We start from the raw sequence: 114,469 nt of genomic DNA on the forward strand, positions 1-114,469 counted from the left end.
TCGTTCAATACCGATCCGGGCTACAAGTCGGCCTATCGCAATGCCCAGCACCAGCGTCGCTTTGGACTTGACGTGACCAATACCTCGCGGCTGGAATCCGCCGCTGGCGTGTTCACCATGGACTATGGTGTGGCCTATACCGATGAGGACGTGGGGCCCGGTGAACATTCCCCGGTCATGCATGACGACCTCGTCAACAACCGCTTCCTGCGTAACGCCTATCGCAAGGAGTACAGCGCGGTGGCCTCGGTGAAATGGGAGCCGGATGATCACTGGGAAGTGCTGGTGGGTGGTCGCTGGAGCCAGATGGACGTGCATGACCGCAACAGCCTCGCCACGCCGGATCAGTACGGCGTCATTGGCAAGTACCGCTACACCGAGCTGCTCAGTGGTGATCCGTCCAGGCCCCTGCGTGGCAAGCGCATTGCATTATTGAACTGGTATCCGGATGCCAATGGCAACTTCACGGAGGAATCACTGCGTGCCTCTCCCTACAAGCAGGGCACCGTGGGCGATATTGCGGGTTGGAACTTCTACAGCGCTGGCAAGCCCCAGGACCTGAGCGTGCCGGTCAGCTGGACCTGGTCGCAGAAGATCCATCGTCGCGACACCGCGCTTACACCGACGGCAAGCGTGACCTATCACTTCGATGGCGACTCGATGGTGTACGCCCGGTACGCCGAAGGCTTGAAGCTGCCGAGCCTGTTCGAGACCACGTTAGGGCTTTTCACGGCGGCCAAGCCCACGGGTGAGCTGAAGCCCGAACGGGCGCATACCTGGGAGGCAGGCGCCGGAACGGTCAAACGTGACGTGTTCACCGGCAACGATCGCCTTGCGCTCAAGATGGCCTATTTCAACACCCGTATCGATGACCTGATCACCCGTGACTACCGCACGCTGTCGGCCGGCCTGATCCGCAACGTGGATCGCTTCAAGGTGTCGGGTCTTGAATTCCAGTCAAACTACGACAGTGGCAAGGTCTTCGCCGATCTTTCCGCACACTATTACTTCAAGGCAAAGACCTGCGCGCCGGATATCGCCGCCGAGCGTCGATCCTACGGTGCGAAATGGGGCATCGACGAGCTGCTGGGCACCCCCAACTGCGTGGACGGTGGTTTCGAAGGCTCGTACAGCAACACGCAGAACCCTCCGCGCTACAACGTGAACCTTACACTGGGATCACGGCTGCTCGACCAGCGGCTTACCTTTGGCACACGTGTCGTGCATAACGCAGGGCCCATCAGCAAGCTGGACAAGGAATGGAACGTCGGTCTTTCGGCCATCCAGCAGCTGTATCGCTCGGCGACCATCGTCGATCTCTTCGCCAGCTATGCGTTCAACGACCAGGTTGCCGTGGACCTGAACCTCGACAACGCTACGGACCGCTACTACCTGGACCCGCTGGCCCTGGGTGTCATGCCCGCCCCCGGTCGTACGGCCCGGCTTGCCGTCACCTGGCGATACTGAGAAGGAGGGGGGCCGGCATCTGGCGGGCAGGCTACGTCCGCCTGCGCTGCCGGGCCATTCGACCCGCTGCGTGACGCACCGGCCCGGCCTCGGCTAGCATCGCCGGCTATACCGAGGCCGTATCCGTATGGAACTTCATTCCGGCGCCCGCGTCATCGCGGTGCAGCGCTACCGCATCCGCACGCTGGCCATTCACCAGCATTTTTTCGTGGCCGTCATACTCGGGCGCAAGGGCCTGTATACGGACGCGGAAAGCATCGAGGCCCTGCCTTCGGAAGGGCTCCTGGTGGCGCGAGGCACGCAGTGGGACGTGGTCAACGACCCCGCCGGGCAGCATTGTTATGAAACCATCGCGCTCACGCCAGGTGACGATATCCTGCGGGAGTTCGACAAACTGCCGGTCGCGGCGGGCACCGTCCCGGTCACGTCGGCCCATCGCCTGCGTGTGGACGATGAACTGATGGATGCCATGCGCCGCACGCTGCCAATCTCGGAGGCCCGCCCCCTTTCCGACGCGCTGCTCAAGCACCGGATCATGGAAGTGCTGATCCTGCTGGCCGAGCGCGGCTGGCGCTTCGTGCCCGGCGAGGCGCTCGACTGGCCTGATCGCGTGCGGCGGTTGGTAGCCCAGCGCCCGCATGGCGAGTGGAACGTAGCGGCACTGGCGGCGTCCTTTCATGTCAGCGAATCGACATTGCGGCGGCGCCTGGAATCCAGCGACGTCACCCTGGCCGCCCTCGTGCGCGAGGTGCGTCTCGAAAGCGCCCTGGGCATGTTGCAGACCACGGCCTTGCCGGTCAGCGAAGTGGCGCGGCGTTGCGGATGGGATTCGCATAGCCGGTTCTCGGCGGCCTTCCATCAGCGCTGGGGCGTGGCGCCTTCGGTGGTGCGCTCACGTCTGAAAGAAACCGCACAGCCGTTGACGGAAAACGGCTAATCCAAGCGCGCGTCGCTCGCGATCATGTGCCCACGATTCCACTGATCGAGGGCACTCCCATGTCATTTATCCGTACGTTCGGCGCGCTGGCCTGCTTCGTCATTGCACCCGTCACTTCCGCCGCCGAGTTCGCGCTATCCAGCACATCGCTCACGGATGGCGGCACGCTCAAGGTCGCACAGGTCTTCAACGGTTTCGGTTGCGAAGGCGGCAATCGCTCGCCTGCGCTGTCATGGAAGGGCGAGCCGGCCGGCACGCGCAGCTTTGCCGTCACCGTCTACGATCCAGATGCACCGACCGGTTCCGGCTGGTGGCACTGGGTCGCGATCGATCTTCCCGCAGGCACGCATGCGCTCGCCGAAGGTGTGGGCGATGCCAGCGGCAACGCGTTGCCCAAAGGCACGGTACAGGGACGCACGGACTACGGCACCCCCGGCTTCGGCGGCGCCTGCCCGCCGGTGGGCGACAAGCCGCACCGCTACATCGTCACCGTCTACGCACTGAAAGTGCCGCGCCTGGATGTGCCTAAAGACGCCTCGGCCGCCATGATCGGCTACATGATCCACGGCAACGCACTAGGCAGCGCCTCGATCCAGGCCACCTACGGTCGCTGACCCACCCTGTAGGAGCGGACCTCGTCCGCGACCGCAAAACCGTGTCGGCACCCACCAGGGCTGCCGACACGCTCAACCTGGATCAGTAACCGCCCGGGGGCGGATCATTCGTCATCTGCGGATCGCACTGGGCCAGGCCCTTCTCGCTGTCATTCACGGTGACCAGGACACTGAGCAGGCACTGATGCGTATTCGAGTGGGTCACCTCGATGTAGCTTCCGCACTCGCCGACCGTGGGTTCGCTGAGCTGGGTGTTCGGCGTGGCATACAGGTTTGCGACGGTATAGCCTTTCTGGCTGCACTCTTTCGCCAGCTGGTAGCGTACCGTCGTGTTGCACTCGGTCACGTTCACGATCTCGGGATCGAACTTGTAGTGGTACTTCTCGTCGCGCGTCTTGCGAAAGCCCTGCGTCGCATGGACCGAACCGGTCTCCACGACGGTGAGCGTCACTTCGATGTGGCTCATTGAATCTTCCCCTGGTTTGAGTGATTGACGAACATCTCGAACGCCGGCGAGCGGTATCCAGACTGCCGCAGACGTTCCAGATATGGAGCGGCCTCATCCTGGTGGCCAAGAAGTGTCGCGACCCTCACATAAGGGTCGAGAACGCGTGGGTCCGTGCTCTTCTCGGCACGTGGACGCAATTCGGTAAGTGCACGGTCCAGATGGGTCGATGCGGTGCCGGCATCGCCCTGTTGGCGGGCAATCTCGCCCGCGGTCATGTCGGCCAGCGCGCGCAGTACACGGTTGGAAGCGGCCGTGGCCGGCACGTCGCCGAACAGGCCCAGGGCTTCGTTCACGGCAGCGGCAGCGGGCACCAGTTCGCCCATGCGCAGGTGGGCCATGCTTTCCCACGTGCGGTTCACGGCCAGCAGCGTGCGCCAGTCGCTCACTTTCGCATCCACGGCCAGTAGCTTCTGCAGCATGTCGCCTGCATCGGCGTACCGGCGCAGCGCAAGCGCCGTGTCGCCGACACCGTACGCAAGCCAGCCCTGCTGCGAACGGGTGAGCGCGAGATCGCGCTGCCATTTGCGGTTGTCGGGAACATCGCGCACCAGCTGCGCAAACGTGGTGGCTGCGGCGGTGTAATCGGATTCGGCCTGCACCACCATGCCGAGGTCAGCATGCGCGCGGGCCACATGCAGGTCGGCGAGTGCGCGGCGATAAAGCCACAGGTTGGTGGGGTCACCGGATTCACGCGCGGCGAGCACGGCTTCGCGCTCCTGCATGTAATGGCTTAGCGTATCGCGCAGCTTGCCGCGCTGCTGTTCCACGCTGGCTTCCCAGCCCATGGTGTCGGCCAGCTCCAGCCAGGTCTTGCGATCGGTGGGCTGCATGCCGAGCACGCGCCGCTTCAGCGACGATGACAGCTCGAACTCACGGGTGGCATCTTCGGCGTGGTTGGTGCGTTGTGCGAGCGAGCCCAGGCAGTTGTGTGCGTAGGAAAGTTCGAGCCAGGCATCGGGCACGTCTGGCTCAAGCTTCGCGCGCAGCGTGGCCTGTTCCAGGTAGTTGTTCCATTCCTTCGCGGTCTCGTCGGTCTTGCCCCGTCCGAAAGCGATCTGGCCGCGCCAGTAGGCAAGCTTGCCGCGCTCCGCATAGGCCTCCGCCTGGTCGGGGTGACCGGCGACCAGATGCACGAGACTCGTGTCGGCGTTCTGGAACGCTTCGATGGCACCGTCGCTGTCACCACGCGCAAAGCGGATCTCGCCGATCTCGCGCAATGCCTTGGCCTGGCGCAGCACCGCGTCGGGCGCATCGCTCTTCCAGTCGTGGCCGCCCATCACCTGCATGGCGCGATGGGTCACCTCGTCGAGCAGGTCGAGACGACCCAGGGCATCCAGGCGTTCATTCATGTCACCGAGCATGAAGTCCAGCAGCGACTCGGCATCGGCACGACGTGCTTCCGCGTGGCGCTCGGCCTTGCGTGCGTTCACCGCCGCGAAGGTGGAGATCAGGGCCAGCACCGCGATGGCGGCGGCCATGCCCGCCAGGGTCATCATGGTGAAGCGGGCCTGACGCAGCGACAGGCCGATGAAGCGCGCCTGCGTGGCATCCAGTGGCGGATGCGCCTCGCGTGACAGCCGCTTTGCGTCGGCCAGCAGCTGGCCGCGCGGAATCAGATGCTCGCGGCGCTGGCCTTCGGTGGACCAGCGCGCGGCCATCTCGGCGATGCGTGCCCGTGCGCGCAGGTCGGCACGATGCGTCTGCACCCACTCGGCCACGCGGGGCCAGTGGCGCAGCAAGGCTTCGTGGGCGAGCGTGAAGCAGGGTTCGTCGTCTTCCAGCAGGCTGACCAGCAGGCGGGCGTCGATCAGCTGGCGTACGGCGTGCTGCTCGTCATCGTCGATGTCGATCCAGCGCACCGTGCGCGCGGTGACACCGTCACCATCGCCGGCCACGGCCACCAGCCGGTGCAACAGACGAGGGAAGGCGCGGATGGCGCGGGCATCCAGACTGTCGTGGATACGCTCGGCGCGCTGGGCCAGCGCGCCCTCCAGTCCACCCATGGCCTCGTAGGCGGCGAAGGTCAGCGTACCGTCTTCATCCTTGGCCTCGTACAGCGCCTGCAAGGTGTACTGGAGCAGGGGCAGGGCGGTGACATGGCGGCAGGCTGCTTCCAGCAGCACGTCGTCGAGCATGCGCTCGCCGTGCGGGTCGCGCCCGAAGTGCAGGCCGGCCGCGCGGGCGGGAAGGCGGATGATCTGGGCCATCTCGCCCTGCGTCGGCGGCGCGAGGTCGTAGCTGCCGCCGTCGTGCTTCAGGGCCAGCAGGCCGGGGATGGCCATGAGCTGTGGATAGAAATCGTTGCGGCAGGTGCCGAGCACGATGACCCGGCCACTGCGCGCCAGGCGGTCGAGGGCGGCAATGGTCGCCGTGACCTGCTCGGAAGCCTGGGTGAGCAGGCCCTCCATGGCATCGACCACGAGCAACAGGCGGCCGTTGCCCGCTGGCACCTCGCGCTCGATGCGTTCGATGACAAAGTCGAGGTCGTTCACCAGCGCCTTGCCCAGGGCCGGGCGCTCGCTGTCCACGAAGACAGGGCGGCCCCCCGGTGCCCAGCGGCACAGCGCACCGGCCAGGGTATCCACCAGCGGCGAAGTAGGAGTGCGGGCCACGAACGAGGTCCAGGCCGTGGCGCGCAGGCCATCGTGACCGGCCTCGCCCAGCAGCGCCGGCACGATACCCGCCTGCACCAGCGACGACTTGCCGCAGCCGCTCGGGCCGGCCACCAGCACGAAGGCGCAGCCATCGGCGTCGCTGCGACGGATCGCCCGCAGCAGTTCCGCCGTGGCGCGGGCGCGGCCGAAGAAGACGTCGCGGTCGTCGCTGCCGAAGGCCAGCAGGCCGCGGAAGGGCGAGCCGTCGTTCCAGCTGCGCCGGCTGACCGTGGCGCGCTCGCGGGCGTCGGCGAAGGCCACCTTCGCCACCACCTGGTAGCCGCGCTTGCGCACGGTGGCGATGTAGCGGGGCGAGCGGGCGTCGTCCTGGAGCGCCTTGCGCAGCAGGGCCATGGTCTTGTGGACCGGGTTGTCGCCATAGAACGTGCCCCGCCAGCAGGCGGCCAGCAACTGCTCGGTGCTCACCACTTCCCCGCCGGTACCGGCCAGGTAGGTGAGCACGTCGATCAACTTCGGCTCCAGGACAACACGCTCGTCCTGCCGCTCGATGCTGCGCTGGGACGGCCGCACGGTCCAGTCACCGAAGCTGAAGAACGCCGGATCTTCGCTGCTTTGCATGTCTTCCCTTCCGCCGCCACCTCGAAAAAGGCGCAGCGGTAAGTCCCCGTGTCTAAAGGGTTTTGCAAACCGTAAGGTTTCCGGAAGGACGCGAAAGGGCCCTCACCCCGAGGGTGTGCCCACTGTCGCCTCCCATGGATTCCCCCCAATGCCTGGTTTCCCGCTGCCCGGTCACCACGCCTCTCGCATTCTGTCACACGCCTCCTGCTCATGCCGGGTGCCGGAAGGGGTATCGCCGTGACCACGGTGACCGTCCTTCTCGCCGACGAGCATGAGGTGGCCCGCGACACACTCGCGACCCTGCTCTCGTCGACCCCGGGCTTCCAGGTGGTCGGCGCCACCGACGACGGCCTCGAGGCCGTACGCCTGGCGATGGCCACCCGGCCGTCCCTCATGGTTTTCGACAGCTCGATGCGGGGCTTGAGCGGTTTGCACGCCGCCCGCCGGATCGCGGGGCTGTGCCCGGAGACGAGGCTGCTGTGCCTCACGGCCCAGGAAGAGGCCGGCGCCATCCGCTCAGTGTTCGACGCCGGCTCGCATGGCTTCGTCCGCAAGCGCGACGGGTACGAGGTGCTGATGGAGGCCATCGAGTCCGTGATGCGCACCCGCTACTACGTGAGCCCCGAGGTCGCGGCCTTCCTGCTGCACGGCAAGCGCTGGCAGCGGCTTGCCCCGGTCCAGGGTCGCCACGCGCCTGAACTCACCCCCGAGCTCGAAGCCCTGATGGCGCCGCCGGCCCCCGTGGCCCTGCGCTATCCGCGGCCGATGCCGCGACCCGGTCTGCGCGAACCCTGCTGACCCGACGCCTGAACCCTTTCCCATCCACGCCACTGTCTTACCGGAGAGACCCATGGCCGACTTCCAGCGCTTCCTGCCGACCCTGCTTCGTTTCGAGGGCGGCTACTTCAACGACATTACCGGCCCGGGGATCATGTACAAGGGCATCACCCTTGCCACCTTCCAGCACTGCGCCGAGCGCCTGCTGGGCATCGAGCCGACCCTGCACGCCCTGCTGGCCCTGACCGACGAGCAGGCTGGCACCATCTACAAGGCCCTGCACTGGGACGTGGTGGGCGGCGACCAGATCGCCTTCCAGCCCGTGGCGAATATCGTCTCCGACTTTCATGTGAGCTCCGGCGAAGCGGCCACCCGCCTGCTGCAGCGGGTGCTCAACGGCCTGGGCGCGGCGCTGGCGGTGGACGGCCGCGTCGGCAAGGTCACGCTGACCGCCCTGGACCGCGCTGATCCGTACACTGTCTATACCCGCTACAAGCACGCCCGGGGGGAGTATTACCGTGAGCTGGTGCGGGCGCGGCCGGTGCTTGCCCGTTACCTGCATGGCTGGCTGGAACGCGTGGCCGCCTTCCCGGATTTTCCTGCAGTGGAGCGGGAGCACTGAGCCATGATCGAGTGTGCCCTCGACACCTTGCTATATACGTTGCGCGACGCCGTGGAAAAAACCTCCGACGCCAACAGCGTCCGGGTGGACCTTCCCGGTGCCGGCGACCCGGCCAGCCCGCTGGTGCTGCCGATCGCCACCTTCCGCGATCATCGACAACCGGACATGACCCTGCTGTCGCTGGAGTTCGACTGCTATCTGCGCCTGCGCCGCATCCGCGGCCAGCCCCTGCCGGAGCTGATCCTCAACCTGGGCAAGCCACGCTGGCGCTGGCTCAGCCGCAGCCGTCCCCACCGCATGCGCATCTCATATCGCGCCGTGGACGGCTGGCGCCCCCGGGTAGAGCTCGACGGCCGCCCCCTTCCGCTCAACTATCACGGTGAGGAATAAACCCATGGAACGTAGTGCAAAAATCCGCCGCATCCGCGTCCCGGTGGAATGGCAAGCGCTGGTGCTTGAGCAGCTTGATGGGCAGTACGCACCTGCTCGGCGCCGACCATATGTCGGAGGCCTCGTCGTATGCCTCATGGCGGTGCTGGCGACCGGCGCCATTTTGTTGCCAGGCTTCTGAGCCCGTCGGTGGCGGTCGAACGCCATGGCTTGCCTGAACCGAGAACCATGCATGTGGTCATGGTGAAAGCAATCACCGTCTGCGCAGGAACAAGCGACGGATCGTAGAAGTCGCTGGCGGTGAACATGAGGGCAACGACGGATAGCGTGCCGCCTATGGCGGCTCCATGCCAATGATGCCTGGCGGCGAGCATCAGGAGAGGGAGCAAGGTAGCCATCCGGCCGTAAACCAGTGCGCGGCCTCCGCTCACATGAACGTAGATGAGGATGAAGGCAAGCAGCGGTATCTGCAGGAACAGCACATCACGGAAAAGCCTGCTTTCACGAACGTGATGCCAGCGCAACGGAATGTCGAGAGCACGGTGTCGCTCTCTCAGCGCAAGGCATGCAGAAACAAGTGTCAACGCACCCAGGTAGTAACCCAGGAAGAAGGCAAGGGCTTCATCACCGGGTATGTGGTACAGAGAACCTCCATCCGGAGCGCGCGGCAGAAGGATGGATGCGCAGGATGCGACCGTCGTGGCAAGTGCGCTCAAGGCTACGGCGAGCCACATCCCGTTTATATCGATGTTACCGTCAGGCCGCTTCAATCGGGTGTATTGCGTGAACCACGCTACGATCGGCATGCAAAGAACGATGGGCGGCAGCGATGAGATCATGCCGTACGCCGGGCCGAATCGATCAACGGTGGTGATCGCCATGGCCGCAACGGGTAGTGCCTCGCCAATCACGAGTGCTGTCCAGTACCTGCGTGGCACCAGCAGCAGGCAGATCAGTCGAAGTCCCGCCGTCGGAACAAGGTGAGCGAGGGTAATATTGCGAAGAATGTCGTACGTGCCCGTGTAAGCGGCGGTGATCGCAAAGTGGTGCCCCCAATAGACGGGCGCCCTGGATTTCCACTGCATGCGAAGTCCCCCCTTCGACTGCCAAGAACTACCTGCAACGTCCGTACTATCTCGCCGACCCGCAGCCTTGCGTCGTCTTCGGGATATTAGGAGCGATCGGGCTGTCTGTCGACGCCCTCAGTCGTGCGTATCCGAAAAGCCGCCCGTGCCGCTCTTCTCGCCGAGATGAAGCTCCCGGTCAAAGGCGACATTGACGTCGCAGTAGCGCTTCTTCGATTGGGTTTGCCGATCCTGCTTGAAATATAGCGCCGGCTGGCCAACATCCTGATCCTCGTTCTTCGTCAGGTTGAACCAGATGAAGTGAACCGGCGCGTCATCCGCATAGCTCTCGCCGAAATCGCGATGGGCCAGTACCAGGGTCTCGATCTTGCCATCGGCGGAGCGAAGCAGGCGGAAATCATCCAGCGTGCAATCCGCGCCACCACCGGCCGTGATGTTCAGCTTCTCGTCGTCCAGCTTGCCGTCGGGTTTCTTGAATACGGGAACGAGATTCCAGGTGGCCTTCGGATCGCCAGAGGAGCGAACGTAGAAGGTGATCACATCGAAGCTATGTGCATTGAAGTTATCGCGCCACGCACGCATGGCCATGGCGGGAAGTCCACCGAGCGTGATGGTGTTAGGTCCGTTGTTAACCGGGATAATCTTCGGAGTGCTGCCGGCGGCGAAAGCTGGCGCGGCGAGCAGCATGGCAGCGATGAGCGTAAGCGGGCGGCACATGATTCGAATCCTTCGATTGGGGCGAGGAAAGTCTATCAAGTGTTTGAGGCGCGGATATGGCGCCAATATGGAACGTTGTCGGGGTGCTTAGAACACCCGAGGACACTTACCTGCAACCCTGCTTAGAGCAAGGTATAAGGTCATGGCGAAGTTTACGTCATGACCCCGTTCACCGCCTGGACGCGGCATTCTTCCCTCAGCCGCCTCTACCCATCGTGATCGCAGCTTGTTGTAGGAGCGCGCCTGCGCGCGACCATTCATCGCGCAGAACATCATCGTTGCCGTTCGACCGGTCGCGCGCAAGGCGCGCTCCTACAGGGCGCGCGTGTCGCACGATGGATATCGAATCGATCAGCGCCAAAGTCGATGCGACCACGTGGCAGGCATATGCCGAGGCGATGCAGTCGGTGCTGACCGAATACATGGCGGAAACCGAATTGCCGAATCAGCGGTGCGTCGCCCGGGCGATGTCGGGCGTCAACGTGCTGTATCGCATGAGCCTGCAATGCACCAGGCAGGCGAACGTGCGGCGCATGTGGGATGAGGTGCGCGCGCTGGGAGGGGCGAAATGATCGTGGGGCTGTGGGAAGTGGGTGTGGCGCTGGTGTTGCTGGTGGTGATCCTGCTTGTCTACCTGAGCAGTTATGGCCAGAGGTGTTCGCTGGCGACGGGGGCGCGGATGTTTTCGGTGTTGTCGTTTGTGGCGTTTATTGCCGGATCGTTTGCCGTGGGCGATATGGCGGCGCACGGGTGTTTGCTGCCGCGGGAGGTGTGGCCGGGGATGGTGTTTGACGCGGCGAGTGCGGGATTGGTAGGCGCGTCGCTGGGGGCGGCCTGGCTTTGGAGGATGTCGCGATAGGAAGCGATGCACCTGACGACACCGTATCCCTGTAGGAGCGCGCCTTGCGCGCGACCGGATGCATCGAAACGATGATGGTTTTCGCACAACCGGTCGCGCGCACGCGCGCTCCTACAAGATCACCGTGAGATCGGTAGAGGCGGCGGGGGCGGCCCTTGGCGCGACTTGATGGAGGTGAGGGGAGCGGGCGGAAAAGGCCGCGTAGCGGGGCCGGCTAGGAAGGCCGGCCTTTTTCGCCGAGGCAGGAGCCGAGTCGAAAAACCCCGCCCGCTCCCCGGGCCCGAAGGGGCGTAAGCCATAAGACACTGAGCCGCGTAGCGGCTCCTCCTTTCCCGAGGGACACCGCAAGCCGGAGCGCCAAGGGCCGCCCCCGTCGCCTCCAGGCGACCACGCCACACGCGCCGAGCGCGAGGCCGACAGGCGAGCCCACCCTACGGAGCGACGCACCACAAGGGCCGCTTTACTACGGAGCGACACCGTTCCAACCGGTCGCGCGCGAGGCGCGCTCCTACAGGGGAGGGTTACCAGCGGAGGGCGCGGGGGCCGATCAGGGCGCCGATGGCGGCAGGGACCAGCATGCCGGCGAGATACCACAGGGCCCAGAAGGGCGGCGCCATTTCCGGGCAGTGCAGGCAATAGGCCACGGTTGCCGTTGCGCCTGCGAACAAGCCCACGGCCGCCGCCGTTGCCCGGGGGCGCACCGGTGCCATGCCGCGTACCGCAAACAACATCGCGACGAATGCCGGCACCGAAAGCGTGGCGATCAGTACGGCGCACACCTTCCACGTATGCCCCATCACCATCGGCACGCGGTCTTCCATGTTTGCATGCGCAAGGATGCACGCCGCAGCCACCCATGCGATGGCAACGGGAAACGCCACCACCGACCAGCGCGGCCCCATCGGCATGCCCGGGCGTGCAAGACGGCTCACGGCCCACAACGAAACCCCGGCAATGCTCGCGGCATACGCCATGCGACACCAGAACATCGGCAGGCGGATCGCGTCGGAAATATCGGGGCGCAGGCCAAGCATCGCCACCATGAGCAGCAACGCACCGGCCAGCCCTGCCAATGCCGCCAGCGCATACCGGCGTGCCGGCTGGTGGGGATCCACCGCCGGTGCCTCGCTGGCAAGCATGGCAATCAGGTCATCGGTTTTCATAAGGAACCTCGCAGGCTGGCGGCCAGGGCCTTCAGGCCCCGGTGCACGCCCACCTTCACAGCCGATTCGGACATGCCGCTCTTTTTGGCAGCCTCCGCCACGGACAAACCCTGCAGCTTCACCATCTCGATCGGCAACCGGTGGCGCTCAGGCAGGGATTCCAGCAAACGGCCCACGTCGCGCCGCGCATTGGCCGGCTCCACGTCCGAATCCACGAAGATGCGGGCATCGTCATCGAGCGGATCGTGCAGGGCCTCGCGGCGCGCGTGCGCGCGGAAAAAATCCATGAGCTTGTAGCGGGCAATCGCGTGGACCCAGCTGGTGAGCGGTTGATCCTCGCGATACGTATGACGCGCATTGTGCACGGCCAGCAGGGTCTCCTGGAGGATGTCCTCCACGTCGTCCTGCGCACGCGGCAGGCGCCGGCGCAGGTACGCGCGCATGAAACCCGTCAGGCCATCCAGGAAACGCCGGTACTCGGCCGCGTCGCCACGCAGGCCGGCGATGAAGCTGCCGCGCAACGCGATCTCGGCCGGCGACGGAGCCGGTGCGGTCGGGTTCGGAGTCATCGGCGGCGCATCCATGGGCGATGGTATAGCGGGAGCGTGCTCACCATCGCAACAGCCTCGGTCCCAGCCAGGCACCCGCCAGCGTCGGCAGCAGCATGCCCAGCACATACCAGGTGCCCCAGAAAGGCGCCGCCATCTCGGTGCAATACAGCGTATAGACCAGCACGGCCTGCGCGCCGGCAAGCACGCCCGCCCCCATGCCCGCCAGCCGGAGCCGCGTGGGTGCCAGTCCGCGCACGGCCCAGAAGGTTGCCGCGAACGTGGGTAGCGACAGCGCAAGGATGTTGAAGGTGGCCACCCGCCAGGTATGCCCCAGCACCATGGGCATGCGCAGCGCGGCCGGGGCGGTTTCCAGCACCCAGGCCGAAGCGACCCAGACCGCCAGCAGCGGCAGTGCCACCAGCAGCCATGCCCAGCGCGTGGGCTGACCCGGTCGCGCCAGTCGCGCCGCCAGCAGCAGTGCCGCCGCCGCCACCGTCGCCGGAAACAGCGCCTTCAGCCAGAACACCGGGTTGTCGAGCACGGCAGGCAGGTCGTCGCGCATGCCACCAAAAGTAAGCAGCAGGGCCAGGGCCACACCGACCCCCAGCGTCGACGACCACGCCAGCCGTCGCGCCACGGCGTGCCGGCGCACGGGGCGCAGGTTGCTGGCGAGGGTATCGATGAGGTCTCGGGTGTGCATGTCTGGCTATTCGCGCGCGCGAGGTCGCCGGTTACAGCATCGAAGAAAAAAAATTTGTAACCGATCCGCTCGCCGTGGCGAATGAATGGATGAACCCGGGCGCCCTGCCCGGCAAGTCCAGGAGATCGCCATGAACCATCGTCACGCCGCCTCGTTCGCCTTCGCCTTCGCCGTTGCCGCTCTCGTGGCCGGTGCCACCCATGCCGACGACGCGGCCCAGTCCAAGGTCGAAAAGTGCTGGGGCGTCGCCAAGGCCGGCCAGAACGACTGTGCCGCCGGTCCGGGCACCACCTGCGCCGGTACCGCCAAGGCCGACTACCAGAAGAACGCATGGAAGAACGTGCCGACCGGCACCTGCACGTCGATCCAGACCCCGAAGGGTCATGGCTCGCTCACCAAAGAAGCCTGATGCCATGAGCACGCTCACCGCCGGTCTCGGCTTCAAGCCGCAGCACATCGACGAGGCCCTGGCCTGCGCCGAGCCCGGCGTGTGGCTGGAAGTGCATCCGGAAAACTACATGGTGGATGGCGGCCCACGCCTGGCCATGCTCGATGCGCTCGCACAGCATCACCCGCTGTCGCTGCATGGCGTATCGCTATCGCTGGGCTCGCCAGTGGCACCGGATACAAGGCACCTGGCGCGACTGCGCCGCCTGGTGGATCGCGTGCAGCCCGCCATGGTATCCGAACATCTTGCATGGTCGTCATGGGAAGGTCGTTACCTCCCCGATCTGCTGCCGTTCCCGCGCAGCACCGAAGCCTTGCTTCGTGTCGTGGAAAACGTGCAACGCACACAGGATGCGCTGGGTCGGCGCATCGCCGTGGAAAACCCGTCGCATTACGTCGTGGTCGAAGGCCATGAGTGGAGCGAGACGGATTTTCTCGCGGAGCTGGCCCGGCGCAGTGGCTGCGGCCTTCTTCTTGATATCAATAACGTGCACGTCAGTGCGCATAACCTCGGCTATGACGCGCGGGAGTATCTCGATGCATTTGCCTTGCATGAGGTGATGGAAATCCACCTCGCGGGTTACGCCGTGGATGAGTCGACAAGCGGGAGCTTGTTGATCGACTCGCATGATGCCCCGGTGGATGACGCGGTGTGGTCGCTCTACGCCGCCGTGATCGAGCACGGTGGACAGCGTCCCACGTTGATCGAGCGCGATGGCGACGTGCCGTCGTTCGCTACCTTGCTGGATGAACGCTCGCGTGCGCACCACCTGCTGCGTCACGGGGAGGTCGCATGAGTGGGCTTGCCGATTACCAGCGACGTTTCCTGCATGCGCTCGGCGATGCGGAAAGCCATTTCCTTCCGGCACGCCAGGCAGGCTTCGATGTGTATCGCAACACCACGCTGCGTGCGGGTATCGATGCACTCGAAGCAAACTTTCCGTCGGTGGCCTGCCTTGTCGGTCGCGACTGGTTTCGTGCTGCGGCGGCGGCATACGTCGAGATGTCGCCTCCGGAAGACCCTCGCCTGATGTTTTACGGCGACCTCTTTCCCGCGTTCCTCGATGCTGCCGAACAGGCAGCCGATGTTCCCTATCTCGGCGACGTTGCCCGGCTGGATCGCCTTTGGACCGAAAGCCAGAACGCCGCCGACGATATTCCGATGCCGTCGGCGATGTGGGTCGAACTCACGGAAGACGGGTTGTCGTCGGTGACGGTGCGACCGCATGCGTCGCTGCGGTTGTTCCGATCACCGCACCCGGCCGTCACCATCTGGCGCGCAAGTCGCGAAGGCCGTGCCGTTGAAGGTGAGCTGGCATGGCAGCCCGAACACGCCGTGGTGGTTCGCGCGCATATGCAGGTCACGGTGCATGACGTCGGTGCGCCCTGCCTGATGTTCATCGAAGCCTGTGCATCAGGCAGCACGCTCGCCGAGGCTGCCGTGCATACCCATCGTTTTCACCCCGACGCCGCCATCGACCGCATCCTCGCCGGATGCCAGCTGGCCGGTCTCTTTGTCCTTGCGCATGGAGAAACCAACCCATGAACCGTCACGATGTTGCCGCGATGCAGCAAACCTTTTCCCTGCGGGATCGCTGGAATGCCCTGGCCGATCGGGTAAGCGGGTGGATCGGGCACGACCTGCTGGCCGTGCTCTCCCGTGTCTCGATTGCCGCCATCTTCTTCCAGTCCGGGCGGACCAAGGTCGAGGGCTTCCTGACCCTTACGGAAAGCACTTATGAGCTGTTCCGCACCGAATACAAGCTGCCCCTGGTGCCGCCAGAGGTGGCGGCCCATATGTCGGCCTATGTGGAGACCTTCGTGCCGATGCTGCTTGTGATGGGCCTCTTCACGCGGGCGTCAGCCCTGCTATTGCTGGGCATGACTACGATCATTGAAGTGTTTGTATACCCGGATGCATGGCCCACGCACTTGTCCTGGGCGGCCATCCTGCTGTATCTCATCGCGCGTGGTGGCGGTCGTCTGTCGCTTGATCGCGTGTTCCGCATCCACTGACGGTATTTGTCCGTATACGTGTGTAACCGAAACCGCAGCGGGCACGAATATCCTCGTGCCACTACGGCACAACCCCAAACCACGGAGTACTTCCATGCAGACCTCGACCAGCAGCATCGCCGCCGCCGCCGCCCTCTTCGCCGTCTCGGCCGTCGCCATCTCGGTTCCTGCCCAGGCCGCTGAAAAGGCTGGCGATACCGTGCATTGCTACGGCATCAACAGCTGTAAGGGCCAGTCGGATTGCAAGACCGCCAACAACGCCTGCAAGGGCCAGAACACCTGCAAGGGCCAGGGCTTCAAGGAAGTGTCGGCCGACAAGTGCACGTCCGCCGGCGGCAGCACCACGGCTCCGGCGAAGTAATCTGCCGGTCCGGCCGCCATGGGGCGGCCGGACCACCGGGGTCTGTATGAACACCTCTTCGCTTCCCAGCTTCCACGGTTTCGGTCTCGGCCTGCGCATTCCGCATTACGCCGATTTCCTCGAACAGGTGCAGCCTGTCGATTTCGTGGAGGTCATCTCCGAGAACTTCATGGTGGAGGGTGGCCGTCCGCTCGACGTACTGTCGCGTATCCGCGAACGGCATCCGGTGGCGCTGCATGGCGTCTCCATGAATATCGGCGGCGAAGGCCTCGACCGCGACTACCTGCGCCGCCTGCGTCATCTGGCCGACCGCGTCGACCCGTTGTGGGTGTCGGATCACCTGTGCTGGACCGGTATCGCCGGCTTCAACTCCCACGACCTGCTGCCGCTGCCGTATACCGAGGAAGCGCTTGCGCTGGTCGCTGACAACGTGAAGCTCGCCCAGGATGTACTGGGGCGCCAGCTGGTGCTGGAAAACCCGTCCACCTATCTTTCGTTTCCCGATGCAGCCCTCAGCGAGGCAGGCTTTCTTGCCGAGCTTTGCGCGCGCACCGACTGCTATCTCCTGCTGGACGTGAACAACATCTACGTCAGCACCACCAACCACGGCCTGGACCCGGACGACTGGATCGAACGCCTTCCGCTCGATCGCGTGCGCCAGGTGCATCTTGCGGGCCACAGCCAGGGTCGCGACATGCTGGTGGATACGCACGACGCGCCGGTTCCTGATTCGGTATGGGCCTTGTACGAACGCTTCGTCGCCCGCCTGGGCGAGGTGGCCATCATGATCGAACGCGACGACCACATTCCGCCGCTGGGCGAACTGCTTGCCGAAGTGGCACACGCCCGTGACCTTGCCGCCGCGTCGCGGCGACAGGCGGCATGAACCTGCGCGACTGGCAAAAGGCCTTCGTGGCGGCGCTGGCTCGTGGGCTCGTGCCTTCGGATACCGATCCGCGCGGCATGGCCGTCTACGCCAACAATTACCGCGCGCAGCTTCTCGCCAGTCTGGGCGAGACATATGAAAAGACACGGCTCTGGCTCGGCGACGATGCCTTTGATGCGGCGGCATCGCGTTACGTCGATGCCAACCCGCCCGCATCGTGGACCCTGGATGCCTATGGCGAATCGTTCATCCAGCAACTGGAGAACGAATACTCCATCGATCCCGAGATCGCCGAGCTGGCCTGGCTCGACTGGCAGCTGCGTCGCGCTTTTGCCGGCCCCGATGCCGTTGCCGTACAGGTCGGCGAGCTGGTGGCCGATGACTGGGACCGCGTCGAGTTCGATTTCGTGCCGACATTGCGTATCCGCCGGATGCGCAGCAATGCCGTGGCCATCTGGCGGGCCATTGCCAACGGCGTCGATCCCCCCGTCTCCATGTTCGTGGAAGACGGGGTAGGGGCCCGGGTATGGCGGCAGGGCCTGTCACCCCGCTTTGCCAGCATGACGGCCGACGAAACGGCCTGCCTCGACCTGGCACTGGCCGGTGCGAGCTTCGGCGAGATCTGCACCTGGCTGGGGCGCACCCACGAAGGGGAGCAGGCAGCCCGTATCGCGGGTGGTTGCCTGGGCGCCTGGACCGCAGAAGGCATGATCCGCAGCCTGCGCGCCTGACGGTTTTCCCCAGGTTCTTGCGAACCGGCATATAGAGTGCGTAAACAGTCGGAAAAGAGCGCCGAAATGCGTTGACTCCGCCGCATCGCAGCAAGACAATGCCCACACCCGGCAGCCCCTTGCTGACGGGCCCTCCGTCCACCCAGACAAAGGCATATGGACACCTACCCTAGTCGCCACGTCGACAGCCGCTCGCTTCGGTTGCCGACAAAGCATCACAACCCGATTGCCTGCGGCGACCGCCAGCGGTCGGCCGGCGCTTTCCTCGACTAGGGAAGACCGGCCCACTCCTTGCGGCAGCCACAGGCGCCGTACCCGAGGAGATGGGCCATGAAGCTCGTTAACGCTGTCCTCCACCTGCTCGCCGCAGGTCGTTTCGCACCGGACCGTCGCGTCCGTCCGCATACCTGGCATATCACCGTTCCCGCGTCGCACGCCGATGCGCAGGTGCCTGCATCCGTCATCGACATGCATTGGGAAACCGATCCCGGCTGCGGCCGTCCGGTAGCCCGCTGGCATGGTCACGCCACGTCCCACATCGCGGCCTGACCGCTCGTTATTCGAGGAGAACGACGACCTTGGATCCAGACCCTAGTCCCCGCTCCAGCCAGCCGTCGTACTGACCGCCGTTTCTCCGGACGCGGCGGACAGTAACGATTCCACCGCGGACGGGCCTTCCCTTCCGCATGCCCACGACGCTCACCTTACCGGTGGGCGCCGTGGGTGCGTTCGTTTGCCCAAGGGAATCTCCATGCTTTTCCGCACGCCCGCATTTGCCGCCCGCGCTTTTCTCGCGTCCGCTATCATCTTCCTGCTTGCCGGCTGCTCGCATGGTGCAGCGGAGCAGGATGCCGCGCCCATCGTGGTCAATGACCACGGTATCCGCCGCGTACCCGAACACTCGCCGTTGCGTGACCGTCTGAAGGTGCAGGCGGTCGCGGTGCGCGACCTTGCCCATGCACTCACGGCCCCGGCCATCGTCGAAGCCGATCCGAGTCACACACTCAACATCCTGCCGCCGGTCACCGGGCGCATCGTCGAACTGAAAGTGGCGCTGGGTGACCGTGTCACGCGCGGCCAGGTGCTGGCCGTGATCGCTTCGGGCGATTACGCGCAGGCATCCTCCGACGAGGCGCGCGCCCGCGATGCCATGGAGCTTGCCAGCAAGGCCATGGAACGCGCCAAGGGCGTGAACGAAGCAGGTGGTGCCGCGCAGAAAGATCTCGAAGCCGCGCAGAGCAGCTATGCGCAGGCGCAGGCCGAATTCCAGCGGGCATCCAGTCGCCTTGCCTCGCTGGGCAGGGTGAGCGGCACGGGCAGTGCGCGTGGCGTGGCCGTGGTGTCGCCGGTGGATGGCAGCGTGACGGCACTGTCGGCTGCCGTCGGCGGTTTCGCGAACGATCCCAACGCCTCGCTGATGACGATCACCGACCTGGGGCATGTGTGGATCACGGCGAATGTCGCAGAGAACGACGTCCATGAAGTGGCCCGCGGCCAGCAGGCCGAGGTGACGCTTCCCGCATGGCCGGGGCGTTCCTTCCATGGTGTGGTGCAATCGGTGAGCGATGTGCTCGATCCCGACTCGCGCCGCGTGAAGGCGCGCATTGCCGTGCCGAACGAACAGGGCGAACTCAAGGCCAACATGTACGCCACGGCCACCTTCGACGTGCCGCGCGTGCAGGCCGTGCTGGTGCCGCAATCGGCCCTGCTGATGAACAACGACGATGTCACTGTGTTCGTGGAGACCGCGCCGTGGACGTTCAGCCGCCGCGCCGTGGTGCTCGGTGGCGACGAAGGCGACGAAGCCCGCATCGTGAAGGGCCTCGCGCCGGGCGATCGCGTGGTGACGCTCGGCGGAGTGCTGATCAATGATTGATCGTTTCATTGCCTGGTGCCTGCACCGCCGGGCCATCGTCTTCGGCGTCTCGCTGCTGGTGCTCGTCTACGGCTATTACGCCTGGACGCAGCTGGCAGTGGAGGCGTATCCCGAACTGGCCGACGTCACCGCGCAGGTCACCACCCAGGTGCCCGGCCTCGCCGCGGAAGAAATCGAACAGCAGATCACCACGCCGCTGGAACGCGGCCTCGCCGGCACGCCCGGTGTGGTCAGCATGCGTTCCAGCAGCACCTTCGGCCTGTCACTCATCACGCTCACCTTCCGCGAAGGCGCGGAGGATTACTGGTCGCGCCAGCGCGTGACCGAACGCCTGGCCAACGTCACGCTGCCGCCGGGCGTCACCCCGACGCTCGATCCGGTATCCGGTCCGGCGGGCGAGATCTATCGCTATACGCTGGATTCGGACTCGAAGAACCTGATGGAGCTGTCCGAGATCCAGCGCTGGAAGGTCATCCCCGCGCTGCAACAGGTGCCGGGCGTGGCCAATGTGGACAACTTCGGCGGCTTCACCAAGGAGTTCCAGCTCGAAGTCGATCCGCAGAAGCTGTTGCAGTTCGGCGTCGGCATGAATGACGTCATCAACGCACTCAGCGCCAACAACACCAATGCCGGTGGCGGTCGCGTCACCCGTGGCGAGCAGTCGTATGTGATCCGCGGCGAAGGCCTCATGCGTTCGCTGAAGGACATGGGTGACATCGTGGTCACCCAGCACAACGGCGATCCCGTGCGGGTGAGCGACCTGGGCAAGCTTCAGTATGGGCACCAGATCCGTGAAGGTATTCTCGGCAAGGACAATAACCCCGATGCCGTCGAAGGCATCGTGGACCTGCTGCTCCACGAGAATCCGTCGCAGGTGCTCAAGGGTATCCACGCCCGTGTGGATCAGCTGAACAAGGAGCTGGCACCGCAGGGCGTGCGCATCGTGCCCTATCTGGATCGCGACGAACTGGTGCAGTCCACCGTGGAGAAGGTATCGCACACGGTGATCGAAGGCGTGGGCCTGGTCTGCATCGTGCTGATCCTGTTCCTGGGCAGCCCGCGCAGTGCGATGGTGGCCGCCGTGACCATTCCGTTCGCGCTGGTCACCGCCTTCATCGTGATGCACTTCACCAACATGCCCGCGAACCTGTTCTCGCTGGGCGCCATCGACTTTGGCGTGATCGTGGATGGCGCCATCGTGGTTACCGAGGCGATCCTGCGCAAGCGCGAATCGCGTCCGGAAGGCTGGCTGCACGAATCCGATGTGCTGACGGCCACGAAGCAGGTGGCCCGTCCGATCTTCTTCGCCACGCTGATCATCATCACGGCTTACGCGCCGTTGCTCGCGTTCGAGCGTGCCGAGGGCAAGCTGTTCTCGCCGATGGCCCACACCGTGGGCTACGCCTTGCTGGGTGCGCTGCTGTGCTCCATCGCCATCGTTCCGGCGCTGGCCTGGCTCGCCCTGCGCAAGCCGCGCAAGATGTTCCACAACAAGCCTCTTGAACGTTTGCAGCATGGCTACCGGCGTACGCTGGAGCGACTGCTAGGCCGCCCGCGCATTGCCTATGCCATTGCGCTGGGAGCACTGATTGCGGTGGTATCGCTGGGCGCCACCATCGGCCGCGAATTCCTTCCCGACCTGGACGAAGGTTCGCTCTGGGTGCAGGTACAGCTGCCCAGTGGCCTGTCGCTGGAAAAGGCCAGCGAGATGGCGAGCGAGTATCGCCGTGCGGTGAGCGAGTTCCCGGAGGTGAGCCATGTCGTGACTCAGCTGGGTCGCAACGACACCGGCAGCGATCCGTGGACCCCGTCGCATATCGAATCGGGTGTGGTCCTGAAGCCTTACGATCAGTGGCCGTCCGGCGAAACCAAGGCCGAGTTCATTCGTCGTCTGAACAAGCGGCTGCAAGCCATTCCCGGCATCAGCGCCGGTATCAGCCAGCCGATCATCGATGGCGAGAACGACATGGTGGGCGGCGCGCACAGCCCGCTGGTGCTGCGTATCTATGGCGACGACTTCAAGGAGCTTCGCCGCATCGGCGGTGAGATCGTGGACGTGTTGCACGACACGCCGGGAACCGCCGACGCCTCGATCTTCCAGGAACCGCCGATTCCCCAGCTGACGGTCACCGTCGATCGCGACGCGGCGGCGCGCTATGGCATCAACGTGTCGGACATCAATACGCTGATCCAGACCGGCGTGGGTGGTGCGGCCATCACGCAGGCCTATGTGGGCGATCGCGTGTACAACGTCACCGCACGCGTGCCGCACGGTATCGCGGCGGATCCGGAGTCGCTGGGACGTCTTGTGCTCACGGCGCCTTCCGGTGCCCGCGTGCCGCTGGCCATGGTCACCCACATCACGATGCAGACGGGCGAGAGCACCATCGCCCACGAGCAGACGCGCCGGCAGATCACGATACGCATCGACAACCGTGATCGCGCGCTGTCGGAGTACCTGGCGGATGCCCAGCAGCGCATCGCGTCGAAAGTGCATTTCGATGCATCGACCTACACCTTGCAGTGGGCTGGCCAGTTCGAGAACCAGCAGCGCGCGCAATCGCGCCTGGTGCTGGTGATGGGACTGGTTCTGGCAGTGATGGCCGTGTTCCTGTTTGCCGAGTTCGGCAACCTGCGTCAGGCCCTGCTCGTGCTGGCCGTGGTGCCACTGGCGACGCTTGGTGGCCTGATTTCGCTGCATGTGAAAGGAGAAACGCTGAACATCGCGACAGCCGTGGGCTTTATCGCCTTGTTTGGCGTGGCGGTGCAGAACGGCATCATCATGGTGGCCAACTTCAATCGCATGCGCCGTGACGGCCATGACGTGCGCGAAGCGGTGCTTTCCGGCGCAAGCGAGCGTTTCCGTCCCGTGCTGATGACGGCCACAGTCGCCAGCGTAGGCATGTTGCCCGCCGCGCTTGCCACCGGTATTGGTACGGACGTGCAGCGTGGCCTCGCCACGGTGGTGGTGGGTGGCCTCGTGGTCGCGACCCTGCTGACCTTGTTCATCCTTCCCACTTTCTACGATGTGCTGGAGCGTTCCGTGGAGCGCCGTCGCCGCCGTCATGCGCGGCCCGGGCAGGAGATCTGATCATGCGCCAGTTCATTCAAGCCAGGGCATGCACGCGCCTGTTGCTGCCCCTGCTTCTCGTCGGGCTCGCCGGCTGTGCGGTGGGTCCGGACTTCCAGCGTCCCGACGCGCCGAAGGCCACGGCATACGAGCCGCATCCCAGACCAATGACAGGGCACGCCGCGCAGCACATCGTGGAAGGCATGGATATTCCCGGCCAGTGGTGGACGCTGTTCCACGACAAGCAGCTGGATGCGCTGATCGCCGACGCGCTGGCGCATAACAGTGACGTGACCGCCGCACACGCGGCGCTGCGCCAGGCGTGGGAAAACGTGAGGGCCCAGCGCGGGGCCTATTTCCCCACGGTGAACGGCAGCGTGAACAGCACACGCCAGGATACGGCGGCGGATGTCGCCAGCGGTGCCGCGTCCAATGCCAGCCTGTACAACCTCACCACGGCACAGCTCAGTGTGTCGTATTCGCCCGATATCTGGGGTGGTACGCGACGCCAGGTGGAATCGAGCGTGGCGCAGGCCGAGGCGCAGCGCTTCCAGCTGGAGGCCACGTATCTGACGCTGACCAGCAACGTGGTGAATGCCGCCATCGGCGAGGCGTCGCTGCGCGAGCAGATCGACGTCACCCAGCGCATCATCGACGCGCAGGGTCGCATCCTCGAAACGCTTCGTCGCCAGCGTGCGCTGGGTGACGTTTCCGATGGTGATATCGCCGTGCAGGTGGCTGCGCTGGAACAGAGCAGGGCGACGCTGCCACCGCTGGAAAAGCAGCTGGCGCAACAGCGCGACCTGCTGGCCGTGCTCACGGGCCGGCGTCCGGACGAATCGGTGCCGGCGGTGTTCACCCTCGAATCATTGCACCTGCCGAAGGAACTGCCGCTCAGCCTTCCGGCGAAGCTGGTGGAGCAACGTCCCGACGTGCGCGCGGCCGAAGAAGCCCTGCATGGCGCCAGCGCCGATGTGGGCGTGGCGGTCGCGGCACGCCTGCCGGACCTCCAGATCACGGCCACCGCCGGCACCACGGCAGAGAAGACCAGCCAGCTGTTTGCGGGCAGCACCGGTTTCTGGAGCCTGGGAGCGGGCCTGACCCAGCCCCTGTTCGACGGCGGCACGCTCAAGCACAAGCAGCGTGCGGCGGAGGCGGCCTATGACCAGGCAGCGGCGCAGTACCGCGGCGTGGTGCTGGCAGCCCTGCAATCGGTGGCAGACACTCTTCATGCCATCCGTGCCGACACGCAGGCCCTGTTGGCGGCCCAGCGGGCGGAGCGCGCGGCGGCAAGCAGCCTGTCCATCCTCCAGCAGCAGCTGAGCCTTGGCGACGCCAGCCAGTCGCAGGTGCTTGCCAGCGAACTGCTCTGGCGGCAGGCCCTGTTGTCGCTGGCACAGGCCAAGGCCACTCGCTTGTCCGACACCACGGCCCTGTTCCAGGCACTGGGTGGCGGCTGGTGGAACCGTCACGACGACGCGGATACCGCGTCGGCCACGACGGAGCAGCCGCACGGGTAAACTCCCGGGATGATCGACGACGTCCACCTTACCCACGGCCTTGCCGGCGACGAACTGGAACCCGACTGGCCGCCGCTGGTCGCTCCCGAGGTGGGCGTCGTCCTTGAACACTATCCGCAGCTGGGCGGCCTGCGCGCACTGGCCTGGCGCAGCCCCCGGCCGCTGTCTGCCGCCGCGCTGGTCGATACGGCGCAGGGGCGCGTCTTCATGAAGCGCCACCATCGCAGCGTGCGCACACCGGCACAGCTGGAAGAAGAGCACCATTTCTCGGCGCACCTGCGTGCGCGAGGTATGCCCGTGCCGCGTGTGCTTGCCATGGAAGACGGCGCCACGGTCCTGAAGCAGGGCCAATGGGTCTACGAGATCCACGACCCGGCACGCGGTCGCGATATCTACCGCGATGCGTTCTCGTGGTCGCCTATTGGTGGGGTGAAACATGCCTGGGCGGCGGGCGCGATGCTTGGCCGGCTGCATCTGGCCGCCGAAGGCTATGACGCGCCCCAGCGATCCACCGATATCCTCGTGGCCCGCGCGGAAATTCTTTCCGATCCGGACCCGGTGGCGTCCATGGCTGACCAGCTGGCGCACCGGCCGCACCTGGATGCCTACCTGCGCCGGCACGACTGGAAAACCCAGGTCAGCACCGCCATCGCACCCTGGCATAGGAGTGCCTGGGATGGCATCGCGTATCAGGCGCCGCTATGGACGCACGGCGACTGGCATGTGTCGAACCTCTGCTGGAGCGACGATGGCGACGCCGCCACGATTACCGACGTGCTGGACTTCGGCCTGTCGGCGCGCACCTTTGCCCTGTTCGACCTCGCGACCGCCATCGAGCGCAATGCCATTGCATGGCTGGACGTGGCGCGTGGTGACATCGCCCGTACGGATCTTGCCCTGGCGCTGCTTCGCGGCTACCGCTCGGTAAGGCCACTCACGGCCGAAGACGTAGCCCTGCTTGCCGACGTGTTGCCGCTGGTGCATATCGACTTCGCACTGTCCGAGGTGGAGTATTTCGAGGGCATCACGCGCCGCCCCGACCACGCCGACGTGGCCTATCACACCTTCCTGCGCGGCCATGCGGCCTGGTTTGCCGGCCCCTACGGCCGGGCCTTCCTGGACTTCCTGCGCTACGCCGTCTGACGATTCGTGGTTCAATAGGCGCCTGAAGCGGGGGTGCCGGGCGAATGCCGGCTGAGAGAGTCCCTTGGAACCTGATCCGGTTAACACCGGCGTAGGGAGCTTGCAGGACCACGGCCGTCTGCGCGGCATGCGGTCCGCCGTCGCTTCGTCCGTAGCCACGAAGACGACGATGAACCCCTCCCGCACCCCGCTTTTCCTTGCCCTGCTTGCCGCCGCGCCGTTCGCGCGGGCAGCCGACGATGCCGCGCCGCAGGCGCGCACCCTGCCCACGATCGACGTGCATGCCACCACTGCCAACGGTTACCAGGCCGCCAGTTCGCAGCTGGATACCTTCGGCAGCTTCGGCAGCGCGAGCCTGCACGACACGCCGGCCGCGATCACCGTGATTACGCGCGCGCAGATCGACGACCGCCAGCCCCGTTCGCTGAGCGAACTGGTGCGCGGCGATGCCGCGATCAACGACAACTACGCGCCGGTGGGTTACTACCAGGATGTCTCCATCCGTGGTTTTCCGCTCGATCTGGCCACCGGCTTCCGCTTCAACGGCATGCTCATGTCAGGTGAACAGCGACTGGCGCTGGAAGGCAAGGAGCGCGTGGAAGTGCTCAAGGGCCTGGGTGGACTGGAAGCCGGCGTGGTCGAGCCCGGTGGCCTGGTCAACTATGTGAGCAAGCGTGCAGCGGACGTCCATACGGTCACCGTCGGCACAGATTCGCATGGTTCGTCATACGAAGCGCTCGATCTCGGTGCCTGGTTCTCGCCGTCGTTCGGGATGCGCGTGAACGCGGCCAACGAGCAGACCCACTCGTATATCGAGCATGCCAATGGTCGGCGCAGCTTTGTTTCCATCGCGGCAGACTGGAAGATCAGCGAGCGTGCCACACTGCTGCTCGATACGGATTACCAGACCAGCGGCCAGCGTTCGGCTTCAGGCTACCAGCTGCTCGGTGGCACCACGATTCCCGGGCATCCCAGTCGCACGCGCCTGCTGGGGTACCAGCCCTGGCAGCAGCCGGTGGGTATTCATTCGAGCAATACCTCGCTGCGCTTCAATTACCGCTTCAGCGACAACTGGAACGGCCAGCTGTCGGCAGGACATAGCCGCACTGCCATCGACGACAACGTGGCGTTTGCCTATGGTTGTGCGTATGCCGCTGCCTGCGCAAACGGTTCGCCGGGTTATTTCTTCGCGCCGAACGGCGACTACGACGTCTACGATTTCCGCAGTCCCGACGATACCCGCGTGAACGACGAAGTGCGCGCCGTTCTTACCGGCAGTTTCGCCACGGGCAGCGTGGATCACGAGCTGAACGTGGGTGCCAGCAGTTTCCGGCGCACGCTGGATCAGCGTCCTTACGTGTACGACTACGTGGGTACGGCGAACATCGACGATCCCGAGCCGCCGGTGTTCGCACCATCGCCCAACCAGCCCGGTCCGTCGGCACGCCGGCTCACCAGCTGGCAGCGTACTTTGTTTGCCATCGACCGCGTGCATCTGGGCGAACAGTGGCAGGTGCTGGCGGGTGCACGCCTGGTGCGTCTGGACGAAACCGCTTATGACAGTAGTGGCGTTGAGCAGCGACATACGCGTATGACCAAGACGCTGCCGCAGGCCGCCGTGCTCTGGCAGCCCACGGCGCCTCTGACCACCTATGTCAGCTACGGCGAGGGCCTGTCGCTGGGTCGCTCGGCGCCGTACTGGACGAGCAATGGCGGCACGACGCTGGCGCCGTTGCATTCGCGGCAGATCGAGGCGGGCGCGAAGTACGCCGTCAGTGATTCGCTGGACCTCCAGGCGGCGGTATATCGCATCCGTCAGCCCTATCAGTTCGCGAGCCCGGATAGTTCGGCCTCGGGCTTCACCTTCGTGCAGATGGGCCAGGAGGTGCATACGGGCGTCGAGCTGAACCTCGCCGGTCGCGTCACCGACAACCTGCGCATCACGGCCAGTGCCAATGCGATACGCGCACGTGCGGAAAACACGGGCATTGCCGCTTACGAAGGCCATCAGGTAATCAACGTGCCGCGTTGGCGCACGGCGGTATATGCCGACTACAGCCTGCCGTTTGCGCCGGGCCTGGCCATGCTTGGCGGCTGGCGCTATGTGGGTACGAACGTTGCCACACCCGATGGCCGCACCAGTGTGCCGGCCTATCATGTGTTCGATGCGGGGCTGCGCTATGTCACTGCCATCGATGCGCATGCGCTCACGATCCGCCTCAACGTCGACAACGTGTTCAATCACTTCTACTGGCGCGATACGGGCAGTTCGGGCGGCGACCGTTACCTGTTCCCGGGCATGCCGCGCCTGGCGCGCCTGTCGGTGACGTATGACCTTTGAGCTGTCGGCCTTCGAGGTGTCTGCTGCGCTGGTGAGCGCGGCGGGCGTATGGCTTACGGCACGGCGCAGTCCCTGGTCGTGGCCTGTGGGACTGGTGTCCGTGATTGCCTATGCGTGGATCTTCATCGAGGCGAAGCTGTACTCGGATACTTTGTTGCAGGTGGTGTTTGCCGTGTTGATCCTCTACGGCTGGCAGCGATGGTTGCGTCATCTTGACGATACGGGCCATGTGCGCGTCACGGCGCTCGACAGGCGCAGTGCGATCCTGCATCTGGCCGTGGGCACGCTTGCTGCCCTGGCGCTTGGCTTCGGCATGCATCGCTGGACGGATGCTGCGCTGCCGTGGCTGGATGCGGCGCTTACCGCGTTCAGCCTCGTTGCCCAGTGGTGGCAGGCGCGTCGGCATGCTGCTGCGTGGTGGTTGTGGATCGTGGTGGATGTGATCTACGTAGGCGAGTACGTCTATAAGGATCTGCCGGTCACGGCCGTGCTGTACGCTGGTTTCGTCGTGCTGGCGTCGATGGGTCTGCGTGCCTGGCGCCAGGACCTTCGGACGCATGCCGTCACTTGATGTCTCTTATTCCTCCCCTCACGTCGTCCCTGCGAACGCAGGGACCCAGTGCGGTGCAATAGGTTTCCGCGAGCGGGTTACCTACACACAAGCCGATGAAACGTGGCGGTGTTTACTGGTGAACCGTGGCGCTGGGTTCCTGCGTTCGCAGGAACGACGGGTTGGGAGATTGCGATTCCCTGTCTACCCCTCACGTCGTCCCTGCGATCGCAGGGACCCAGTGCGGTGCAATAGGTTTCCGCGAGAGGGTTACCTACACACAAGCCGATGAAACGTGGCGGTGTTTACTGGTGAACCGAGGCGCTGGGTTCCTGCGTTCGCAGGAACGACGGGTTGGGAGATTGCGATTCCCTGTCTACCCCTCACGTCGTCCCTGCGATCGCAGGGACCCAGTGCGGTGCAATAGGTTTCCGCGAGAGGGTTACCTACACACAAGCCGATGAAACGTGGCGGTGTTTACTGGTGAACCGTGGCGCTGGGTTCCTGCGTTCGCAGGAACGACGGGTTGGGAGATTGCGATTCCCTGTCTACCCCTCACGTCGTCCCTGCGAACGCGGGGACCCAGTGCGGTGCAATAGGTTTCCGCGAGAGGGTTACCTACACACAAGCCGATGAAACGTGGCGGTGTTTACTGGTGAACCGAGGCGCTGGGTTCCTGCGTTCGCAGGAACGACGGGTTGGGAGATTGCGATTCCCTGTCTACCCCTCACGTCGTCCCTGCGATCGCAGGGACCCAGTGCGGTGCGGTGGGTTCTCGCGAGAGGGTCACCTACACACAAGCCGATGCAACGTAGCGGTGTTTACTGGTGAATCGGTGCGCTGGGTTCCTGCCTGCGCAGGAACGACAGGCGGGCCTACTTTTTGTCCAGGTGTGGACGCAGCAGTGGCATGTCGGCTTCGCTGAGGCGGTCCGATGCAGTGTACAACTGATGCCAGTACGGGTAGAGCACCGGCGGGGCGCTGACATCATCCAGATGCTGACGCTCCTCGGCGGTGAGCTTCAGCTCGGTCGCTGCGAGATTGTCGCGGAACTGTGCCTCGGTACGGCCGCCGATTACCAGAGACGTCACGGCCGGACGCTCCAGCAGCCACGCCAGGGCGACCTGCGCCGCCGATACGCCACGCGCCTCGCCGATCGACACCAGCACGTCCACGATGCGCCACAGACGCTCTTCATCGCGGATCGGCGGCTCCGTCCAGCCGGCGAGCTGGCGTGAACCTTCCGGAGCCTTCGCATCGCGACGGTGCTTGCCCGAGAGCAGGCCCGCAGCAAGCGGACTCCATACGAGTACGCCCAGTCCCTGGTCGATGGAGATCGGCAGCAATTCATACTCGGCTTCGCGCGCTTCCAGCGTGTAATGGATCTGCTGGGCAACAAAGCGCTGGCGATGTTCGCGCTCGCTGATACCCAGCGCCTTCATCAGATGCCACGCCGAATAGTTCGAGCAGCCGAGGTAGCGAACCTTACCCTGCTTCACCAGCGTATCGAGTGCTTCGAGGGTTTCTTCCAGCGGCGTGAGTCCGTCCCACTGGTGGACCTGGTACAGGTCGATCACGTCGGTACGCAGGCGACGCAGGCTGGCCTCGCACTCACGGATCAGGTGGTGACGCGACAGGCCGACGTCGTTCGGGCCGTCGCCCATGCGGAAGCGTGCCTTGGTGGCGAGCAGCAGGCCTTTCGGGCGCTTGCCGTTGAGCACTTCACCGATGATCTCTTCCGAGCGGCCGGCGGAATACATGTTGGCCGTGTCGAGCAGGTTCACGCCCGCATCCACGCACATGTCGATCAAGCGGCGGGCTTCGTCGACGCCACTGCTGCCGACGGTGGCGAACTTGCCTTCGCCACCGAACGTCATCGTGCCCATTGTCAGCGTGGAGACCTTGAGGCCGGAACGGCCAAGCAGTCGGTATTCCATGGGAAACCCTTGGGTGATTGGGATTCCTACGAAAGTACGTCCACCATGGCGGGGCGTAAATTGAAACGTTTTCAGTGCAGCGGTGATTGGTGTGCAGTGGCGTCGGCGTTGCGGTGTGCCGGGGATTATGTAGGTAACATGATCGCGACAACCCATTGCACCGCACTGGGTCCCTGCGTTCGCAGGGACGACGTGAGGGGTAGGCAGGACATCCCAGTCTTTTAGCCCGTCGTTAATCCATTGCACCGCACTGGGTCCCTGCGTTCGCAGGGAGGACGCGAGGGGTAGGCAGGAGATTCCAGTCTTGTAGCCCGTCGTTCCAGCGAACGCTGGAACCCAGCGCCCCGGTTTACCAGTAAACACGACCACGCCACATCGGCTCGAACCCTCATCCATCCACGATGAGATAAATCGCATCTCCCGGATGCCGTTTTTCAGAATCCTTCCATAGGTACCGCTTCCGAATCCGCACACCATAGCCACGCCGTCACAGCGGATTGGCCGGGTCCATCAGTGGGTGGCCGGGACAGGCCAGCGTGGCGGTGGCGGTCGGGGCGTGGGACGCGCCCCGGCCGCTTCTGTTTTGGCAAGCCAACCCGCGATCACTGCCGCGGCGTCGCGCCCCAATCCTCGGCGCTGAACGACAGGTGCAGCACCGTGCGGGTGCCGTCTTCCAGCGGCGGGTGGTAGTCGAGCACCGTGCAGCCGGTAGCCAGCTGGCGCTTGGCCGCCAGCGCCATCACCTTGCTCATGGCCTCACCCACGATGGGCTGGCCGCTCTTGTTGGTGCGCAGGGCCACGCGGTAGCCATCGGCGCTCACGCCATCAGCCATCTCAGGAGGCGGCGACTGCCCCGGCCCCAGGCCCACCACGTCCATCTGCCGGCCGCAGCCGCCCACGCTCACCACTTCCACGCCATCGAGCAGGTTGCGGATGAACTTGTCCGACGTATCGACCAGCGAATCCACCGCATCCACCGTGGTGGTCAGGCGGATCTTGGTGAAGTAGAGCTTGCGGTAGAACAAATAGGTGCGCGAGGTGAGCATGTCCTGCTGCGCGTCGAACACGATCGGCAGGAAACGCCCTTCCAGTTTGCGGCCGCCCGAAAGGCTGGCCGTGTACGGAATTTCGTCGCCCCACCACACGTTGCGGTAAATCTCCTGCTTCTCGGCAAAGTTGACCGATTCGCGGAAGTCATCCACCGCGCGCTTGAGCATGCGGCTGCCATCGCCGTCGCCGGCGGGATAGATAAAGACGTCGGCGGCGATCCAGTCGGCGTGGTCGATCTGGTAGCGCAGCGAAACACCGGCGGCGATGTCGCCTTCGTCGGCGTAGTTCTTAACGGCTGCCAGGGTGGCATTGCCCATGCGGCGCGGCGCGATGATCCAGGTGTCGTCGATCACACCCCGATGCGCGGGTATGCCCGGAATCGGAGCGGGTGCGTCGGGCGCTTCCTGCGCATGTACCGTGATGGCCAGGCCCATGGCCGCCAACAGGGGGATCACCTTCCACCGCGACATCGTCAACACAGCCCCTGATAAATCCAACGCGAATCCCCGTGTGCGCACTATAGCCATCCGTGAGCGTCAGCGGGAGCGGGTAACGGCACGAAGGCGCCGACGAAGGAAGGCCAGCGTCGAGGCTTCCAGCTTGCGGATGAAACGCGGATCGGTGGGTGGCACCCTACGTTGCAGTTCGCCGTCGAGCCATCCGGCGAACACCTCGGGGTGGATGTAGGAGCTGCGGCATACCGCAGGGGTATTGCCGAGCACCCCGGCCACTTCTTTCACGGCGCCGGCCAGCGTTGCCTTCAGCGCTCGTTCGCCTCCTTCCTCCGGTAGCGGCGTGCCCGCCAGGATTGCCACCGCGTGCACGGTGCCACCCCAGGTGCGGAAGTCCTTGGCAGTGAATTCGCCGCCGGTGGCTTCGCGCAGGTAGTCGTTGACCATGCCCGAGTCCACGGGCTGGCGCTGGCCGTCGTCGTCGATGTACTGGAACAGCCGCTGCCCGGGCAGCTCCTGCACGCGGCGTATGGCCTTCACCAGCCGTCGGTCGTCGAGCACCACGTCGGCCCACTGGCCGCTCTTGCCGCGGAAGTGGAATTCGATGCGGCCCTTGTGGACGGCGACATGGCGCGAACGCAGGGTGGTCAGCCCGAAGGAATGGTTTTCACGCGCATAGGTGTCGTTGCCCACACGGATCATGGTTTCTTCGAGCAGGCTCACCACCAGCGCCAGCACCTTGTCGCGCGGCAGGCCGGGCAGGGCGAGGTCCTTGCGCAGGCGTCGGCGCAGCCGGGGCAGGGTGGCTCCGAAATCCAGCAGGCGTTCGAACTTGCCGCGGTCGCGCTCCGCGCGCCACTTCACGTGGTAGCGATACTGCTTGCGCCGACGCGCGTCGCGCCCCGTGGCCTGCAGGTGGCCGCGCTCCTGCTGGCAGATCCACACCTGGGTGTAGGCCGGGGGAATGGCCAGCGCGCGGATACGCGCCAGCGTGGCCTCATTGGTAATCCGGCGTCCGTGCGGGTCGGTATACACGAACCCGCGACCCCGCCGGCATCGCGTGATGCCGACATCGGTATCGCAGACATACACCAGCCCCGCCGCCTTCGCGTGCGCACGTTCTACAGTGGGCACCACGAGGGCGCCGGCGGGCGGTTTCCTGGACATGGCCGGCAGTGTGGGCCGGCGCACGATCAAGGCATGGTGAATGAGTTGTCAGTCGACCCTGCAGAAAACCGCCTTGAGGTAACGGTTCTCCGGCACGTTGCTGGCTACCGGATGATCGGCGCCCGCACCGGCCACATGCAGCAGCTGGATTTCGCGCCCGGCATTGAGAGCAACGCGGCGGATCATTTCGATGAAGTCGTCTTCGCCGACGAGGCCCGTGCACGAGCAGGTGAGCAGGATGCCACCCGGGGCCAGCACGTCGAGCGCCGTGCGGTTCATCGCGAAGTACTTCTTCAGCGCATTGACGACCTGGTTGCGGTCGCGGGTGAGCTTGGGCGGATCGAGCACCACGGCATCCCAGGTGCGTCCGGCCGCGATGGCAGCGCGCAGCCACTCGAAGACGTCGCCCTGCTCGAAGCTGGCTTCCACGCCGTTCATGCGGGCGTTTTCGCGGGCGACATCGAGGATGGCGGCATCGGCATCGACACCGATGGCTTCGCTGGCGCCGGCCTTCATGGCGTGCACGGCGAAGCCGCCGGCGTTGCAGCACAGATCGAGCACGCGACGGCCGCGTGCCAGCTCGGCGAAGCGGCGACGGTTGTCGCGCTGGTCGGCGAAGAAGCCCGTCTTGTGACCCAGGCCCGGCGCGGCGTGGAAGGCGAGGCCATGCTCGTGCACGTCGACGGCGGAGGGCGCGTCGTTCGAGCGTACGTCGAAGGATTCCTGGCGCTGCACGTGCTGCTCGGCGAACCAGTACAGCGAGGCGCCGGGGAAGTGCCGCAGCAGTTCGGCATGGATGGTGTCGCGGAAGCGCCACATGCCGGCGGCGAAGTACTCGACGACCAGGTGATTGGCGTAACGGTCGACGACGAGGCCCGAGAGGCCGTCGCCTTCGCTGTGGACCACGCGCCAGGCATCGCTGACGTCGTCCAGGCGCAGCAGTTCGCGGCGAAGCTCCACCGCACGGGTCAGGCGCGCGGCAACCCAGCCGGCGTCGATGGTCTCGTCGGGCGAGGTCGTGAGCATGCGCAGGGCCACGCGGGCGTGGCCGTTCCAGAAGCCGCGGCCGACGAAGCGGCCTTTTGCGTCCACCACCTCGACGACGCTGCCGGGCGGAATGCGCCCCTCGGGTTTGACGATCTGTGCGGACCAGACCCAGGGATGGCCCGGAACGCGGTCGGTTTTGAGGGAGATGACGGGGGTGGTGGGCGTATTCATCGCCCAATGATATCGCGGAGCCGGTAGGCGTTACCGGCCGTATCGCAGCACCAGCCAGGAAACCAGGGCCAGCAGGTTCACACCGATGTGCGCGGCGGAGGGGCCGCCCAGGGTCAGCAGCCAGCCATGCTCGGCAATGGCCCAGTCGAAGCCCAGCCGCGGCGAACGCTGCAGGGTGAAGGAGAGGTTCGCGAAAGCGCCGGCGGAAAGCGCGTAGCTGAAGACGGGCGTGGCGACCAGCGGTACCTGGAGGAACTGCGCCCACACCGACATCTGCGTGCCACGGCCGTCGTTGCTTGCCAGCAGCACGCCCGCGACGAGGATGAAGCCGAACATCAGCACGCCCAGTACCGTCACCACCGCGTCAAGGCCATTCATCCGCGAGCCCAGCAGGTGGTCGAACTGGCGGACCAGCCCATAGAGGCCGCCGGCGATCTCGAAGACGGCGATGATGCGGGTGAAGAACGATTGCATGCGGGATCCCTGGAGCGACGGACGGGGGATTATGACGATGAAGGGTGAGCGCAGGCTAAAGCGCGTCCGCGGCCTCGTGCAGGTCGGCCACGTGTTGCTCCCACCAGCGCGGTTCGGCCGCGAAAGGGAAGGCGGCAGGAAAGGCCGGATCGTCCCAGCGTTCGGCGATCCAGCCGGCATAGTGCATCTGGCGCATGGCGCGCAGCGCGGGCACCAGGGCGAGTTCGGCCGGGTCGAGGTCGCGGAACTGGGCGTAGCCTTCCAGCAGGGCGTCGAAGGTGACCGGATCGGAGGCGAGCATCCACAGGTCCTGCATCGCCGGGCCCATGCGGGCGTCGTCCAGATCCACGAAATGCGGACCGGCATCGGTCCACAGCACGTTGCCCGGGTGGCAGTCGCCATGCAGGCGGATGCGGCGCATGGGGCCCGCGGCTTCGAAGCGATTGGCCACCGCATCGTCTACGCGACTGACGGCGTCGCGATAGGCGTTGGCCAGATGCGAAGGCAGCAGCGACGAGGCGAGGGCGGCACGGGCTGGGTTTTCGATCATCGACGCGCGGTCGAGCGTGGCGCGATCGTGGAAGGTTTCGCGTGAGCCCACCGCATGCATACGCCCGATCAGGCGCCCCAGCCATTCGAGCTGGTCGGTGGATTCCAGCGACGGTGCCCGTCCGCCTCGGCGCGGATACAGCGCATAGCGGAAACCCTCATGACGCAGCAGCGTCTGGCCGTCGAAGACCAGCGGGGCGACCATGGGAATCTCCGCCTCCACCAGTTCCTGCGCGAAGGCGTGTTCTTCGAGGATGGCCGCATCACTCCAGCGCCCGGGGCGGTAGAACTTCGCCACCACGAAGCCGCCGTCTTCCAGTCCCACCTGGAAGACGCGGTTTTCGTAGCTGTTGAGCGTCAGCAGGCGCCCGTCGCTCCACGAGCCCGCCGCGTCGACGGCAGCGAGCACGACATCGGGTGTCAGCGAGGCGTAGGGCGCGGTGCGGCTCACGAGCGCAGGTTTCCCGGGGCACCGCCCGGCGAGGGGATCACGGCCATGGTCAGGCGCGACAGGCAGACCAGCTTGCCGGCTTCGTCCTCGATGCGGATCTCCCATACCTGGGTGGTGCGGCCCAGGTGCGCAGCCTTGGCCGTGCCGGTGACGAAGCCGCCGCGTACGCCACGGATGTGGTTGGCGTTGATGTCCAGGCCCACGGCGACTTCCTTCTCGACGTCGAGGGTGAGCAGGGAGGCCGTGCTGCCGAGGGTTTCGGCCAGCACCACCGAGGCGCCGCCGTGGAGCAGGCCGAAGGGCTGCTTGGTGCGGTGGTCCACCGGCATGGTGGCGCGCAGCCAGTCGTCGCCGACCTCGATGAAGCGGATGTCCAGGGTCTCCATCATCGTGCCGCGGCTCCAGGCATTGATGTGGGCGAGATCGGTGGATTGCTTCCAGATGGTCATGGGCAGGCGCTTTGGCTTAAGGAAAGGACCCATTGTCCTATAATGGGCGCGTGCCCACCGTAACCCTTACAACGTCCGGCAAGCGCTTTGACGCGTCCGGCGACGAAACCGTGCTCGAAGCCGCCCAGCGTGCCGGCATCGCGTTGCCCTATTCGTGTCGCGGCGGCGTCTGCGGCAGCTGCAAGGCCACCCTTGTGCAGGGGCATTGCGCCTATCCGCACAACCCGCCGGTGGCCTTGAGTACCGATGCCCGCGCGCATGGCGCGATCCTGCTCTGCCAGGCTGTGCCGGTGGGTGATATCGCCATCCGTGCGCGTGAGATCGCCTCCGTCGAGGACATTCCGCATCGTCGCGTGCAGACCGAAGTGGTGGCCCGCCGCGAGCTGGCGCCCGAGGTGGTGGGCGTGTGGCTGAAGCCGGTCGATGGCGACCGCCTGAACTGGCTGCCGGGGCAGTATCTCGACGTGATTCTCGAAGACGGCAAGCACCGGCCGTTTTCCATCGCCAGCGGTCCCGTGGCGGACGGCAGCATCGAGCTGCATGTGCGCTATGTGCCGGGGGGCGGGTTCACGTCGTGGGTGTACGAATCGCTGAAGATCGGCGACCGCCTGGTCATCGAGGCGCCGCTGGGCACCTTCGTGCCGCGTGAGGATTCCGAGCGACCCATGTTGTTCATGGCCGGTGGTACGGGATTCGCGCCGGTGAAGGCCATCGTGGAGCATTTCATCGAGCTGGGTACGCGCCGGCCGATGCATGTGTACTGGGGCGCGAAACAGGCCGAAGATCTCTACCTGGCCGACATGGCCCGGGAGTGGGAGCGCCGGGTGCCTGACCTGTGGTTCACGCCGGTGTTGTCCGATGATGCGGCGGCGGAGGCCTCGGGTGCGCGCGCGGGGTTGGTGCATGAGGCCTTGCTGGCCGATCACGGCGACCTTTCCGGCTTCGACGTCTATATGAGCGGGCCGCCCGCCATGATCCAGCTGGGGCGCGAGGCCTTCGCGGCGGCCGGGTTGCCGGACGACCGGCTGTATTTCGATTCGTTCGACCTGGCGCCCGATGTGCTGGCGGAGATCCTGCGCGGAAGGGCGGGGATTCACGGGCTTTGAGGGAGCCGGCCGGGTTTTTCCCGGACCGGTCGCGCGCAAGGCGCGCTCCTACAAAAGCCTCCAGCGCCCATGCAGGAGCGCCCCAAAGCGATACGCCCCCCAGCCCAACGCGACCGTTGTAGGAGCGCGCCTCGCGCGCGACCGCCCCGAAGCGATACGCCCCCAGCTCAACGCGACCGTTGTAGGAGCGCGCCTCGCGCGCGACCGCCCCGAAGCGATACGCCCCCAGCTCAACGCGACCGATGTAGGAGCGCGCCTCGCGCGCGACCGCCCCGAAGCGATACGCCCCCAGCTCAACGCGACCGATGTAGGAGCGCGCCTCGCGCGCGACCGTCCGGGCGAAACCCTTACTTCTTGCCCTTGGCCACCGGCAACTGCGCGTTCTGCCAGGCGTAGGTACCGCCTTCCAGCACGAAAACCCGCGTGAAACCGGCCTTGATCAGGCGGTTGGCCGCCTTGCCCACGCTGCGGCCGTCCTTGTCGATCAGCACCACCGGAAGCTCCTTCGCCTTGGAAAGATCCTTCTGGGTTTCCGGGTCGAACTGGCTCATCGCCACGTTCTTGGCGCCCGGGATATGCGCCTTCTCGAAATCGGCGCTGGCCGAGAGATCGATGATGAGCGGGGTGTCGCGGTTGATCAGCTGGGTGAGGGCAGCCGGGGTCAGGCTCTTCCACTTGCGGAACAGGCGGCTGGCCTCCCCGACGATCAGCGCGATCAGGATGGCCACGAAAAGGGCCACCAGCGCGAGGTGGTTGCTCGCGAATTCGGGCAGCTTGTGCAGTACGTCGTTCATCCGGTCTTCCAGGGCCGCAAGGGATCAAAACATCCGATTATATCGGGTTCAGTGCGGCGAGAAGTCGGGCAGCCCCGTCATGAGGTACCAGCGGTTCTTTTCGCTGTCGTAATGCCAGCGCTGGCGGTCGACGATGCTGCGCTCGGTCTGGGTGTTGAGGTTCACCACGCTGACCTGGACCACCTGTACCACCTCGTTCTTGCCCTCGGCCTGGGGACCGCCGCCCTCGTCATAGGACGTGACGCGCAACTGGGCGAGGCGACCCTGCTCGATGGAACTGATCGGGTGTGCGGCAGCGTAGTCCGGGTCCACGAAGGCCTGGGCCGTGGTGAAGTCGCCCCAGCGGATGGCCGATCCGTAACGCATCAGCGTCGTGGTCAGCGAATCGCTGCGCTTGTCGGAGGCGCAGCCGGCCAGCAGGGCCAGGGCGGCGACCAGGACGGGTAGGACGATACGGCGCATGGCAGGTTCCATCGGGGCTTCGGCCGGCATTATGCCCGGCGCTTGGCCACGAAGCGCGCTTCAAGCGTGGCGGCCGGCCTGCCGTCGTCGCCGGGCACCACGCAGGTGAAGTCGCCGCGGGTACGGCCACGGGCATCCAGGGTGGCAAAGAATACGTTCCAGTCCCCACGGGGAGCGAGACGGGCCTCCGCCTCGATATCCCCCCAGACCGGCGCGAGATAACGGATCGTCGAATCGCCCACGAACAGGTCGCAGTCATGCCCGCGCTGGCGCAGCGAGGCTTCGACGAGGGCCCAGCAGGCCAGGGTCATCACGCTGGCCAGGCTGCCGCCGAAGGCACAGCCCTTGTCGTTGATGTTGGGCCCCAGCGGTGCGGTCATGCGCAGACACTCGCCGTCGAAGCCGGAGAGGTGGATGTCCATGGCCCGGGCAAGCGGGATGCTGCCGAGGATGAAGGCCTCGAGAGCCTTGAGGGAGTCGTCGATCGCAATCATAAGAGCGGAAGTCTACGGGGGCATATCGTCCGTTCGCACCCGTACGGGGGATTCCCCCCATACCTTCGGCAGTGGTGACATGTATCCCATGTTCCTATGCTGGCCTGTCACACCGCAGGATGCTTCCGTGAGCCGTACACAACCTCTCCGCAACGTCACCGTCGTCATCACCCGACCCGCCGGTACGGCGGGGCCGTTGTCCCGCCGGGTACGCAAGCTGGGCGGGATTCCCGTCGCCGTGCCCGGCCTGTCGCTGCGTGCCACCGCCGACGCCTCCGCCACGCATGCTTCGCTGCGCGAGGCGCTCGAGGGCGACACCCTGCTGTTCACCAGCCCGGCCGCCGTGCGCTTCGCCGCCGATCTGCTGCCCCTGGCGACCCGGGCCACCGTGATTGCCGTGGGGCGGGGCACCGCCCGCGCGCTCAAGACCGCCGGCATCACCGATGTCCATTTCCCTGATTCGCGCCAGGACAGCGAGGGCGTGCTCGCCCTTCCGGAACTGGCCGACATCGCCGGCCGTCGTGTTGCCCTGGTGGGCGCGCCTGGCGGTCGTGGCCTGCTGCGCGAGCAGCTGGCCGCCCGGGGCGCCAGGCTGGACGAGATTCACGTGTATCACCGCGTGGCGCCGCGGATCGACCGCCGCCACATCGATCCCCTGCTGAAGCTCGGCAAGCGCTCCGCCGTGCTGCTTTCCAGCGCCGAGGCCCTGGAGCACCTGCAACGTTCGCTCATCGCCCCGGCATGGCGGCGGCTGGTTCAGGCGGTCGCCGTGGTCAGCAGTGAACGGCTGCGGGGAATCGCCATGGCGGCAGGTTTCGAGCGGGTGGCCGTGGCACGTTCGGCCCTGCCGGCCGACCTGCTGGAAGCGGCCACGGGAGTGTCCTTCACCCGCCGTTGAACGATGTCTTCCGTGCGTTCGCGTATGGCCTGCTAGGATGCCGCCATGACGACCGAGACCCCAACGACCGAAACCGCCCCGGCCGCTACGGCCCCGTCCAGCCCCCGCCCGGCGCGGGCACCCGACCCCGCGCCCCGGCGCGGCGGCGGTGCGCTGGCGATCAGCATCCTGTTGTCACTGGCAGCGCTCGGTGCTGCGGGTTACACGGGCTACACGCTATGGCACATGCGCAGCGACCTGGGCGCCGCCAACGGACTGCGCGGCCAGGTGGATACCTTGCAGAAAGCCGTCGATGGCCTGCGCGACGACAACGCCAGCCTGCGTCGTCGCCTGAGTGATGCCGATGGAGTGAATCGTTCCGCACGTGAAGAAATGCTCGGCGTATCCGAGCGTACGAAAAATCTCGAAGACGCTGTCGCCAATCTCTCCGAGCGCAGTCTGAGCGGACACGACGCGATGCTGCTCGACGAAGCCGAATCGCTGCTGCGCATGGCAAAGGAGCGATTCGCCCTGTTCGGCGACGCAAGCGGCGCGTTGTCTGCCTACGATCTCGCAGACAACGCCTTGTCCGGGGTGAACGACAGCGCCTTCTCCGCCGTGCGTCGCAGCCTGGGCGCCGAGCGCGATGCCCTTTCGGCCGTGGCTCCGAAGGCACGCGCCTCCGATCTCGCCACGCTGGCCGACCTGCGTGCCACGTTGCCGACCTTGCCGCTGCGTTCGTCCGACGATCGTCAGGCCAGTGCGGGTGAGCGCACGTTCTGGCAGCGTGCCGGTGATGCGCTGGGTGGCATCGTCAAGGTGAGCCATGACGACGGTACGCCGCTGGGCATGGCCGATGAACGCATTGCCCGTGAACTCGCGGCGCTGGACGTGGCGCATGCCGAAGCCGCCGTACTTGCGTATGACGACGTCGGTCGCAATGCCGCGCTGAAGCGCGTCGATGAAAGCCTCGCCGCGCGCTTCGATACGAATTCGCCTGACGTGCAGGCGGCGCGTGCACGTATCGCCGCGCTGCTGGCCAGCCAGTCCAGGGGTGCCGCACCGCAGCTTGGCGCCGCCCTGGGCGAACTGCGCAACCTGCGTTCGGTGCATGCGCTCAACGACAAGCCGGCAGCAGCGCCTGCCGCCCCGGCGCATGCAGCCAGTGCCGCCGCCCCGGTAGCGGCACCTGCCGTATCCGGCACGGCCGCCACGCCGCACAAGGACTCGCCATGAAGCTCTGGCGCTGGATCATCGGTCTCATCCTGGTCGCGGTGATCGCCGCGTTCGGTTGGCACTGGGTCGCGCAGGACCCGGGCTATGTGCTCATGCACTGGCGTGGCACCAATGTGCAGATGACGCTGGTCACGCTGCTGGTGATCCTCATCGTGGCCTGGGCCGTCATCGCTGCGCTGGTCGCCCTGATCCGCTGGCCGTTTGGTGCCCTGACACGCCGCCATCGTCGGTTGAGCCGTCGGCGTCTCGCCGATGGCCTGGTATCGCTGATCGAGGGGCGTCACGGTGAAGCGGAGCGCGATCTCCATCGCGCGGCACGCTATCCCTCCGTGCGCGGCCCGGCGTTGCTCGCTGCGGCCGAAGCGGCCGAGCGTCACGGGGATTCGACTCGCGCGCTGGAAACCCTCGACGAAGCGGCACAGGAAACCCCGCGCGCTGCCCGGGTGCTGCGTGCACGCCTGCTGCGTCGTGCGGGCCGTTCTTCCGAAGCGGTCACACTCCTCGCCGCCGAAGCGGATACCGGCGAGCTTACGCCGGCTGGCTGGATCGAATATGCCGAGGCCGCGCTGGAATCCGCCGAACCGTCGCGCGCCCTGCGCGCGCTGGGGCCGTTGCAGAAAAGTGGTGAGATCGGCGCAAAGGCTTATGCCGTGCTCGAAGCCCGTGTCATTCATGCCTATGTACTGGCTGCCCACGATGGAGCTTCGCTGTCGGCCTTGTGGTCGCAGCTGCCCAAGGGCCAGCGTCGCCTGTCCGCCGCCGTCGATGCCTATGCGCGACAGGCCGCGCGCTTCGGCCAGGGCATGGCCGCCATGGACGAAATCGAAACGGCGTTGCGTCGCGAATGGTCGCCGCAGCTGGTCGCAACGTACGGCAGCCTGGGCGCCGAAGACATCGCGCAGCGCCTGCGCAAGGCAGAAGCCTGGGTAGACACGCATCCGAACGACGCGGTGCTGCTCACGGCCCTGGGGCGCATGTGTGCCCGTTCACTGCTGTGGGGCAAGGCACGTCCTTACCTGGAGCGTGCGCTGGCGATCGAGCCCTCGGTGGATGCCTGGGAAGCACTTGGCGACACGTTCCTTGCCGAGAAGCTTCCGGAACTGGCGCAGCGTTGCTATCGCAATGCGCTGGCGCTGGCACGCGGCGAGGCCACCGAGGCACTGCCGGAGATTCGCGATCGTCCCATCGACACGCGGGTTACGGCAGTAGAAGAACGCGACGCCCACGGCGTGCCGCGATTGTCGCCCTGATCTGATTCAGGGCGACGCACCGGGCCGGTATCACGCTCGTACGATCAGCGCCTATCGGGCTGGAACCGGGGCCAGTAACCCTGTTTTTCACAACGCGAGCCACTGGACGATAGTTCACTTATCGTTTCACTGGACAGCCCAGCGAATGCGTCAGGCTGGGAAAGCCGTCGATACAGTTCGGCGCAGGCAGTCCGTTCGACCCGGATCGTATCGGGTGACGCATCCGACTGTGTCGGTGTGGTGGCAAGCTTCAGTATCTGCAGCAGTATCCACAGCAATGCGATCCAGCCCAGCCAGCGACGTATATGTTTTCGTGGACGCTTTCCCTGCTTTTGCCTGACTGGTTTGAACGCTCCGGGCGTCGCCGAACTCTGCTTCAGGTTTCTTTGCACCGGTAAAGGCAGGTTATCGAAGGCAGCCTTCCATGCCTGCCCGGTACCATGGTCGAGATGCAGGCCGATCCACAAAGGGTATTGCTCACATAGCCTGGCGATTTCTGGCCAATACCGGATGAGCGATGGATCGATCGGGCGTGTGGCACGCCGTATCAGTTCAAGCCACTGTGTGCGCCGGGATGCGCTCAGTTCCAACCACGCGCCACGCTGGCCCAGCACTTTCTCGACCCATTGCCCACGGCGGCCGAGTGCAGTCAGTTGTCCGATATCTTCCCAATGAAAAAGCCCCAGGGCCGCTTCGAACAGGAGCGACCTATGAGGTATTTGTTGGGAGCCCAGGAGATCGACCAGTCGTTCCTCCAGTTCACCTGGTGCATCGATGTAGCGCTGACGAAGGGCCGCCACCGTGTGGTCCAGCATGTCGGCAGCTTCACTCGCATTCGACCGCTGCACGCTGGCGATGAATGAGTCCATCAGCAATGCGGCCTCGCGCCTTGCATCGGCACGAGGGTCGGCGGGCGGGCTATCAGTCTCGTCCTCTGCCTCGACCTGTTCCGTCGTTCCTCTTGCAGGGGTTGCTTCGGTGCGGTTCGCTGGTAATGGAGGGGAAGGTTCGACGTTTTTTCTGGGGGCGGCCTCGACGGGCGGCGCGGTATCCTCGCGCTGCTCGCACCAGGCGCGTGCCGCTTCATAGGCTTCGCGCAGGCGAGCGAAGGCCTCTGGATCGGAAGTCTGATCTATCTTGCGCAAAGCTTGCGCATAGGCTTTGCGTACGGCTGAAAGTTCAGCGTACGGTGGCAGCCCCAATACTTCTAAATACCAGGCCATGCCACTCATGGTTGGCGTAGCCTTCCTGCTTCAGGCCATGCGCTTGCCATGAGTCAGGGTGCCGGTTCGGGGGCAAAATAGCTATCGGATTCGATAGCCACGAGTGCCTGGCGGAAGCGCTCTGCATCGCGCGCAATGAGCTGGTTGTCCTGCGTTGCCAGTATCTGCTCGAATCGCAGGATCATCTGTCCGACGTGCTCGCGCATATCACCGAGCAATTGCTCGTACATCCGCTCCGCACGGGCGAGGAGCGTGCGGTTTTCCAGCGTGTCGCGAGGGTGGATCTTGAGCGCGGACAAAGCCTCCAGGCGCGCCGCAATCTCCTTGGGCGACATGTGGGCATCGCCGCTCTCGATGATGACGCGTCGGGTTTCTCCCGTGGCCACCACGCTGACCTCGACCTCGAGCAAGCCATTGACGTCGTAAGTAAAGCGTACGTCCACGCCGTCGGAATGACGTGGCCCCGGCTGTATGGCAACGGATACGGAACCAAGCTTGATATTGTCTTGTACCAGTCGCGATTCACCCTGATAGACCTCGATGCGAATCGACGTCTGTTCCGGTGACACAGGATAGAAGCGTTGGACCCGGCTGACCGGCACGACGGTATTGCGCTGGATGATGGGCGCATAAAAGCCGTCGGCATGGCGGCCATTGTCGAGCCGTTTGATGATCTCCGTGCCCAGCGTATAGGGGCACACGTCAGTCATCACCGTTTCGTCGAGTGCCTTGTCCTTCATCTTGAGGCCTGCCTGTACGGCGGCGCCCAGTGCCACGACCTCGTCGGGGTTCAGACCGATGACGGGGAAGCGCGCGAACATGCGGGTGGCGAGATTGCGGATCATCGGCATTCGTGTCGCACCGCCGGCGAGCACCACGTTGTTCAGGTCGGCTGCCCGGATGCGTGCATCGCGCAAGGCACGCTCGATGGGACGCCACAGTTTTTCCAGTAGCGGCTGGCACAGCTTCTCGAACGCGTCGGTATCCAGGGAGACCGTGGCATGGTGGTTTTCCCATTGCACGTCGAAACTGGTCGAGGCCTGGCTGCCGAGTTCCCGTTTGGCTTCCTCGACGCGTGCGGTCAACCGTTGCATGAAAGCTGCGTCGTGCCTTGCCTTTTCGGGGAGACCTTTCGAAAACGCCAGTTCGACGATGAGTCCGGTGAAATCCTCGCCGCCGAGCATGTTGTCACCGGCGCTGGCACGGACTTCCATGACACCTTCAAACATTTCGAGGATCGACACGTCGAAGGTGCCTCCGCCGAGGTCGAAGACCAGGAACTGGGTTTCGCTCCCGCCCTCATGAAGCCCATAGGCCAACGCGGCTGCCGTGGGTTCGTTGAGCAGGCGCTCGACTTTGAGTCCCGCAAGCTCTCCGGCTACCCGCGTAGCCTTGCGCTGGGCGTCGGAGAAATACGCCGGCACCGTGATGACGGCCTCGGTCACTTCCTGGCCGAGGAATGCCTCGGCGTCCGCCTTGAGCGACCGCAGGACGAGTGCCGAAAGCTCCTCCGGTCGGTAGTCGCGATCGGCCAGGCGCGAGGTGCGTGCGCTGCCCATATGGCGCTTGAACAGGGCGGCGGTGCGCTGGGGATGCGTCTGCAGGCGCTCACGCGCCGCTTCGCCAACCAGTACCCGTCCGTCATCGTCGATGCCGACCACGGACGGGGTGAGGAATGAGCCCAGTGCATTGGGCACGAGACGGGGACCGCCGTCTTTCCAGACGGCGATCAGGCTGTTGGTGGTTCCGAGATCGATACCGACGATCATGCCATTCGTTCCTTGGGCTGCATGGACCCGGTTGTACGCGTTCCCGGCGCACGGCGGCTTGCCGCAAGGATGCCTGCGGCAAGCCGGTCGTTGTCAGGCCCCTTACAACGCGGTCAGGTTCGCATAAGCGTAAACCAACCACTTGCTTCCTTCATCCTGGAAGTTCACCTGCACACGCATGTGCGCGCCGGCGCCCTCGGCGCTGACGATGGTGCCTTCGCCGAACTTGGGGTGGCTCACGCGCTGTCCCAGGCGCACCGGCATCGGTTCGTCCAGCGAGGGGCTGGAGAAGCGATCGGCGAAGGCGGGTCGGGATACCTGCACGCGGGGGCGCAGTTCGTCGATCAGCTCGCCGGGGATTTCGCCGAGAAAGCGTGAAGGGCGTGCAAGCATCTCGGTGCCGTGCATGCGGCGGGATTCGGCATGTGACATGTAGAGCTTGCGGCGTGCGCGCGTGATGCCGACATAGGCCAGGCGGCGCTCTTCTTCCAGGCGGTTGTCTTCCTCGGTGGAGCGCTGGCTGGGGAAGAGTCCTTCCTCCATGCCCACCAGGAACACGATGGGAAATTCGAGCCCCTTGGCCGAATGCAGGGTCATCAGCTGCACGCAGTCGTCCCACGCCTCGCCCTGGCCTTCGCCCGCTTCCAGCGCCGCGTGCGACAGGAAGGCGGAGAGCTCGTTGAGGCCGGCGTCGGTGTCTTCCGGCGTCATCTCGAAGCGGCTGGCCACGTTCACCAGCTCGTCGAGGTTTTCCACGCGGGCCTCGCCGTTGCCACGCTTGTCGTTTTCGTAGAAGTCGCGCAGGCCGGTATGCACGATGGCATGCTCGATCTGCTCCGCCAGGCCCAGGGCGTCGTTGCCTTCGGCGCCGCCATCGCCACGGAAGGTGACCTGCAGGTTGTCGATCAGGCCGAGGAAGGCCCTGACGGCGTTCTTCGCCCTGCCGGCCAGCGAGCCGGTGGACACTTCGTTGAGTGCGGCCTCCCACATGGAGCTGCCTTCGGCGCGGGCGCGGCGGCGCAGCTCGTCGAGCGTGCGGTCGCCGATGCCGCGCGGCGGCGTGTTCACGGCCCGCTCGAAGGCGGCATCGTCGTGGCGATGGGATGCCAGGCGCAGATAGGCCAGTGCGTCCTTGATTTCGGCGCGTTCGAAGAAGCGCAGGCCGCCGTACACGCGGTAGGGGAGGTTGCGCTGGATGAGCTGTTCTTCGAAGTTGCGTGACTGGGCATTGGAGCGATACAGGATGGCGCAGTCGCGCGCATTGCCGTGTTCGGCGATGTATTCGCGGATACGCTCGATGACGAAGCGTGCTTCGTCCTGTTCGTTGTAGGCCGCGTACAGCGCGATGCGCTCACCTTCCTCGCCGTCCGTCCACAGCTGCTTGCCGAGGCGTCCGCCATTGCGGGCGATGACGGCGTTGGCTGCGTTGAGGATGGTGGAGGTGGAGCGGTAGTTCTGCTCCAGGCGAATGGTTCTTGCGCCGGGGAAGTCGTGCAGGAACTGCTGCACGTTTTCTACCTTCGCACCGCGCCAGCCGTAGATGGCCTGGTCGTCGTCGCCCACCACGAAAGCCTGGCCCTTGTCGCCGGCCAGCACGCGGATCCACGCGTACTGGAGCGTGTTGGTGTCCTGGAATTCGTCGATCAGCAGGTAGCGCCAGCGATCCTGGTAGTGGCGCAGCACCTGCGGGTCTTTCAGCCACAGTTCGTGCGCGCGCAGCAGCAGTTCGGCGAAGTCGACGAGGCCGGCGCGCTGGCACTGCTGTTCGTAGGTCTTGTAGATCTCCACGAAGGTGCGCGTCACCGGGTGGTCGCGGTGTTCGATGCTGTCGGGGCGGCGGCCTTCGTCTTTCCACTGGTTGATCTGCCAGGCGGCCTGGCGGGGCGGGAAGCGGGCTTCGTCCAGGCCCATGCCGGCGATGACCCGCTTGATGATGCGTTGCTGGTCATCGGAGTCGAGGATCTGGAAGCCTTCGACCAGCCCGGCCTCGCGCCAGTGGCGGCGCAGCAGGCGATGGGCAATGCCGTGGAAGGTGCCCACGGTGAGGCCTTGGGTGCCGCCGGGAATCAGGTTGTCCAGGCGGGCGCGCATCTCGCCGGCGGCCTTGTTGGTGAAGGTGACCGCGAGGATGGCCCACGGCGGCACGCCCTGGGCCTGGGTCAGCCAGCCGATGCGATGGGTGAGCACGCGGGTCTTGCCGGAGCCGGCGCCCGCGAGGATCAGGTAGTGCCCGGGTTCAGCGCCGACGGCTTCACGCTGGGCATCGTTCAGGGAGTCGAGAAGGTGGGATACATCCATCCGCCCATTGTAGCCGGGGCGGCCTGCGGGGCGCCCGCCTGGCGGGCGCCCACGCCGTTCAGCGCTTGCGGGCGATACCGGCCACGGCCACGAGGCCGCCGATCACGATGCCTGCGATGCCGACCCACTGGGGGAGGGCCTTGTCGTGGGTTGCGGTGATCTTCGCCGAGCCAACCTGCGCCAGGGTATCGGTCTTGCTGTAGCTGCCGTTGCCCACCGTCACCCAGATGCCCAGGCCGATGAGGATGATGCCGACGATGATGAGTCCTGCTCGCATGGATGCCTCCCTAGTCGAAGTGGGACGCAGCATGCCGAGGGAGATGTGAAGGGATCTGCAAGGGGGCGCAGGCTGTTGCAGGAGCGCGCCTGCGCGCGACCGTTCGTGCGCAGCACTTCGTTTCAACGGAAACCATGGGGCGCGCAAAAAACTGGCCGGATCTTGCAGGCAAAAAAAAGCTCCGGAAGCCAGGGGAGCTTCCGGAGCCGGAGGAGGGCTCGACCCAGGGGAAAGCCGGGCCCTACCGCAGGGTTACCCCAGGGAGGTGGGGTACACCGATGGGACGCCGTTGCGTGCGTCCGAAGCTATAGACGTCCGGGAATCGCAAAAGTTGCAGTCGGCGAAAAAGAAAAAGTCAGCCATCGTTCATGCTTGGAAGACGCAACGAAATACTTACGTTTGGACGGCTGTTTGTACAACATGTCCGCGGACGCGGCGCTCGCGCTCGCGGACATGCCATGCCTGCACGGCGGCGCATGAAAGCGCCATATCTGCATGGCACGGGCCTTGCTGAGCACGGACGTCCCCCGAGGTCTTCCGTCTATATGTCGTACTTATCGATTCCTGCGTTTTCGTCCCGGTACCGGGTCGTCGTGGACACGGCTCTCGCTCGGGCTTCCATCGATGGCGAAATCGATCTGGCGGATAGCGATCCCGGTGATTTCACGCAGGTGAATGCACAGGGTGAGGAAGCCACCCTGCTGATTGTCTTCAACCCGGACAAGCCGGCACGGGGCGTGCTCGTGCGAAGGGCCCGGGCGGAGGCAGACGGCGCGGACAAGGCATCTCCCATCGTGGGTGCGCTGATCGATGCCATGCTTCAGGAGCTGCATGACGAGGCTGCGAATCCGACCGTGCTGGCACATGCCGCCCTGGCCTTGCGGGCCAGCCTGCCCGTGCCGTCGCTGGCTCATGCGTCGGAAGCGGCCTCGGGCAGCCTGGCCGCATGGCGCCTGGACCAGGCCATCTCGTATATGGATGAGCGCCTGCACCTGAGCGTGAAGACGCCGGCCGTGGCCCGGGCCTGTGGACTGACGGTGAATCATTTTTCCCGGGCATTCGCCCGGGCCACGGGCATGCCGCCTCACCGGTGGCTGATGAAGCGTCGCATCGAAAGGGCGCAGCGTCTTTTGCGGGACAGTAATCGTTCGCTCGGGGATATCGCCGCAGCCTGTGGTTTTTCCGAGGCGGGGCATCTGTCCCGGGTTTTTGTCCGTACGGTGGGCGTGCCGCCTGGCACCTGGCGCCGTTGGGTGTTGAAGGGGATGGCCGAGGCCTGAGTCATCCGCACGTCATGACGATCGTCGATATTCCGTCCAAGACAGCGGCTGGCCCAGGAGCCATGCTGCTCACCGGTTCACGCCCCGGGCAGTTGCTGGCAGGACGCCATGGTCCTGGCCATCGCCCGGAGGCTTCCAGATAAAACAACCATAAGGTGGACGAGGGCGCCGGAGTGCGTCCGCTTCCCGCCAAATCTCCCCACATCGCCGTCCGCCCCTCCCCGGGAGCGGGCGGCTCTTTTTTTGCCGATTCACCATCCGGGTCACCTTGATCCCTTGCCGGATCGGCCCGTATCGCCGCATTGGCGCGCGCGGATACTTCGCGTGCTCGCCTGGCTCAGCTGCCGGGCGGATGTGGAAGGACAGGGGATACATCGGACAGGCATGCGATCCCGCGACCCGCCAGGGCCGCGTGGAGGCATGCGCGCCGGCTTCCCCCTCCTTTCTTCCCGAAGACCCGCCGGCATTCCGTGGAGGAAAGTGCATGAAACGTTTCAACCGACTGGTGCTCGCCCTGGCTTGTGCCTCGCTTGTCGTGGCATCAGGCAGCGTGGGCGCACAGACCGCCAGGAGCGCGTTCGACGCCAAGACCATGCCTTCGTTGGCAGCGATGCAGGCGGCGACGCCATTTCAGGAAAACAACGGCTACCTGCCGCCATCCAGCTATACGGGCCCGGTGTTTTCCCTCAGTCACGATTGGCCGAAAGTCGCGCGTTTTCAGGCGGGCCCTCCGCCGTGGAGAAAGGCGATCAACAATGGCCGCATCAACGTGCATAACGCGGAGGCTTACGCGAACGCCTTGAAAGAGGCCGTCACGCCCAACGCGCGCAAGCTGATCCTGGATTACGCCAACTGGGATGCCGCCAAGGCCGGCTGGTACAACGAACCGTGGCTGGGCAGCCTGCGCGATGCGATACACGGCACCTACCAGGCAGGTCAGTTCGGCAGCAGCGTATTTCCGGGTACGGGGCTGAAGGTTACCTTCCAGACGAACGTGGTGACTTACTACGATTCCATCGCCGCGCTGACGCTCAGGAACTTCTGGGGTGCCGATGCGATGAAGCCGACGCTGGACACGCAGCACTCGCAGTTCCTGGAAGACGCCATCATCGTCAAGGCGGCCGTGTTCTCGTCCACGGACAAGACCCAGCCGACGGACTGGTGGCCGGTGCTGAAGGGGGCCGCGCAATGGCCCATGATGATTCCGGTCAATCCGGAGGCCGATCCACCGGAAGATCCCACCCTGTGGACGGGCTACGTCACGCAGTTCGACATTATCGTCAAGGACAAGCAATCCTCGCCGGACACGGGCTGGGTATTCATGACGCTCGTCTATGACGCCAATGCACCGGGCAAGGACGCGTGGGACAAGATGGTGCCCCTGGGCGTGCAATGGGGCAATGACGAAGCGGCCGGCGCCGATTCCAGGAAGCTGGTGGAGAACTGGAACAATCCGAAGGCGCCGAAATATTCCACCCAGACACTGGGCTGGGGTGATCGTCTCTCGGGGCCGAATGACGGTGCACGCAACAACATCACCTTCAATGGCAAGGCGTACGTCAATTACCCCAATTCCAGCTGCATGAGCTGTCATAGCACCGCCGAGTGGAGCACGACGAAGAACCGCATGATGTCGTTCCTGCTGCCGTCGTACTACGCGGATGCCAATCCTGGCTTCAAACTATGCAACCAGCAGGGCAAGGACGATCCGGAAGGTACCTACATCTGCTCGCCGCCGCCGGGTTCTGCCGCATGGATGAAATGGTTCAAGAACCGCAAGGGCGATGTCGCCATGGATCCGGGTTCGTTCGCCACGGACTTCGACGAGGTGTTCTCGTTCAAGGCGCTGAAGCTCTGGTACACGGCCACCAATCCGAAGAAGGAGGCCGCGCCGCAGCTTAAACTGTTGAGCCGGCCGGGTGAGACGGTGAGGTTCAATCAGTACACGGGCGCGCCGCTGCCGAAGACCGACAACGTCCCGAAGAGCGACAACGGCAACTGACCCGTCGGGGACGGGGCGCTAGTGCGCCTCGTCCCAGTTTGCGCCCACGCCGATGTCCACCTGCAGCGGAACACTGAGTTCCGCTGCACCGGTCATGAGGCGTTCGACGTTTGCGCGCACGTCATCCACGGCATCCTCGCGCACCTCGAATACCAGTTCATCGTGTACCTGCATGAGCAGGCGCACGTCGTCGCGGGATTCGGTCCATGCGGCCACGGCGATCATCGCGCGCTTGATGATGTCGGCGGCGGTGCCCTGCATCGGGGCATTGATGGCCGCGCGCTCGGCTCCGGCACGCAGCGCCTGGTTGCGCGAGCTGAGGTTGTCCAGGTACAGGCGGCGACCGAACCAGGTCTTTACGTAGCCGTCCTGGTGGGCCTGTTCGCGGGTGGCGTCCATGAAGGCGCGCACGCCCGGATAGCGCGAGAAGTAGCGTGCCATGTAGTCGGACGCTTCGCCGCGGTCCACGCCGAGCTGGCGGGCCAGTCCGAAGGCGCTCATGCCGTACATCAGGCCGAAGTTGATGGCTTTGGCTGCGCGACGCTGGTTGGTGGTGACTTCATCCGGCGTGACGCCGAATACTTCCGCCGCCGTGGCGCGATGCACGTCGCCGCCTTCGGCAAAGGCGCGCACGAGGCCTTCGTCGCCGGAGAGGTGGGCCATGATGCGCAGTTCGATCTGCGAATAGTCGGCCGCCAGGATGCGCCAGCCTTGCGGGGCCACGAAGGCCTGGCGGATGCGCCGGCCTTCTTCGGTGCGCACCGGGATGTTTTGCAGGTTGGGGTCGGACGAGCTGATGCGGCCCGTGGCGACGGCGCCCTGGTGGTAGCTGGTATGCACGCGGCCGGTGCGCGGGTTGACGATGCCGGCCAGCTTGTCGGTATACGTGGAACGCAGCTTGGCCAGTCCGCGATAGTCGAGGATCACGCGCGGAAGCTCGTGCGCGTCGGCGATGGCTTCCAGGGCTTCCTCGTTGGTGGAGGGCTGGCCGGTCGGCGTCTTCACCTTTACCGGCAGGCCCAGTTCGTCGAACAGCACGGCCTGCAGCTGCTTGGGCGAATCGAGGTTGAAGTCGTGTCCGGCGACCGCATAGGCCTGCTGCTGGAGTTCGACCATGCGCTTGCCCAGCTGCTGGCTCTGCTTGCGCAGCTCGTTGGCGTCGATGAGCACGCCGGTGCGTTCCATCTTCGCCAGCACGGGCACGAGCGGAATCTCGATGTCTTCGTATACTTTGCGCAGCGATGGCTCGGCTTCGAGCTTCGGCCACAGGGCGTGGTGCAGGCGCAGGGTGATGTCCGCGTCTTCGGCGGCGTAGCGGCAGGCGGTGTCGCAGTCGACCTGCGAGAACGGAATCTGCTTGGCGCCCTTGCCGGCCACCTGTTCGTACTTGATGGTGGTGTAGCCGAGGTAGCGGTTGGCCAGGGAATCCATGTCGTGGCGCGTGGCCGTGGCGTTGTACACGTACGACTCGAGCATGGTGTCGTGCGCAAGTCCGCGCACGTTCACGCCGTAGTGCGAAAGCACGTTGATGTCGTACTTGCCGTGCTGCCCCACCTTGGGACGCGTGGCGTCTTCCAGGATGGGCTTCAGGGCGCCGAGCACATGTTCGCGCGAAAGCTGCTTCGGCGCGCCAGGGTAATCGTGTGCCAGCGGGATATACGCCGCCTTGCCCGGTTCCACGGCCAGCGACACGCCGACGATCTCCGCCTGCATGGCGTCGATGCTGGTGGTTTCCGTGTCGAAGGCGATGAGCGGGGCGGTTTCGAGTTTTTCGACCCAGCGGGCGAAATGTGCTTCGTCGAAGACGAGCTCGTATTCGGCCTCTCCCGCGAACGGGGTGGCTTCAGGGGTAGTCGTGGCAGCGGTCGGTGCTGCAGCGACCGGAGAGGCAGCCGGCGCCGGCAGGTTGCCGGAGTCCAGGTCCTTGAGCGCAGCCTTGAAGTCGTAGCGGGCGTACAGCTCGCGCAGGGCCTCGACGTCGCGCTCGCGCATCGTGAGGTCGGCCGGGCCCTGGTCCAGCGGTACGTCGGTGCGGATGGTGACCAGCTCGCGCGACAGCGGCAGGCGCGGGATGGCCGCGCGCAGGTTTTCGCCGATCTTGCCGCCGATGCGGTCGGCAGCGGCGAGTAGCGCGTCGAGGTTGTCGTATTCGGCCAGCCACTTGGCGGCGGTCTTGGGGCCGCACTTTTCCACGCCGGGCACGTTGTCTACCGTGTCGCCCACGAGGGTGAGGTAGTCGACGATCTGGTCGGGGCGCACGCCGAACTTGGCGATGACGCCGTCGGTGTCCATGGTGGTGCTGGTCATGGTGTTGACCAGCAGCACGTGGCCGTCCACGAGCTGGGCGAAATCCTTGTCGCCGGTGGAGATCACCGTGTGGATGCCCGCGGCGGCGGCCTGCCGTGCCAGGGTGCCTATGACGTCATCGGCCTCGACCCCGGGAATGCACAGGATCGGAAAGCCCAGCGCGCCTACGATCTTCATCATGGGCTCGACCTGGGCGCGCAGGTCGTCGGGCATCGACGGCCGGTTGGCCTTGTAGTCGGCGTAGAGATCGTCGCGGAAGGTGCGTCCCGGCGCGTCGCAGACGAAGGCGACGTAGTCGGAACCGGCCTTCATCGTGGTGCGCAACATGTTGACGATGCCGAACAATGCGCCGGTGGGTTCGCCATGGGCATTGGTCAGGGGCGGCAGCGCGTGGAACGCGCGGTACAGGTACGAAGACCCGTCGATGAGCGTGAGCGTAGGCATCGGTGGATTCTCTCATGGCACGACGTGTGCCGCCTGTTCACGTGGATTGGGGTATGCGCCTTGGTATGCTCGCAGGCCCGCAAGGAGACCTCCCATGAACCGCACGCACGCCCTCGTCGCCGCGCTCGCCATCGCCCTGGCGCAGACCGCCACGGCGCAGACCGCCCAGGATCCCCAGCTGAAGGCCTTGCCGCCGCCGGCGATCAATGACCCGGGCCACAAGGAAGGCGAGCCGGACCGTTCCGGCCAGAAGCCGATCGAGCGTCCGGTGACCTACGATGAAGCTCAGGGTGGGCAGGCCACGCCGGCCACCTCCGATGCGATGGGGCGCAAGGTCTCGGCGGACAATCTTCCCTCCCTTGACGGCCGCGGCGATCCGCCGCCGCAGGTGTCGGTACACCAGGAAGGCGACAACCGGGTCGAGGAGTACCGCAGCGGCGGCAAGCTCTACCAGGTGATCGTGACGCCCAAGAACGGCGTACCACAGTATTACAGCGTGGACGACCAGGGCCGTCGTCACGAAGCCGGCGGCCGCAACGGGCCGGTGAGCCCGGTGCAGTACAAGGTCTATGAGTGGGGCGCGCCGCAGAAGCCAGCGGGGTCGAACTGACCACTTAATGAAACCCGGGCCGGTGCGAACTTGCCGTTCGTTCCGGCTTGCGGCTTCGCCGCGTCGCGCGCAAGGCGCGCTCCTACACAAGCCGCCCTGCACAACAACGGCTCCTGTAGGAGCGCGCCTCGCGCGCGACCGGCCCGAAGCGACACACACAAGGCCCGCCGCTTTGTAGGAGCGACACAGGACACGCCGCTTTTTGCAGGAGCGCGCCTCGCGCGCGACCGGTCAGCCATCAAGCTCCGGGTAATGCCGGAAAATCCCCGTGGTGTTGAACGCCACCCGCCGCTCCGAGGCGAGATAGGCAGCAATGTTCGGCCGCTCGGCCACCCGCCTGGCCAGATCCCGCAACAGCGGCACTTTCTGCTTCGCCAGCGCCTTCGGGAAGGCGTACTCCAGCCCCGCCATTATCTGGAACAGCGACAGGTCCACATAGGAATGCTTGCGTAGCGGAAACCGCCCGCCACCCCGTTCGATGGCTTTCTCGAAATACCCCAGGTACTTCGGAATCCGCGACTCGCGGAAGTCCTTCGAACGCCGCTTCGCCTCGTCACGCTGGTCCTCGTAGTAGAGGCCGCCAGCCACCGGATGGTGGGTGTCATGCACTTCGACGATGAAATCGGTGATGGTCAGTTCGAGCTGGTGCGCGTAGATCCGCTTCGACTCGCTTTCCGGCACCAGGTTATGGCGCGGGCCGAGGTACTGGAGGATGTTCGCCACCTGGGCGATCACCAGCCGGCCGCTCTTGAGGAACGGCGGGGCGAAAGGCAGGGCACCCTCGTGCTCGCCGTTGAGGAAGGGCGTCATCACGTCGTCCCCTTCGATGCGCGCCACGTCGGTATAGGCCGCTCCGGCGTCTTCCAGGCACAGGCGCACGAATTCCCCGCGACCCTGCAATCCCGTCCAGTAGTACAGCTGGTAACTCATGGGCACCCTCCGGCGTGAAAGCCCGAGCATGCCTGCCGGGCGTTTAAGCGGGCGTGAGCGTGGTGGCGGGGTGGGTTGTGGCTTCGCCGCGTCGCGCGCAAGGCGCGCTCCTACAACGGCGCTTCGGACTGGTTGCGCGCAGGCGCGCCCTCACGGAGCAGCTTGTGTAGGAGCGCGCCTTGCGCGCGACCGGTCAAAGCGACTGGCTGCACGACATTCAACGCCCCACGGGAGACAGCGCGGCAGCTACCTCACGAAACGCCTCCCACACCGTCTGTGCAGGCGGTGACAGCGATCGCGCCCTGCGTCGCAACAAGGTCACCTCACGATGCACCTCGGGCGTCAGCGAACGCACGGCGAGCCCAGGCCGCAAGGCATCCAGTGACAGCGCCGGCGTGACGGTCACCCCAAGCCCCGCCTCCACCATGCGGAAGGCGGTATGCGGGTGACCTACCTCAAGGGTGATGTCCACGGGAATCTGCCGCCGCGCGAACACCTCGTCGATAAGCCGCCGGCTGCCAGAGGCATGGTCGAGCAGGATCAACGGCTGACCGGTCAATGCCTTCCAGGGAACGGCTTCCCGCTCGACGAAAGGATGATCCTCACGGCACACGACCAGAAACGGATCGCGCAGGATCGTCTGCGCATCGAATTCCTCGGTGGTGGCCGGTTCCACCGTGAGCCCGAAATCCACCTCACCACCGCGCACGGCATCCAGCACCTGGGCCTGGCTCTGGTCGCGCAGCAGGATTTCCAGCGCCGGGTGTTCCTGGGCGCAAAGGGCGATGCAGTTGGGCACCAATCCGGCAGACACCGTGGGCACGGCGGCGATCCGTACGCGGCCGCGCAGCGGATCGGCCTGAGCACGCGCATGGGCCAGCACCCCGTCCAGTTCGTCCAGCACGCGGGAGACAGCCTGTTCCAGATAGCGTCCGGCCTCTGTCGGCACCACCTCACGGGTGCTGCGATCGAACAGGCGCACGTCCAGTTCGGCCTCCAGGTCCGCGATAAGCCGGCTGACGGCCGGCTGGGTCAGGTGCAGGGCGTCGGCAGCGCGGCGGAAATGCCGGTGGCCCGCCACGGCGAGAAAGGCACGGAGCTGGCGCATCGAGACATTCATGCGATAAATCTATCACTGAATCAGATAAAACGATTTGCCTTATCAAGCCTGCGGCGCTGCAATACGCAACATCCTTCACTTCGCACCGTCACGCCGCCATGCGCCGCTTCCTGCCCGATGGATTCACCCTGTCCCTGATTGCCACGGTTCTGCTGGCGAGCTTCCTTCCCTGCCGGGGAGCGGCGGCGCAGATCTTCGAGGTGCTGACCGACGCGGCCATCGCCCTGCTGTTCTTCCTGCATGGCGCCAAGCTGTCGCGCGATGCCGTGGTGGCCGGCATGACCAACTGGCGCCTGCACCTGACCGTGCTTGCCAGCACCTTCGTGCTGTTCCCCTTGCTCGGCCTGCTGCTGAAGCCGGTGCTGTCGCCGCTGGTCTCGCCCGATCTCTACCTGGGCATCCTGTTCCTGTGCACACTGCCCTCGACGGTGCAGTCATCCATCGCTTTCACCTCGATCGCGCGCGGCAACGTGCCGGCGGCCATCGTCTCGGCCTCTGCGTCTAGCCTGCTGGGCATCTTCATCACGCCGCTGCTGGTGGGCCTGGTGATCGCCGGTACGGGGCAGGGCAGCCTGTCGTGGCATTCGGTGGGCGTGATCGTGTTGCAGCTGTTCGTGCCGTTCGTGGCCGGTCAGGTCGCGCAGCGCTGGATCGGCGGCTGGGTGCGTCGCCATGCGGCGCTGCTGACTTATGTCGACCGTGGCTCGATCCTGCTGGTGGTCTATACCGCGTTCAGCGCTGCCGTATTGCAGGGCCTGTGGCACCAGCTGCCGCTGCCCATCCTGGCGGGCCTCATCGTAGCGAACATCGTGCTGCTGGCGGTGGCGCTGCTGGTGACGCGCTACGGTGCGCGTGCGCTGGGTTTTGGTACGGAAGACGAGATCACCATCGTGTTCTGCGGCTCGAAGAAGAGCCTGGCCTCGGGCGTGCCGATGGCGAAGGTGCTGTTCGCGGGGCATCCGCTCGGACTGATCGTGCTGCCGATCATGTTGTTTCACCAGGTGCAGCTGATGACCTGTGCGGTGCTGGCGCGTCGTTACGCGATGCGCAAGGAATCCGATGTTGTAGGAGCGCGCCTCGCGCGCGACCGGTGAGGCGATAACGATAAACGTTGCCGTATCACCGGTCGCACGTATGCGTATCAGTGACGGAAGTGACGGATGCCGGTGAATACCATCGCCATGCCGTGTTCGTCGGCGGCTTCGATCACTTCGTTATCGCGCATCGAACCACCCGGCTGGATCACGGCAACGATACCTGCTGCGGCGGCGGCATCGATGCCGTCGCGGAACGGGAAGAACGCATCGGATGCCATCACGCTACCCGGCACCGTGAGACCGGCTTCTTCGGCCTTCAGGCCTGCGATCTTCGCGCTCACCACGCGGCTCATCTGGCCCGCACCGATACCGATGCTGCGGTTGTCCTTCGCGTAAACGATAGCGTTGGACTTGACCATCTTCGCCACGCGCCAGGCGAACAGCAGGTCGTCGAGTTCGGTGGGCGTGGGCTGGCGTTTGCTCACCACCTTCAGCTCGTCGCGCGTCACCTGGCGGTGATCCGCGGTCTGCACGAGCAGACCGGAGCCGACGCGCTTGATGTCATGCGTGTTGCGACCGTCACCCAGCGGGATTTCGAGCACGCGCACATTGGCCTTCTTCGTGGCCTCTTCCACGGCACCGGCTTCGACGACGGGGGCAATCAGCACTTCGACGAACTGACGCTTGAGAATCACGCGTGCCGTTTCCGCATCGAGCGGGCGGTTGAAGGCAATGATGCCGCCGAATGCCGAGGTCGGGTCGGTGGCATAGGCCAGTTCATACGCGGCGAGCGGATCGGCAGCCACGGCGACGCCGCAGGGATTGGCATGCTTCACGATCACGCAGGCCGGTGCATCGAACTGGCGCACGCATTCCCATGCGGCATCGGCATCGGCGATGTTGTTGAACGAGAGCTCCTTGCCCTGCAACTGGCGGAACGTAGCCAGCGTACCCGGTGCCGGATACAGATCGCGATAGAACGCACCCGCCTGATGTGGGTTTTCGCCGTAACGAAGGTCCATGACCTTCACGAAGCGGCCGTTCGACTGCTCGGGGAATTCCGCATGGGCGGCAACGGCGGTGTGCGTGTCATCCAGGCTGAGGCCCGAAAGATAATCGCTGATGGCAGCATCGTAATTCGATACGCGATTGAACGCGGCCACCGAAAGACGGAAGCGCGTGGCGCGCGACAGGCCGCCCTTCGATTCGATTTCGGCCAGTGCGTCGTCGTACTGCGCCGGATCGGTGAGCACGCCGACGTCGTTCCAGTTCTTCGCGGCGGCACGCAGCATGGCGGGGCCGCCGATGTCGATGTTCTCGATCGCGTTCTCCAGCGTGCATGCCGGATCGGCGACGGTACGCTCGAACGGATACAGGTTAAGCACCAGAAGGTCGATGGGCACGATGCCGTGTTCGGCCATCACCGCATCGTCGGTGCCGCGACGGCCGAGCAGTCCACCGTGCACGCGCGGGTGCAGGGTCTTCACGCGACCGTCCATGATCTCGGGGAAGCCGGTCAGGTCGCCGACATCGCGCACGGGAATGCCGGCTCCGCGAAGTGCCTTCGCGGAGCCACCAGTGGAAAGGATTTCGACGTTGGCCGCGGCGAGGCGGCGGGCGAGGTCGGTGAGCCCCTGCTTGTCGGAGACGCTGACAAGTGCGCGGCGGACGGGGACGAGGTCGGGCGTGGGCATGGGCACTTCCGGGGAGGAAAGCGCGTCATTATAGCCGCCCGGACGTCCGGGCGGCCCGGCGTAACGCCGGATCAGGAGATGCCGTGGGCGGCCAGCTTCTTGCGCAGGGTGGCGCGGTTGATGCCGAGGGCGGCAGCGGCGCGGCTCTGGTTGCCTTCGTGGAAGGCGAGCACCTCGCGCAGGAGGGGGCCTTCGACTTCGCGGATCACCAGGGCGTGAAGACCTTCACCGAACTCGGTGTCACCAATGTCTGCGAGATAGCGACGCACGGTCAGGCTGACGCATTCGCTGAGGGCGCTCTGCACGGAGGTCTCGTTGGCGGCCTCGCCGGCAGTCAGTCTCACAGCGTTCAAGGCATTCCCCTCTCGCAGCCCGGAACGCGGAGCTCCGGTCAGTTCTTGTTCGAATAATGGTCGCTTGGGTGCGACGAAGACGCACCACCAGAAGGGGGGCGAAAGTCGCGAAGGGGACCGAGTGTACTCGCCCAGACGCTGGAAGTGCAGGCTTGCAAAAAGAAATTTTTTCGAACGGTCACTCGAAGCTGAACGAGAATGCCACCGCCCGCTGGCCCGGGTCTTGCACTTCGAAGACCATCGCGGTGGTTGCGCCGGCGGACAATCCACGGGCACGCACACCGGCATCGCCGACATAGTCTTCCGGACGGAACCGGCGCATGGCCAGACGCTCGCCCTGCGCATCGGAAAGCACGATGGTCACCACCGGATAAGGCTGCGCGAAACCTGCATCGTTCCGCACGCTGGCGGTAATCAGCAGGCCGTCGGGCACCGAAGGATGTTGCTCGACATCGCGCGCGAGCAGGCGCAGGCGATCGGGTGCCGCAACCAGGGGGAGGCGGCAACCGAACACATCGCAGACCTTGCCCAGCAAGGGCCCTGTGGTGTCATCGGTAATCAGCGCCTCGCGCTTGGCCCAGCCCAGTTGCGCAAGCAGGCCGAGCAGCAGCACGGCGCACACCAGCACCCACGCGGCGGTCTGCCAGGAGCGGCGCTTGCGGCGGGCGAAGGCCGGCGTAAACGTGAGCTGGGAGAAGTCTTCCGCTGGCGCGGGTTCGTTCGGGGTGGTGTCCGGCGCCCCTGTCACGGCTTCTTCGACGAAGAGCGGTCCCTCCGGTTCAGGGACAGGCTCCGGCTCCGGCCTGGGACGGAATACCGCCACATCGGCAAGCGGTGGCTCGCGGTCGAGTGCGTGCTCGGGCAGGCGGGCGAACGGCTCGGGCGGCAGTTGGGTCGCCAGCGTGCCCAGCGCATTGAACACGGTGTCGCAATGGCGGCAGCGCACGCAGCCACAGGCCGGCACCAGTTGCTCGGCTTCCAGCTTGTAGACGGTGAGGCACTCGGGACACTGCGTGTACATCGTTCGATCATAGCCTGCATGGCCGGTAGAATCGTGGTTCCTGTCCCTCTGTTGCGATCCCACGATGCCCTGGCTCGAACTCTCCCTCACCATCCGCGCCGCCGAACAGCCGCGCGTCGAAACCGCGCTGGAGGACCTCGGCGCCCTGTCGATCACCCTGCGTGACGCCGATGCGGAGACGCCCGACGAAGAGGCCATCTTCGAGCCGGGCGTGGGCGAGATTCCGTTGTGGAACCAGATCGTGCTGCATGCCTTGTTCGACATCGAGGCCGACCGCCGCGGCCTGACCGCCGCCATCGCCGACGACCTGCCGTTCATCGAGCCGGCGCACATCGAGTGGCGCGAAGTGGAAGACCAGGATTGGGAACGCGCCTGGATGGACCAGTTCAAGCCGATGCCGTTCGGCCGCCGTCTGTGGGTATACCCGTGGAATATCGAGCCGCCGGAGGATGGCGGCATCGTGGTCGTGCGACTGGATCCGGGCCTGGCCTTCGGCACGGGCACGCACCCCACCACGGCCATGTGCCTGGAATGGCTCGATGGCCAGCAACTGGCCGGCAAGCACGTGCTCGACTACGGCTGCGGCTCGGGCATCCTCGCCATCGCGGCGCTGAAGCTCGGCGCATCGCGCGCGGTGGGCATCGACAACGATCCGCAGGCGCTGCTGGCCTCGCATGACAATGCCGAGCGCAATGGCGTGCATGCGGACCTGGCCGTCTATCTGCCCGGCGAAGCGCCGGTCGAGCTGGCCGATGTGCTGGTGGCGAACATCCTTGCGGGGCCACTGGGTGAGCTTGCGCCGACGTTTGCCGCCGCCGTGAAGCCGGGCGCGCCGTTTGCACTGTCGGGCATTCTTCACGGGCAGCACGAGGAATTGCTGGTGCGCTATGCCGAATGGTTCGACGGCCTGGAAGTACGCACGCTGGAAGACTGGGTGCGCATCAGCGGTTATCGAAAGGCGTAAGCGCGCAGGAGCCGATGCAACGCCTCGCGGTGCTGGTGAACCGGGGCGCTGGGTTCCAGCGTTCGCTGGAACGACGGGGTGTGAGGTTGCCGGTACTCATCTTTCCCCTCACGTCATTCCTGCGCACGCAGGAATCCAGCGCGATGCAGTCGGTTGTCGCGAGGGTGCTGCCTACGCAAAGGCCGATGCAGCGCCTCGCGGTGCTGGTGAACCGGGGCGCTGGGTTCCAGCGTTCGCTGGAACGACGGGGTGTGAGGTTGCCGGTGCTCATCCTTCCCCTCACGTCATTTCTGCGCACGCAGGAATCCAGCGCGATGCAGTCGGTTGTCGCGAGGGTGCTGCCTACGCAAAGGCCGATGCAGCGCCTCGCGGTGCTGGTGAACCGGGGCGCTGGGTTCCAGCGTTCGCTGGAACGACGGGGTGTGAGGTTGCCGGTGCTCATCCTTCCCCTCACGTCATTTCTGCGCACGCAGGAATCCAGCGCGATGCAGTCGGTTGTCACGAGGGTGCTGCCTACGCAGGAGCCGATGCGATGCCTCGCGGTGCTGGTGAACCGGGGCGCTGGGTTCCAGCGTTCGCTGGAAGACGGGGTGTGAGGTTGCCGGTGCTCATCCTTCCCCTCACGTCATTCCTGCGCACGCAGGAATCCAGCGCGATGCAGTCGGTTGTCGCGAGGGTGCTGCCTACGCAGGAGCCGATGCGATGCCTCGCGGTGCTGGTGAACCGGGGCGCTGGGTTCCAGCGTTCGCTGGAACGACGGGGTGCGGGGTGGGTATCGCATAAAAAAATCCCGCCTTTCGGCGGGATTTTTTTTACAGGGAGCGGATTACTCCCCCTGCGGTGCTTCCTTTTCCTTTTGCTCTGCCATGCGCTTCTCCAGATAGTGGATGTTCTGTCCACCCTGCTGGAAGCCTATGTCGGCCATGATGCGCTGCTGCAGCGGAATATTGCACTTCACGCCTTCGATCACCGTTTCGTTCAGCGCCATGCGCATACGCGCAATAGCAGTGGCACGATCCGGGCCGTGAACGATGATCTTGCCGATCATCGAGTCGTAGTTCGGCGGGATGCGATAGCCGTCGTAAAGGTGCGTATCGACGCGCACGCCCGGGCCACCCGGGGCTTCGAAACGCTTCACCGTGCCGGGGCTCGGCATGAAGGTGTCGGGGTCTTCGGCATTCACGCGGCATTCGATGGCATGACCGGTGAGGACGATATCCTCCTGGCGGATCGACAGCTTCTGGCCGCTGGCGATGAGCAGCTGCTCGCGTACGAGGTCCACGCCCGTGACCAGCTCCGTCACCGGATGCTCCACCTGGATACGGGTGTTCATCTCGATGAAGTAGAAACGGCCGTTCTCGAACAGGAACTCGAACGTGCCCGCGCCGCGATAACCGATGCGGATGCATGCGTCGACGCACACCTTGCCGATCTGCTCGCGCAGTTCCGGCGTGATGCCCGGAGCCGGTGCTTCTTCCACCACCTTCTGGTGACGACGCTGCATGGAGCAGTCGCGCTCGCCCAGGTGGATGGCATTGCCCTGGCCGTCGGCCAGCACCTGGATTTCCACGTGGCGCGGATTCTCCAGGAACTTCTCCATATAGACCTGATCGTTGCTGAAAGCCGCCTTGGCTTCCTGCTTGGTCATGACGATGGAGGCAGCAAGGTGGGCCTCGGTGCGCACGACGCGCATGCCGCGACCACCGCCACCGCCGGCGGCCTTGATGATGACCGGGTAACCGATCTCACGGGCGATGCGCAGGTTTTCGTCCACGTCGTCGCCGAGCGGACCGCCCGAGCCGGGCACGCACGGCACGCCCGCGGCCTTCATGGCGCGGATGGCTTCGACCTTGTCGCCCATCAGGCGGATCACGTCGGCCGTGGGGCCGATGAAGACGAAGCCCGACTTCTCCACCTGCTCGGCGAAGTTGGCGTTTTCGGACAGGAAGCCGTAGCCCGGATGGATCGCGGCGGCGTCGGTGATCTCGGCCGCGGCGATGATCGCCGGAATGTTGAGGTAGCTTTCGGCGGACGGACCCGGACCGATGCATACCGATTCGTCGGCGAGGCCGACGTGCTTGAGGTTGCGATCAACGGTGGAGTGCACCGCGACCGTCTTGATGCCCAGCGCGTGGCACGCGCGCAGCACCCGCAGCGCGATTTCGCCGCGATTGGCAATGACGACCTTCTCGAGCATGGCGAGGGCCTCAGGCAATCACAAACATCGGTTCGTCGAATTCCACCGGCTGGCCATTCTCGACCAGCACAGCGACGACGGTACCGGCCACATCGGCCTCGATCTGGTTGAACATCTTCATCGCTTCGATGATGCCCAGCGTCTCGCCGGCCTTGACCTGCTGGCCGACCGTGGCGAATGCCGGGGCGCCCGGGGTGGACGCGGCGTAGAAGGTGCCAACCATCGGCGCCTTCACGACGTGGCCTGCGGGCAGGGCGTCGGCAGCCGGGGCAGCCGGAGCGGCGACGGCAGCCGCCGGAGCGGGTGCAGCGGCGACCGGCGCCTGCTGGTACACCGGCGCGGCAACGGCGACGCTGCCCTTCGGCACGCGCGAAAGGCGGACGACTTCTTCGCCTTCCTTGATTTCCAGCTCGGCGAGGTTCGATTCCTCGAGCAGGTCGATGAGCTTCTTGATCTTGCGCAGGTCCATGGGACAAACCTATGTCGGGTGGTGGGATGGGCGCCTTCGGGCGCCGCAAAAAGGAAAATCAGGCGGCCGGAACGGCGAGGCGGATCAGGGCCGCTTCCAGCGCCAGGCGGTAGCTGTCACCGCCGAAGCCGCAGATCACGCCGCTGGCGAGATCCGACATATAAGAGTGATGCCGGAACGGTTCACGGGCATGCGGGTTGGAGAGGTGGATCTCGATGAACGGGATCGCCACGCCGGCCAGGGCGTCGCGCAGCGCAACGGAGGTGTGCGTGAAGGCGGCCGGATTGAAGAGGATCCATGCGGTGCCCTCGTCGCGGGCCTGGTGGATGCGCCCGATCAGCTCATGCTCGGCGTTGGACTGGAAGAAACCCAGCTCGTGACCGGCCGCCTGGGCGCGGCCCAGCAGCGAGGCATTGATGTCGGCCAGGGTCTCATGGCCGTACACCGAAGGCTCGCGCACACCGAGCAGATTGAGGTTGGGTCCGTGCAGGACGAGGATCCTGGCCACTCTTCACCTGTACCTTGGGGTCCGGGGCTCCGGAACGCCGCGCAGTGTGCGCCTGTCCAGGCAGGTTGTCCAGTTCGGTGACGTTCGCCGCAGTTCGCTGGAGATCGTGACTTTCCACACGCCACCGTATGGACTGTAGGAGCGCGCCTGCGCGCGACACGGTAGTGCGATCACATGGGGAGGGCACCGTTATCCCCGGTCGCGCGCCGGCGCGCTCCTACAAATGCCGTGTCGATCCGCGGAGCAGGGCGGCTTGTGTAGGAGCGCGCCTCGCGCGCGACCGCGTCAGGATTCGGCAAATAACTTCCGCCACCCCTCATGCCCCAGCCTGTCCAGCGTCGCCATATTCGCCTCGAAAATCGTCGAAGCTTCCGGAAACGCGGCAACGGCCTTGTCGATGCTGGCTTCCCGCAACAGGTGCAGCGTAGGGAAAGGCGACCGGTTGGTGTAATTGGTGATGTCGTCCGGCGCCGTTCCGTCGAACTGGAAATCCGGATGGAAACTGGCGACCTGGATGTCCCCCTCCAGCTCAAGATCGGCCACCGTATCGTCAGCCACTTCCAGGAATTCGTTGAAATCCTCGAAATCAACGAGCACCCGGGGATGGATCAGCAGCGTGGTATCCACCGCCTCGGGATCCGCATCGCGCAGGAATTCGAGTTCGCGCACCAGGTCCGCATGCAGTTGCAGCGGCTGGTCCGCATCGCTGACCACATAACGGACCTGGCCCTTGCGTTGCACGGCTTTGGCAAAAGGGCACAGATTCAGGCCGATGACGGCGCGTTCGAGCCAGAGGCGGGTCGCGTCGATCGCCTCGTCGTGGGTAGGGGTGGCGTCCATGGAGGTTCTCAGTGTTCCGGGGCCAGCCACTCGTCGAGTTCGGCGGGGCTGAAGGTGCCGATCTTGCGGCGCAGGATGCGCCCATCTTCGCCGATCAGCACGCTATAGGGCAGTACCCGTCGCGTATTGCCGAACGAGAGCGAGCCACCCGGTGAGTCGCTGCCGGCGATCACCACGGGGTAGCTGACCGGCCGCTCCGCGATATAGGCACGTACGGCGTCGGCGGTGTCCTCCGCCGCGCCGATGACGGCGACGTTATGCCCGCGATAGCGCGGATAGGCCTCGCTCAGCAGTGGCATTTCCCGGCGGCAGGGGGCGCACCAGGTGGCCCAGAAGTTGATCAGCACCTTCTGTCCTCGCCAGTCCGACAACGGACGGGCTTTTCCGTCAGGCGTGAGGAATACGACGTCGCGTGGGATATCGCCCTCGACGGCCACCGTCACGCCCTCGGGCGGCGACGGATTCAGGCGCCGGTGTTCGGTCCAGAAGCCGGCGGCCGCCGCAACGACCGCCAGCACCACGATCCAGAACGCAGGGCCGCGGGTCATGGGTGGGCGGCGGCCTCGAGTGCCTTCTCGACGGTGTCGTAGGTGAGCACCGTGGACAGCTTGTGGCCGTCGCCACCCTTCGGATACACGACGTAGAGCGGCACGCCCACCGAGTGGTACTGGTCGAGGAAAGCGGCGATGGTGGCGTTCACGTCGGTCCAGTCGCCCTTCATGTAGACGGTGCCGGTGCGCTTGAGCAGGTCGCGGAAGGCGTCGGTGTCGAGCACGGCGCGTTCATTGGCCTTGCAGGTGATGCACCAGTCGGCGGTCATGTCCACGAACACCGGCGTGCCCGCGGCGCGCAGCTCGGCCAGTTTCTCTGGTGAATAGGGCACCGAGCCGTCCGCCGCGACGCTGGCGCCGGCCGCCTGGGCCGGCAGACCGTGCACGGTCCACAGCGCGGCCGCCGCACCGATGGCGAGCACGGCGCTGAAGATCCACGACAGACCGCCGCGACGACGGCCGTACCACCACAGCGCCATGGCCAGCAGCACACCACCCGCCAGCACCAGTGCCGTGGCATCGGCGCCACGCTGCTTGGTGAGCACCCACAGCAGCCATACGGCCGTGAGGTACATCGGGAAGGCCAGCGCCTGCTTCAAAGTTTCCATCCAGCGACCGGGGCGCGGCAACAGGCGGGCGATGGCCGGCACGAAGCCGATCAGCAGGAACGGCAGCGCCAGGCCGAAACCCAGCGCGATGAAGATGAGGAAGGCGACGGCGATGGGTGCCGCGAAGGCAAAGGCGATGGCCGAACCCATGAAAGGCGCGGTGCAGGGGCTGGCGACTACCACGGCGAGTACGCCGGTGAAGAAGTCGCCGGCCGGGCCCGAGCGCGAAGCCAGTCCGCTACCGATATTGCCCAGCGAACCGCCGATCTCGAACACGCCGGACATCGACAGGCCCACGGCCAGCATCACGTAGACCAGCAGGCCCACGGCCAGCGGCTGCTGGAACTGTGCACCCCACTGGATGCCATGGCCCGCGGCGCGCACGCCGACCACCACAAGACCCAGGGCGGCAAAGGCCACCAGTACGCCCGCCGTGTACCAGAGGGCATGGCGGCGCGCCGCGCCCGGGCTTTCACCGCTTTCCAGCACGGTGATTGCCTTCAGCGACAGCACCGGCAGCACGCAAGGCATGAGGTTGAGGATCAGGCCGCCCAGCAGGGCGAGGCCAAGGGCAGCGGCAATGCCGACGGGCGTGTCGTCGCCTGAGGGCTTCAGACCGGCCGGCGGTGGCGTGGGTGCCACGTCGGCAGGGGCAGAGGAGGCGGTCTTCGTATCGATCTTGCCGACGACCACGGCGCCACTGCCCAGGTCGACGCTGAGGTGGCGGGTCATCACCGGATAGCAGATGCCGTTTTCCAGGCAGCCTTGGTAGGCGACATCCAGCTCCACCTTCTTCGACGCATCGAGCCCGGTAAGCGGCACGGGCACTTCGACCTGGTCGAAGTAGACGATGGTGTCGCCGAAGTTCTCGTCGTGGTGGGCGGTGCCGCTCGGCCAGTCGGGTTCACCGGTCTTGGCGCCGGCCGGCGAGGTCACGGTGATCTGGGTCTTGTCGCGGTAGAGGTAATAGTCCTTCGGCATGGTCCAGCGCAGGACCAGTGTCTTGCCTTCCTTCGCCAGGGCTTCGAAACGGAAGGCCTGGTCGGGCGGCAGGGAGGCGGCTTCGGTGCCCGGCGTGGCGGCGGGCGCACCGAGCAGCGAGGCGCCGCTGGAGAAGGCACCGCCGGCAGCCGGCGTACCCGTGGATGCCGGGATCGTGGAGGCACCGCCGATCTCAAGCTTCAGATGTTCCGTGTTCGGCGGATAGCAGATCTTGGGCTCCACCTCGTGGCAGCCCTGGTACTGGACGTCCAGCGCGAGAGTCTTGGTGCCCTTGTCGAGCAGCGTGTAGGGCACGCTGGCTTCGATGTCGCCGTGGTAGATCTCGACATCGCCCAGGTATTCGTCGTGCTTGCGGATGCCGTCCGGCAACGTCGGCTCGCCCAGTGTCGCGGCGTTGGGCTCGGCGGCCTTGATCTTGATGCGACCCCGGTAGAGGTAATAGTCCGGCGCGATGGTCCAGTGCAGTTTCACCATGCCCGGCTGGCTGGCGTCCGAGGTGAGATGGAAGGCCTCGGTGACCGGCAGCAGGTTGTCGTCGTCCTGGGCCATCGCCGGCAGGGCGGCGACCAGGGCGACGGCGGCGAGCAGGTTCCGCGCGAGGCGGGCAAACAGCGACATGGCAACTCCGTGGATCGGGGCGGCGACGAACCGCGTCGGGCGTCGGTGATTATGACCGGGCGACCCCGGATTCGCTTGCAGCGACGTTGGCACGCAGCCAGTCGAGGTAGGGAGCATGCCCGGCCGAGACCGGCAACGCCACGATCTCGGGCACCTCATACGGATGCCGCGCCGCGACGAAGGCCTGCAACGCCGGGTAGGCATCGGACGTGGTCTTCGCCAGCAGCAGGTCTTCCTCATCGGTGACGACCTCGCCCTGCCAGCGATAGGTGGACCGCATGCCGGGCAGGCGGTTCACGCAGGCGGCGAGCCCGGCTTCCACGAGGCTGTGCGGGCGAGGGTGTCGGCCGGTTCGCCGGTGGGGCAGGCGATCAGGACCACGAGGGCGTCGGTCTGGGTCATGCTTTCTTCTCCCGCTGTCATATTTTTTGTACCGCCGCCCTTGAACCGTTTCCGGACGGCGCCATATCTTCGCGAGCGCCAGGCCCTTCCGATTCCGGGTAGGCTTTGGCTAGAATTCTGGCACTCGCCCTGGCCAAGTGCTAACAAGGCGAACCTTTTTTCTTAACCATCAACCACATGCTTGGAGTAGTCATGAGCAAGCTGAAGCCGTTGCACGATCGCGTCATCGTCAAGCGTCTGGAAGAAGAGCGCGTTTCCGCCGGTGGCATCGTCATCCCGGACAGCGCCACCGAGAAGCCCACCCGCGGCAAGGTCATCGCCGCCGGCACCGGTCTCACCCTGGCCAGCGGCACCGTCCGCGCCATGGGCGTGAAGGAAGGCGACGTCGTGCTGTTCGGCAAGTATGCCGGCCAGGAAATCAAGGTCGACGGCGAAGAGCTGGTCTTCCTGAAGGAAGACGACATCGTGGCGATCCTCGAGGGCTGATCTTGCGGTTGGGCCTGCTCTGACGCGTCAGTCGCGCTGGCAGGCCCTCAAGATCAAGAACCCTTTACCTAATTTCAAAATTTTTGAGGCAAAAATTTTATGGCAGCTAAAGAAGTCCGCTTCGGCGAAGACGTCCGCGCCCGCATGCTGAAGGGTGTCAACACCCTCGCCAATGCCGTCAAGGTCACCCTTGGTCCCAAGGGCCGCAATGTCGTGCTCGAAAAGAGCTTCGGCACCCCGACCGTCACCAAGGACGGCGTCTCGGTCGCCAAGGAAATCGAACTGGCCGACAAGTACGAGAACATCGGCGCCCAGATCGTGAAGGAAGCCGCCTCGAAGACCTCCGACGTGGCCGGTGACGGCACCACGACGGCGACCGTCCTCGCCCAGGCGTTCATCCAGGAAGGCCTCAAGGCCGTTGCCGCCGGCATCAACCCGATGGACCTCAAGCGCGGTATCGACCAGGCCGTCGTGGCCGCCGTCGGCGAGCTGAAGGCGCTGTCGAAGCCCACCGCCGACGACAAGGCCATTGCCCAGGTCGGCACCATCTCGGCCAACTCCGATGCCAACATCGGCGACATCATCGCCACCGCGATGAAGAAGGTCGGCAAGGAAGGCGTGATCACGGTTGAAGAAGGCTCGGGTCTCGAGAACGAACTCGACGTCGTCGAAGGCATGCAGTTCGACCGCGGCTACCTGTCGCCGTACTTCATCAACAACCAGCAGTCGCAGCAGGTTGAACTGGACGACCCGTTCATCCTCATCCACGACAAGAAGATCTCGAACGTGCGCGAGCTGCTCCCGGCGCTCGAAGCCGTCGCCAAGGCCGGCAAGCCGCTGCTGATCGTCGCCGAGGAAGTCGAGGGCGAAGCCCTGGCCACCCTCGTCGTCAACACGATCCGTGGCATCGTGAAGGTCGCCGCCGTCAAGGCGCCGGGCTTCGGTGATCGCCGCAAGGCCATCCTGGAAGACATCGCTGTCCTCACCGGCGGCACGGTTGTCTCCGAGGAAGTGGGCCTGGCCCTCGACAAGGCCACCATCAGTGATCTCGGCCGCGCCAAGCGCGTCGTGATCACCAAGGAAAACACCACCATCATCGATGGTGCCGGCCAGGCAGAACTGATCCAGTCGCGCATCGGCCAGATCAAGGCGCAGATCGAAGAGACCTCGTCCGACTACGACCGCGAGAAGCTCCAGGAGCGCGTGGCCAAGCTGGCCGGCGGCGTGGCCGTCATCAAGGTCGGTGCCGCCACCGAAGTCGAAATGAAGGAAAAGAAGGCCCGCGTCGAAGACGCCCTGCACGCCACCCGTGCAGCCGTCGAAGAGGGCGTGGTCCCGGGCGGCGGCGTCGCCCTGATCCGTGCGCTCAAGGCCCTCGAAGGCCTCAAGGGTGCCAACCAGGACCAGGACCTCGGCATCGCCATCACCCGTCGCACGCTGGAAGCCCCGCTGCGCGCCATCGTCACCAACGCTGGTGAAGAAGCGTCGGTCGTGGTGAACAAGGTGAAGGAAGGCAACGGTAACTTCGGTTACAACGCTGCCAACGGCGAGTTCGGCGACATGATCGCCTTCGGCATCCTGGACCCGACCAAGGTCACCCGTTCGGCCCTGCAGTTCGCTGCCTCGGTCGCCGCCTCGATCATCACGACCGAAGCGGCCGTGACGGAAGTGCCGAAGAAGGACGACGGCGCCGGCCACGGTGCTCCGGGTGGCATGGGCGGCATGGGTGGCATGGACTTCTAAGTCCCTGCCTTCCAGGCACTCGCTCCATAAAAGGGCCTCGCGTTTGCGGGGCCCTTTTTTTTGCGCTTCGCTCCGTAGGAAGGGCTCGCCTGTCGGCCTCGCGCTCGGCGCCTGTGGCGTGGTCGCTTAGAGGCGGCGGGTGCGGCCCTTGTCGCTCCGGCCTGCGGTGTCCCTCGGGAAAGGAGGAGCCGCTGCGCGGCTCAGTGTCTTATGGCTTACGCCCCTTCGGGCACGGTGAGCGGGCGGGGTTTTTCGACTCGGCTCCTGCCTCGGCGAAAAAGGCCGGCCTTCCTGGCCGGCCCCGCTTCGCGGCCTGATCCACCCGCTCCCCTCACCTCCATCAAGTCGCGCCAAGGGCCGCCCCGCCGCCTCTACCGATTTCACGGTGATCGTGTGGAAAAACCTCTGGGGTTACTGCACCCCTGTAGGAGCGCGCCTGCGCGCGACCGGTTATCGCGAACACCATCATCGTTTCGATACCACCGGTCGCGCGCAAGCACGCTCCTACAACTTAATGGTGCCGCGGGGAGGGGTGATCAGCCTCGCGATAACGTTTCGCTGTAGAAACGCGCCTGCGCGCGACCGTTCATGACGATGTACATCATCGTTTACTTCACGCCGGTCGCGCGCAAGGCACGCTCCTACGGAAAGGATGGAGCAGTGCGTCGGCGATTTACGTTGCGGTGCATACAAAAAGAGGGCCTCGCATCGGGAGGCCCTCGACGATTCAATAGAAAATGGTGGCTGATGTAGCAGTCGTGCTCAATCCGTAATTGCACTGCGGGTTGATGCCCGACGTATCGCTGCCCTGCCACGGTGGGCTGGTCACGCGGGTGTTGTTGCGGTCGTACACCTGGATGTTGCTGAAGGTGATCGGGCCGCTCGGGTACTGGTTGCATGTCGCTACGTTGTACACCTCAAGCACGCCACCGAAGACCCAGGTAAGGTCGGCGTAAGGATTGGTGGTCAGCGTGCTGGTCTTACCCGTCGTGGTATTGCGCGAATCGATCCTCCACGTCGAGCAGGCCTGGCCGGCGGCGCATGTGGAGTAGGTATCACCGACCACCACATCGCCTGCCTTCGCAGCGATAGGGTCGCTATGGAAGGTGGTGCCGTTCACGCAGCAGTTCCAGCTGGCGAGTGTCCAGAGCTGGTCGTTGTAGCCGTTCCATCCCAGTACGGGCTGGAGGATCGACTGCACGTTGGGCAGCTGTTCCAGGCCCGGGAAGAAATAGATCACCTGGTTGCTCTTGCTGGAGGGTGCCGTTGGCACGGTCCACGTTGCCACGATGCGGCCGATGGGTTTGCCGCTGGTGTAATTGGCGGCTTGCACCCAACCACTCTGTACGGGTGGCGGCGTGCGCTGGAGCGAGCGGCGGCCGTCTGCTTCGATGCGCTGGCCGTCCAGCGTGAAGTTGGCCTTGCCGCAGGTAGCGGCCTTTTCGGAAACGCCTGATGCGCGACGGATGAGGCCGTTCGCCTGTAGCTCATCACCCTGATGGATGGTGGCTACGCAGTCGGGCGAGAAATAGCCGTTGGGCGTAACCACGTAGTCGTCGGGTACGCCGGCCGGCTTGGCGGATGCGGGGAGGCTGGCGACGCTGGTGAGCGTGAGTGAGGGTGCCGTTGCCGGGGTGTCGGCGGCATAAGCCGCGAGGGAGAAGGAGAGTACGGCCGCCACGATGCCTGCGCACGCCACGACCCTGCCGAGTGAAGCGAACCTCTTCATGCGTTGGACTCCTTACCTTGAGTGGGAAGAGCGTCCCTTGCGTGTACGCCGGACCCGGCGTGCACGCACCCCTGTTCCTCCACGCCGAACGGGCGTGGAGGCTAGAGGCTAGCGATGAGATGAGGGCCGAACTGTGACGTGCGTGGCGTTCGCGTCCTATTGATGCGCGCCTGCGGCGGCTTCTTCTTCGGTCTTGCCTGTTTGTCGCGCGACGGTAGTCATATCCGGCAAGGCGTACTGGGCGACCAACGGATCGAGCTTGCGCTTCATGCGCAGCAGGGCGACGTTGCCCATCGATGTGTCGTTGTCCTTCAGGGACGGATCTTCGGCGGGCACCGGTGCATCGGGTGCGTGTGTAAGTGATGCCAGCTGTGGCCCGATCACCTGCGTCAGTGCGAAGTAAGGGTCATCATGAATGCCTGCGCGTTCCAGCAGACGGCCTGGCAGCATCCAGGCGGCGAGGTCGCCGTTCTGTGGTGCGGGGCCATCGCCATGGGCATCGATGAGGATGTACGGCACCGTTTGCGCAAGCATGTTGGCGCCGCTGGTGAAGCCAGCCTTGGTGTAGGTTTCCGTGAGTGCGGGCAGGTGATCGCCGTAGAACAGCAGCAGCGTGGGGCGCTCGCGTTTCTTCAACAGGTCGGCGAGGCGGCCCAGTTCCGCGTCGGCGTGACGCATGTGATAGATGTAGTTGCGCAGCTGAAGCTTGGCATCGTCGCTGATGCCGTCGGGCACGGGAATCGCGTCACGCTCTTCGGTGTCGATGTTCGGCGACTTGTCGTACGGGCCATGGGCTTCCATGCTGATGGCGAAGACGAAGCGGGGAGGGCCGCTGTCCTTCAGCTGGCTCATGATTTCGTCAGTCATGGCGCTATCGGCCATGTATTCGCCGTCACGAGGGACGTTCTGCGGGAAATCCGGCTGCGAGACGAAACGGTCGAAACCCAGCGACTTGAAGGCGGCTGTGCGATTCCAGAACCCGGCATCATTGCCGTGCACGGCAATGGTCTCGTATCCGTGCGAGCGCAGCGTGCGCACCATGCCGGGCATCACGCCCGAATGCATCTGAAGATACGGGAACTGCATGCTGGGGAAGTAGCGCAGCGAAAGGCCGGTCAGCACTTCGAACTCGGTGCGGATGGTGCCGCCGCCGAAGGTGGGAACGTGCAGCTGGCCGGAGCTGGCGTGCTGGGCCAGCCGATGCAGGTTGGGCGCGAAGGTGTCGCCTTCGAGGCCGCGAATGACGGAAGGATCGAAGAACGATTCACTTTGCACGATGACGATGTCGGGCGTTTGCCGACGGTTTTCGGCAGCGGCCGCCATGTGCTCGCGCAGCGGTGCATCGTTGGTGGCGATGAAGCGGGCGGCTTCGTCTGGATCGGTCTTCTGCTTCTTGCCCTTGCCGGCGTCCTGCAGGCGGAACTGCATGAGCGTGGTGACGACGCCGTTGTACGTGGCGTTGGCGGCGGCTGACCAGGGCTGCATGCCCAGGCGGCCCTTGTTGTAGACCTTGGCCCAGCCGGGCATGCCAATCATCAGCGTGCCCAGGAGCGCCAGCAGGGTAACGCCGGCCACGAGGCGGCGCCCGCGGGTGCGGCGCGCAAACAACGGTGGCTCGTAGCGCGCAACGAGGGCAATCAGGGCGATGGTGCCGGCGATGGCAAGATAGGGCATCGGGTTGCTGGGCAGGTAGCCGCCCAGCAGGTGCAGGCCGCCGTTCTTCAGCTGGCCGACCATGCGGAAGTCGGCTGGCAGCAGGGGCGAGCCGAGGTTTTTCATCTTGATGGCGCTGACGGCCAGCACGGCGCCCTGGAGCATGAAGGCCACGCCGAAGGACAACCATGCGCGGCGCGTGAGCACCAGCAGCAGGGAAGCCAGCATGAGGCCGGGAATGGCATTGACCAGCAGATGGCCCGGGCGGGAGGACCACTGCTCGCTGGCGACCCCCGGATTGCCGTCGAGGAAGCCCGTGTAGAGCACGAACGCCAGGGCGAGCAGCACCGGAAGGGCCACACGGGAGGCAAGGTTTCGCCAATGTGTTGATTGGAAAGCCATATCACCCTCTTGTCACGCCCCTGTCAGCGAGGGGGTAGGGACTGTAACGCAATGGACATGAACCGGTTGTCAGGCAAGTTCCTGAAGTTCTGTAAGGGTTTTTCGCATGAGATGACGAAGCCCTTGGCGTACGGGGCCTGCAGCGAGGCGACTCACTGCTGCACAATGACCGTCCCATGAATACCGCCACCCCTACCTCGCGCGAGAGCCCGGAGCTTCGCGCCCTCATCGACCAGCGTTACGCCGACGTGATGGCGGCGTGCCGCGTGGCCCGGATTCCTCTTTATGACGACGCGGGGGTGGCTGAGCGCATACGTCGCACACTGCTTGCCTCGGATTTCGCCTTCGAGGTGTTCCGAAGGCAGCCGGAGCTGCTTGCGCCGGCTGGCCTTGAGCGCCTGCGTGCCGGTTCGGATGCCGGTGCGCGTGGTGCGTCGCTGGATCTCCCCGTCGACGAAATCGCCTGCATGGCGGTGCTGCGTCGTTTCCGTCATGCAGAGGCGGTGCGCCTGGTGTTTCGTGACGTGAACGGCCTGGACGACATCGACGAAACGCTGTCGTCCACGAGCACGCTCTACGAAGCCCTGCTCGCTTCGGCGCTGCGCTGGTCGGAAACAGCGATGCATGCGCGCTACGGGCGACCACGCGACGCAGAAGGCATCGAGCAGCGCATGGTCGTGGTCGGCTTCGGCAAGCTCGGTGGCAACGAACTGAATTTCTCTTCGGACATCGATCTCGTACTGGCGTATGCGTCCGGTGGCGAAACGGACGGCGCGCGCCCGCTCGACAACGGTGAATATTTCATCCGCGAAGCACGCCAGCTGGTACGCCTGCTGGCCGAGCCTACGGTCGATGGCATCTGCGCGCGCGTTGACCTGCGCCTGCGGCCCTTCGGCAATGCCGGGCGCCTTGCGTTGCCGTTCTCGGCCATGGAGCAGTACTACCAGCGCGAAGGACGCGACTGGGAGCGCTACGCATGGATCAAGGCGCGGCCGGTGGCAGGGGATCGCACGGCGGGGCGCGAATTACAGGACATGCTTCGCCCTTTCGTCTACCGCCGCTATCTCGATTACACGGCATTTGCCGGTTTGCGCGAGATGAAATCGCTGATCGATGCCGAAGTGGCCCGCAAGGACCTTGCGGGAAATCTCAAACTGGGCCCGGGCGGCATCCGCGAGATCGAGTTCGTGGTGCAGCTCACGCAGATGATTCGCGGCGGACGCGATCCCGCCTTGCGTGTGCGCGGCCTGTTGCCTGCGCTGAAGGCTTGTGAATCGCGCGGGTACATTCCTGCCGCTCGCGCGAAACTCCTGCGCGAGGCTTACGTCTTCCTGCGACGCCTGGAAAATCGCGTGCAGATGCTGCGCGACGCACAGACGCATGACATCCCGGACGACGACCTGACCCGCGAGCGCCTGGCGCTAGGTCTCGATTACGCCTCGTGGCACGATCTCGAACGTGAACTCACGAAGCATCGTGAAGCCGTGTCCTCGGAGTTCGCCGCCGTGCTGGTGCCTGAAGCGGGCGGCACCGCGACGGTGCCTGCTGCTGACCGGGATATCTGGACGAAGGCTCGGGATGCGTCATTGAACGCCGCCACCATGGAAGCCTCGGGTTTCGTGCCGGGCAACCCGGTGGCGGAAGAACTCACCAAGCTACCGAATGCGGCATCCGTGCGATCCATGTCCGCGCGATCTTCCGAACGGCTGGAGCGACTGATGCCGCAGCTGATCGGCGCCGCGCGTGCCAGCGTGTCGCCATCGCCCAGCCTGCTTCGCCTCATCCGCCTGGTGCAGGCGGTGGCACGACGCTCGTCGTATCTTGCGTTGCTCGATGAGCAGCCCAATGCCCGGCGTCGTGTGGCCGGCGTATTTGCGGATAGTGCGTTTCTCGCCGAGCGCGTGATTGCGCAGCCGCTGTTGCTGGATGACGTGCTCGATCCGCGTATCGACCAGCTTCCGTTGAAGCGCGCCGACATCTCGGCGGAAATCGCCCGCACGCTGGGTGCACTCGACGAGCGCGACGCGGAGCGCGAGCTTGAGCGCATCAACGAATTCCGTTCCAGCATCGCGTTTCGCCTGGGCCTTGCCTTCAACGATGCGCGAGCTGATGCCACGGCGACCGCACGTCGTCTCGCAGGCCTTGCCGAGGCCGTGGTGGGCGCCGTGCTGGCGCTGGCGATGCGCGAGCTGATCGCCCAGCACGGGCGCCTGCCGGGCGAAGGCAGCGGGTTCGCCGTGCTTGGGTATGGCAGCCTGGGTGGCGAAGAACTCGGTTTCGCGTCGGATCTCGACCTGGTCTTCGTATATGACGGCAAGCGTGCCAACCTGATGAGCGACGGCCCGCGCCAGGTCGATGGCACGCGCTGGTACCAGCGACTGGCCCAGCGTGTGATGCACTGGCTCGGAGCCCAGACGCATGCCGGCAAGCTGTACGAGGTCGATACGCGGCTGCGTCCCGACGGCTCCAAGGGCCTGCTCGTGGCGAGCGTGGATGCCTTCGAAGCCTATCAGCGCGATCGCGCCTGGACGTGGGAGCACCAGGCCTTGCAGCGTGCGCGCCATGTCGCGGGTGACGAGCGTCTGGGTGGAACCCTGGCGCATATCCGCCGCGACATCCTTGCCGTGCCGCGCGATGCCGACCGGGTGCGCAGCGAGGTGAGCGCCATGCGCACGCGCTGGCGTGCCGAGCGCGACCGCTCCACGGACGCGCTGGTGGATGTAAAGCAGGGAAGGGGAGCGCTTATCGATATCGAGTTCATGCTGCAGGGCATGGTGCTGGCCCATGCGGCTACGCACCCGACGATCCTCGACACCACGGCCAGCAGCGTGCTGGTCGATGTTCTTCGCGATGTGGGCCTGCTCACCGTGGCACAGGCCGACGTCCTGCATGTGGCGCATGCCGACCTGTTGCAGATGGGACTGGCCTGTACGCTGGACCTTCGTTCGCGCGTGGTGGCGCGGACACCGGAGTTGGATGCCTTGTGCCAGGGCGTGAGTCGTGTCGCCGTCGAACTGGGTTTCGATTTCGAAAGCAGCGGCGACGCGGCCCGGAAGGCTGTCTGAACGGCGCGGGCGGCGGTATGCTGTCTGGCCGTACAGAGAACCTTGCGCGATGAACCGACTGCCGCTGCTGATCGACACCGACCCGGGCGTGGACGATGCCCTGGCCATCCTCATGGCCCATGCGCATACGGATGTGACCGCCCTTACCGTTGCCGCCGGCAATGTCGGCCTTGGTCATACCGTTCGCAACGCCCGCACGCTGGTCGACCTGATCGGTGCGACCACGCCGGTGTTCGCGGGCTGCCCGTCGCCCCTGGTGCGTGCGCCGGAAGAAGACGCGGCCTTCGTACATGGTGAGGATGGTTTCGGCGATGTCGGCTTTTCCGAGCCCGCTCACAAGGCGCAGGCCGAGCACGCCGCGCTGGCCCTTATCCGCCTCACGCACGAGCGCCCGAACGAGCTGACTCTCGTCGCCCTCGGCCCCCTCACCAACCTCGCCCTGGCCGTCCGCCTCGACCCGACCCTGCCGGCACGCGTAAAGCGCCTGGTGATCATGGGTGGTGCCGTCACGGGCCACGGCAACACGGGCAAGATTCCCGCCGAGTTCAACATCGGTTTCGATCCGGAGGCCGCGCACGTGGTCTTCGAGGCTTTCCCGATGTTCGACCTGGTCGACTGGGAAGCCACCGTCCGCCACGCCTTCCCCGATGCCACCTACGACGGCTGGCTGGCCGGTGGCGACAAGCGTGCCGAATTCTTCGGGAAGATCTTCGCCACGGCGCAGCGCTTCAATGCCGAGCACGAACGCACCGGCTTCATCGCGGCCGATGCCCTGGCCATGGCCGTGGCCCTCGATCCGGAGATCATCACCCGTGCCGAAACGCGCCACGTGGCCATCGAGCTGGACGGCCGCCTGACCCGCGGCGCCACCGTGGTCGACTGGCAGAACCGCCTGGGCGGCAAGCCGAATGCGCGGGTGGTTCTCGAGGTGAACCAAGATAAATTCGAGGCGATGATCGCCCGGGCGCTCGGCGTGGCCTGACGGTTTTCGGGCGGTCACGGGGCATCCCTGCCGTGCCTGCATCCCCGGTCGCGCGCAAGGCGCGCTCCTACAGAGTCACCCAGTCCTGTAGGAGCGCGCCTCGCGCGCGACCGGTATCCGGGCGCAAGGGCAGGGCCAAGACCATCAGCGTCCTGTAGGAGCGCGCCTTGCGCGCGACCGGTACCCTCGGGCCCTTCCGATTCTCAGTGCCAAGGCTTCTGGCCCGGAGAAAGGCGACTCAGACCGCCGCCCCCTGGTCGCTCCTTGACCAGCCGTAGTCCGCTCGCTACAATGCCGCTCTTTTCACCCCGCTATTCTCGAGTCAAGACTATGAAAGAGAACATCCATCCGAATTACAAGCCGGTGGTCTTCCAGGACCTCTCGTCTGACTTCGCCTTTCTTACCCGTTCGACGATGTCCAGCAAGGAAACCGTCAAGTGGGAAGACGGCAACGAGTACCCGGTGATCAAGCTCGATATCACCAGCCACTCGCACCCGTTCTACACCGGTAAGCAGAAGACGCTCGACGTCGGCGGCCGCGTCGACAAGTTCCGTCAGCGCTACGGCAAGAAGTAATACAGCGACATCCGCGCGCCGCCTGCGGGGTGGCGTTTCGCGAGGATCGCGGACACGGGGCAGGCCAACCGCCTGCCCCGTGTCTTTTTGCGTTTGCGATTCGACGTTCATCTAACGGACGTTTGAATCGGCACTGTGCGATAATGGGGAACTTCGGTCGCAAGCGCGGCCGGTACGACACCTCACCCCCGGTGTCGTTTTCCCAACTATCGACGCTGCCCGGTTCCCCCTGGGCGGTGGAGCAAAGAAAAGAGGAGCTCGCCGTGTCCGACGCCAAAACCGTCAAATTGGTCGATGAATCCAACAAGCCCGTGAGCGAACTGCCGGTCATCGGCGGCACGCTCGGCGCCGAGTGCGTCGATATCGGCACCCTGTACAAGGACACCGGCTACTTCACCTACGATCCGGGTTACGGCAGCACCGCCAGCACCAAGAGCGCCATCACCTACATCGACGGCGACAAGGGTGTCCTGCTTTACCGCGGCTACCCCATCGAGCAGCTGGCCGAGAAGTCCACCTTCCTCGAAACCTCCTACCTGCTGCTCAACGGCGAACTGCCGAGCAAGCCGCAGTTCGAAAAGTTCTCGAACGACATCACGCATCACTCGATGATGCACGAGAACCTGAAGGACTTCCTGAAGGGCTTCCACCACAACGCACATCCGATGGCCATGCTGGCCGCGTCGGTAGCGTCGCTTTCGGCGTTCTATCACGACGATCTGAACGTCGAGAACCCGGAAGACCGCAAGCTGGCCGCCATCCGCCTCATCGCGAAGATGCCGACCATCGCTTCGGCCATCTATCGCCACTCCATCGGCTGGCCGAACCGCTACCCGCGCAACAACCTCGAGTACGTCACCCGCTTCCTGCACACCATGTTCGAAGTGCCGAGCGAGTCGTACCACGTGAATCCGGTCGTCGCCAAGGCGCTCGACCTGCTGTTCATCCTGCACGCCGACCACGAGCAGAACGCCTCGACGTCCACGGTGCGCCTGGTGGGTTCCACCGGTGCGAACCCGTACGCGTCGGTTGCCGCCGGCATCACCGCGCTCTGGGGCCCGGCGCACGGTGGCGCGAACGAAGCCGTGCTGCTTCAGCTTGAAGAAATCGGCACGGCCGACAAGGTCGAGAACGCGGTCAAGCGCGCCAAGGACAAGAACGATTCGTTCCGTCTCATGGGCTTCGGCCACCGCGTCTACAAGAACTTCGACCCGCGCGCCAAGATCATTCGCGAGGCATGCCACAACGTGCTCAACGAGCTGGGCGTGAACGATCCGCTCCTCGAAGTGGCCATGAAGCTGGAAGAAGCTGCCCTGAAGGACGAATACTTCGTCGAGCGCAAGCTCTACCCGAACGTCGACTTCTACTCGGGCATCATCTACAAGGCCCTGGGCATCCCCACCGAGATGTTCACCGTGATGTTCGCCATCGCGCGCACCTCCGGCTGGATCTCGCACTGGATCGAGCAGCACGAAACCCCGGGATCGCGCATCGGTCGTCCGCGCCAGATCTACACCGGTGCAGATGTTCGCGATTACGTGTCCAGCGACAAGCGTTGATGAAAAAGCCCCGCGAAAGCGGGGCTTTTTTTATGGCTGTCGGTGCAGCCGTGCGTATGTGCATTACCGGTCGCGCGCAGGGCGCGCTCCTACAGGGTTATCGTTGCCTTGTAGGAGCGCGCCTTGCGCGCGACCGTGGTCTACATCGAACCAAACGCAGCCATATCCTCCTCCGCCAGCAACTGCTGCAACATCGCTACGCTGGCCCGGCGCATCGGCCGCTCGTCCACGCGATCAAGTGGAGCCTGTCGGATCGCATCCGCAGGTAGCACGGTGATGTCGAAGGGAATCCCGTCGGCGCCGAACAGCAGCACGGTGTGCTCGCTCTGCTCGTGATCCGACCAGCGCAGCCGGCGGGTCTGGGTTTCCAGGGGGATGCCCTGCTCGCGTAGGAAGATTCCCGGGGCCTCGGGGTCGTCGCTGAAGACATGCAGGCAGACGGCGGAATGCTCGTCGGCCGTACCCTCCAGCACGGCGCCGACCAGGCGGGCGTCGAAGCCCCGCAGGAACCGCATCGCCTCCATGGCGGCCTCACGCCTTGCTCGCAAGGCCTGGGGCTGGCTGTCGGCCTGGAAGATCCGCTGGTGTTCGCGTAGCGCCTGCTCGATCTCGTTGTTGCGGGGCAGGGCTTGTGTGTCGGCGATGCCTAGCCGCTCGGCGGCTTTCAGCTTCGCATGGTGGAAGTCACGGATGCCATGCTCGCTCATCAGGCGGGCCGCCTCTTGGGCGACCAGGACGCGATTGCGCTGCGTCCTGTCCTGGGCATGGATCCTGTGGTGCTCGCCTCGTGCCATGACTCACCCCCATGTGGTGTGTTCGTGTGTCCGGAGTGCGGGCTCGTGCTCCGCACTCAGAAGATGTCGTAGGCGTGGTCTTGCTGTTCCTCCTGCTGCTTCTGCTGTGCCTGTTCACGGAGACGGTCGACATCCTCGACCTTCATGATTTCATTCATGCCACCGGGAGATGGCAGACCGGAACCCGGATCGATCTGTACGGTGGCGATGCCCGGCGGCATGGCCAGGGTGTGCGAGGGCTTGTCCTTCAGGACGTCGCCCATGTAGTCCATCCAGATGGGCAGGGCGGCCTTGGCGCCGAATTCGCCGCGACCCAGCGAGCTGAAGTCGTCGAAGCCCACCCACACGGCGGTGGAGTAATCGCCATTGAAGCCGACGAACCATGCATCGCGGTGATCGTTGGTGGAACCGGTCTTGCCGGCCAGGTCGTCGCGGCCGAGCGCCTTGGCCGCAGAACCCGTGCCGCGCTTGATGACGTCCAGCATCAGCGAGGTGATGAGGTAATCGTTGCGGACATCGATCACGTGAGGTGCCAGCTTCGGTGCCTGTGAAGCATTGTCGTGCGAGTCGGCCGGCAGCACGGCGTCGCCCGTACCGCTGCCACCCGCGCTGCCCGAACTGGCAGGACGCGCCGGGATCAAGGCGGTGCTGGCCTGCGTCGGCGGCCCCGGCGGGGTTGGGGCGAGCAGTCGCTCCTGGCAGTCGGCACAGGCGCGTTCCGGGTTGGCGGTGTACACGGCCTTGCCGTCGCGGTCGTCGATGCGCGAGATGAAGTACGGCGTGACCAGATAGCCACCGTTGGCAAACACGGCATAACCGCGCGCCATGGCCATGGGCGATACCGAGGCGGTGCCAAGGGCCAGCGACAGGTTCTGCGGCAGCGCATCGGGCGTGAAGCCGAAGCGAGTCATGTAGTCGCGCGCATAGCGCACACTGATGGCATCGAGCAGGCGCACCGAGACCAGGTTCTTCGACTTCACCAGGGCCTCGCGAAGACGCATGGGACCGTCGAACTTATTGTCGTCGTTGGCGGGTGTCCACATGCCGTCAGGGCGCGAGGGGTCCGGGAAGGCCACCGGGGCGTCATTGACGATGGAGGCCGGCGTGAAACCGCGCTCGAACGCCGCCGAGTACAGATACGGCTTGAAGCTGGAGCCCGGCTGGCGGGCGGCCATCACGGCGCGGTTGAACTTGGAACGGACGAAGCTGAAACCGCCCACGAGGGCACGGACGGCACCGTCCTCAGGATCGAGCGAAACCAGCGCGGCCTGGGCGGCGGGAATCTGGGTGAGGCGCCACGGTCCCTTCTGGGGTTCCTGGTGGCCGCTCTCGGTACCTGCGGCCGTATCGGTGGCCTTGGCCTCCTCGGAGATGTCGTCCTTTTCGCTACGGATCAGGCGAACGACATCACCACGCTTGAGTACGGCGTCGACCTTGGTCGGCGTGGCGCCGGCGCGGCCTTCGTTGACGTAGGGACGGGCCCAGGCGATGGACTCCAGGGTGATCGTGGCCGTCTCCTTCGCGGACAGGTACACCTTCGCCTCCTTGGGACCGGTCTCCGTGACGATGCCGGGCATCATGCCCGCCACGCTTGTGTAGCCGGCGAGAACGCGATCGTAGTCATCCGGGCCAGCGCCGGCCGCGAGTTCCTCATGCCCCTCGGGGCCGCGGTAGCCGTGACGGCGGTCGTAAGCGGACAGGCGGCCGCGCAGGGCCTCGTTGGCGGCCGTCTGTGTTTCGCTGGAGACGGTGGTATGCACGACATACCCCTCGGTGAGGGCGTCGTTGCCGAGTTTCTCCAGCACCTGCTGGCGGACCATTTCGGCCAGGTAGGGCGCATCCACCTCGATCTGCTGCTCGTGTGGGTAGGCGTCGTTGGGCTCCTTGATGGCCTCGTCGTACTCCGCTTGCGTGATGAAGCGGTTCGAGAGCATCTGCCCAAGCACCCAGTCACGGCGTGTCAGCATGCGCTTGGGATTGTTGAGCGGATTGACTACCGAAGGCAGCTGGAAGGTGGAGGCCAGGGTAGCGGCCTCGGCCACGGTGAGCTGGTCGAGGGTCTTGCCGTAGTAATACGAGGCGGCAGCGGCCACGCCGTACGAGCGATGACCCAGGAACATCTTGTTGAGGTACAGCTCCAGGATCTGGTCCTTGGAGAGCTCGTTCTCCATGCGCAGCGCGATGAACATCTCGGTGAGCTTGCGCGAGTAGAGCTTCTCGGGGCTCAGGAAGAAATTACGGGCCACCTGCTGGGTGATCGTGGAGCCGCCCGGCCCCTTGTCGCCACCGGAGAGGATCACGTGAATACCGGCGCGGGCGATGCCATGCCAGTCGACGCCCGGATGGCTGTAGAAGTCGCCGTCCTCGGCCGACAGCACGGCGTTCTTCAGGCGCGCCGGCACATCGGCGATGTGGACGGGGATGCGTCGGGTCTCACCGAACGATGCGATCAGCCGGCCATCCGAGCTGAGCACGCGTAGGGGAACCTGCATGTGGTAATCGCGCAGGACAGCCACGGATGGCAGGCGTGGCGCCAGCAGCCAGTAGGCCACGCCCACGGCTCCCACCACGAAAAGGATGCCGGCCAGGGCGAGGTACAGCGCGTAGCGCAGCAGACGCTTCAGGATTCGCATGGATGGGGACTTCGTCACCGCCGTTTGGGTCGTGGCGAAGTATAGAGCCTCCCCGGCCTCCCGGACGGGGACCCGGGGCTCGACGGAAGGTCAACGGGATTCGCTAACCCAGTGATGGGATTTGTGAAATAGTGCCTATAAGTGGCCAGAAACGGCCGTTGCCAATCCGTTAAGTTTTCGATCTAATGCCTTCGCGCCGACAAACCAATTCCGACAAAGGCGCGGGGAAAGGGGGACACCGTGGGGCTCTTTACACCCAAATCGACGCCGCTCATTGGCGTCGACATAAGCTCGACCGCCGTCAAGCTGCTCCAGCTGAGCCAGGCGGGCGGCCGCTTCAAGGTCGAGCACTACGCGGTGGAGCCCCTGCCGCCCAACGCCGTGGTTGAGAAGAACATCGTCGAGGTGGAAGCCGTGGGCGAGGCGATCCGCCGCGCGCTGGCCCGCTCGGGCTCGAAGCTGAAGCACGCTTCGGCCGCCGTGGCAGGCTCCGCGGTCATCACCCGCGTCATCCCCATGTCGGCCGATCTCTCCGAAGACGACCTGGAAGGCCAGATCCTGGTGGAGGCCAACCAGTACATCCCGTACCCCATCGAGGAAGTCAGCCTCGATTTCGAGGTGCTGGGGCCGGTCCGCGACAACCCCGAGATGAACAATGTCCTGCTCGCGGCCTCGCGCACCGAGAACGTGGACATGCGCATCGCCGCGCTCGACCTGGGCGGTCTCACGGCCAAGGTGATCGACGTCGAGGCGTTTGCCATGGAGAACGCCTTCGGCATGGTGGCCGACCAGCTCGCCGTACCGCGCGAGGCCTTGGTCGCCATGGTGGACATCGGCGCCACCATGACCACCCTGGCGGTGCTGAAGAACCAGCGCACCATTTATTCCCGCGAGCAGGTCTTCGGCGGCAAGCAGCTCACCGACGAGATCATGCGTCGCTACGGCCTCTCCTACGAGGAGGCCGGTCGCGCCAAGCGCAAGGGCGGCCTGCCCGAGTCCTACGAGATGGAAGCCCTTGAGCCGTTCAAGGAGTCGCTGGTGCAGCAGGTCAGCCGCCTGCTCCAGTTCTTCTTCGCCGGCAGCGAATACAGCCGTGTCGACCAGGTGGTGCTGGCCGGCGGTTGCGCCTCCATCGAAGGCATCACCGAACTGCTCGAACAGCAGATCGGCGTACCGTGCGTCGTTGCCAACCCGCTCGCCCGCATGGCCCTGTCCAGCCGCGTGCAGGCCCAGACCCTGGCCCAGGATGCTCCCGCGCTGATGATTGCCGTGGGCCTGGCCATGAGGAGCTTCGACTGATGGCACGGATCAACCTGCTTCCCTGGCGCGCCGACCGGCGCAAGGTCCGCGAACGGGAGTTCTACGCCCAGCTCGGCCTTGCCTTCGGTGCGGCGCTGGTGGTGCTGATCGCGTGGTCGTTCTGGATGGATGCGCGCATCGACAACCAGAACGACCGCAATACGTACCTGCAGGGCGAGATCAAGCAGCTCGACGACCGCATCGCGAAGATCAAGGACCTGGAAAAGGTGCGCGCCGACCTGCTGCAGCGCAAGCAGATCATCGAGCAGCTCCAGGCCAACCGCGCGCAGATGGTTCACCTGTTCGACGAGCTGGTGAAGACGATCCCGGCCAGTGCCCGCCTCACGGGGATGAAACAGGCGGGAGACTCGATGTCGCTGGACGGCGTATCGCAGTCCAATTCGAGCGTGGCCGATTACATGCGCAATATCGAAGCCTCTCCGTGGATGGGGCACGCCGACCTGCGCAAGACCGAAAACACCCACGACGCCTCACGCATGCCCTATGCCTTCGGCCTCGACGTACACCTGACGACGCCTGTCGACTCGACGCAGGCCGAAGATCCTTCATCGGCAAAGCCCGCTGCTCCGGCCAAGGCAGGAGCAAAGCCATGAAATTCGTAGACGATCTTCGTAACCTCGATCGCAACAACATCGGCGGATGGCCGAAGTCGGTGAAGTATTTCTTCACCGGACTGATCTTCGTCGTCGTCACCTTTTTCGGCTGGTATCTCTACATCAGCGACCAGCAGGACCAGCTCGAAGGGCTTGAAAGCCGCGAAGCCGCGCTGAAGACCGAGTTCTCGCAGAAGCAGGCCAAGTCGGCCAATCTCGAAGCGCTGGAACAGCAGCTCAAGGAAATGCAGGACATGCTGCGTACCCTGCTGCGCCAGCTGCCCAGCAAGACGGAGATGCCCGAGCTGCTGGTCGATATCTCGCAGACGGCGCTCGCCGCCGGCATCGAGAACGAGCTGTTCCAGCCCGGTCCGGAAACACCGCGCGATTTCTACGCCGAGAAACCGATCACCTTGCGGATGGTGGGCACCTATCACCAGTTCGGAAGCTTCATCAGCGGCGTGGCATCGCTGCCGCGCGTGGTGATCCTGACCCTGCACGACGTCTCCCTGAGCCCCAAGGATAAAGATGCCGGCAAGAAGGGCGGTGATTCGGGCCTGCTTATCCTGCAGGGCACCGTGAAGACTTACCGTTACCTGGATGACGACGAAGCGGCAGAGCAATCCAAGGCAGCGAAGGGAGCCAGGAAATGACAGCGTCTCTCTCGCGTGGGCGTGTCGTCCTGCTTGCGCTCTCCGTGGCATCTGCACTGGCCGGCTGCACCAGCGGCACCTCGGACCTGCACGAATGGGTGGATGCCGAGAAACACAAGAAAGGCGAGCCCATTCCCCCGCTCCCGGTACTGCGTACCTTCGAGACCTTCGCCTACCAGGACCAGAACGCCCGCGATCCATTCAGCCCGAGCGCGGCGGAAGCGGATGCCTCGACGACATCGGGGACACGGCCTGACGAAAACCGTCCGAAGGAGCCGCTGGAGATGTTCTCGCTCGACACCCTGCGCATGGTGGGCACGATCGGGACGGGCAACGCGCTGGAAGCCCTGGTCAAGGACCCGGGCGGGGTGATCCACAAGGTTCACCGCAACGAATACATGGGGCAGGCCTATGGCCGCGTCACCGCCGTCGGGGAAGACCACATCGATCTGGTCGAGCTGGTTCCCAATGGCACGGGCGGCTGGATGGAGCGCCCGGCAAGCATATCGGTCGGCGACAAATGAGTATCTCGGGGATGACGCACATGACCACCACTTTCCACCTCCTGCCGGGACGCGCGCGTCGCTGGATTCTGGGTGCGGCACTCGCCGCATCGGCAGGATTCGCCGGCCAGGCGGTTGCCGCCAACGCCCTGCGCAACATCAGTTATGACGCGCAGCCGGGCGGCCGCGTGGAGCTGACGCTCGCGTTCAGCGAGAAGGCGCCTGATCCGAAGGTGTTCACGACCAGCAACCCACCGCGCATCGCGATCGACCTCGCCGATACCACCAATACGTTCAGCTCCCGTCACCTGGATATCGCCAAGGGCGCGACGTCGGGCGTATCCATCGTGTCGGCAGGGGGGCGCACGCGTGTCACCGTGGAGTTATTCCGTGACTCGGCCTACAAGACGCGCGTCGATGGCAACAACCTGATCGTCACCGTCAACAATGGCCCCACCGGTGCCACGACGACCACGGCCATCGTGTCCGACCCGACCAAGGCGCTGCCCTCGAGTGCCGGCGTGCCGCTGTCGAACATCGACTTCCGTCGCGGCCAGAACGGCGAAGGCCGTGTGCTCATCACCCTGGGCAACAGTGCCACCACACCGGAAATGCGCCGCCAGGGCGATCACGTGCTCGTGAGCATGCCCGGTTCCAGCCTGCCGCCCAAACTGGCGCAGCGCCTGGACGTGCTCGATTTCGCCACCCCCGTCCAGTCGATCGAATCGAAGGCCGCAGCGGGCGGTGCTCATATGGACATCGCCACCAAGGGCGAGGTTGAAGTTTCGTCCTACCAGAGTGGCAACGACTACGTGGTCGAGGTGGCACCGAAGAAGGCCGCCCAGCCCTCGGCAAAGAATGCGAAGGCCGGACAGGAAACCGTCTATGCCGGTTCGCGTCTCACCTTCAATTTTCAGGACATCCCCGTTCGCTCTGCACTCCAGTTGATCGCCGACGAGGCGAAGCTGAACCTGGTGGCATCCGACAGCGTGGCCGGCAGCGTAACCCTGCGACTGGTGAACACGCCCTGGGACCAGGCGCTCGATGTGATCCTGCGCGCAAAGGGCCTGGACAAGCGCCGTAGCGGCAACGTGATCTGGATCGCTCCGCAGGCCGAGCTGGCGAACTACGAACAGAGCCTTGCCGACGCGCGGCAGAAGGCCGAAGACAGCGCGGAGCTCATTTCGGATTACATCCCCATCAGCTACGGCAAGGCGCAGGACATCGCCAAGCTGCTGACCCAGGGAAGCATGCAGTCCACCAGTGGTGGTGGCCAGACAGGCAACCAGGCACATGGATTCCTGTCGCCTCGGGGAAGCGTATCGTTTGACGATCGTACGAACACCCTGCTTATCAACGATACGCCGGACAAGATCCGCGACCTGCGGGAGCTCGTGGGAACACTGGATCGACCGGTCCAGCAGGTGCTGATCGAGTCCCGCATCGTGGCTGCCACCGACACGTTCACTCGTGCCCTGGGTGTGCGCTGGGGCGTACAGGCGTTCAATCACAACAACCGCAACCAGATCGTGGGTACATCGCCGGATCTGTCTTCCGGTACCAATGGCACGGGTACCGCAGACCTCGTGACCAGCGTGCGCAACAGCGATGTGAATTACGCGAACGCGCTCGCTCAGCAGGCGGCGAATCCGACTACCACCATTCCCACGCGCAGCCCTTATACGTTGCCTGGCGGCTACAACGTGAACCTGCCCGTATCGAATCCGGCAGGTAGCATCGGCCTTGCCATTCTCGGCTCCAATTACCTGGTGGACCTTGAACTTTCGGCAGCACAAACCGAAGGCCGTGGCGAGGTGATCTCCAGTCCGCGCGTGATCACGGCCAACCAGCAGGAAGCCGTGATCAAGCAGGGTACCCAGATCGGCTACGTGACCTACCAGGCCTCCAGCTCGGGCGGTGGCGCACAGAACGCTACCGTGCAGTTCAAGGATGCCGTACTCGAATTGCGTGTGACGCCGACGATCACCGCCGACAGCCGCGTCTATCTCAAGATCAACGTCAAGAAGGATGCCCTGGCTCGCCTGGTGGACAGCCCGGGAGGCGGCTCGGTGCCGCAGATCGACACGCGTGAGATCAATACCTCGGTGCTGGTCGACAACGGGCAGACGGTCGTCCTCGGCGGCATCTACGAGATCACCAAGTCGAACACCATCTCCAAGGTGCCAGGTCTCGGTGACATCCCGGGTCTGGGCGTGCTGTTCCGCCGTACCAGCCGGCAGAACGACAAGGCCGAGCTGCTGATCTTCGTCACGCCACGCATCCTGAGCGATACGTTGCAGTAAACCGCGCCGAGCGGGCGGGCGAGGGGGCGGCAACGCTCTTTCGCCCGGTCCCCAACCTTCGGCCCTAAACTTCTCGGGCTCGCTGTGGTCTCATCGGTCCTCCGCCCGTTGTAGAGATCCGCCGATGTCCGACACGCCGACCGCCGCCACGCCGCTACAAGAGGCGTTTGTCCGCCTGCGCGAGGAGCTGTCCCGCGGCATCATCGGCCAGCCGCACCTGGTCGAGTGCCTGCTGGTCGCCCTGTTGGCCGACGGCCACCTGCTGGTCGAAGGCGCTCCCGGCCTGGCCAAGACCACGGCGATCAAGGCGCTGGCGACCCGCGTGGAAGCCGATTTCCACCGTATCCAGTTCACGCCCGACCTGCTGCCGGCCGACCTCACCGGCACCGACATCTTCCGTCCGCAGACCGGCACCTTCGAATTCGAGCGCGGGCCGCTGTTCCACAACATCGTGCTCGCCGATGAGATCAACCGCGCGCCGGCCAAGGTGCAGTCCGCCCTGCTGGAGGCCATGGCCGAGCGGCAGATCACCATCGGCCGCCGCACCTGGCCGCTGCCCGAGCTGTTCATGGTGATGGCTACCCAGAACCCGATCGAGCAGGAAGGCACCTTCGCGCTTCCCGAGGCGCAGCTCGACCGCTTCCTGATGCATGTGACCATCGGCTATCCCGATGCCGATGCCGAGCTGGCGATCCTGCGCCTGGCCCGCAACCAGGCCCGCGAGGCGATGCATCCGGTGACGCCCGTGGCGCACCTGTTGCGACCCGGCGATGTCTTCGCCGCGCGCGGTGCGGTACTGGCCGTGCACATGGCCGAGCCGCTGGAGCGCTATATCACCCAGCTCGTGGTGGCCTCGCGCGAAGCCGGCAAGTACGGTCCCGAACTCGCCCGCTGGATCGCCTGGGGCGCCAGCCCGCGCGCCAGCATCGCGCTGGACCGCTGCTCGCGTGCGCATGCATGGCTGGCCGGGCGCGACTACGTACTGCCCGAAGACATCCACGCCGTGGCCCACGACGTGCTCCGCCACCGCGTGCTGCCGAGCTACGAGGCGGAAGCCGAGGGGGTGCGTGTCGATACCATCGTGGATCGCCTGCTGGACCTCGTGCCGCTGCCGTGAACGCCGCCGTCCCCGCCGCCGACGGGCGCGTACGCGTTTCGCTGCCCGAACTGATCGCCCTGCGCTCGCGCGTGGCCCGCGCACCTGCGCCGCCCGTCGTTTCCCGTGCGCCACGAAGCGGCCAGCGTCCCGGTCGTCTTCACGGACGTGGCATGGATTACGCCGAATCGCGTGTCTACCAGGCTGGCGACGATGTACGCCGCATGGACTGGCGCCTCACGGCACGCAGCGGCGTGGCGCATACCAAGTTGTTCCAGGAAGAACGCGAAGGCCGCCTGCTCGTGATGCTCGACATGAACACGAGCATGCGTTTCGGTACCCGCACGCGCTTCAAGTCCGTGCAGGCGGCGCGTGCCGCGGCCATGGCAGCGTGGTACGCCATTCGTGGCGGTGATCGCGTCGGCGTACTGGCTTTCGGCGGACAGCGGCAGCTGATCCGGCCGCAAGGTGGGTCGCGCGGCGCGCTGGCCGTGGCCGGTGCCATCGCCGCGTGGGATGCGTTGCCCCAGGGCGACGACGAATCGCTTTCGGCGGCACTGCAACGCGCCGGGCGGCTGATGCATGGCGCTTCGCGCGTGCTTGTGGTCACGGACGGCTTCTGCATCGACGACGCTTCGCGCGGCCGCATGCTGGGGCTGGTGGGCAAGGCGGAGGTATCCGTGCTGGTCGTGGCCGATCCGCTGGAGATGGCCGAGCCGCCGGCAGGACGCTACCCCTTCGCTCATCGCGGCGCACATTTCGATGTTGCGCTTTACGGCGACCGGCAGCGTGCCGACTTCCTCCGCTCGCTGGGCGAAGGACGCCATCGCATCGATACGCTGGCCTCGTCGCTCGGCCTTCGTCATCGCACGCTCGATACCACGGCCGATCCGCTCGATGCCGTGGTTGCGTTGCTCGGCACCACGAGGGCCATGTGATGCCGCCGAAGGCTCCTGAACTCAGGGATATCCACGTTCCCCACGTCCCCGCATGGTGGCCGCTGGCGCCGGGCTGGTGGGTGCTCGCCGCGCTGCTGGTCATCGTCGTGATCGCCGTGGCGCTGTTGTTGCGCCGTCGTCGCGCATGGCGGCGGCAGGTCGACAACGTGCTCGCGGAGCTGCATGGTGCGCGCGATCAGCATGCGCGCGACGGCGATACCGCTGCCTTCGCCACCGCGGCCAGCCAGCTGCTTCGCCGCGTGGCACGCACGCGCGATTCCCGCAGCGTCACGCTTTCCGGTGATGCATGGCGTGGCGTGCTGGCACTTTATGGTCCGAAGGTCCCGACAGATCGGCTGGCTGCGTTGGATACGGCCATGTATCGACCCAACGTCGCTCTCGATGTGCAAGCCACATCCCGCGATGTCGAAGCATGGATACGTACCGCGCTGCGTCGCCAGCCACGCTCGCAGGGGAGGGCCTCGCATGTCCCTGCCTGAATTCGCTTGGCCGTGGTTGTTCGCGGCGCTGCCGCTGCCGTGGTTGCTGAGGCATGTGTTGCGACCGGTGAAACCCGCGCAGGCGCTCAATCTTCCGCATCCTGGTCTCGCCCTGTCGCAGGGCCCGCTCGGTCGGGCCCCCTTCGCGGCGACGGTTCTACTGGTGCTCGCCTGGATCTGTCTCGTCGTCGCGGCGGCGCGGCCGCAGCGACTGGGCCCACCCGAGCCGCAGCATCGCAGCGGCCGCGCCACGATGCTGGCGGTCGACCTGTCGGGCAGCATGTCGCTGGACGACATGGAGCTGGCTGGTCGCACGGTCACCCGGTTTGCCGCCGTGGAAGCCATCGCCGGCGACTTTATTGATCGCCGCGTCGGCGACGAACTGGGCCTCATCCTCTTTGGTACACAGGCATATCTGGTCACACCACTCACCTACGACCTCGACGCGGTGCGTGCACAATTGCACGAGGCTGTCGTTGGCCTTCCCGGACGCGAGACCGCCATCGGCGATGCGCTTGCGGTGGCGGTGAAGCGTCTGGCCGACATGCCCGAGCAGGCGCGCGTCGTCGTGCTGCTGACCGATGGCGTGAACAACGCCGGTTCGATCGCACCGCGTGAAGCGGCACGTGCAGCGAAAGCGGCCGGCGTGCGCATCTACACGATTGGCATCGGTGCCACGGCGATGCGCGTGCCGGATTTCTTTGGCTCCCGCGTGGTGAATCCGTCGGCGGACCTCGACGTCAGCATGCTCACCGATATCGCCAATGAAACCGGCGGGCGCTTCTTCCGTGCGACCGACACCAACCAGCTTGCGCAGGCCTATCGCGAGATCGACTCGCTGGAACCCGTGCCGCAACAAGGCGCATCGCTGCGCCCGCGTTATGAGTTGTTCCGCTGGCCTCTTCTGGCTTCGTTGCTGCTGCTGGCCCTCGCCGCGGTGCCGCGATATCTCGGCCGGAGGACCACGGCATGAGTGCGTTCTTCGGTGCGTTCCATTTCATCGAGCCGCGCTGGCTGTGGCTGCTGGTGCTGGTACCCGTTCTTGGCTGGCTGGTGTCGCGGCGCTCCGGAGGCACCCATGTGCTGACGAAGCTGGCCGATCCGGCGCTGTTGCCTTATCTGCTCGACGGCAAGCCGGGTTCTTCGCGTGGCCCGGTCGCGGCCTTCGTTTCGGCGGCGATACTGGCCGTGCTGGCCCTGGCCGGCCCCACCTGGAACCGGCAGACGCAGCAACTGTTCGCCGAGCATGCCGCGCAGGTCGTGGTGGTCTCGATGTCGCAACACATGCTTTCGCATGACATCGTGCCCGACCGTCTCAGTCGCGCACGCTACAAGGTGCGCGAGCTCTATACCGCCAACCGCGATGGCATGAACGCGCTGGTGGCCTATACCGGTGAGCCGTTCATGGTGGCGCCGCTGACCACCGATGCGCATAGCGTCGACGACCTGCTGTCTGCACTGGCGCCCGACACACTGCCGGTTGGCGGTGACGATCCGGCCAAGGCCATCGACATGGCGGCCGCCCTGATCCATCGTGCCGACATCCGCGGTGGTTCCATCGTGCTGGTGACCGATCATGCGAATGATGCGGCCCATGCCGCCGCGCGCCGGGCACGCAGCGCAGGCAACCGGGTGTCCGTGCTGGGTATCGGCACCACGCGTGGCGGTCCCATCGCCAGTGACGACGGTGGCTTCCTCAAGGATGCGCAGGGTGCCGTGGTGATGGCGCAGCGCGACGATGCATCGCTATCAGCCCTGGCCGCTGCCGGTGGCGGTCGTTATGTGCCCGTATCGGCCGACGGCTCGGATGTCGCCACGCTGGCGACGATGCTGCACGGCGACGATGACGGCAAGGCTGTCGACGGCGCTACGTCCGGGCAATGGCAGGATCGCGGTCCCTGGCTGCTCATCCCCTTATTGCCGCTGGTGGCCCTGGCATTTCGTCGTGGCTGGTTGCTCCTGCTGGCGCTCGCCATCCTGCCGCTGTCTCCGGCGCGCGCGGATGGACTCACCGACCTGTTCCGCACGCGCGACCAGCAGGCACAGAATGCGCTGGCCTCAGGCGATGCGAAACGCGCGCAGGCCCTGGCCGACAATCCGGGCCTGCGTGGTGCGGCAGCCTATCGCGCAGGAGACTATGCAGCGGCTGAGGCTGCGCTCACCCACGGCACGGATAGCGACTCGCAATACAACCTGGGCAATGCGCTGGCGAAACAGCAGCGTTACGAAGATGCCGTGGCTGCCTACGACCGCGCGCTGAAGGCCAACCCTGCGAATGCCGATGCGGCGGCCAACAAGAAGTCCGTGGAAGACTTCATGAAGCAGCAGGAGCCCAGGGACGACAAGAATACGAAGAACGACAAGAAGGGCGGTGGCGGCGGCCAGGGCCAGCAGAATCCCAAGGACAAGGGCGAGAACCAGAACCAGGGCCAGGATTCGCAGAAGGGCGACCAGGGTTCGCAGGGCGGCCAGCCATCGGGTGACAAGGGCGGCGAAGACAAGGCCGGCCAGCAGGGCTCCCAGGACAAGGCCGGCGAAGGCGAGGGCAGCGATCGTGGCAAGGATCAGGGCAAGGGAGAGGCGCCGCAAGGCGACCCCGCGCAGAAGTCCGCCGCCGAACGCGCGCAGGCCGAGCAGGCGCAGTCCGCCCTGAAAAACCAGATGGACAAGGCACTCGCGGGCCAGCAAGGCAAGGACGGAAAGGACGGCGGCGACAGGGAACACGACCTTGGCACGCTGTCCCAGGACGATGGTTCGTCGAAGCTTCCCGCCGACGTGCGGCGCGCGCTGATGCGCGTGCCCGATGATCCGGGTGGCCTGTTGCGACGGAAATTCATGCTCGAGTACCAGCGTCGGCAGGGCGTTGCGGAGCCGGAGGAATGACGATGCGTGGTATGCGATACCTCCCCTTGCTGGCCTTGTGGCCGATGCTCGCCCTGGCGCAGTCCGCCGGGCCGACGGCATCGCTCGACCGCAGCAAGGTGGGCATGGGCGAGACAGTGACGCTCAACATCGAGATGGGCGAAGACGATGCCGGCACGCCGGACCTGTCGCCGTTGATGGGCGACTTCATCGTGCTGGGTACATCGACCAACCACTCGCTCAGCATCGTCAACGGACAGCGCGAGGCACACAACATCCTCGGCATCGCCCTGCGTCCCCGCCACGAAGGCCACCTCACGGTGCCGGCGTTGCAGGTAGGCTCACGCAAGACGCAGCCGCTCGGACTGGACGTACAGGCGTCCGATCAGGGCGGCCCGGCCGCGGCTGATCGCCCCATTGCGCTTGAAGGCAAGGCTGATCCTGCACAGGCCTATGTCGGGCAGCAGATCGATTACACGTTGCGCCTCTATTTCGCCGTGAACCTGGCCGATGGCCAGCTGGGCGACCCGGCCGCCGAGGGCGCGGAAATACGCCGTGTCGGCCAGGACGCCAACTACCAGACGATGCGCGGCGGACGCCGCTTCAACGTAGTGGAACGCCATTACGCGATCTTTCCCCAGCATGCGGGCACGCTGGAGATCCAGCCGCCCACGTTCCAGGGAACGGCGGTGGACCCGAACGACGCGGGCTCCTTCTTCGGGGCCGGCGATCCGGTGAATGCCGTTGCCGACAAGGTGCGCGTCGAAGTGAAGACGCGGCCGTCGGCAGCAGCGGACGGTGCATGGATTCCCGCACGTGCGCTCACACTGTCGATCGACGGCATGCCGGCCGATGGCAAGGGCACGGTGGGGCAGCCGGTGACGCTCACCATGCGCCTGGATGCCACTGGCATGCCGTTCGAAGCGTTGCCTGCGTTGTCCCTGCCGAAGCTCGATGGTGCGGACGTCTATCCGGACAAACCGGTTACCGGTGGCAGCAGCAGTGGTGCATGGGTGACCGGGCGTCGGCAGCAGAGTTTCGCCGTGGTGCCGACACGCCCCGGCACGCTGCACATTCCCGAGACCACGCTGCACTGGTGGAATGTCGTCACCGATAAGCCGGAAGTGGCGACGCTGCCAGCGCGCGATCTCCAGATCGTGGCGGCTACGGGTTCGCAGGCAACCTCGCCGAAAAGCGTGCTGCCGCAACCATCCAGCGATGTATCGCCTGTCGCGAGTCCCGTAACGACGCCGGCTCCGGCCACGTCACCGCCCTGGTGGCGATGGGCGTTCTTCGGCGTGCTGGCACTGTGGCTGCTGACCCTCGTTGCGTGGATCTGGCGTGCACGCCGGGCCCGTCCGGCAAAGGGTGGCCCAGCAGCGTCCGGTCAGGAGCCTGTGCGCGAAGGCCCGGCGAAACAGGCCTTCCTGAAGGCGACGCTATCGGGGGATCCGGCCATCGTGGAGCAGGCGTTGCTGGCCTGGGCGCGCACGGTGCGGCCGGGAATCCGGTCGGTCGGCGCTCTGTCGGCCGCTTTGCGTCCGGGGCCGCAGCGAGAGGCGATCGCCGCCTTGCAGAAGACCCGGTTCGCCGGTGGCACCTGGCAGGAGGAGCCCCTCCGCGTCGCGTTCACCGGTGGCTTCGACTGGGCGCCGCCGGCAGGTGCTGGTCCGGATGACCTTTTGCCGCCGCTTTATCCGCGCTGAGCAGGCTGGCCCAGCGCGGCGCGATAGGCGTCGGTGGCCGCCGCGCCGAACGTACAGAAGGTCACCTCGGCCGGTTGCCATTCGGCCGTCTGGACGGCTTTCACGGCGATGGCCGTGGCGGCTTCCAGCGGATATCCATACACCCCCGTACTGATGGCGGGAAAGGCGATGCTCTGGATACCGTGCTCATGGGCGAGTTTGAGACTATTCCGATAACAGGCGGCCAGTAATTCCGCCTCACCGCTCGATCCGCCATGCCAGACAGGGCCCACGGTGTGGATCACATGGCCGGCAGGAAGCCCGAAACCGCCGGTGATACGGGCCTCGCCGGTCGGGCAGCGCACGCCCGGCGAAACCTCCGGCAAAGCCCGGCAGGCCGCCAGAAGCGCGCTTCCCGCCGCCCTGTGGATGGCACCGTCGACCCCACCTCCGCCCAGCAGGGTTTCGTTGGCCGCATTCACGACGGCACCGACGTTCAGGGTTGTGATGTCCGTTTCGAGCAAGTGGATGTTCATGGGTGTTTTTTACTGTGACGACCGCGTGTCAAACCGCTAGGATGGGGTTTCCCGCCGCGCCGTCCTTATGAAGGTTTATGGTCGACCAGCTCAAAGTTGAAGATATCTCGTTCGCCTACCTGATCAACGACGTCACCCTGCTTTTCCGCAAGCATTTTGACCGGCGGGCGGTGAAGTTCGGCCTGACCCGTGCCCAGTGGCGGGCGCTCAAGGCATTGCACCGCACGCCGGGCATGCGCCAGAACGAACTGGCCGAGCGGCTGGAAATGGAGCCCATCGCGGTGGGCCGCGTCATCGACCGCCTCCAGGCGGCCGGCTTCGTCGAACGTCGCGCCGATCCGAAGGATCGCCGCGCCTGGCGCCTGCACGACACCGAGCAGGCCCGGGGCATCATCGACGACATGGAAGACATCGCCAAAGGCCTCCGCAAGGACGCCGTGGAAGGTATTGCGATGGAAGACCTGCAGACGACACTCGCGGTTCTCAACCGCATGAAGGAGAATCTGCAGGGTCTCGACGGTCCGGCCGAGGAAGGCTGAGGCCCCGGGTCAACCGAATCGCCGGGCAACCGTTCGCTATAAGGTTGTCCGACCCAAAAACATGTCCGCGTCCCCGCGCGGCGACCGATCCAGGTGGAGTCGGCCGGAGCACTCATGCAGCGATCCCCAGGGAAGAAACTCGTCCTCGTCGTAGGCCTCGTGGCCGTGGCCGCCGTGGCGGCGGGTATCTGGCGCCACGACGCCGGAAGCAAGGACGTGCAGACCAAGGGCAAGACAGCACAGGCGCAGGCCGGCGTGCCGGTCACCACGGATCTCGCCACACGCGGGGAAATCGATCTCTCGCTGAAGGTCATCGGCCGTGCCGAGGCCTATTCCACCGTGAACGTGCGCTCGCGCGTGAACGGCCAGCTTGAGCGTCTGGCGTTTACGCCGGGCAGTCATGTGAAGAAGGGCGACCTGCTCGCGCAGGTGGACCCGCGTCCGCTGAAGGCTGCCCTCGATGCCGCCAAGGGCAATGTCGCCCGTGACGAGGCGTCGCTCGTAAAGGCCGAGGCCGACCTGGAGCGCTACCAGAACATGCTCGGCAAGGGTTTCGTCAGTCGTGCCGACTACGATCTCTACAAGGCCAATCTCGGCGTGGCGCGAGCCAATCTCGAAAGCGATCGCGCCGCCGTGCGTGCCGCGCAGGTGCAGCTCGACTTCACCACCATTGCCGCGCCGTTCGATGGCATCACGGGTGCGCCGCTGGCCTATCCCGGCGCGACGCTGAGCGCGGACACCACCGATATCGTCGTGCTCAACGAAGTGGACCCCATCCGCGTGGCCTTCGCCATTCCCGAGGATGGCCTGTCCGCCGTACGCGCAAGTGCGCGACGCGGCACGCTTCCGGTGGAAGCGCACGTACCGGGCGACACCAGCGGTCCCTTGCAGGGCGAGCTGGAATTCATCGACAACGCCGTGGATACCACCACCGGCACCATCGTCCTCAAGGGTCGCTTCGTCAACGCGGATGGTCGCCTCACGCCGGGCCAGTTCGCCGAAGTCACCTTGCCGACCACGCGACTTGCCGATGTCGTAAGCGTTCCCGTCGTGGCTTTGCAGAGCTCCACCTCGGGCAGTTTCGTCTTCGTGGTAAAGCCGGACAACACGGTGGAGCAGCGCACCGTTACCACGGGTGCCGCCTCGGGCAACCGGGTCGTGATCGACAAGGGCCTGCAAGGCGGCGAACGCGTGGTCACCGAAGGCCAGATGCTGCTCGTGGACGGCGCGCGCGTGCGCCTCGACAAGGCCTGAGGGTCCGCGCATGAATCTGCCGGAACTCTGCATCCGCCGGCCCGTGATGACCACGCTGCTGATGGCGGCGCTGGTGATCTTCGGCCTGGCCGCGTACCCGAAGCTGCCCGTCAACGAACTGCCGAACGTGGACTTCCCCACGATCAACATCAGCGCGAGCCTGCCGGGCGCGTCGCCGGAGACGATGGCATCCTCGGTTGCCACGCCGCTGGAAGCGCAGCTGTCCACCATCGCGGGCATCGACTCGATGACCTCGTCCAGTTCGCTGGGCTCCACCACGATCACGGTCACCTTCGCGCTTGATCGCAGCATCGACGGCGCCGCGCAGGACGTGCAGGCCGCCATCTCCGCCGCACAGCGCCAATTGCCGCAGGACATGCCCACGCCGCCCACCTATCGCAAGGTGAACCCGGCGGATGCACCGATCCTGTTCCTCACCATGCAGTCGTCCACGCTGCCGCTTTCCACGGTGGACGACTACGCCGAAACGGAGCTGGCGCAGCGTCTGTCCATGGTCGATGGCGTGGCGCAGGTGAATGTCTACGGCTCGCAGAAGTACGCGGTGCGCATCGCGGTCGATCCGGATCGCCTCGCGGCCACGGGCATCGGCGTGGACCAGATGCGCCAGGCGATCGCCGCGGCCAACGTCAACAAGGCCACCGGTTCGCTCAACGGCAAGCGCCAGCTACTGTCCATCCGCTCCGATGGCCAGCTCATGCGCGCGGCCGATTACAACCAGGTGGTAGTGGCGTATCGCAACGGCGCGCCCATTCGCCTGTCCGATATCGCCGTGCCGCGTGACAGCGTGCAGGACGACCAGAAGGCCAGCTGGTTCAACGGCCATCGCGCGATCACCCTTGCCATCCAGCGCCAGCCCGGTGCCAACACGGTGGAAACCGTCAATCGCATCCTGGCCCTGCTGCCGGCCTTCTCGGAAACGCTGCCGCCGTCGGTGAAGCTTGACGTGATGTACGACCGCTCGGTGTCCATCCGCGAATCGGTGGCCGACGTGCAGTTCACGCTGATCCTGGCCGGCATCCTCGTGGTGGCGGTGATCTACCTGTTCCTCGGCAATGCCTCGGCCACGCTGATTCCTGCCGTGGCGTTGCCTATCTCGGTACTGGGCACGTTCGGCGCGATGTTCGCCTTGGGCTACAGCCTCGACAACCTGTCTTTGCTGGCGTTGACGCTGGCGGTGGGTTTCGTGGTGGACGATGCCATCGTGATGCTGGAAAACATCATGCGTCATATCGAAATGGGTGAAAAACCCTTCGATGCGGCCGTGAAGGGCGCCAGTGAAATCGGCTTCACCATCTTCTCGATGACACTCTCCCTGGTGGCAGTGTTCATCCCCGTGATGTTCATGGGCGGCATTGTCGGTCGCCTGTTCCACGAGTTTGCCGTGGTCATCAGCGTGTCGATCCTGATCTCGGGCTTCGTCTCGATCACGCTCACGCCGATGCTGTGCAGCCGTTTCGTCAAGGCGCACGACCACGACAAGCGCAGCTTCATCGTGGTGTGGTTCGACAAGGGATTCAGCGCGCTCACGAATGGCTATACACGCACACTGGGCTGGTGCATGCGCCACCCGCTGACGGTGGTGGCCGTGTTCTTCCTGAGCCTTGCCGCCACGGCCGTGCTCTTCATGGTGACGCCGAAGGATTTCATCCCTGCCGGTGACAGCGGCCAGCTGCGTGTTACCACCGAAGGCCCGACCGATATCTCCTTCTCGGCCATGTCCGCGCGCCAGCAGATGCTGGCGGAAATCGCCGGCAACGATCCGAACATCGAAGGCTATATGTCGAGCGTGGGCGCCGGTGGTGCGCGCGCAACGATCAATTCCGGATCGATCCTGCTACGCCTGAAACCTGCCGATGAGCGCGGGCACACCACGCCGGACGAGATCATCCAGGAGCTGCGGCACAAGTTTGCCGAGGTGCCGGGTATCCGCACCTATATCCAGAATCCACCCGCCATCCAGGTGGGCGGCCGCCAGTCGAAGGCGCAATACCAGTACACGGTGCAGTCCACCGATCTGCACGCGCTTTATGACTGGTCGGGCAAGCTGGTCACGGCGTTTCAGAAGCTTCCGGGCTTCCAGGACGTCACCACGGATCTCGACCTCAACAGCCCCTCGATGGTCGTCACGGTCAACCGCGACAAGCTGGCGCCGCTGGGCCTCACGATGGAGCAGGTGCAGACCGCGCTCGGTACCGCGTTCGGCGAGAACCAGATTTCCACGATCTATGGCTCGGCCACGCAGTACTGGGTGATCCTTCAGGTGGAACGCCGCATGCAGGATGACCCTGCCGTGCTGTCGAAGCTTTATGTGACCTCGGATACCGGCAAGCTGGTGCCGCTCAATACGGTCGCTCGTTTCGAGCGCAGGCCGCAGGTGCTCACGGTGAATCACCAGGGCCAGCTGCCGGCGGTCACTGTTTCGTTCAATCTGGCACCGGGTGTGTCGCTGAGCGATGCGGTGCAGAGCATCGATCGCGCCACTACCGAAATGAAGCTTCCCGCGACACTGAGCGGCAGTGTGCAAGGCACGGCGCAGGCCTTCCAGGATTCAGTGAAGGGCATGGGCCTGCTGCTCCTGCTGGCCGTGTTCGTGATCTACCTTGTGCTGGGCATCCTGTACGAGAGCTTCATTCATCCACTCACGATTCTCTCCGGCCTGCCAGCGGCGGCCGTGGGGGCGTTGCTGACGCTGGTGATCTTCCACGCATCGCTCGACCTGTTCGCCTTCGTTGGCATCGTGATGCTGGTGGGTATCGTGAAGAAGAACGCGATCATGATGATCGACTTCGCCCTGGAGCATCAGCGCGATGGCACGGTATCGCCGTTCGATGCAATCTATGAAGCCTGTCGCGTGCGTTTCCGTCCGATCATGATGACGACGATGGCGGCGTTTGCGGGTACGTTGCCGATTGCACTGGGTATCGGCGCGGGCGCGGAGACACGTCGCCCGCTGGGTCTTGCCGTGGTGGGCGGCCTGGTGGTGTCGCAGATCCTGACGCTTTACCTCACACCCGTGATCTACCTGTACATGAATCGCCTGCAAGAGCGCCTGGCGCCGAAGCAGGTAGAAGGCGAGCCGCTGCCGAATCATTGATGCGCCGATACCGCGGCCATCTATCCCTGTAGGAGCGCGCCTTGCGCGCGACCGGTAGGCGGGAATACGGCATCCTTCCGTATCACCGGTCGCGCGCAAGCACGCTCCTACAACAGCGGCGCAATTGCGACAGCCGTTGTGGACGAGTCATGCCCCCATGTAGGAGCGCGCCTGCGCGCGACCGGTGCTACGGGGATGTTGACACCCCTCGTATCACCGGTCGCGCGCGAGGCGCGCTCCTACAACAGGGTGTTGATCGTTAATGGTCAGTCGTGTGCGCCGTCGTTGGCGAACGCGCCCGGTGCCGAACCGAAATTGCCATCCGCTTGCGCCGCGAGATACGCGAACGTCGCATACACCGCCACATTCTGTGCAAGCGCCTTCGGATCGATCTTGTCCAGCGTATCGTTCGCGTTGTGGTGGTAATCGAAGTAATCGGTGCCGTCCTGCGTCAGCGACAATGCCGCCATGCCCTTGGCATGCATCTGCGAGAGGTCCGAGCCACCACCGCCCGGCTTGCCTGGATCGTAGGCAACACCGATCGGTTCCAGCACCTTGGCAATCTGCGCGATGGCGCCACGCGCTTCCGGCTTCACCGATGCCGTCATGCGCCAGATGCGTCCCGCACCGAAGTCGGACTCGGTACCCAGCTGGAACTTCGCCACGTCCTTCGCATGCGCATCGGCATAGGCATGACCACCCCACAGGCCCATTTCCTCGTTCGCAAACGCAATCACGCGAATCGTGCGATCAGGCCGCTGCGGCATGTCCTTGATGAGTTTCGCGGCAGCGGCGGCGATGGCCACGCCTGCACCGTCGTCGATGGCGCCCGTGCCGAGGTCCCAGGAATCCAGGTGTCCGCCAATGGCGACGACTTCATCCGGATGCTTGCGACCGGTGACTTCGGCGATGACGTTGGTACCTTCGTACATGCCCTTGAAGCCGACATCGAGGTCCAGCTTCAGCGTGACGGGCTTGCCTTCCTTTAACACGCGTTCGAGCTGGTCGGCATCGGGAAGCGACAGCGCGGCAGCCGGGATCGCATCCTTCGGATCGGTGAAGCCGGTGACACCGGTATGCGGCGTACGGCTGTGCGGATCGGTACCGGCCGAGCGCAGCAGGTAGGCAGCGGCACCCATCTTCGCGGCAAGCACCGGGCCGCGCGTGCGCGTGGCCGAACCCATGCCGTAGTCATGGCCGTCCTTCTGCTGCGCCATATGCGTGCTGACGTAGACGATCTTGCCCTTCACCGTGGCCGGGTCAGCGGCCTTCAGCGCATCGAGCGTATCGAAGCCTACGACTTCGGCGGTAAGTCCACCCTGCGGCGTGCCTGCGGAGTAGCCGAGCGCCGTGACATACAGCGCCTGCGGGAACGGCGCGACGATGGCCGCGTGCTCGCTGTGGCGCTCCCAAAGCGGATAGCTGACCTTTTCGGTGTACACCTTGTCGAAGCCCATCGCCTTGAACTTCGCGATGGTCCAGTCGACGCCACGCTTGTCGGCTTCGCTGCCGGCCAGGCGCGCACCCACTTCGGTGGTGAGCCCGGCCACGAAGTCATAGCCGGTGTTGTCGTTCATGGCCTTGTCGCGCAGCGTAGTCGCTGCGGCGATGGCCTTCTCCGGAATGGTGGTGTCCTTGCCGGCGGCATGGGCGGAAAAGGCAAACGCAAGGCACGCGGCAAGCGCGTGCAGGCGGAAGGTGTGACGCATGATGACCCCCGGGGACGGAAAGATCTGATTATTGCGCCGGGGGTGCGGCCTTGAGTAGGCCAAAGGTCATGTAGGAGCGCGCCTCGCGCGCGACCGGTGATACGGCAACCATCAATGGATACGTGCCCACGGTCGCGCGCAAGGCGCGCTCCTACAGGAGTAGGAGCGTGTTCGCGATCAGGATCGCGAAGGCGTTGAATCAGGGCGTGCGGTTCTGCTGCTTCAGCAGGTCGCGGATTTCCTGCAGCAGCACCACGTCCGCTGCCGGCGGGGCCGGCTTGTCTTCCTCGCGGCGGGTGAGCTTGTTGATGCCCTTGACCACCAGGAAGATCGCGAAGGCGATGATGACGAACTGGATCAGCACGTTCACGAACACGCCGTACTGGATCGCCACTTCGGCGGTCTTGGTGGCGGCATCGGCCGGCTTGAGCACCCACTTCCACTGCGACAGGTCGATGCCGCCGATCAACCAGCCGATGGGCGGCATGATGATGTTGTCGACGAGCGAAGTGACGATCTTGCCGAACGCCGCACCGATCACCACACCGACCGCCAGGTCGATCACATTGCCACGCAGGGCGAACTTCTTGAATTCCGCGACGAAACTCATCGGTTGTGTCTCCTTCTCTTGATGTTGCGTCGTAGGTGGAAACTACCCACCCGGATGTCAGTGGTCCGCGAAGTCAGCTCACGCGCCCCTCGAGCGTGGTGACGCCTTCGAGGGTCGCACGAAAACGGTCGCCGCGCACGATGGCCGATACGCCCGCCGGGGTGCCGGTGAAGACGAGGTCACCGGCCTTCAGCTCGAACAGGCGCGACAGGTGGGAGAGGATGGCCGGCACGTCGAGCAGCATGTCGCCCAGCGTGGCGTCCTGGCGCACGGTGCCGTTCACTTCCAGCGTGATGCGGGTGGCCGCCGTGGGACGGACCTCGGTGGCGGGGACAATGGCCGACACCGGGGCGGAATGATCGAAGCCCTTGGCGACGTCCCACGGGGCACCCTTGGCCTTGGCCTGCGCCTGGAGGTCGCGGCGGGTGAGGTCCAGGCCCACGCCATAGCCCCACACGAGCCCGGCGGCCTGCGCCTCGGTCAGGTCCGAGCCACCGGCACCCAGTGCCACCACCATCTCCACCTCGTGGTGCAGATCGCTGGTGGCCGAGGGGTAGGGCACGTCGGCGCCATCGGTCACCACGGCATCGGCCGGCTTGGTGAAGAACATCGGGTTCGACATGTCGACGGTGGCGCCCATCTCCTTCGCGTGATCGGCGTAATTGCGGCCGATGCAGAAGATGCGGCGGACAGGAAAGCGCTCGGAGCGCCCGGCGACGGGAAGGCTCGGCTGGGCCGGCGAAGGGATGACGGTATTCATGGCCGTAGGTTAGCAAAGGCCGCATGACACCTGTCACGACCGATGGCTGATGGCCGGAAATGGTTCGCGAGGCCCCCCGATCGCATGATCATGCCATGCCAGGAGCGTATCGGGGACAAGGGGACATGAATTCGAATGCCGAGCTGCTGAGGCAGCTGAAGATCGACAAGTCGCACCGGGAGGCGCACGGAAACGGCGGTGGTCGCGGTGGGCGTACCGCGCTGGTCGTGGCCGGCGTGGTCGTCGCCGTGCTCCTTCTGGGCGGTGCGGCCTGGGCCTTCATGGCAAAGCGTCCCGTCGAAGTGCACACCGCCACGGCGATGGCGCCGGCAGCTGCCGCTGAAGCCGGTGCCGTGCTCCAGGCCACGGGCTATGTCACCGCCCGCCGCCAGGCCACCGTTTCCGCGCAGATCACCGGCACGCTGACCGAGGTGCTGATCGAGGAGGGCGACCGGGTGACCAAGGGCCAGGTGCTGGCTCGGCTGGAAGACAACGCACTGCGTGCCGGCCTGCAGTCGGCCCAGGCCAATGCCGCCGCCGCCCATGCCACGGTGACCCAGAACGAGGCCCAGCTGACCCAGGCGCTGCGTGACGCGGATCGCCAGGACGCTCTCGTCGGGCGCGGGCTCGTATCGAAGCAGGCGGCCGAGCAGACCCGTACCCAGGCCGATACGTATCGTGCCCAGGTGCAGACGGCCCGCCGCCAGGCCGCTGCGGCCGATGCGCAGGTGGGCGTGGCGCAGGTCAATCTCGACTACACCATCGTGCGTGCGCCCTTCGATGGCGTGATTACCGACAAGGCCGCGCAGGTGGGCGAGATCGTGTCGCCGCTGTCGGCCGGTGGCGGCTTCACCCGTACCGGCGTCGGCACCATCGTGGACATGGGCTCGCTGGAAATCGACGTGGACGTCAACGAGGCCTATATCGGCCGCGTACAGCCGGACATGGCTGCTGAAGCCGTACTCGACGCCTATCCGGACTGGAAGATTCCCGCCCATGTGATCGCGATCGTGCCGGCCGCGGATCGCGGCAAGGCCACCGTGAAGGTGCGCGTGGCGCTGGAAAGCCGCGATGCGCGCATCGTGCCGGACATGGGCGTTCGTGTGTCTTTCCTGGAAAAACGCGCTCCGGTGGCCAGCGAAACGCCAAAGGGTGTGTTCGTGCCTGCCGCCGCCGTGGCCCGTCGCGATGGACGCGAGGTGGTGTTCACCGTGTCCGCCGATCACGCCAGGCGTAACGACGTCACTGTCCGCCCGGATGGCGATCCGCGCCTGGTATCGCAAGGCATCGCCGCCGGCGACACCGTGATCGTCTCGCCTTCCGATTCGCTCGCCGATGGTGCCGCCGTGCGCGTCGCCAGCTCATCCACCTCGCCCTGACACGTACGGAGACACCCACGATGGCCACCCTGATCGACATCCAGGATCTTTCCAAGACCTACGAACGCGGCCGGCAGAAAGTCGAAGTACTGCATGGCGTGAACCTGAGCATCGAGGAAGGCGACTTCCTCGCGCTGATGGGGCCGTCCGGTTCGGGCAAGACGACCTTGCTCAACCTCATCGGCGGTCTCGATACCCCGACCGGCGGCAGCCTCAGCGTGGCGGGCGAGCGTATCGACCGCCTCGGCAGCGGTGCCCTGGCGAAGTGGCGTGCCGCACATGTCGGTTTCGTGTTCCAGTTCTACAACCTCATGCCCATGTTGAGTGCGCAGCGCAACGTGGAACTGCCGTTGTTGCTGACGAAGCTGTCGGCATCGCAGCGCAGGCAGAATGCGTCTGTCGCGCTGCAACTGGTGGGTTTGTCCGAGCGTGCCTCGCACAAGCCATCGGAACTCTCCGGCGGCCAGCAGCAGCGTGTCGCCATTGCACGAGCCATCGTCTCCGATCCCACGCTGCTGGTCTGCGACGAACCCACGGGCGACCTCGACCGTCAGTCGGCGGAAGACATTCTCGGCCTGCTGCGCGAACTCAATCGCGAACACGGCAAGACCATCGTGATGGTCACCCATGATCCCAAGGCCGCCGAGTACGCCAACCACACGCTGCACCTCGACAAGGGCACCCTCGTCGAACAAGTGACGGCCTGACGCGGAGGATGCCTGCATGAAATACCTGCACCTCATATGGGCGGCGCTGTTCCGCCGCAAATCGCGTACCTTCCTTACCCTGGTGTCGATCCTGGCCGCCTTCCTGCTGTTCGGCATGCTCGACGCCACCCGCGCCGCATTCTCGTCGGGCGATAGCGTGGCGGGCGTGGATCGCCTGGTAACCACCTCGCGCTATTCGATCATCCAGTCGCTGCCCGCCAGCCTCACCACACGCATGGAAGCGATTCCCGGTGTGGCCTCGGTAGGCCATGCGAACTGGTTCGGTGGCGTTTACCAGGACCCGAAGAACTTCGTGCTCAGCTTCGCCGTCAGCGACAACTACCTGGATCTCTACAAGGAGATCGAACTGCCGGCCGACCAGCGCAAGGTGTTCGAGAACACCCGCACGGGTGCCATCGTGGGCGCTGCACTGGCGAAGCGCTATGGCTGGAAGGTGGGCGACAAGATCCCGCTGCAATCGACGATCTTCCCGCAGCGCAACGGCGACAAGACCTGGCCTTTCGACATCGTGGGCATCTACACCCCGGCAAAGGGTGCAGCCAACGGCACCGACCAGCAGTTCCTCTTCCACTACAAGTATTTCCAGGACGCCAATGCCTACCGCAGCCTGGGCTCGACCGTGGGCTGGTATGTGGTGAAGCTCACCTCGCCCGATCAGGCGGACCGCGTGGCCAAGGCCATCGATGCGCTTTCGGCAAACTCCGACCACGAGACGAAGACGCAGACCGAGCAGGCTTTCAACGCATCGTTCGCGAAGCAGCTGGGCGATATCGGCCTCATCGTCTCCGCCATCATGGGCGCCGTGTTCTTCACCCTGATCCTGCTCACCGGCAACACGATGGCGCAGGCCGTGCGTGAGCGCACCAGCGAGCTGGCCGTGCTGAAGACCATCGGTTTCTCCAGCGGCAGCGTGCTTGGCATGGTGCTGGCCGAGGGCGTGCTTCTGCTCGTGCTGGGGGGCGTGATCGGACTGGGTCTTGCCGCCGTGCTGGTGCCCATCGTCGCCAAGGGCAGCGGCGGCATGCTCAACCTGCCGCCCATCGGTACCCAGACCTGGGTGCTCGGCATCGTACTCATGGTGGTCATCGGCGCCGTGGTCGGTGCGTTGCCCGCTATCCGCGCCATGCGCCTGAACATCGTCGACGCGCTCGCCGGTCGCTGACAAGGATACCTACCCATGAAACGTTTCGGTTTCGGTTTGCTGATGTTGCTGGTGGTCGCCGTCTTTCTTGGCGTGTGGATCGCGATGCCCTGGCAGGGTGTGGTGCTTATCGCCGTGCTGTTGGTGCTGTGGATGGGCCTCACCCGGCGGGGCCGGCAGACCTGGCAGGTGACTTCCGTGGGCCTGGCCACGATCACCCAGCGCCTGGGCTCGTCGTCGGTGGTGGTGGTCGGTATCGCGGGCGTGGTCGGTGTGCTCGTGGCGATGCTTGCCATGGGCGAAGGTTTCTCGGAAACACTGCGTGCCACCGGCAACGACCGTACGGCCATCGTGTTGCGTGGCGGCTCGCAGGCGGAGCTCAACTCTGTGCTCGACCGCGACAGTGCGAACGTGGTGATGCAGGCGCCGGGTGTGAAGAAATCGGCGCAGGGGCGTCCCATCGCATCGAGCGAACTGGTCGTCGTGGCCAATCTTCCACGCAAGGGCGATCCGTCCGCCGATGCCAACGTGCCCATCCGTGGCGTGGGCGATGACGTGTGGCCGCTACGCGAGCAGGTAAAAATCGTGGAAGGGCGGAAGTTCCAGCCCGGCATGCGCGAACTCATCGTCGGCAAGGGCGCGAAGGCGCAGTTCGAAGGCCTCGACGTCGGCAGGTCGATCCGTCTCGCGGGGCAGACCTGGGCCATCGTCGGCACGTTCGAATCGCACGATGCGCTGGAGTCCGAACTGTGGGGTGATACGCAGAGCGTCGCCTCTGCATATCGCCGTGGCAGCAGCGTGCAATCCGTGACCGTGCTGCTCGATTCGCCCTCGGCGTTCGACGCGTTCAAGGCCAACCTGATGGCCGACCCGCGCCTGAAGGTAGACGTGAGCACCACGCAGGACTATTTCAGCAAGCAGTCCGAAGGCTTGACCAAGGTGTTGCGTGCGGTGGGCATCGTGGTGGGCATCATCATGGCCATCGGTGCGGTGTTCGGTGCGCTCAATACGATGTTTGCAGCGATCCAGGCGCGTGCCCGTGAAATCGCGACACTGCGCGCCATTGGGTTCCGCGGCGTGCCGGTGGTGGTGTCGGTGATGCTGGAAACGATGCTGCTGGCCTTGCTCGGTGGCGTGATCGGCGCGGGCATTGTCTGGATCATCTTCAACGGCTATTCGGCCTCGACGCTGGGCGCGAATTTCAGCCAGGTGGTGTTCCGCTTCCACGTGAGCGCGGCCTTGCTCTGGACCGGCGTGAAATGGGCGCTGGCCATCGGCTTCATCGGTGGCTTGTTCCCGGCCGTACGCGCCGCGCGACTGCCAGTCACCACGGCCCTGCGCGAACTCTGACGAACCTCATGGTGCCCCCTCGTCCACGAGCGGGGCACCTTCGGCACACGCTTTCGCCTGCGGCATCCAGCGTCCGCCCTCGTCTTCGCACAGCGCCCATTCGTTGAGCTCACGCGCCGGTGTCAGCCGCAGGTCATCCGCCTCCGCCTCGTAGGTCTGGCACGACGCCAGCGCCGCTGCCGCGATACCGAATACCGTCGCCGCCCTCGCCACGCACATGCTCACCCGCTGGGCCCGTGAGCCCTCGCCAAAGATCGATCCCGTCACAGCCACCTCCATTCACAAGGAGGCCGAAGCTAGGCGGGGCTTAGGGTGGCGGATATCGAATAATTCTCAAAATAGCGGGTCGTGAACCCGTATCGGGACGGGCGTCACGCCTGGAAGTTTTCCGACTATTTCGTGGGCGTGGTCCACCCGGACACCCGCTCATCCCGGCATCTTCATTCCACGACACCATCGAGATTTTGGGTTGCATGTTTTCTATACCCAAATAGGTATATCGTGGACGAATCCGGATTCAAGGCGCTTGGAGAATCACCAGTGACCAGCGTGCAACGCAGCGAAGGTAACGTTTACGCCGATCTGGGAGGCGAGCATGCGGAAGACATGCTCATCAAGGCCCAACTGGCGACGAAGATCTCGCAGATCATCGAGCGTCGCGGCTGGACACAGGTGCAGGCGGCTTCCGTGCTGGGCATGACCCAGCCAAAGCTCTCCGGCCTCCTGCGCGGGCACTTCCGTGGCATCAGCGAGACACGAATGCTCGACTGCCTTGCGCGTCTTGGCAGGGATGTTCGCATCGTTATCGGTGCCGAATCAAAGCAGACCGAGGGACGGGTAACGGTGGTGTTTGCCGAATAACAACCTGTAGGAGCGCGCCTTGCGCGCGACGGGCACTCCCTCAGCGCTGAGGCACGTCCTGTCGCGCGCGAGGCGCGCTCCTACAGAGAGGGGTCAGGCTTTGCGGGTGCGCATCATCGTGATGATGCCTACGCCTACCAGGATGATCGCCATGCCGGCCAGGTCGAACGGTCCGACATGCTCGCCGCCAAGCGCCACGCCGAACAGCACGGCCACGGGCGGATTCACGTAGGCATAGCTGGTCGCCAGCGCAGGCCGCACGGTTTTCAGCACGTAGAGATACGCGCTGAACGCCACGATGGAGCCGAACACGATCAGGTAGCCCAGCGCGAACGTCGCGCTCCACTTCGGATGCGCTGGCAGGCTTTCGCCGTGCAGCAGGCCGAGGATGATCAGCGAGACGGCCGCGCAGAGCATCTGCGCTGCGGTGTTCATCGGCCCCTTGGGCATGTCCCTGCGCTTCGACCACACCGAACCGAATGCCCACGCGATGGCGGCGACGATGAGTGCCGCCGCACCGAGCGGGGAGCCCGAGAGGCCCGCGCCGAGATTCAGCACCACCACGCCGACGAAACCCAGGAACAGTCCGGCCATTTCACCGCGCGACGGGCGCTCTCCGTAAAGGCTGGAGAACACGGCCGCGAATAGCGGCATGCTGGCGACTGCCACGGCGGCGATGCCCGAGCTGACCGACTGCTCGGCGAAGCACACCAGGCCATTGCCACCCGCGAGCAGCAGGGTGCCGACGATGGCGGCATTGCGCCACTGAAGACGCGTCGGCAGCGCAACGCCGCGCACGCGCAGCACCACGAACAACAGCGTGCCCGCGATGGCGAATCGCAGTGCCGCCAGTAGGAACGGCGGATAGCTTTCCAGCGCGTAGCGAATGCCCAGGTAGGTAGAACCCCAGATCACATACATCGCGAGCAGGGACAGCGGCACCAGCCAGCGGGGATCGGCGAGCGCCGGGGAGGGCGCCTGGTTCGGGGAAACGGCAGCGTCGGACATGGGGAGATCCAGGGATGTCCGCGCCGCGTCATGCGGCGCGAATCCGGAACGATATCGTCGTCGCGGAAACTTCGGAAGCGAAACCTGCGAGGGTCAGCCTTGAACGGCTTTCATGCCACGTTCGATGGCAAGCAGTTGTTGCTTGATGTCCACGCCCCAGCGCCAGCCACCCAGGTTGCCGTCTTCGCGGATGATCCGGTGGCAAGGCACCAGCAAGGCCAGCCGGTTGCTGCCACAGGCACGGCCGACGGCGCGTGCCGCCTTCGGCATGCCGAGCTTCTGGGCCAGTTCGCCATAGCTCAGCGTCTCGCCGCGCGGAATGCGGGTGAGGGCTTCCCATACACGCCACTGGAAACCGGTAGCAGCGACATCGAGGGGCGGCATGGCCGGGCCGTTGTCGATATCCCAGCCCAGGTCGCGCGTGACACGGTCGATCACCGCATCGAGCCATTCCTCACGGCCGGCATCGACGCGCTCGCGTTCGGCGAGCGGGAATTCATCTGCCAGGCGTGCTTCCAGTTCGGCATCGTCAGCACCCAGCGTGACCGAGCAGATGCCGCGTGCCGTGGTCGCCACGAGCAGGCGGCCGAGCGGCGTGTCGGTGGTGGTGTAGCGGATCGAGGCACCTGCGCCGCCCGCACGGTAACTGGCGGGCGTCATGCCCAGGCGACGGTCGCTTTCCTCGTAGACGCGGCTACCCGAACCGAAGCCGGCTTCGTAAACGGCGTCGGTCACGGCCGAGCCGTCGCGCAGCGCCTCGCGCAACTGGCCGAACCGCCGCGCACGGGCGTATTCCGCCGGACTCACGCCATAGCGGCGGCGGAAGACGCGTTGCAGATGGGAGGGGCTGAGGCCGGCGATCGCCGCAAGGCTGTTGAGATCCGCAGGGCCGCTGCCTGCGTCGAGGGCGGCGCGGACGCGCTCAAGGGCATCGTCGGTGGGGGAACGCATGGCCAGGACCTGGGTATTCATGAGGGTCTCCTTCATGGGAGACCAGCGTAGGCGGCGGACCGCGCCGTCGCCATCCGCTTCTTGCGAGACCTCAGTGGTGGACCGGACGGCCCTGCTGGATCACGGTGAACTCGCCTTCGAGGACGTCAGGGGCGTGGGCGTGGCTGGCAGCCGAAGGACCGGCCGCACGTGCGCCATGACCGGCGCGGGCGAGCTTCCACTGACGTATGGCAAAGAACACGACACTGCCGGCCACGAGCAGGCCCAGCACGATGGTGCCGAAGACAAGCAACACGCCGACCACGGCCAATCCGGCAATCACGGACAGGATACGCACCAGCGGGTTGCGCGAGCGGCGGATGGGCGGGAAGACGAAGCGCATTGGTTAAAAATCCGTATGGCACAATGACATGCGTGCGGCCCCTTTACCTTGGGGCATCCCTACCCCATAGACAAGTGCCATGACCGCTACCGCCGACACCCCCACCCTCTGCCAGCTCGACGATATCCCCGATGGCAACGCCATCGAAGTGGAGGCCATGGTCGGTGGCGAGCCCGAGTCCCTGCTGGTCTACCGGGACGGTGGCGAGGCGAGGGCCTATCTCAACGTCTGCCCCCATGCGGGACGCCGGCTGGACTACGCCCCTGGCCGCTTCCTGGTGCGCAACGGCCTGATCATCTGCGCCGCCCACGGCGCCACGTTCGCGGCAGGGGACGGTCACTGCCAGACGGGCCCCTGCAAGGGCGACCGCCTGCGCGCGGTACCGGTATCGGTCACCGACGGCGCAGTACACCTGGCCTGAGAAATTCCGGATTCACCCCCTGTAGGAGCGCGCCTCGCGCGCGACCCGGACATTGCGGTACCCCCAGGTCGCGCGCAGGCGCGCTCCTACAGGGAGGCTGCGCTGCTCTTGTAGGAGCGCGCCTTGCGCGCGACCGGATGTGACGGTAACCCCAGTTCGCACGCAGAAAGCGAATCAGCGATACATCAGATTGATGGTCACCAGGGTGATGGCCAGCACCAGGATCGTGAGCGGCAACCCCACCCGCAGGAAATCCTTCGACCGATACCCACCCGGGCCGGCCACCATCATCAACGCCGGGTGCCCGGACGGCAGCAGGAACGTATTCGACGACGATACGGCCACGATCAGCGCATATGCCGACGGGTTGCCACCCGTACTCACCGCGACGCTGATGGCGATGGGCACCATCATCACCGTGGCGCCCACGTTGGACATCACCTGCGAGAACATCAGCGTGAGCACCGCAATGCACAGCTGCAAGGTCCACTGCGGCGCACCGCCGAGGATCGCCAGCACCTGCTGCGCCAGCCACGAAGCCGTGCCCGTGGAATCCATCGACCAGCCCAGCGGAATAAGACACGCCGTGACAAAGA

Annotated in this window: 105 protein-coding genes and 1 riboswitch (2 of these 106 running past the window's edge); of the genes, 58 read left to right on the forward strand and 47 right to left on the reverse strand. The window is 65.3% G+C overall.

Annotated elements, in window-relative coordinates; all coding sequences use genetic code 11:
• The 3 genes from KR767_RS09425 to KR767_RS09435 all read left to right on the forward strand — a co-directional run.
• On the forward strand, positions 1–1,467 hold the 3' portion of the coding sequence (locus KR767_RS09425) for a TonB-dependent receptor (RefSeq protein ID WP_250878928.1). The gene continues 1,437 nt to the left of window position 1, outside the view; 1,467 of the gene's 2,904 nt are visible here — the last part of the coding sequence; its start codon lies beyond the left edge, outside the window; its stop codon occupies positions 1,465–1,467.
• 127 nt (positions 1,468–1,594) lie between these two features.
• Positions 1,595–2,404, forward strand: coding sequence for a helix-turn-helix transcriptional regulator (locus KR767_RS09430; RefSeq protein ID WP_166950512.1), 810 nt, complete (start codon positions 1,595–1,597; stop codon positions 2,402–2,404).
• A 59-nt stretch (positions 2,405–2,463) separates the two neighbouring features.
• Positions 2,464–3,018 carry a YbhB/YbcL family Raf kinase inhibitor-like protein gene (locus KR767_RS09435; protein ID WP_250878929.1) on the forward strand — a complete coding sequence of 185 codons (555 nt, stop codon included), beginning with the start codon at positions 2,464–2,466 and terminating at the stop codon, positions 3,016–3,018.
• Between the two features lie 82 nt (positions 3,019–3,100).
• Here KR767_RS09435 and KR767_RS09440 read toward each other — a convergent pair whose 3' ends face one another.
• Together KR767_RS09440 and KR767_RS09445 are read right to left on the reverse strand one after the other, a co-directional pair.
• Entirely contained in the window at positions 3,101–3,484 is a 384-nt protein-coding gene (locus tag KR767_RS09440) for a hypothetical protein (protein WP_250878930.1), read from the reverse strand.
• Positions 3,481–6,759 carry an nSTAND1 domain-containing NTPase gene (locus KR767_RS09445; RefSeq protein WP_166950506.1) on the reverse strand — a complete coding sequence of 1,093 codons (3,279 nt, stop codon included), beginning with the start codon at positions 6,757–6,759 and terminating at the stop codon, positions 3,481–3,483. Before KR767_RS09445 ends, KR767_RS09440 begins: the two co-directional genes overlap by 4 nt.
• Positions 6,760–6,996: 237 nt before the next feature.
• Between KR767_RS09445 and KR767_RS09450 the strand changes: the two genes are divergently transcribed.
• Genes KR767_RS09450 through KR767_RS09460 form a run of 3 tightly spaced genes read left to right on the forward strand, consistent with a single transcriptional unit; the run spans position 6,997 to position 8,548 of the window.
• Positions 6,997–7,557, forward strand: coding sequence for a response regulator (locus tag KR767_RS09450; RefSeq protein ID WP_250878931.1), 561 nt, complete (start codon positions 6,997–6,999; stop codon positions 7,555–7,557).
• Positions 7,558–7,609: 52 nt separating this feature from the next.
• The gene (locus tag KR767_RS09455; RefSeq protein WP_250878932.1) at positions 7,610–8,158 is read left to right on the forward strand and encodes a glycoside hydrolase family 108 protein; all 549 of its coding nucleotides are present in this window, start codon (positions 7,610–7,612) and stop codon (positions 8,156–8,158) included.
• A gap of 3 nt (positions 8,159–8,161) precedes the next feature.
• Positions 8,162–8,548: a hypothetical protein gene (locus tag KR767_RS09460; protein WP_166950500.1), complete on the forward strand. Its 387-nt coding sequence runs from the start codon at positions 8,162–8,164 to the stop codon at positions 8,546–8,548.
• A gap of 134 nt (positions 8,549–8,682) precedes the next feature.
• Here KR767_RS09460 and KR767_RS09465 read toward each other — a convergent pair whose 3' ends face one another.
• Together KR767_RS09465 and KR767_RS09470 are read right to left on the reverse strand one after the other, a co-directional pair.
• Entirely contained in the window at positions 8,683–9,633 is a 951-nt protein-coding gene (locus tag KR767_RS09465; protein ID WP_250878933.1) for an MASE1 domain-containing protein, read from the reverse strand.
• 117 nt (positions 9,634–9,750) lie between these two features.
• A complete protein-coding gene (locus KR767_RS09470) occupies positions 9,751–10,350 on the reverse strand; it encodes a carbapenem self-resistance protein CarG family protein (RefSeq protein WP_250878934.1) in 600 nt (199 codons plus the stop codon).
• Positions 10,351–10,685: 335 nt separating this feature from the next.
• Here KR767_RS09470 and KR767_RS09475 point away from each other — a divergent pair, with 335 nt between their 5' ends.
• Both KR767_RS09475 and KR767_RS09480 read left to right on the forward strand, forming a co-directional pair.
• Entirely contained in the window at positions 10,686–10,922 is a 237-nt protein-coding gene (locus KR767_RS09475) for a hypothetical protein (protein WP_250878935.1), read from the forward strand.
• On the forward strand, positions 10,919–11,209 hold the full coding sequence (locus KR767_RS09480) for a hypothetical protein (RefSeq protein ID WP_250878936.1): 291 nt from the start codon (positions 10,919–10,921) through the stop codon (positions 11,207–11,209). Before KR767_RS09475 ends, KR767_RS09480 begins: the two co-directional genes overlap by 4 nt.
• 521 nt (positions 11,210–11,730) lie before the next feature.
• On the opposite strand, the gene KR767_RS09485 is transcribed toward KR767_RS09480, so the two are convergent.
• Genes KR767_RS09485 through KR767_RS09495 form a run of 3 tightly spaced genes read right to left on the reverse strand, consistent with a single transcriptional unit; the run spans position 11,731 to position 13,623 of the window.
• Positions 11,731–12,372: an NrsF family protein gene (locus KR767_RS09485; protein WP_250878937.1), complete on the reverse strand. Its 642-nt coding sequence runs from the start codon at positions 12,370–12,372 to the stop codon at positions 11,731–11,733.
• On the reverse strand, positions 12,369–12,941 hold the full coding sequence (locus tag KR767_RS09490; RefSeq protein ID WP_208392646.1) for a sigma-70 family RNA polymerase sigma factor: 573 nt from the start codon (positions 12,939–12,941) through the stop codon (positions 12,369–12,371). The genes KR767_RS09485 and KR767_RS09490 overlap by 4 nt, the downstream gene beginning before the upstream one ends.
• Positions 12,942–12,981: 40 nt before the next feature.
• Complete coding sequence (locus tag KR767_RS09495; RefSeq protein WP_166950478.1) at positions 12,982–13,623, reverse strand: DUF1109 domain-containing protein; 642 nt, start codon at positions 13,621–13,623, stop codon at positions 12,982–12,984.
• A 130-nt stretch (positions 13,624–13,753) separates the two neighbouring features.
• Here KR767_RS09495 and KR767_RS09500 point away from each other — a divergent pair, with 130 nt between their 5' ends.
• The 14 genes from KR767_RS09500 (at position 13,754) to pnuC (ending at position 28,585) form a co-directional block, all read left to right on the forward strand.
• On the forward strand, positions 13,754–14,032 hold the full coding sequence (locus KR767_RS09500) for a BufA1 family periplasmic bufferin-type metallophore (protein WP_250878938.1): 279 nt from the start codon (positions 13,754–13,756) through the stop codon (positions 14,030–14,032).
• Between the two features lie 4 nt (positions 14,033–14,036).
• Entirely contained in the window at positions 14,037–14,867 is an 831-nt protein-coding gene (bufB, locus tag KR767_RS09505) for an MNIO family bufferin maturase (protein WP_250878939.1), read from the forward strand.
• On the forward strand, positions 14,864–15,616 hold the full coding sequence (locus tag KR767_RS09510; protein ID WP_250878940.1) for an HvfC/BufC N-terminal domain-containing protein: 753 nt from the start codon (positions 14,864–14,866) through the stop codon (positions 15,614–15,616). Before bufB (KR767_RS09505) ends, KR767_RS09510 begins: the two co-directional genes overlap by 4 nt.
• Positions 15,613–16,086, forward strand: a complete 474-nt coding sequence (locus KR767_RS09515; RefSeq protein WP_250878941.1) for a DoxX family protein — start codon at positions 15,613–15,615, stop codon at positions 16,084–16,086. The genes KR767_RS09510 and KR767_RS09515 overlap by 4 nt, the downstream gene beginning before the upstream one ends.
• Positions 16,087–16,180: 94 nt before the next feature.
• The gene (gene bufA2, locus KR767_RS09520; RefSeq protein WP_250878942.1) at positions 16,181–16,447 is read left to right on the forward strand and encodes a BufA2 family periplasmic bufferin-type metallophore; all 267 of its coding nucleotides are present in this window, start codon (positions 16,181–16,183) and stop codon (positions 16,445–16,447) included.
• Between the two features lie 46 nt (positions 16,448–16,493).
• Positions 16,494–17,333: an MNIO family bufferin maturase gene (gene bufB / locus KR767_RS09525; RefSeq protein WP_250878943.1), complete on the forward strand. Its 840-nt coding sequence runs from the start codon at positions 16,494–16,496 to the stop codon at positions 17,331–17,333.
• Positions 17,330–18,064: an HvfC/BufC N-terminal domain-containing protein gene (locus KR767_RS09530; RefSeq protein ID WP_250878944.1), complete on the forward strand. Its 735-nt coding sequence runs from the start codon at positions 17,330–17,332 to the stop codon at positions 18,062–18,064. Before bufB (KR767_RS09525) ends, KR767_RS09530 begins: the two co-directional genes overlap by 4 nt.
• A gap of 330 nt (positions 18,065–18,394) precedes the next feature.
• Entirely contained in the window at positions 18,395–18,613 is a 219-nt protein-coding gene (locus tag KR767_RS09535) for a hypothetical protein (protein WP_166950465.1), read from the forward strand.
• 202 nt (positions 18,614–18,815) lie between these two features.
• A complete protein-coding gene (locus KR767_RS09540) occupies positions 18,816–19,940 on the forward strand; it encodes an efflux RND transporter periplasmic adaptor subunit (protein WP_250878945.1) in 1,125 nt (374 codons plus the stop codon).
• Positions 19,933–23,031: an efflux RND transporter permease subunit gene (locus tag KR767_RS09545; RefSeq protein ID WP_250878946.1), complete on the forward strand. Its 3,099-nt coding sequence runs from the start codon at positions 19,933–19,935 to the stop codon at positions 23,029–23,031. The genes KR767_RS09540 and KR767_RS09545 overlap by 8 nt, the downstream gene beginning before the upstream one ends.
• A 2-nt stretch (positions 23,032–23,033) precedes the next feature.
• The gene (locus KR767_RS09550; protein ID WP_250878947.1) at positions 23,034–24,530 is read left to right on the forward strand and encodes an efflux transporter outer membrane subunit; all 1,497 of its coding nucleotides are present in this window, start codon (positions 23,034–23,036) and stop codon (positions 24,528–24,530) included.
• A 9-nt stretch (positions 24,531–24,539) separates the two neighbouring features.
• On the forward strand, positions 24,540–25,673 hold the full coding sequence (locus tag KR767_RS09555) for a phosphotransferase enzyme family protein (protein ID WP_250878948.1): 1,134 nt from the start codon (positions 24,540–24,542) through the stop codon (positions 25,671–25,673).
• 19 nt (positions 25,674–25,692) lie between these two features.
• Positions 25,693–25,788: riboswitch (TPP riboswitch) on the forward strand.
• Between the two features lie 54 nt (positions 25,789–25,842).
• Complete coding sequence (locus tag KR767_RS09560) at positions 25,843–28,014, forward strand: TonB-dependent siderophore receptor (RefSeq protein WP_250878949.1); 2,172 nt, start codon at positions 25,843–25,845, stop codon at positions 28,012–28,014.
• Positions 28,004–28,585 (forward strand): nicotinamide riboside transporter PnuC, encoded by a 582-nt coding sequence (gene pnuC / locus KR767_RS09565; protein ID WP_425602737.1) that lies wholly within the window; start codon positions 28,004–28,006, stop codon positions 28,583–28,585. Before KR767_RS09560 ends, pnuC begins: the two co-directional genes overlap by 11 nt.
• Positions 28,586–29,439: 854 nt before the next feature.
• Here pnuC and KR767_RS09570 read toward each other — a convergent pair.
• The 7 genes from KR767_RS09570 to KR767_RS09600 form a co-directional block, all read right to left on the reverse strand.
• On the reverse strand, positions 29,440–30,501 hold the full coding sequence (locus KR767_RS09570; protein WP_250878950.1) for an aldo/keto reductase: 1,062 nt from the start codon (positions 30,499–30,501) through the stop codon (positions 29,440–29,442).
• 602 nt (positions 30,502–31,103) lie between these two features.
• Complete coding sequence (locus KR767_RS09575) at positions 31,104–32,006, reverse strand: hypothetical protein (RefSeq protein ID WP_250878951.1); 903 nt, start codon at positions 32,004–32,006, stop codon at positions 31,104–31,106.
• 81 nt (positions 32,007–32,087) lie between these two features.
• Positions 32,088–33,170 carry a DNA topoisomerase IB gene (locus tag KR767_RS09580; protein ID WP_250878952.1) on the reverse strand — a complete coding sequence of 361 codons (1,083 nt, stop codon included), beginning with the start codon at positions 33,168–33,170 and terminating at the stop codon, positions 32,088–32,090.
• Between the two features lie 48 nt (positions 33,171–33,218).
• Positions 33,219–34,388, reverse strand: coding sequence for a class I SAM-dependent rRNA methyltransferase (locus KR767_RS09585; RefSeq protein WP_250878953.1), 1,170 nt, complete (start codon positions 34,386–34,388; stop codon positions 33,219–33,221).
• A gap of 30 nt (positions 34,389–34,418) precedes the next feature.
• Positions 34,419–34,862, reverse strand: coding sequence for a hypothetical protein (locus KR767_RS09590; RefSeq protein WP_250878954.1), 444 nt, complete (start codon positions 34,860–34,862; stop codon positions 34,419–34,421).
• A 55-nt stretch (positions 34,863–34,917) separates the two neighbouring features.
• The gene (locus KR767_RS09595; RefSeq protein ID WP_250878955.1) at positions 34,918–35,862 is read right to left on the reverse strand and encodes a serine/threonine protein kinase; all 945 of its coding nucleotides are present in this window, start codon (positions 35,860–35,862) and stop codon (positions 34,918–34,920) included.
• On the reverse strand, positions 35,859–36,311 hold the full coding sequence (locus tag KR767_RS09600; protein WP_166950442.1) for a hotdog fold thioesterase: 453 nt from the start codon (positions 36,309–36,311) through the stop codon (positions 35,859–35,861). The genes KR767_RS09595 and KR767_RS09600 overlap by 4 nt, the downstream gene beginning before the upstream one ends.
• A gap of 32 nt (positions 36,312–36,343) precedes the next feature.
• Here KR767_RS09600 and KR767_RS09605 point away from each other — a divergent pair, with 32 nt between their 5' ends.
• Positions 36,344–37,417: a 2Fe-2S iron-sulfur cluster-binding protein gene (locus KR767_RS09605; RefSeq protein ID WP_250878956.1), complete on the forward strand. Its 1,074-nt coding sequence runs from the start codon at positions 36,344–36,346 to the stop codon at positions 37,415–37,417.
• Positions 37,418–37,764: 347 nt separating this feature from the next.
• On the opposite strand, the gene KR767_RS09610 is transcribed toward KR767_RS09605, so the two are convergent.
• Genes KR767_RS09610 through KR767_RS09620 form a run of 3 tightly spaced genes read right to left on the reverse strand, consistent with a single transcriptional unit; the run spans position 37,765 to position 39,167 of the window.
• Positions 37,765–38,211 (reverse strand): rhodanese-like domain-containing protein, encoded by a 447-nt coding sequence (locus KR767_RS09610; protein WP_166950440.1) that lies wholly within the window; start codon positions 38,209–38,211, stop codon positions 37,765–37,767.
• Between the two features lie 48 nt (positions 38,212–38,259).
• Positions 38,260–38,673: a hypothetical protein gene (locus tag KR767_RS09615; protein ID WP_250878957.1), complete on the reverse strand. Its 414-nt coding sequence runs from the start codon at positions 38,671–38,673 to the stop codon at positions 38,260–38,262.
• Between the two features lie 29 nt (positions 38,674–38,702).
• Complete coding sequence (locus KR767_RS09620; protein WP_250878958.1) at positions 38,703–39,167, reverse strand: YiiD C-terminal domain-containing protein; 465 nt, start codon at positions 39,165–39,167, stop codon at positions 38,703–38,705.
• Positions 39,168–39,294: 127 nt separating this feature from the next.
• On the opposite strand from KR767_RS09620, the gene KR767_RS09625 reads away from it, so the two are divergent.
• Genes KR767_RS09625 through KR767_RS09635 form a run of 3 tightly spaced genes read left to right on the forward strand, consistent with a single transcriptional unit; the run spans position 39,295 to position 42,530 of the window.
• Positions 39,295–40,065 carry a uroporphyrinogen-III synthase gene (locus KR767_RS09625; protein ID WP_250878959.1) on the forward strand — a complete coding sequence of 257 codons (771 nt, stop codon included), beginning with the start codon at positions 39,295–39,297 and terminating at the stop codon, positions 40,063–40,065.
• Between the two features lie 45 nt (positions 40,066–40,110).
• Positions 40,111–41,280, forward strand: coding sequence for a uroporphyrinogen-III C-methyltransferase (locus KR767_RS09630; protein WP_250878960.1), 1,170 nt, complete (start codon positions 40,111–40,113; stop codon positions 41,278–41,280).
• Positions 41,277–42,530, forward strand: coding sequence for a heme biosynthesis HemY N-terminal domain-containing protein (locus KR767_RS09635; RefSeq protein WP_250878961.1), 1,254 nt, complete (start codon positions 41,277–41,279; stop codon positions 42,528–42,530). The genes KR767_RS09630 and KR767_RS09635 overlap by 4 nt, the downstream gene beginning before the upstream one ends.
• A 44-nt stretch (positions 42,531–42,574) precedes the next feature.
• On the opposite strand, the gene KR767_RS09640 is transcribed toward KR767_RS09635, so the two are convergent.
• From KR767_RS09640 to KR767_RS09655, 4 genes are all read right to left on the reverse strand, one after another.
• The gene (locus KR767_RS09640; RefSeq protein WP_250878962.1) at positions 42,575–43,762 is read right to left on the reverse strand and encodes a J domain-containing protein; all 1,188 of its coding nucleotides are present in this window, start codon (positions 43,760–43,762) and stop codon (positions 42,575–42,577) included.
• Positions 43,763–43,806: 44 nt separating this feature from the next.
• On the reverse strand, positions 43,807–45,522 hold the full coding sequence (locus tag KR767_RS09645) for an Hsp70 family protein (RefSeq protein ID WP_250878963.1): 1,716 nt from the start codon (positions 45,520–45,522) through the stop codon (positions 43,807–43,809).
• Between the two features lie 102 nt (positions 45,523–45,624).
• Positions 45,625–47,820 (reverse strand): DNA helicase II, encoded by a 2,196-nt coding sequence (gene uvrD / locus KR767_RS09650; RefSeq protein ID WP_250878964.1) that lies wholly within the window; start codon positions 47,818–47,820, stop codon positions 45,625–45,627.
• A gap of 58 nt (positions 47,821–47,878) precedes the next feature.
• The gene (locus KR767_RS09655; RefSeq protein ID WP_166950424.1) at positions 47,879–48,097 is read right to left on the reverse strand and encodes a hypothetical protein; all 219 of its coding nucleotides are present in this window, start codon (positions 48,095–48,097) and stop codon (positions 47,879–47,881) included.
• A 593-nt stretch (positions 48,098–48,690) separates the two neighbouring features.
• Between KR767_RS09655 and KR767_RS09660 the strand changes: the two genes are divergently transcribed.
• Positions 48,691–49,377 (forward strand): helix-turn-helix transcriptional regulator, encoded by a 687-nt coding sequence (locus KR767_RS09660; protein WP_250878965.1) that lies wholly within the window; start codon positions 48,691–48,693, stop codon positions 49,375–49,377.
• A 484-nt stretch (positions 49,378–49,861) separates the two neighbouring features.
• Positions 49,862–51,379 carry a hypothetical protein gene (locus KR767_RS09665; RefSeq protein WP_166950420.1) on the forward strand — a complete coding sequence of 506 codons (1,518 nt, stop codon included), beginning with the start codon at positions 49,862–49,864 and terminating at the stop codon, positions 51,377–51,379.
• A gap of 18 nt (positions 51,380–51,397) precedes the next feature.
• Here KR767_RS09665 and polA read toward each other — a convergent pair whose 3' ends face one another.
• Complete coding sequence (gene polA, locus KR767_RS09670; RefSeq protein WP_250878966.1) at positions 51,398–54,130, reverse strand: DNA polymerase I; 2,733 nt, start codon at positions 54,128–54,130, stop codon at positions 51,398–51,400.
• Between the two features lie 94 nt (positions 54,131–54,224).
• On the opposite strand from polA, the gene KR767_RS09675 reads away from it, so the two are divergent.
• Positions 54,225–54,740: a DUF2782 domain-containing protein gene (locus KR767_RS09675; protein ID WP_250878967.1), complete on the forward strand. Its 516-nt coding sequence runs from the start codon at positions 54,225–54,227 to the stop codon at positions 54,738–54,740.
• Positions 54,741–54,971: 231 nt separating this feature from the next.
• Here KR767_RS09675 and KR767_RS09680 read toward each other — a convergent pair whose 3' ends face one another.
• Complete coding sequence (locus KR767_RS09680; RefSeq protein WP_250878968.1) at positions 54,972–55,670, reverse strand: glutathione S-transferase; 699 nt, start codon at positions 55,668–55,670, stop codon at positions 54,972–54,974.
• A 217-nt stretch (positions 55,671–55,887) separates the two neighbouring features.
• Positions 55,888–56,778: a LysR family transcriptional regulator gene (locus KR767_RS09685; protein ID WP_250878969.1), complete on the reverse strand. Its 891-nt coding sequence runs from the start codon at positions 56,776–56,778 to the stop codon at positions 55,888–55,890.
• Positions 56,779–56,888: 110 nt separating this feature from the next.
• On the opposite strand from KR767_RS09685, the gene KR767_RS09690 reads away from it, so the two are divergent.
• Positions 56,889–57,884 (forward strand): bile acid:sodium symporter family protein, encoded by a 996-nt coding sequence (locus KR767_RS09690; protein WP_250878970.1) that lies wholly within the window; start codon positions 56,889–56,891, stop codon positions 57,882–57,884.
• A 47-nt stretch (positions 57,885–57,931) separates the two neighbouring features.
• Here the strand turns inward: KR767_RS09690 and purH are convergent, their stop codons facing one another.
• From purH to KR767_RS09705, 3 genes are all read right to left on the reverse strand, one after another.
• Positions 57,932–59,521 (reverse strand): bifunctional phosphoribosylaminoimidazolecarboxamide formyltransferase/IMP cyclohydrolase, encoded by a 1,590-nt coding sequence (gene purH, locus KR767_RS09695; RefSeq protein WP_250878971.1) that lies wholly within the window; start codon positions 59,519–59,521, stop codon positions 57,932–57,934.
• 71 nt (positions 59,522–59,592) lie between these two features.
• Positions 59,593–59,874 (reverse strand): helix-turn-helix domain-containing protein, encoded by a 282-nt coding sequence (locus KR767_RS09700; RefSeq protein WP_166950754.1) that lies wholly within the window; start codon positions 59,872–59,874, stop codon positions 59,593–59,595.
• 178 nt (positions 59,875–60,052) lie between these two features.
• Positions 60,053–60,895 carry a zinc-ribbon and DUF3426 domain-containing protein gene (locus KR767_RS09705; protein WP_250878972.1) on the reverse strand — a complete coding sequence of 281 codons (843 nt, stop codon included), beginning with the start codon at positions 60,893–60,895 and terminating at the stop codon, positions 60,053–60,055.
• A gap of 64 nt (positions 60,896–60,959) precedes the next feature.
• On the opposite strand from KR767_RS09705, the gene prmA reads away from it, so the two are divergent.
• The gene (gene prmA / locus KR767_RS09710; protein WP_166950758.1) at positions 60,960–61,859 is read left to right on the forward strand and encodes a 50S ribosomal protein L11 methyltransferase; all 900 of its coding nucleotides are present in this window, start codon (positions 60,960–60,962) and stop codon (positions 61,857–61,859) included.
• 14 nt (positions 61,860–61,873) lie between these two features.
• Positions 61,874–62,455 carry a hypothetical protein gene (locus tag KR767_RS09715; RefSeq protein WP_250878973.1) on the forward strand — a complete coding sequence of 194 codons (582 nt, stop codon included), beginning with the start codon at positions 61,874–61,876 and terminating at the stop codon, positions 62,453–62,455.
• Between the two features lie 230 nt (positions 62,456–62,685).
• On the opposite strand, the gene accC is transcribed toward KR767_RS09715, so the two are convergent.
• From accC to cutA, 7 genes are all read right to left on the reverse strand, one after another.
• Entirely contained in the window at positions 62,686–64,056 is a 1,371-nt protein-coding gene (gene accC, locus KR767_RS09720) for an acetyl-CoA carboxylase biotin carboxylase subunit (RefSeq protein WP_166950760.1), read from the reverse strand.
• A 10-nt stretch (positions 64,057–64,066) separates the two neighbouring features.
• Positions 64,067–64,525, reverse strand: a complete 459-nt coding sequence (gene accB, locus KR767_RS09725) for an acetyl-CoA carboxylase biotin carboxyl carrier protein (RefSeq protein WP_166950762.1) — start codon at positions 64,523–64,525, stop codon at positions 64,067–64,069.
• A gap of 58 nt (positions 64,526–64,583) precedes the next feature.
• Positions 64,584–65,033, reverse strand: coding sequence for a type II 3-dehydroquinate dehydratase (gene aroQ, locus KR767_RS09730; RefSeq protein ID WP_166950764.1), 450 nt, complete (start codon positions 65,031–65,033; stop codon positions 64,584–64,586).
• Between the two features lie 285 nt (positions 65,034–65,318).
• The gene (locus KR767_RS09735) at positions 65,319–65,873 is read right to left on the reverse strand and encodes a DUF1415 domain-containing protein (protein WP_250878974.1); all 555 of its coding nucleotides are present in this window, start codon (positions 65,871–65,873) and stop codon (positions 65,319–65,321) included.
• A gap of 8 nt (positions 65,874–65,881) precedes the next feature.
• Complete coding sequence (locus tag KR767_RS09740) at positions 65,882–66,421, reverse strand: TlpA family protein disulfide reductase (RefSeq protein WP_250878975.1); 540 nt, start codon at positions 66,419–66,421, stop codon at positions 65,882–65,884.
• Positions 66,418–68,652, reverse strand: a complete 2,235-nt coding sequence (locus KR767_RS09745) for a protein-disulfide reductase DsbD family protein (RefSeq protein ID WP_250878976.1) — start codon at positions 68,650–68,652, stop codon at positions 66,418–66,420. Before KR767_RS09745 ends, KR767_RS09740 begins: the two co-directional genes overlap by 4 nt.
• 49 nt (positions 68,653–68,701) lie before the next feature.
• The gene (cutA, locus tag KR767_RS09750; RefSeq protein WP_250878977.1) at positions 68,702–68,974 is read right to left on the reverse strand and encodes a divalent-cation tolerance protein CutA; all 273 of its coding nucleotides are present in this window, start codon (positions 68,972–68,974) and stop codon (positions 68,702–68,704) included.
• Positions 68,975–69,246: 272 nt separating this feature from the next.
• Here cutA and KR767_RS09755 point away from each other — a divergent pair, with 272 nt between their 5' ends.
• Positions 69,247–69,540, forward strand: coding sequence for a co-chaperone GroES (locus KR767_RS09755; protein ID WP_144916355.1), 294 nt, complete (start codon positions 69,247–69,249; stop codon positions 69,538–69,540).
• Between the two features lie 99 nt (positions 69,541–69,639).
• Positions 69,640–71,283, forward strand: coding sequence for a chaperonin GroEL (gene groL / locus KR767_RS09760; RefSeq protein ID WP_250878978.1), 1,644 nt, complete (start codon positions 69,640–69,642; stop codon positions 71,281–71,283).
• Between the two features lie 727 nt (positions 71,284–72,010).
• On the opposite strand, the gene KR767_RS09765 is transcribed toward groL, so the two are convergent.
• Positions 72,011–73,012, reverse strand: a complete 1,002-nt coding sequence (locus KR767_RS09765) for a hypothetical protein (RefSeq protein ID WP_250878979.1) — start codon at positions 73,010–73,012, stop codon at positions 72,011–72,013.
• 156 nt (positions 73,013–73,168) lie between these two features.
• On the reverse strand, positions 73,169–75,067 hold the full coding sequence (locus KR767_RS09770; protein WP_250878980.1) for an LTA synthase family protein: 1,899 nt from the start codon (positions 75,065–75,067) through the stop codon (positions 73,169–73,171).
• Between the two features lie 176 nt (positions 75,068–75,243).
• Here KR767_RS09770 and glnE point away from each other — a divergent pair, with 176 nt between their 5' ends.
• The 4 genes from glnE (at position 75,244) to KR767_RS09790 (ending at position 81,249) form a co-directional block, all read left to right on the forward strand.
• Positions 75,244–78,132 (forward strand): bifunctional [glutamate--ammonia ligase]-adenylyl-L-tyrosine phosphorylase/[glutamate--ammonia-ligase] adenylyltransferase, encoded by a 2,889-nt coding sequence (gene glnE / locus KR767_RS09775; protein ID WP_250878981.1) that lies wholly within the window; start codon positions 75,244–75,246, stop codon positions 78,130–78,132.
• Positions 78,133–78,181: 49 nt separating this feature from the next.
• Positions 78,182–79,114 carry a nucleoside hydrolase gene (locus KR767_RS09780; protein ID WP_250878982.1) on the forward strand — a complete coding sequence of 311 codons (933 nt, stop codon included), beginning with the start codon at positions 78,182–78,184 and terminating at the stop codon, positions 79,112–79,114.
• A gap of 330 nt (positions 79,115–79,444) precedes the next feature.
• Complete coding sequence (locus tag KR767_RS09785; protein ID WP_166950791.1) at positions 79,445–79,690, forward strand: type B 50S ribosomal protein L31; 246 nt, start codon at positions 79,445–79,447, stop codon at positions 79,688–79,690.
• 263 nt (positions 79,691–79,953) lie between these two features.
• On the forward strand, positions 79,954–81,249 hold the full coding sequence (locus tag KR767_RS09790; RefSeq protein WP_166950800.1) for a citrate synthase: 1,296 nt from the start codon (positions 79,954–79,956) through the stop codon (positions 81,247–81,249).
• A gap of 140 nt (positions 81,250–81,389) precedes the next feature.
• Here KR767_RS09790 and KR767_RS09795 read toward each other — a convergent pair whose 3' ends face one another.
• Together KR767_RS09795 and KR767_RS09800 are read right to left on the reverse strand one after the other, a co-directional pair.
• A complete protein-coding gene (locus KR767_RS09795; protein ID WP_166950802.1) occupies positions 81,390–82,043 on the reverse strand; it encodes a hypothetical protein in 654 nt (217 codons plus the stop codon).
• Between the two features lie 56 nt (positions 82,044–82,099).
• On the reverse strand, positions 82,100–84,676 hold the full coding sequence (locus KR767_RS09800; RefSeq protein ID WP_250878983.1) for a penicillin-binding protein 1A: 2,577 nt from the start codon (positions 84,674–84,676) through the stop codon (positions 82,100–82,102).
• 240 nt (positions 84,677–84,916) lie between these two features.
• On the opposite strand from KR767_RS09800, the gene KR767_RS09805 reads away from it, so the two are divergent.
• From KR767_RS09805 to KR767_RS09855, 11 genes are all read left to right on the forward strand, one after another.
• Positions 84,917–85,975: a pilus assembly protein PilM gene (locus KR767_RS09805; protein WP_166950806.1), complete on the forward strand. Its 1,059-nt coding sequence runs from the start codon at positions 84,917–84,919 to the stop codon at positions 85,973–85,975.
• The gene (locus KR767_RS09810; RefSeq protein ID WP_166950807.1) at positions 85,975–86,589 is read left to right on the forward strand and encodes a PilN domain-containing protein; all 615 of its coding nucleotides are present in this window, start codon (positions 85,975–85,977) and stop codon (positions 86,587–86,589) included. The genes KR767_RS09805 and KR767_RS09810 overlap by 1 nt, the downstream gene beginning before the upstream one ends.
• Positions 86,586–87,242 (forward strand): type IV pilus inner membrane component PilO, encoded by a 657-nt coding sequence (locus KR767_RS09815; protein ID WP_166950809.1) that lies wholly within the window; start codon positions 86,586–86,588, stop codon positions 87,240–87,242. Before KR767_RS09810 ends, KR767_RS09815 begins: the two co-directional genes overlap by 4 nt.
• Positions 87,239–87,766, forward strand: a complete 528-nt coding sequence (locus KR767_RS09820; RefSeq protein ID WP_166950810.1) for a pilus assembly protein PilP — start codon at positions 87,239–87,241, stop codon at positions 87,764–87,766. The genes KR767_RS09815 and KR767_RS09820 overlap by 4 nt, the downstream gene beginning before the upstream one ends.
• Positions 87,767–87,786: 20 nt before the next feature.
• Entirely contained in the window at positions 87,787–90,048 is a 2,262-nt protein-coding gene (locus KR767_RS09825) for a type IV pilus secretin PilQ (protein WP_250878984.1), read from the forward strand.
• Between the two features lie 124 nt (positions 90,049–90,172).
• On the forward strand, positions 90,173–91,165 hold the full coding sequence (locus tag KR767_RS09830) for an AAA family ATPase (protein ID WP_250878985.1): 993 nt from the start codon (positions 90,173–90,175) through the stop codon (positions 91,163–91,165).
• On the forward strand, positions 91,162–92,082 hold the full coding sequence (locus KR767_RS09835) for a DUF58 domain-containing protein (RefSeq protein ID WP_250878986.1): 921 nt from the start codon (positions 91,162–91,164) through the stop codon (positions 92,080–92,082). The genes KR767_RS09830 and KR767_RS09835 overlap by 4 nt, the downstream gene beginning before the upstream one ends.
• Complete coding sequence (locus KR767_RS09840) at positions 92,082–92,582, forward strand: DUF4381 domain-containing protein (protein ID WP_250878987.1); 501 nt, start codon at positions 92,082–92,084, stop codon at positions 92,580–92,582. Before KR767_RS09835 ends, KR767_RS09840 begins: the two co-directional genes overlap by 1 nt.
• Positions 92,575–93,555: a VWA domain-containing protein gene (locus tag KR767_RS09845; RefSeq protein WP_250879145.1), complete on the forward strand. Its 981-nt coding sequence runs from the start codon at positions 92,575–92,577 to the stop codon at positions 93,553–93,555. The genes KR767_RS09840 and KR767_RS09845 overlap by 8 nt, the downstream gene beginning before the upstream one ends.
• Entirely contained in the window at positions 93,552–95,465 is a 1,914-nt protein-coding gene (locus tag KR767_RS09850) for a VWA domain-containing protein (protein WP_250878988.1), read from the forward strand. The genes KR767_RS09845 and KR767_RS09850 overlap by 4 nt, the downstream gene beginning before the upstream one ends.
• Positions 95,466–95,467: 2 nt before the next feature.
• Complete coding sequence (locus KR767_RS09855) at positions 95,468–97,150, forward strand: BatD family protein (protein ID WP_250878989.1); 1,683 nt, start codon at positions 95,468–95,470, stop codon at positions 97,148–97,150.
• Here the strand turns inward: KR767_RS09855 and KR767_RS09860 are convergent.
• On the reverse strand, positions 97,138–97,665 hold the full coding sequence (locus tag KR767_RS09860) for an O-acetyl-ADP-ribose deacetylase (RefSeq protein WP_250878990.1): 528 nt from the start codon (positions 97,663–97,665) through the stop codon (positions 97,138–97,140). The two genes, KR767_RS09855 and KR767_RS09860, sit on opposite strands and share 13 nt — an antisense overlap.
• A 77-nt stretch (positions 97,666–97,742) precedes the next feature.
• On the opposite strand from KR767_RS09860, the gene KR767_RS09865 reads away from it, so the two are divergent.
• From KR767_RS09865 to KR767_RS09875, 3 genes are all read left to right on the forward strand, one after another.
• The gene (locus KR767_RS09865; protein WP_166950819.1) at positions 97,743–98,204 is read left to right on the forward strand and encodes a MarR family winged helix-turn-helix transcriptional regulator; all 462 of its coding nucleotides are present in this window, start codon (positions 97,743–97,745) and stop codon (positions 98,202–98,204) included.
• Positions 98,205–98,318: 114 nt separating this feature from the next.
• Entirely contained in the window at positions 98,319–99,458 is a 1,140-nt protein-coding gene (locus tag KR767_RS09870; RefSeq protein ID WP_250878991.1) for an efflux RND transporter periplasmic adaptor subunit, read from the forward strand.
• Positions 99,459–99,468: 10 nt separating this feature from the next.
• Entirely contained in the window at positions 99,469–102,573 is a 3,105-nt protein-coding gene (locus tag KR767_RS09875) for an efflux RND transporter permease subunit (protein WP_166950821.1), read from the forward strand.
• 266 nt (positions 102,574–102,839) lie between these two features.
• On the opposite strand, the gene KR767_RS09880 is transcribed toward KR767_RS09875, so the two are convergent.
• The 3 genes from KR767_RS09880 to KR767_RS09890 form a co-directional block, all read right to left on the reverse strand.
• On the reverse strand, positions 102,840–104,282 hold the full coding sequence (locus KR767_RS09880) for a M20/M25/M40 family metallo-hydrolase (RefSeq protein ID WP_250878992.1): 1,443 nt from the start codon (positions 104,280–104,282) through the stop codon (positions 102,840–102,842).
• 199 nt (positions 104,283–104,481) lie between these two features.
• Complete coding sequence (gene mscL, locus KR767_RS09885) at positions 104,482–104,892, reverse strand: large-conductance mechanosensitive channel protein MscL (protein WP_166950823.1); 411 nt, start codon at positions 104,890–104,892, stop codon at positions 104,482–104,484.
• Positions 104,893–104,965: 73 nt separating this feature from the next.
• A complete protein-coding gene (locus tag KR767_RS09890; RefSeq protein ID WP_250878993.1) occupies positions 104,966–105,652 on the reverse strand; it encodes a fumarylacetoacetate hydrolase family protein in 687 nt (228 codons plus the stop codon).
• A gap of 125 nt (positions 105,653–105,777) precedes the next feature.
• Here KR767_RS09890 and KR767_RS09895 point away from each other — a divergent pair, with 125 nt between their 5' ends.
• The 4 genes from KR767_RS09895 to KR767_RS09910 are packed head-to-tail and all read left to right on the forward strand — an operon-like array spanning position 105,778 to position 110,250.
• Positions 105,778–107,031, forward strand: coding sequence for an efflux RND transporter periplasmic adaptor subunit (locus KR767_RS09895; protein WP_250878994.1), 1,254 nt, complete (start codon positions 105,778–105,780; stop codon positions 107,029–107,031).
• Between the two features lie 20 nt (positions 107,032–107,051).
• Positions 107,052–107,738, forward strand: a complete 687-nt coding sequence (locus KR767_RS09900; RefSeq protein WP_250878995.1) for an ABC transporter ATP-binding protein — start codon at positions 107,052–107,054, stop codon at positions 107,736–107,738.
• A 16-nt stretch (positions 107,739–107,754) separates the two neighbouring features.
• Positions 107,755–108,921: an ABC transporter permease gene (locus KR767_RS09905; protein ID WP_166950828.1), complete on the forward strand. Its 1,167-nt coding sequence runs from the start codon at positions 107,755–107,757 to the stop codon at positions 108,919–108,921.
• A 15-nt stretch (positions 108,922–108,936) separates the two neighbouring features.
• Positions 108,937–110,250: an ABC transporter permease gene (locus tag KR767_RS09910; protein WP_250878996.1), complete on the forward strand. Its 1,314-nt coding sequence runs from the start codon at positions 108,937–108,939 to the stop codon at positions 110,248–110,250.
• 6 nt (positions 110,251–110,256) lie between these two features.
• On the opposite strand, the gene KR767_RS09915 is transcribed toward KR767_RS09910, so the two are convergent.
• Entirely contained in the window at positions 110,257–110,517 is a 261-nt protein-coding gene (locus tag KR767_RS09915) for a hypothetical protein (RefSeq protein WP_250878997.1), read from the reverse strand.
• Positions 110,518–110,751: 234 nt separating this feature from the next.
• Between KR767_RS09915 and KR767_RS09920 the strand changes: the two genes are divergently transcribed.
• On the forward strand, positions 110,752–111,111 hold the full coding sequence (locus KR767_RS09920; protein ID WP_250878998.1) for a helix-turn-helix domain-containing protein: 360 nt from the start codon (positions 110,752–110,754) through the stop codon (positions 111,109–111,111).
• Positions 111,112–111,204: 93 nt separating this feature from the next.
• Here the strand turns inward: KR767_RS09920 and yedA are convergent, their stop codons facing one another.
• The 3 genes from yedA to KR767_RS09935 form a co-directional block, all read right to left on the reverse strand.
• Positions 111,205–112,119: a drug/metabolite exporter YedA gene (gene yedA / locus KR767_RS09925; protein WP_166950832.1), complete on the reverse strand. Its 915-nt coding sequence runs from the start codon at positions 112,117–112,119 to the stop codon at positions 111,205–111,207.
• 93 nt (positions 112,120–112,212) lie between these two features.
• Positions 112,213–113,091, reverse strand: a complete 879-nt coding sequence (locus KR767_RS09930; protein WP_250878999.1) for a methylated-DNA--[protein]-cysteine S-methyltransferase — start codon at positions 113,089–113,091, stop codon at positions 112,213–112,215.
• Positions 113,092–113,161: 70 nt separating this feature from the next.
• Complete coding sequence (locus KR767_RS09935; protein ID WP_166950833.1) at positions 113,162–113,452, reverse strand: hypothetical protein; 291 nt, start codon at positions 113,450–113,452, stop codon at positions 113,162–113,164.
• Between the two features lie 79 nt (positions 113,453–113,531).
• On the opposite strand from KR767_RS09935, the gene KR767_RS09940 reads away from it, so the two are divergent.
• Entirely contained in the window at positions 113,532–113,873 is a 342-nt protein-coding gene (locus KR767_RS09940; protein ID WP_166950834.1) for a Rieske (2Fe-2S) protein, read from the forward strand.
• A 174-nt stretch (positions 113,874–114,047) separates the two neighbouring features.
• Here KR767_RS09940 and KR767_RS09945 read toward each other — a convergent pair whose 3' ends face one another.
• On the reverse strand, positions 114,048–114,469 hold the final stretch of the coding sequence (locus KR767_RS09945) for an SLC13 family permease (RefSeq protein WP_250879146.1). Its footprint extends 1,396 nt past the window's final position; only the last 422 of its 1,818 coding nucleotides appear in the window; the start codon falls outside the window, past its right edge — the gene reads right to left on this strand; it ends in the stop codon at positions 114,048–114,050.

Origin of the sequence: Luteibacter anthropi (genome assembly GCF_023699965.1) — a bacterium.
Taxonomy (GTDB): domain Bacteria; phylum Pseudomonadota; class Gammaproteobacteria; order Xanthomonadales; family Rhodanobacteraceae; genus Luteibacter; species Luteibacter anthropi.

Bases quoted from the DNA above. Each gene is read 5' to 3' on its own strand.
- accB (WP_166950762.1), bottom strand. From the start codon at position 64,525: ATGGACCTGCGCAAGATCAAGAAGCTCATCGACCTGCTCGAGGAATCG.
- KR767_RS09630 (WP_250878960.1), top strand. From the start codon at position 40,111: ATGACGACCGAGACCCCAACGACCGAAACCGCCCCGGCCGCTACGGCC.
- KR767_RS09530 (WP_250878944.1), top strand. From the start codon at position 17,330: ATGAACCTGCGCGACTGGCAAAAGGCCTTCGTGGCGGCGCTGGCTCGT.
- KR767_RS09515 (WP_250878941.1), top strand. From the start codon at position 15,613: ATGAACCGTCACGATGTTGCCGCGATGCAGCAAACCTTTTCCCTGCGG.
- KR767_RS09585 (WP_250878953.1), bottom strand. From the start codon at position 34,388: ATGAATACGCCCACCACCCCCGTCATCTCCCTCAAAACCGACCGCGTT.
- KR767_RS09715 (WP_250878973.1), top strand. From the start codon at position 61,874: ATGCAACGCCTCGCGGTGCTGGTGAACCGGGGCGCTGGGTTCCAGCGT.
- KR767_RS09690 (WP_250878970.1), top strand. From the start codon at position 56,889: ATGCGCCGCTTCCTGCCCGATGGATTCACCCTGTCCCTGATTGCCACG.
- KR767_RS09500 (WP_250878938.1), top strand. From the start codon at position 13,754: ATGAACCATCGTCACGCCGCCTCGTTCGCCTTCGCCTTCGCCGTTGCC.
- accC (WP_166950760.1), bottom strand. From the start codon at position 64,056: ATGCTCGAGAAGGTCGTCATTGCCAATCGCGGCGAAATCGCGCTGCGG.
- groL (WP_250878978.1), top strand. From the start codon at position 69,640: ATGGCAGCTAAAGAAGTCCGCTTCGGCGAAGACGTCCGCGCCCGCATG.
- KR767_RS09840 (WP_250878987.1), top strand. From the start codon at position 92,082: ATGCCGCCGAAGGCTCCTGAACTCAGGGATATCCACGTTCCCCACGTC.
- KR767_RS09600 (WP_166950442.1), bottom strand. From the start codon at position 36,311: ATGACCATCTGGAAGCAATCCACCGATCTCGCCCACATCAATGCCTGG.
- KR767_RS09800 (WP_250878983.1), bottom strand. From the start codon at position 84,676: ATGCGAATCCTGAAGCGTCTGCTGCGCTACGCGCTGTACCTCGCCCTG.
- KR767_RS09755 (WP_144916355.1), top strand. From the start codon at position 69,247: ATGAGCAAGCTGAAGCCGTTGCACGATCGCGTCATCGTCAAGCGTCTG.
- KR767_RS09745 (WP_250878976.1), bottom strand. From the start codon at position 68,652: ATGTCGCTGTTTGCCCGCCTCGCGCGGAACCTGCTCGCCGCCGTCGCC.
- KR767_RS09545 (WP_250878946.1), top strand. From the start codon at position 19,933: ATGATTGATCGTTTCATTGCCTGGTGCCTGCACCGCCGGGCCATCGTC.
- KR767_RS09850 (WP_250878988.1), top strand. From the start codon at position 93,552: ATGAGTGCGTTCTTCGGTGCGTTCCATTTCATCGAGCCGCGCTGGCTG.
- KR767_RS09655 (WP_166950424.1), bottom strand. From the start codon at position 48,097: ATGCGAGCAGGACTCATCATCGTCGGCATCATCCTCATCGGCCTGGGC.
- KR767_RS09430 (WP_166950512.1), top strand. From the start codon at position 1,595: ATGGAACTTCATTCCGGCGCCCGCGTCATCGCGGTGCAGCGCTACCGC.
- uvrD (WP_250878964.1), bottom strand. From the start codon at position 47,820: ATGGATGTATCCCACCTTCTCGACTCCCTGAACGATGCCCAGCGTGAA.
- mscL (WP_166950823.1), bottom strand. From the start codon at position 104,892: ATGAGTTTCGTCGCGGAATTCAAGAAGTTCGCCCTGCGTGGCAATGTG.
- KR767_RS09620 (WP_250878958.1), bottom strand. From the start codon at position 39,167: ATGATTGCGATCGACGACTCCCTCAAGGCTCTCGAGGCCTTCATCCTC.
- KR767_RS09795 (WP_166950802.1), bottom strand. From the start codon at position 82,043: ATGGCACGAGGCGAGCACCACAGGATCCATGCCCAGGACAGGACGCAG.
- purH (WP_250878971.1), bottom strand. From the start codon at position 59,521: ATGCCCACGCCCGACCTCGTCCCCGTCCGCCGCGCACTTGTCAGCGTC.
- KR767_RS09735 (WP_250878974.1), bottom strand. From the start codon at position 65,873: ATGGACGCCACCCCTACCCACGACGAGGCGATCGACGCGACCCGCCTC.
- KR767_RS09455 (WP_250878932.1), top strand. From the start codon at position 7,610: ATGGCCGACTTCCAGCGCTTCCTGCCGACCCTGCTTCGTTTCGAGGGC.
- KR767_RS09550 (WP_250878947.1), top strand. From the start codon at position 23,034: ATGCGCCAGTTCATTCAAGCCAGGGCATGCACGCGCCTGTTGCTGCCC.
- KR767_RS09435 (WP_250878929.1), top strand. From the start codon at position 2,464: ATGTCATTTATCCGTACGTTCGGCGCGCTGGCCTGCTTCGTCATTGCA.
- KR767_RS09890 (WP_250878993.1), bottom strand. From the start codon at position 105,652: ATGAATACCGTCATCCCTTCGCCGGCCCAGCCGAGCCTTCCCGTCGCC.
- KR767_RS09445 (WP_166950506.1), bottom strand. From the start codon at position 6,759: ATGCAAAGCAGCGAAGATCCGGCGTTCTTCAGCTTCGGTGACTGGACC.
- KR767_RS09495 (WP_166950478.1), bottom strand. From the start codon at position 13,623: ATGCACACCCGAGACCTCATCGATACCCTCGCCAGCAACCTGCGCCCC.
- KR767_RS09820 (WP_166950810.1), top strand. From the start codon at position 87,239: ATGACAGCGTCTCTCTCGCGTGGGCGTGTCGTCCTGCTTGCGCTCTCC.
- KR767_RS09830 (WP_250878985.1), top strand. From the start codon at position 90,173: ATGTCCGACACGCCGACCGCCGCCACGCCGCTACAAGAGGCGTTTGTC.
- KR767_RS09485 (WP_250878937.1), bottom strand. From the start codon at position 12,372: ATGAAAACCGATGACCTGATTGCCATGCTTGCCAGCGAGGCACCGGCG.
- KR767_RS09770 (WP_250878980.1), bottom strand. From the start codon at position 75,067: ATGGCTTTCCAATCAACACATTGGCGAAACCTTGCCTCCCGTGTGGCC.
- KR767_RS09825 (WP_250878984.1), top strand. From the start codon at position 87,787: ATGACCACCACTTTCCACCTCCTGCCGGGACGCGCGCGTCGCTGGATT.
- KR767_RS09865 (WP_166950819.1), top strand. From the start codon at position 97,743: ATGGTCGACCAGCTCAAAGTTGAAGATATCTCGTTCGCCTACCTGATC.
- KR767_RS09880 (WP_250878992.1), bottom strand. From the start codon at position 104,282: ATGCGTCACACCTTCCGCCTGCACGCGCTTGCCGCGTGCCTTGCGTTT.
- KR767_RS09675 (WP_250878967.1), top strand. From the start codon at position 54,225: ATGAACCGCACGCACGCCCTCGTCGCCGCGCTCGCCATCGCCCTGGCG.
- KR767_RS09570 (WP_250878950.1), bottom strand. From the start codon at position 30,501: ATGGAATACCGACTGCTTGGCCGTTCCGGCCTCAAGGTCTCCACGCTG.
- KR767_RS09665 (WP_166950420.1), top strand. From the start codon at position 49,862: ATGAAACGTTTCAACCGACTGGTGCTCGCCCTGGCTTGTGCCTCGCTT.
- bufB (WP_250878939.1), top strand. From the start codon at position 14,037: ATGAGCACGCTCACCGCCGGTCTCGGCTTCAAGCCGCAGCACATCGAC.
- KR767_RS09895 (WP_250878994.1), top strand. From the start codon at position 105,778: ATGAATTCGAATGCCGAGCTGCTGAGGCAGCTGAAGATCGACAAGTCG.
- KR767_RS09680 (WP_250878968.1), bottom strand. From the start codon at position 55,670: ATGAGTTACCAGCTGTACTACTGGACGGGATTGCAGGGTCGCGGGGAA.
- KR767_RS09815 (WP_166950809.1), top strand. From the start codon at position 86,586: ATGAAATTCGTAGACGATCTTCGTAACCTCGATCGCAACAACATCGGC.
- KR767_RS09535 (WP_166950465.1), top strand. From the start codon at position 18,395: ATGAAGCTCGTTAACGCTGTCCTCCACCTGCTCGCCGCAGGTCGTTTC.
- KR767_RS09590 (WP_250878954.1), bottom strand. From the start codon at position 34,862: ATGCAATCGTTCTTCACCCGCATCATCGCCGTCTTCGAGATCGCCGGC.
- bufA2 (WP_250878942.1), top strand. From the start codon at position 16,181: ATGCAGACCTCGACCAGCAGCATCGCCGCCGCCGCCGCCCTCTTCGCC.
- KR767_RS09765 (WP_250878979.1), bottom strand. From the start codon at position 73,012: ATGAAGAGGTTCGCTTCACTCGGCAGGGTCGTGGCGTGCGCAGGCATC.
- KR767_RS09640 (WP_250878962.1), bottom strand. From the start codon at position 43,762: ATGAGTGGCATGGCCTGGTATTTAGAAGTATTGGGGCTGCCACCGTAC.
- KR767_RS09610 (WP_166950440.1), bottom strand. From the start codon at position 38,211: ATGAACGACGTACTGCACAAGCTGCCCGAATTCGCGAGCAACCACCTC.
- KR767_RS09780 (WP_250878982.1), top strand. From the start codon at position 78,182: ATGAACCGACTGCCGCTGCTGATCGACACCGACCCGGGCGTGGACGAT.
- KR767_RS09900 (WP_250878995.1), top strand. From the start codon at position 107,052: ATGGCCACCCTGATCGACATCCAGGATCTTTCCAAGACCTACGAACGC.
- KR767_RS09555 (WP_250878948.1), top strand. From the start codon at position 24,540: ATGATCGACGACGTCCACCTTACCCACGGCCTTGCCGGCGACGAACTG.
- KR767_RS09510 (WP_250878940.1), top strand. From the start codon at position 14,864: ATGAGTGGGCTTGCCGATTACCAGCGACGTTTCCTGCATGCGCTCGGC.
- KR767_RS09615 (WP_250878957.1), bottom strand. From the start codon at position 38,673: ATGCGCCGTATCGTCCTACCCGTCCTGGTCGCCGCCCTGGCCCTGCTG.
- yedA (WP_166950832.1), bottom strand. From the start codon at position 112,119: ATGTCCGACGCTGCCGTTTCCCCGAACCAGGCGCCCTCCCCGGCGCTC.
- KR767_RS09540 (WP_250878945.1), top strand. From the start codon at position 18,816: ATGCTTTTCCGCACGCCCGCATTTGCCGCCCGCGCTTTTCTCGCGTCC.
- glnE (WP_250878981.1), top strand. From the start codon at position 75,244: ATGAATACCGCCACCCCTACCTCGCGCGAGAGCCCGGAGCTTCGCGCC.
- bufB (WP_250878943.1), top strand. From the start codon at position 16,494: ATGAACACCTCTTCGCTTCCCAGCTTCCACGGTTTCGGTCTCGGCCTG.
- KR767_RS09740 (WP_250878975.1), bottom strand. From the start codon at position 66,421: ATGACCCGCGGCCCTGCGTTCTGGATCGTGGTGCTGGCGGTCGTTGCG.
- KR767_RS09580 (WP_250878952.1), bottom strand. From the start codon at position 33,170: ATGTCCAGGAAACCGCCCGCCGGCGCCCTCGTGGTGCCCACTGTAGAA.
- KR767_RS09635 (WP_250878961.1), top strand. From the start codon at position 41,277: ATGAAGCTCTGGCGCTGGATCATCGGTCTCATCCTGGTCGCGGTGATC.
- KR767_RS09930 (WP_250878999.1), bottom strand. From the start codon at position 113,091: ATGAATACCCAGGTCCTGGCCATGCGTTCCCCCACCGACGATGCCCTT.
- KR767_RS09810 (WP_166950807.1), top strand. From the start codon at position 85,975: ATGGCACGGATCAACCTGCTTCCCTGGCGCGCCGACCGGCGCAAGGTC.
- KR767_RS09460 (WP_166950500.1), top strand. From the start codon at position 8,162: ATGATCGAGTGTGCCCTCGACACCTTGCTATATACGTTGCGCGACGCC.
- KR767_RS09685 (WP_250878969.1), bottom strand. From the start codon at position 56,778: ATGCGCCAGCTCCGTGCCTTTCTCGCCGTGGCGGGCCACCGGCATTTC.
- KR767_RS09870 (WP_250878991.1), top strand. From the start codon at position 98,319: ATGCAGCGATCCCCAGGGAAGAAACTCGTCCTCGTCGTAGGCCTCGTG.
- KR767_RS09645 (WP_250878963.1), bottom strand. From the start codon at position 45,522: ATGATCGTCGGTATCGATCTCGGAACCACCAACAGCCTGATCGCCGTC.
- KR767_RS09910 (WP_250878996.1), top strand. From the start codon at position 108,937: ATGAAACGTTTCGGTTTCGGTTTGCTGATGTTGCTGGTGGTCGCCGTC.
- KR767_RS09785 (WP_166950791.1), top strand. From the start codon at position 79,445: ATGAAAGAGAACATCCATCCGAATTACAAGCCGGTGGTCTTCCAGGAC.
- KR767_RS09905 (WP_166950828.1), top strand. From the start codon at position 107,755: ATGAAATACCTGCACCTCATATGGGCGGCGCTGTTCCGCCGCAAATCG.
- KR767_RS09490 (WP_208392646.1), bottom strand. From the start codon at position 12,941: ATGACTCCGAACCCGACCGCACCGGCTCCGTCGCCGGCCGAGATCGCG.
- KR767_RS09440 (WP_250878930.1), bottom strand. From the start codon at position 3,484: ATGAGCCACATCGAAGTGACGCTCACCGTCGTGGAGACCGGTTCGGTC.
- KR767_RS09465 (WP_250878933.1), bottom strand. From the start codon at position 9,633: ATGCAGTGGAAATCCAGGGCGCCCGTCTATTGGGGGCACCACTTTGCG.
- KR767_RS09470 (WP_250878934.1), bottom strand. From the start codon at position 10,350: ATGTGCCGCCCGCTTACGCTCATCGCTGCCATGCTGCTCGCCGCGCCA.
- polA (WP_250878966.1), bottom strand. From the start codon at position 54,130: ATGCCTACGCTCACGCTCATCGACGGGTCTTCGTACCTGTACCGCGCG.
- KR767_RS09475 (WP_250878935.1), top strand. From the start codon at position 10,686: ATGGATATCGAATCGATCAGCGCCAAAGTCGATGCGACCACGTGGCAG.
- KR767_RS09875 (WP_166950821.1), top strand. From the start codon at position 99,469: ATGAATCTGCCGGAACTCTGCATCCGCCGGCCCGTGATGACCACGCTG.
- KR767_RS09935 (WP_166950833.1), bottom strand. From the start codon at position 113,452: ATGCGCTTCGTCTTCCCGCCCATCCGCCGCTCGCGCAACCCGCTGGTG.
- KR767_RS09860 (WP_250878990.1), bottom strand. From the start codon at position 97,665: ATGAACATCCACTTGCTCGAAACGGACATCACAACCCTGAACGTCGGT.
- KR767_RS09560 (WP_250878949.1), top strand. From the start codon at position 25,843: ATGAACCCCTCCCGCACCCCGCTTTTCCTTGCCCTGCTTGCCGCCGCG.
- prmA (WP_166950758.1), top strand. From the start codon at position 60,960: ATGCCCTGGCTCGAACTCTCCCTCACCATCCGCGCCGCCGAACAGCCG.
- KR767_RS09940 (WP_166950834.1), top strand. From the start codon at position 113,532: ATGACCGCTACCGCCGACACCCCCACCCTCTGCCAGCTCGACGATATC.
- KR767_RS09855 (WP_250878989.1), top strand. From the start codon at position 95,468: ATGCGTGGTATGCGATACCTCCCCTTGCTGGCCTTGTGGCCGATGCTC.
- pnuC (WP_425602737.1), top strand. From the start codon at position 28,004: ATGACCTTTGAGCTGTCGGCCTTCGAGGTGTCTGCTGCGCTGGTGAGC.
- KR767_RS09480 (WP_250878936.1), top strand. From the start codon at position 10,919: ATGATCGTGGGGCTGTGGGAAGTGGGTGTGGCGCTGGTGTTGCTGGTG.
- KR767_RS09705 (WP_250878972.1), bottom strand. From the start codon at position 60,895: ATGTACACGCAGTGTCCCGAGTGCCTCACCGTCTACAAGCTGGAAGCC.